Source organism: Rhizobium sp. LjRoot98, from assembly GCF_964252935.1.
In the GTDB taxonomy this organism is placed as follows: Bacteria; Pseudomonadota; Alphaproteobacteria; order Rhizobiales; family Rhizobiaceae; genus Pararhizobium.
Map to the genome: position 1 here is coordinate 343,363 of NZ_CAXUPW020000002.1, position 111,804 is coordinate 455,166.

Below are 111,804 nucleotides of genomic sequence, written 5' to 3' on the forward strand. Positions count from 1 at the left end.
TCGCCACCGGTTCTGGCCGTCGCCGAGCATGTGCGCACCGCGTTCGTCGGATTGCAATAAACGATAGGCAAGGGCGGTGCCTATGCGCCGTCCTTCTTCAGCCAGCGCTGAACGCGGATTTCATCTTCATCCATCCATCGTGTCAACGTTTCGCTGCGGCTTGCGCGCATTTTTGCAAGTTCCGCCAGCGAGCCATTCTCAAAATCTTCGAAAACTTTCGGATGGATATAGGACGAGCGGCAGACCGCGCGGGTGTTGACGAGCCGGGTCGCGACCGTATCCACCACGTCATTGATCTGGCGCTTGATTTGCCTCTGGCTCGGGCCTGGTTCGATCATTGAGAGAGCAGTCGCTGCCATACGGGTAGCACCCCAGGTGCGGAATTGCCGTGAAGAAAAGTCGGCGCCGGAGGCGTCGCGGATATAGGCATTGACGTCCTGTGAGCGGATCGCATGCCGTTCGCCATCCTCATCAAGATACTGAAACAATTGCTGACCGGGCAGTTCCTGCAACATGCGGATCGATTTTGTGATGCGGCGATCGTTGTGGCTGAGCCGCCATTCCTTGCCGGATTTACCCTTGAAGTTGAAGTGGACGCTGGCCCCTTCAATCTTCACATGGCGATTGCGCAGCGTCGTCAGGCCATAGGAGCCGTTCTCCTCGGCATAGGTGGCATTGCCGACGCGGATATAGAGATTGTCGAGCAGCCAGACGATTGTCGCCAGCGCCTTGTCCATGCCCGGCTTGCGCAGACGTAGATCGTTATCGACCTTCTCGCGTATCTTTGGTAGCCGCGCGGCAAAATCCGGCAATTGGGCGAACTTGGTCTTGCCGCGTTCGGCCGACCATTCCGGATGATAGCGATATTGTTTTCGCCCGCGCGCATCCCGCCCGGTCGCCTGCAGATGCGAATGCGGATCGGTCGAGATCAGCACATCGGTATAGGCGGGCGGAATGGCAAGTGCTGCGATCCGATCCAGTTCACTCCGGTCGTCGATCCGCCTGCCGTGGGAATCATAATAGCGAAAGGCGCGTTTGCCCGGCTTGCGGGTAATGCCGCCATCCAGATTGGACAGGTAGACGAGCTCCGGCGGCATTGCCGCCTCCGCGTCATCGTTTTTTCGGGTGCGAGATTGTGTCTGATCCACAGTGACGCAAAAACGCCACCGTGGTCATTTGGTTCCAGCGGCGGTGAGCAGATTCGGGGTGGCTATTCGCGGCTGCGGCGCCTGCGCCGGCCGCCGCCATCTGCGCCATCGTCGGTCAGCACTTTCCGCTCGGGCAGTTTTACCACCGCCGAGAGTTTCGGGAAGGTGTCGACCTTGTTGGGAAGCGCCATCGCATAGACGAAGTGCTCCTGAAACTTTGATTCAAGTGCCGTCTCTATCTTCTCGATTTTGCTGATGGTTTTCTCAATTTCGCGACGGTGGTCGCGGTTGAGCAGCGCCATCAGCGCGCCGGTCCCGGCAGCGTTGCCTACGGCCTTGACCTCGGAGAGATCACAGTCAGGAATGAGGCCGAGAACCATGGCGTATTTCGGATCGATGAAGGAGCCGAACGCACCGGCAAAGCGGATCGTATCGACATGCTCGATCTCGAGCTTTTCCATCAGAAGCTTGATGCCGGCATAAAGGGCCGCCTTGGCAAGCTGGATGGCACGCACGTCATTTTGGGTTACCGTGATGCGCTGGTCGCCATCATGCAGCAGATACGAGAAGGTGCGGCCGTTCTGCAGGATGCGCGGGCTCTTTGCCGCCATGCCACCATCGACGACGCCGTCTTCGGAAATGATGCCGCTGAGATACATCTCCGCCACTACCTCGATGATTGCCGAGCCGCAAATGCCGGTGACGCCGACAGCAGTAGCCGCCTCCGCAAAGCCCTCTTCATCCGACCATTTATCAACGCCGATGACGCGGAATTTCGGCTCCAGCGTTTCCGGATCGATCCGCACCCGCTCGATGGCGCCGGGAGCGGCGCGTTGGCCTGAGGAAATTTCGGCACCTTCAAAGGCAGGGCCGGTCGGCGAGGAGGCGGCGACGACACGGTCCTTGTTGCCGAGCACGATTTCGGCGTTGGTGCCGACATCGACCAGAAGCATCATGCGGTCCTGACGGTAGGGGCCTTCCGCCAGTGTTGCGCCGGCAGCGTCGGCGCCGACATGGCCAGCGATACACGGCAGCATGTAGACACGGGCGCCACGGTTGACGTCAATGTCGATGTCATGCGCCCAGTATTGCAGCGCGCCGGAGACTGCCAGGGCGAATGGCGCCTGGCCCAGTTCGGTCGGGTCTATGCCAAGGAACAGGTGGTGCATGATCGGATTGGCGACAAAGACCATGTCGAGAATGTCGTGGCGATCAACCTCTCCCTCGGCACACACTTTGCCGATCAGGACATTGATGGCTTCGCGAACAGCCTTGGTCATGGCTTCCCGGCCGTCCGGGTTCATCATCACATAGGAGACGCGGCTCATCAGGTCTTCGCCAAAGCGGATCTGCGGGTTGGATGTGCCGGAAGAGGCGACGATGCGTCCAGACAGCAGTGAAACCAGATGCATGGCAATGGTTGTCGAGCCGATGTCGCAGGCGACACCATAAGCTTCGTTCTTGAGGCCCGGCCACAATCCGACGATGAACGGGCGGGAACTGTCCATGTCGCGGTGGATGGCGGCGGTGACACCCCAGTTGCCCTTGCGCAGGATGCCCTGGATTTGCGGGATCAGATGCGGCGCGATCAAAAGATCCTTCCAGCCCCAGTCCTTTTCCAGCATCACCTTCAGCCGGTCGAGGTCGCCGAGCGGCTTGTGCATGTCGGGCTCGTCGACCTCGACATAGCAGAGCTGGACAGCGGCATTGCGCTCGATCACGCGGTCGGTCGCGGCCTTGCGCACCACCTGCGCGTTGATGACGGTATCTTGCGGCACATCGACGACGAGGTCGCCGAGGATTTGCGACGAGCAGGACAGGCGGCGCCCCTCAGGCAGGCCGCGAATACTCTCGTAGCGCTCTTCCTTCGGTCCCTTGACCGAGATGTGGTCGAGCGAGGAGATGATCTTGTGCTTGGCAAAATTGCCTTCCTGCACCGAGACCTGACAGCGGCCGCAGGTTGCCCGGCCGCCGCAGACGCTCTCCACGTAGACACCGAGCGAGCGGGCCGCATCCAGTACCGGCGTGCCGACGGGGAAACGGCCACGCTTGCCGGATGGCATGAAGAGGACGAGGGGATCACTTTTGTTTTCCTGGGCGGACACGGTCAGTTTATTCCTATGCAGTTTGGGCTTTTCGCTTCGGCCTATTCATTGAGCCGCCGCGCATTGGCGCGGACACGGCTGCCATATGGTTTCAGTGCTGCGACTGCAACACGGTCGGAAGCGCCGGCAAGGCCAGCGCAGGTTCCGGTCGCGAGTGCAGCTGCAGCAATCATGCCTTCCTTCACCATCGCGACGTTGACGGCCACGATGCTTTCGGTGGCGGCCGAGAGTTTTTCCGTGATCATCCGGCTGACTTCCGCCGCGCCGCTGGGGGATCCGCTCGAGAGGGCAAAGTCCTGCAGGCGCGAGGATATGACCATCGGAGCCTGGAACCAGAGGCTGGCGAACTCGTCGAGCAGATCGGCACTGAAAAACATCACGTCTCTTTTCTGGCGGTTATTCCGCCTTTGCTTCGGCCGGTTCTTCTGTCCGGGGGCCAGCGCGTCCAGCACGGCCACCGCGGCGGCCACTGGAGGCGCCTGGAGCTGCTGCGGCGGGGGCCGCATGGCCGCCTGCCGGATTGTGATCGCGATAGGTCATGATCCAGGAGCCGCAATTCTGATCGGTCCCGTTCAAGACGTTTGCCGCGCGAACCGCTTCCATTTCCTGCGGACGGCAGGGGTTCATGATCGCCGACGTCATGCCCGCACCGATAACCATGGGGATGAAGCCGGCATTGATGCCGTGGCGATGCGGCAGGCCGAACGAGATGTTCGACAGACCGCAGGTGGTGTTGACTTTCAATTCGTTGCGCAGACGGTGAAGGAGTGCGAAGACCTGACGGCCCGCGTCGCCGAGAGCGCCAATCGGCATGACCAGCGGATCGACCACGATGTCGTGCGGCTTGATACCATAATCCATGGCGCGTTCGACAATTTTCTTCGCAACTGCGAAACGAACGTCCGGGTCCATCGAAATCCCGGTCTCGTCGTTGGAAATGGCGACGACCGGAACGTCATACTTCTTGCAGAGCGGCAGGATCGCCTCGAGTTTCTCTTCCTCGCCGGTCACGGAGTTTACCAGCGGCCGGCCTTTGGCAACCTTCAATGCGGCTTCAATGGCTGCCGAGACCGAGCTGTCGATCGACAGCGGCACATCGACAAGGCCCTGGACGATTTCGAGCGTCTGGACGAGCAGGGCCGGCTCGGTTTCGTTCGGATTGACCGAGGTAACGCCGGCATTGACGTCGAGCATCGTGGCGCCTGCAGCCACCTGTTCCAGCGCGTCCTTTATCACGGTTTCGAAATTGCCGACAACCATCTCGGCGGCAAGCTTCTTGCGGCCGGTCGGATTGATGCGTTCACCGATGACACAGAAGGGCTGGTCGAAGCCGATGATGATTTCGCGGGTGGCGGAAGCAACGATGGTGCGGGTCATGTCTGATCCTTAAGGTCGGTGAGCGCTATCTGATCGGCGCCGGGATGTTTGTCAAAGGCATGGCCTGCCGGCCGGGCCACAATTGTCTGGTGTTCAATGCTGGCGGTGCGCTGCGACGTCGGCCATTTCCTGCTGATTTTCCTGCTTGCCGTCACGGATCGCATCAAGCCGTTCGGCAACGCGGCTGTCACCGGGATTGGCTTCGCGTGTCCACGGTGTGCGGCCCTTGAGGACGCCGGATTCGTGGACGATCTCGGCGACATATTCTTCCTGCCGATAGGCCATGACGTGAACGCCCGACACGCCCTTGATCTCTTTCACCTCGTTGATGATGTCGATGCAGAGCTGCTTGCCTTCCTTCTTCTGGTCCTGCGCGCCTTCCAGCCGCTTGATGATCGCATCAGGGATATGAATGCCCGGCACGTTGTTGCGGATCCAGTTGGCTGTTTTGGCCGAGGCGAGCGGTCCGACGCCGACGAGAATGAAGCATTTTTCGTCAAACCCGAGATCGCGGACCTTGCTCATGTAGTCGCGGAACATCGGCACGTCGAAACAGTACTGGCTCTGGACGAACTGAGCGCCGGCCTCAATCTTCTTGCCAAGCCGGTAAGGGCGGAAATCATAGGGCGGCGCGAACGGGTTGATTGCCGCGCCGAGGAAAACTTGCGGCGGCGTCGTCAGCTTGCGGCCGGAGAGGAATTTCGAATTGTCGCGCATGACGCGCACCGTTTCCAGCAGCGACATGCAGTCGAGGTCGAACACCGGCTTGGCGCCGGGTTGGTCGCCCGCCTGAACGCCGTCGCCGGTCAGGCACATGATGTTGGCAACGCCCATGGCGGCGGCACCAAGCACGTCGCCCTGAATGGCGATACGGTTCTTGTCGCGGCAGGCGATCTGCATGATCGGCGCGTAGCCCATGCGGGTCAGAAGCGCGCAGATGCCGACCGACGACATATGGCAATTGGCGCCGGACGCATCGACGGCGTTGATGCCATCGACCCAGCCTTCGAAGATCGCGGCGCGTTCGTAGACATCTTCCGGATTGGCGCTGTCGGGTGGGTTAAGTTCGGCGGTAACGGCAAATTCGCCGCGGCGCAGCACCCGTTCCAGGCGACCACGTGAGGAATGACCGGGCACGGGATCGAGCGGAAGGTGGCGGCCGAGCGGGTTTTCGTCGAAATGGGCCATGCTCAGGCGTCCTTTGCGGCGGCAGCGGCTTCGCGAGCTTCGGCGGCCTGCGCGGTGACGCGCAGCCAGGACGAGGTTTCGCGCAGGGATTGGTTGACGGGTTTCTGCACGTTCAGGATCGCATCGCCCTTCACCATGTTGCGGGAGCCTTCCCAGGCCTTGACCCAGACGCAAGGCATATCCGGCTCCACTTCACAATTGCCATTGGCGCGAACGCCGCCGCAAGGGCCGTTGCGCAGCTGCTTGGGGCAGTTCATCGGGCAGGACATGCCGGTCGATGACAGAGCGCACTGGCCGCACATGCGACAGTCAAACAGGAGACCCTTGACGTTGCGTTCGATGAACGTGATCGGTGCTTCGACGCGGCTATAACCGATTGCCTTCCACAACGGGTGAAGCAGCAGGAAGACGTCGGCGAACCGGTGGTAGAACCATTCGAAGAACCGCGAATGGCGAACGGCCCACAGGCGGATCGTGTAACTGCGGCGCGAACGGCGATTGGGCGAAACGCCTGACGGTGTATAGGCGCCGGTGGCGGCCTTCTTGGCTGGAGCGGCATTGCCGGGTTTTGCATCAGCCATTGTCTTTGCCGCCGGATTTGACGAGGGCGACCAGCCGCTCCTTGTCATAGGCTGCTTCCAGTTCGGCCGCTGCCTTGTCGGCCTCAAGTTCGAGATCGTCGGAGACCGGAACCGGATCGGCCTTGCGCCATTCCGCCAGATAGTCGCCGCTGTCGGCTGCACCGGTGCGCATGGCGCACATGTCTATCGCTTCGGTAAAGCGCAGGGTTAATTCCCGCTTGGCGGACTTGCGTCCCTGCTTGATGATGACCTGCGCTGGAATATCGCGCCAGTAAACGATAATGCGATCTGCCATATGCCCGAATTCTCCTCTTGCCTGACAATGCGCATCTTGTCTCGCCATGGCTCACCTTGGCACGACGCGCGTCATGCTCAAAAGCGACTTGCCCTCAATGTTGACGATATAACTACCAGATGCCGCGCGTCACGCCATTCCAGAGCCATGTCCAGATCGGCGGATGATACCATTGGCGCGAATTGCCATGTGTTGGCAGGGGCTCGAGATTGCCAGATAACGCATCTTCGACGGCGCGAATGGCAATGCCGGTGGACGCTGCGGTCTGCAGCAGCGGATAGGTGTGCATCGTGTCGTTTTTCGACGGTGTCATGCGCGATTGATATAGAACATCGCCGGTATCGACGCCTGCATCGACCAGATGCACGGTTGCACCGAAATTCGCCTCGTCGTTCTCCACACGCGCCCAGTATCCGCCCATCAGGCCGCGATATTGCGGGGTGATGCCGGCATGGAAATTGATGACCGGGCAGGGCATGGCTGCAAGCGTCGATGCGGACAGCATGCGGCAGCTGACGAGGAATACGACGGCCGGGTGCAGGGCGTTGATCTGTTCGATTGCCTTTGGTGTGTTGATGGAAGCAACGGCAATCACCGGGATGGCCCGTTTTTCGCGATCATCGGCCTCGTACTGTTGTAAAATTTCCGCCGTACGTTTTTCAGTAAAACGCTTGCCGAACTTCGAAGCCACCATCGTGGCAAACTGACCGGCTGCTGTGATCAGACCCAGCTTGCGGATGCGGCGTTTGAGAAAGAGTTTTTTCGATTCGGGCTGTTCCAGCAGAACCGTGACGTTGCCAAAGCGGCTCTCAAGCGCATTGATCAGGATCTGCGGATTGCGTCCGCCAGCAGTGACGATAACGATATGTTGGTTGGCTGCGGAGGACATGCCGGCGATCACTATCCGTCTCAGATGATGAAGGTCAGGATGGCACCGGCAGCAAGGATGACGCTGGCGGCGACGGCAAGGGAGACGATGCCGATCAGGGCGCCTGCGACAAGACCAAGGCCATCGCGCTCGGTATGGGCAAAGCCGATGACGGCAAGCGCGAAGGCTGGTAGCCAGTTGCCGAAGGGAATGGGCAGGAAGATCACCACCGCGAGAATGAGCGCCAAAAGGCCGATCAGCCGTTCGGCAAACCGGCTGCCGAGAAACCAGCCGCGTGGCTTGATTAGGGTCTCGGCGCGCTGCAGCCAGGGCGAGATGCGGTTGACGAAGACGAAGAAGGTGGCGTTGTCGAAGGCATAATCACCCATGCGCTTGGGGAGCCAGATGCGCGGGCCGCGTGAGGCAAACATCTGCCAGGCGATGAAGACCAGCGGCAGACCGAGAATAAAGGTGGCGCCCGGTGGCAGAGGAATGAGGTTGGGAAGGGCAAAGACGACGAGGAAAGCGCCGAAGGAGCGGTCTTCCATGGCACCGGCAAGCTCGCGCAGGGTGATTTTCGAACCGGCGTTGAGCGAAAGATTGCGCAGCAGTTGAGAAAGTTGCTGCGGGTGGTGGCTGTGGGCCGCCGTCCTTGCCGATAGGTTCGTTGCGAAAATGTCCGTCATCCCCGTCACCTTATTATTGTGTTTGTAGGGGGAGTTTGGCGGGCGGTCGTTACGATGCACTTAAATCAAATGCGGCGTTTCATGCAAAATTGAGCGCAAGGCTAACAGATGGTTGCTGGCGGTCAGGCCTGCAGAAGTGCCGGGGTGAGGTCGCCATAACCGGTGAAGCGGTATTCATAGGCCAGTCCCAGCGTCTCGGCGGCCTTGCGGGCCTTTTCCTGCAGTTTTTCGTCTTCGACCTGCGAGAGATAGACGAGTTTCTTGTAGTGGCCGAAATACATGTCGCGCAGTTCCGGATGGCGGTCGAGGCCGAGTGGCTCGATGACGAAGGCGTCGAACTGGCGAGCAAGGAAATCGGTCAGAAAAAAAGACGTGAAATCGTCGTCCCAACCAGCCTCGAAAGCCGCATTGCCGGCAAAGAAGGAAAAACAGTGCGGTCCCGCGATACGCTCGACCTGTTCTTCCTCGCAGAGCTTGTCGAGTAGACCGCCGGTGCCGCAATCGGCATAGGCGACGAAGATGCGACCAAAACCTTCGGCGCGGGCCTTGTCGATAGCGATCTTGATGCCGGGCGTGATCTTGTCCGGGGTGTTGTGCCAGATGGCGGGAAGGCAGGTGAGGTCGATATGTTGGAGCTTATTTGCCTCGCAGACAGCAAGGATTTCGCGGGCGATAGCACCGCAACCAATGACGTGAACTTTTTCCGATTTCGCGCGTTCCATAGCCGAAGATCTTTCTTCCACGTCAATTGAACCTGTCACCCAGCATAAGGAACCCGCGTCATGACAGCAAAGACAATCGCCACCATCGGTCTAGTCCTCTTTTCCATCACGACGCTGGCGTCGTGCGGCAACACCATCCGTGGCATGGGCCGGGATACCGCCAACGCGGTTGATGCGACCCAGGACGCTGGCCGTAGCGTAGAACGTGCTGCCAAATAAGGCTGGTTCCTAAAATAGGAAAACCGGCCGCGCTTTTCATGAGGTCGGCCGGTTTTGCATGGTCAAATCGGTGTTGATCAGGCGCCGGACAGCTGGTTGTGCTTGCGCTTCATGAAGTCCTTTGCGGTTTCGACCGCTACAGCGGCATCACGGCAATAGGCATCTGCACCGACAGCCTTGCCGAATTCCTCGTTGAGCGGTGCACCGCCGACGAGGACGACATAGTCGTCGCGCATGCCCTTTTCCTTCATCGTATCGATCACGACCTTCATGTAGGGCATCGTCGTGGTCAAAAGCGCCGACATGCCGAGAATATCCGGCTTTTCGCGCTCGATGGCGTCAAGATAGTTTTCGACCGGATTGTTTATGCCAAGGTCGACGACGTCGAAGCCCGCACCTTCCATCATCATGCCGACGAGGTTCTTGCCGATGTCGTGGATATCGCCCTTGACGGTGCCGATGACGACCTTGCCCTGCTTCGGTGCGCCGGTGGCGGCGAGCAGCGGGCGAAGGATGGCCATGCCGGCCTTCATCGCATTGGCGGACAACAATACTTCCGGCACGAACAGGATGCCGTCGCGGAAGTCGACGCCGACGATGCGCATGCCTTCGACCAGCGCTTGGGTGAGAACGTCATAGGGAGCCCAGCCGCGCTTCAGGAGGATGTTGGTTCCATCCTCGATCTCTTCCTTCATCCCGTCGTAGAGATCGTCATGCATCTGCTGCACGAGTTCGTCGTCGGAGAGATCCTCGAGAATGATTTCGTCGTCTGCCATGATGGTTTTCCTCGGTTCCTGGCGCTGTCAGGCTCAAACCTCCCCGACGCAGGCACTATACTTAGCTTTGTTGGTTCCAAAAGCTCTTTTCGAAAGCGACGTCGCGTACGATGAAAAACGACGGCAGCGCGATCGTTGACAGGCCATAACGGGCCGGGCTTAACAAAAACAGTGCATTGGCTGCTGTGATCGCCGGAAAATATGGTAACCGCAGTTCCGGCAGGCTAGGTGCCATGCCGAAATCCGGCGGTGTCCCTGGACCAGTCGTCGCGATCGTGTTCGAGTTGCGCCATGCGTTGGCGCATTGAGAACCGTTCGGATGCTGGGGCTTGGTAGCATAGGCTCGACAAGTGCGCAGACGAGGCGCGGGAGAGGATAAAGACATGGTAGATGTAACCGAGCAAACCGAAGAAACCGGCGGACGCCGCTCGCGCGGTGAGGGCCGGGGTGCTGCAGCCCGCCGTGCGTCGCGCACGGGCGGTGGTGCGCCGCCACCGCTTCCTTACATCACCCGAAAGATTCGCGAATACGAGGTGCTCGATGAGGAAGGCCTGGCACTGATCGAGGCCAATGCCGACCTGATCCTCGAAGAAATCGGTATCGAGTTCCGCGACGACGAAGAAGCGCTGGCACTTTGGAAGCAAGCTGGCGCCGAGGTGCGCGGCCAGCGGGTGCATTTCCCCAAAGGACTGTGCCGTCAGTTGCTGAAAACCGCACCGTCCAATTTCACCTGGCATGCACGCAATCCTGAGCGCAACGTTCACATCGGCGGCAAGGCGACTGTGTTTGCGCCGGTTTACGGACCTCCCTTCGTGCGCGATCTCGACGGCCAGCGCCGCTATGCGACGATTGAGGATTTCCATAATTTCGTGAAGCTAGCCTACATGGCGCCGTCGATGCACTCCTCGGGTGGGACCGTCTGTGAACCGGTCGATATCCCGGTCAACAAGCGCCATCTCGACATGGTCTACAGCCATATCAAATATTCCGACAAGCCGTTCATGGGATCGGTGACCGCGCCGGAACGGGCCGAAGACACGATCGCCATGGCGAAGCTGGTGTTCGGTGACGATTTCGTCGAAAACAACTGCGTGACGCTGAATCTCATCAATGCCAACTCGCCCATGGTGTTCGACGAGACCATGGTCGGTGCATTGAAGGTCTATGCACGACACAACCAGGCCTGTGTCATCTCGCCGTTCATTCTTTCCGGAGCGATGAGCCCGGTGACGGTGGCGGGAACTTTGACACAGATTCTCGCCGAAGTGCTGGCCGGTGCCGCATTCACCCAGCTGATCCGGCCGGGCGCACCAGTGCTGTTCGGCACGTTCGCGGCCTCGATCTCGATGCAATCAGGGGCGCCGACCTTCGGCACGCCGGAGCCGTCGCTGGTGTCCTATGGTGCTGCACAGCTTGCGCGCCGTCTCGGCCTGCCGTTCCGCACAGGCGGATCGCTCTGTGGATCGAAGGTTCCCGATGCCCAGGCAGCTCACGAATCGGCCAACACGCTGAACATGACGCTGCTTGCCGGCACCAACTTCGTGCTCCATGCCGCGGGCTGGCTCGAAGGTGGTCTCGTGTCGTCCTACGAAAAGTTCATGATCGACCAGGACCAGCTCGGCATGATGCAGAAAATGGCCGAGGGTGTGGATCTTTCGGAAAACGCGCAGGCGCTCGATGCTATCCGCGAAGTCGGTCCGGGCAGCCACTACCTCGGTTGCGCCCATACCCAGGCCAATTTCCAGACGGCGTTCTACCGCTCGGCGCTGGCTGACAACAACTCGTTCGAACAATGGGAAATCGAGGGCGAAAAGCGTGTCGAGCAGCGTGCTAATGCGCTCGCCCGCAGCTGGCTGGAACATTACGAACGGCCGCCGCTTGATGCCGCGATTGACGCGGCGCTTCTCGACTTCATCGCCAAGAAGAAGGATTCGATGCCTGACGCCTTCACTTGAAGAGAGCCCGAACAAGCCAGGGAGAGAGGCGGAGCGGCGCAAGTAGCAGACTTCATCCAGAATGAGGTCTGGCGCCCACATTACGACAGGCAGGGGCCGAAACCGAAATGACCGGTCCCGTGACATCAAGCGATGTTTTGAGTGAACTCCGTGCAGCGCTTGCGCCGCACGGAGTTTTTTTACGCGGTGTCGTCAACTTTGCCGACGGCGAAACGGTGCCCGTCTTGAAGGACGGGAATGCGGCCGGCAGCGTGGTTTTACTGGGAAATGCCGGCGGATCGATCTGGCCTGCGTTTGAGCACTGGCGTAATTCCTCGCCCGATCGCGGCGGCAAAAACCCGCTCGATGCATGGTCGAAAGCTGTGATCGAGCCGGTGGCCGACGCTTTTGGCGCAACCGCCTATTTCCCCTCGGATGCGCCTTGGCAGCCGTTCCAGCAATGGGCGATGCGGGCGGAAGGCTTGAAATCGTCACCACTCGGCATCCTCATTCATCCACGATACGGACTTTGGCACGGATATCGCGGAGCACTTGCCTTTGCGCAGGCTCTGCCGCCAACCGCGAGCCCCATTTATCCGCATCCTTGCGATCATTGTCCCGATCGGCCCTGTCTCTCCAGCTGTCCGGCACACGCTGTCTTGCCATCGGGGTTTCAGCTGGGGCCGTGCCGGGCGCATCTGGAAACAAGAGCGGGGCAGGCTGGCTGCATGATGGCAGGATGTTTTGCCCGCAATGTCTGTCCAGTCGGTGCTGCCTATCGTTATCCGGCGAAACAGCTGCATTTTCATATGGCTGCCCTCAGTTTATAAAATTCCGGCCTCTATTTTGCTGTTCTCGGACGACAGCGTCGGGCGCGTGTGAAATGAGGTGGGTATGTTTCGTTCCTTGAGTATCGGGTTGGTCATGACCGCATCCATTCTGTCCGCTGGCGAGGAGGAGGCCGCCTGCCGTATGGTGACGCACTTGACGCAAAGTTATGCTGTTTGCAGCTTCGACCCCACCGCCAGTGACATCGGAATCTTTCACCGCGGCCGCGATGGCCAGCCCTATGGCGGCTTTGCGCCTCTTATGCACGATCTGCGGCAGGAGGGTGAATATCTCGAATTCGCCATGAATGGCGGCATGTACGAGCGCGACCTGACATCCGTTGGCCTGCTGGTGACCGACGGTGTCGAGCGCAAGGCAATCGACCAGGGCTATAGCTGGGGTAATTTCTACCTGAAGCCCAATGGGGTTTTCTTCCTTCAGGGTGGCCGGGCAGGTGTCCTGGAAACCGAAGCCTATGTCGATGCGGCGGTCAAGCCGGATTTCGCCACGCAATCCGGGCCGATGCTGGTGATCGACGGGCAGTTGCATCCGGCCTTCCTGCCGAAAAGCGATAGCCTGCAGATTCGCAACGGTGTTGGCGTCGATCAGAAGGGCATGGCTATCTTCGCGATCTCGCTGGAGCCTGTACGTTTCCATGATTTCGCGACCCTGTTTCGCGATCAACTCGGTTGCGCCAACGCGCTGTTTCTGGATGGTTCGATCTCCAGCCTGTTTGCTCCCTCTCTCCAGCGTTACGACAATACCCATCCGATGGGGCCGATCATCGCCGTGACCCGGAAAATCCCGGGATCGTGAAAATATTTTGGTCCGCACCCAAGGATCGGCCAGGACAGAACGTCTCAGTATCAGTTGCAACAAATCCGGGCGGGTGATTTGGACGAGGATCTTATCGAGCGGGCGCAGAAGGGCGATCGGAATGCCTTCGGCTTGCTGGTGGAACGGCACTATGATTTCGTCCATGCGGTTGCCTGGCGCTGGTCCGGCAATGTGGGCGATGCCGAGGATATTGCCCAGACGGTATGCCTGAAGCTGGCGCAGGCGATCCGGGCTTTTCGGGGAGCCAGCCGTTTCCGTACCTGGCTCTATACACTGACCTTGAATGCTGCACGCGACCATCAACGAAGCCAGTTACGCGAAAGGCGCAATGCCGCGAATTTCCTGGCAGACCCGACAAGTGCTGCGGCAAACGATAATCACGACCAGACCGAAGCACTCTGGGAAGCCGTGCGGCAGCTGCCGGATAAACAGGGTGATGCCGTTCTGCTCGTTTATGGCGAGGGCCTGTCCCACGCCGCCGCCGCTGACGTCATGGGCTGCTCGGAGGTAACGATATCGTGGCATGTGCATGAAGCCCGCAAACGGTTGAAAATCCTGCTCGGCAGGGAGACGATGTGATGAACGACGATCTGAAAAATCTCGGCCAGATGACCCCGCCATCGCCTTCACCGGCTGCGCGCGCCCGTGCACTGTCTCTGGCAATGCAGGCGTTCGACGAAAGCGAAAATAATTCGAAAGCCCCCCAAGGAACTACCGATGCCCGGCGTCAAAGCTCCATATTCAACAGGCTATGGAGCCCCATCATGAACAGGAAATTTCTCGCAGGTTCGGCGCTCGCCACGCTCCTGGTGGTGCCCGCTGCCGCTTTTCTCACGCTGGAATTGACGCGGGGCGGTTTGCCGGCAAGTCCGGATGGCCAACAGGTCGAGGTGGCGACTGGTGTCGCATCAAAGGATGCAGAAGCCAAAAAGGCGACGCCGTCAAAACCCAAGAACGATTCGGCTGCAGAGATGCCCGTGGATAGCCTGACGCAGCGGCCTGACGTTGTTACCGGCCAGGCCATTAACGGGGTGACCGCGGAACCGGCGGCACGCGCAACAGCTGATGACGAGGCGGCGGCCTATGCGACACCTCGGCCGGTGGATCAGAAATCGGTGAGTGCCGCCTCGAACCTTGAGCGGCGGACACAGTTTGCAGCCCCATCGCTGACGGTTGCCAACGAATCGATGGCTGCCGGCTCCATGGCGGAGATCATGCCATCCCCCATGACTGCGCCGACGGACACTCTTTCACAACCAGAAGAAAACCGCGACCGTTTCACCGCGGCTGACACCAATCCGGTCAAATCAACGGCCACGGACCCGGTCTCCACTTTCTCGGCGGATGTCGACACGGCGTCCTATTCCTTCGTGCGCAAGTCGCTGATGGCTGGACAGATGCCGGACCGAGACAGTGTGCGCGTCGAGGAGATGATCAATTATTTCCCCTATGACTGGCCAGGTCCGGATAGCAAGGACGCGCCGTTCAAGGCAACGGTCACCGTGCTGCCAACGCCGTGGAATGCCAATACGCGACTGATGCATGTGGGCATCAAGGGCTATGATATTGCGCCGGACGTTGCACCGCGCGCCAATCTGGTTTTCCTGATCGACGTCTCCGGTTCAATGGACGAGCCGGACAAGCTGCCGCTTTTAAAAACCGCATTCCGTCTTCTGGTCGAGAAATTGAAGCCCGACGATACCGTCTCGATCGTCACCTATGCCGGCAATGCCGGTACGGTGCTGGAGCCGACGGCCATCAAGGACAAGGCAAAAATCCTGTCGGCGATCGATACCTTGCAGCCGGGTGGCTCCACGGCGGGTGCGCAAGGGCTGGAGGCGGCTTATGACCTGGCGGAGCGGGCCTTCGTCAAAGGCGGCGTCAACCGGATCATGCTGGCGACGGATGGCGATTTCAATGTCGGGCCATCCAGTGACGAGGAGTTGAAAAAGACGATTGAAGCCAAGCGCAAGAGTGGGATCTTCTTGTCGGTGCTAGGATTTGGCCGCGGCAACTACAATGATGCGCTGATGCAGACACTGGCGCAGAATGGCAACGGCACGGCCGCCTATATCGATACGCTGGCCGAAGCACAGAAATCGCTGGTCGAGGAGGCCGGATCGTCGCTCTTCCCGATTGCCAAGGACGTGAAGTTTCAGGTGGAGTTCAATCCGCAGCAAATCGCCGAATACCGCCTGATCGGCTATGAGACCCGTGCGTTGAAGCGTGAGGATTTCAACAATGACAAGGTCGATGCCGGCGATATCGGTTCCGGCCACCGCGTCACGGCGATCTATGAGATCACTCCCAGGGGAAGCTCGGCAGTTCTCAACGATGACCTCCGCTATGGTTCAAGCCCCAAGGTAGAGGCTGCTGCCAAGCCGTCAGACGAGCTGGCCTTCCTGAAAATCCGCTACAAGCAGCCGGATAGCGACACGAGCAAGCTCATCACGACGCCGGTGACCGAGGGCAATGCGGTGGCGGCGCTCGATCAGGCGGGGCAGGACGTCCGCTTCTCCGTCGCGGTCGCGGCGTTTGGTCAGAAACTGCGGGGAACCGATGCCGTGTCCACCTACAAATACGGATCGATCCTCGACCTGGCATCGGCTGCCAAGGGTGAGGATGCCTACGGCTACCGGGCGGAGTTCCTCAATCTGGTCCGGCTCGCCAGAAGTCTTGGCGGAGAATAGCGCTCGCGAACACCGGAAAGAGCGCCTTCCAGCTAACCGGAGGGCGTTCGCCGGTGAGCCAAGTCGATACACGGCGTATCACTGCAAATTCAGGCTTTTGGATAAGCCTTTTCCAGCCCACCTGAACGGACAAGCCCGATGCGGAACGCCTGATAGGCGGCGTGCTGGCTGGATTTGGCCGCTTCCATCAGACGGATCTGTAGCCGGGCAGGGGCGCTTGAGCCCAGCCATTCGCCAAGCTTTTCGAGTTTGAGGGAATTCAACAGTTTTGCTGCGGACGCAAGGTCGAGCTGGCGGTACAGGCCTTCAATCAGATTTTCATCCTGCGTAGCATTTTCCATCAGCAGCAACAGATAGGCTTTCTCGCCTTCGCCGAGGGTCGCCAGCTTTTCGGCAACGGAATCACGGGCGGGAAACGGGGCGGGTGTACCGTTCATCTCTAGGCTTTCTTCAATTCACAACGGGTCAATCTGGAAAATGATTACCGGCCGAGGCTGGGGCAAAACTGGATTCAGCCGCAAGGTTGGCACAGTCTTGCTGATGCTAATGGAGAATATTCGAATGTGATGGCGGACTGATATTGCCGAATAGGCGTTCGAGTGTTTTTGGAGTGGAGATACCGATGGCCCAGCTTTCGATCTGCATGCCGAGCAACCGGCCGTGGGCAACCTCGCGCAGCGCGATCGAGAGTGCGCTCGCCTATGCTGAGAAAACCGGCGCGCTGCTGATTGTGTCCGACAATTCCCGAGACCCGGAAAAACGCGCGTTTCTTCAAAACCGTTCGCCCAATCTGCTTTACCATTATTCGTCAAGCGAGGATGCGTCAGGTAACGGTCTGGAAGCCCTGTCTTTGGCTGATACGCCGTTCGTGATGCCGATGGGCGACGATGATCACATCCAATTCAGCGCCGATGAAACACCGGTCGATCTTTCATTGCTGCCGGATGATGTTGTCGGCGTCCGGCCGCAAACGCAGATCTGGACGGCAGAGAACGGGGTTTGCCAGACGGAGTGCTATACGGTCGACGCCGCGTCACCAGCGGAACGGTTGCACGAATTCACCCGCAAGGTAATGGGCAATAACAGCATTTATTACAGCATATACCGGACCGGTGCTTTCGTGCCGTTGCTGCGGCTTTTCACGCAGGCACATCCAACCAATGGCGGCTATTGTGACTGGAGCCTGACGTTTGCATTGATCACTGCCGGCAGAGTGGTTCATGATCCATCTCTGATCTACCGGTACGACCTCGGCATATGGGCGACGGAGAACGGGATTGCTGAGGCCACCAGCAATCTTTACGTCAAGGCTGGGCTTCCGGCGGATAGTGAAAAATATGCCGCCCTTTTGCGATTTCTAGACGTGCATGTTTTCGCGATTCGTCCCTCGCTGCGGCTGGCTCCGGCGGAACGTGACGAGGTGCTCCTGATGAACGGCCGTCTTGCCTTGGCGGCATTTCTGCAGAGCGTCCGGACCAATGGCGCAGATTATGACGAGGTGGTGGTCTATCTCGCGGAGCTGATCGAACAGGAGCGGAACATCGAATCGATTTTCCATCTCGCGCTTTTGATGGCCGATTGTATCAAGCCCGGTTTGAAGGATGGCTACATCCGCTTCTTCAAGGCCGCGGCCGCGGCCTGAAAGGTACGCGCCTGAAAAAATCAGGTTGAAACACGAAGGGCCTGAAAATCAGCTGATTTTTCAGGCCCTTCGTGTTGATGACGATGTTCTTCTCAGCCGCGGCGGCGGCCGCGCTCGCGGGCGGGTGCGGATGGACCTTCATTGGCTGTTTTGTTGCGCATCGGGCCGATGCGCTCGACGATGGCTTCGACGGTCGGCCGATCCCCCGGTATATAGGTGTCAAGCGCGACGCGCATGGCTGCCAGATGTTCGCAGGACGTCCCACAGCAGCCGCCGATGATCTTGGCGCCGGCATCGCGGGCAAGGCGGGCATAATCGGCCATCAGCGGTGGTGTGCCGGAATAATAGATTTCCGAACCACGGAATTCCGGAATGCCGCAATTGCCCTTGATGATGATGCTTGCCTCTGGATTGGCGTCCGTCATGTCGAGCAGCGAGGAGAGGATGTCGGAAGCGCCGACGCCGCAATTGGCGCCGGTTGCGACCGGACCACCGCCGATATCCTGGGCAACGGCGAACATGTCCTTCGGGTGCAGACCCATCATCGTCTTGCCGGCCGTGTCGAACGATCCTGTGTAGACGTAGGGAAGCCCGACCTTGACGGCGGCTTCGGCTGCTGCCCTGATTTCATCAGGAGCCGACATTGTCTCGATCCAGGCAACTTCCGCACCACCAGCCTTCAAGCCTTCGATCTGTTCGACGAATGCCTCGACAGCATCTTCGTAGCTCATGGCGCCAAGCGGGATCAGCAGTTCGCCGGTCGGGCCGACGGAGCCGGCGGTGATCACCTTGCGCGGTGCCTTGTCGGCAACGGCACGGGCGATCTCGGCGGCGCGCTTGTTGAGATCGTGAACGCGATCCTGCGCCTGATGCAGTTTCAGGCGATGGCGCGTGCCGCCGAACGAATTGGTCAAAATGATATCGGCGCCGGCATCGACGAAATCCTGATGCAGCTTGGTAATGTTCTCGGGCTTGGATTCGTTCCAGAGTTCCGGTGCTTCGCCCGCTTCCAGTCCCATCGCAAACAACGAGGTGCCTGTCGCACCATCGGCGAGGAGCACGCCCTTTTCGGCGAGCAGGTCGGAAAGCGGATTGGCGTGCACGGTCATGGGGGATCCTGATCTCATCGGGTTTTGCAACCATATAAAGATATCCTTATATGATTGCAAGAGTGTCGCCGTACGATGATCTCAGTCGGCATTGTGCCGCAGGTTGCAGCGTGCTGCCATGTTCAGCCCGAAAACGGCGAGGGCAAGGAGCATCCACATAGGATCGGCGCGGTTGAGGATGAAGGATTCAAGCATGCCGTTGTAGGTCATGAAGATGACGACCATCACGCAGAATTCCGAGAAATTGCGGCTACCTCTGCGGCGGGCGGCGCGGAGGTAGTCGACGAGCGGTTTTACGAAGAGAAGCAGGATCATCACAGCGCCGCCCGGAATGCCGAACGTCAGCAACGCGTCGAGATAGGCGTTGTGGGCCGATACGATGCCACGCACGTCCCAGTCCGCTTCGAAATTGGCCTCCATGCCCCGAATGACCGGCGATTGCCAGAAGCTGGCATAGCCATGGCCAAACCAGGGATGTGCGGCGATGCTCTCGGATGCAAACTGCCAGATCGCATCGCGGCCCGTGAATGTCGGATCGTTCAGCACGGCTGCGGTCATCGCAAGAAAGCCGGGGGAGTAGATTGTCCCGACGGTTAGGCAGGTGACAAGCACTGCGAGACACAGGTGTGAGATGACGATTGCGGCTGGGCTGCGGATGGCGCTGCCGCACAGCACGATACCGATCGCCAATGGCAGGAAGCCGATCGTTGTCTTCGAGCCGGTATGAAGAACGAAGATGACGGCCAGCAGTGTGATGGCCCATCCGCGCAGGCGCGCGCCTGACCGGATGCAGTAGATACCGAACATTGCGAGCACCGAAAAAACCGGGGCCGATACGTTCTTGTGCGAGAGATGGCCGCGCCAGTAGCCGGCGTGCCATGACTCCAACGCGGACGCCTGATGGATCGCTCTTTCGGGCAAGAGCACGAGCGCTGCGTAGTTGATGATGAGCAGCAGCAGCACCGCATTCGCGCAAGCCTCGACAAAGTCTTTCTCGCTGCGCGGTAGGACCAGCACGCCGGCGACCATGAGCATGGCGACGAGGCTGAGGGTGACGCCGCGTGCCGAAGCATTCGGGTCGTAGGACTGCATGCACGAGAAATAGGCGATGGCAAAAACGATCAGCCAACTTGGTGAGATCAGTTGCAGCAGTGTTCGGGGGGGAACGGAGCCCAGCATGAAAAAGACGAACAGCCCGCCCAATCCGAGATAGCCGATCTGGTTGACGACATTGGCCGTGCCCCCACCATCGGCCTCGGAAACAACATCTCCCATGAAGGGATTAAGGGTCAAGATCATGATGAACAGGCCGAAACCCGCAAGAAAGGTCGTTACGACCCGCATTACCACGGCGGCCCCTTCGGGCACCTCTCGCGGTATGGCTATTCTGGCGTCTGCGTTGCGCAAGGCGTAGTGTCCGTGACGGTAAAGATTGCCGTGACCGTCGCCACCCGTCCATTCCCGGAGTGGCCAGCGTCCAGCCACATAACATCAGCCTGTAAACGGGTTTGGCGGCTTGACCGCACAGTGCATTCACATGGTTAAATCGGCGTAAAGATACTTTCGCCGGCAGGTTCATCCTGACGTTGGTGCAGGTATCGCCTGTCAAATTTATTTACCTATCTGGCGGATTTCTGGCGCCGCCGTAGTCCGGTTAACGCAAAATTTCGGGGCGTCGTAGGACGCTTTCTCCATCATTGATGCGCGTTGTGCGTGCATGTTGTACGTAGTGGGTGGAGCCAGCAGGGTCATGATCAGTATCAAAATCCGCAATGAACCTGCGTCCGCAGCAAGCGGCGGTGCAGGCCCGTCTAGAGTTCGGTTTGCTGTTCTTGATTCCTGGCGAGGTATCTGCGCGCTGCTGGTCGCGATGATGCATTTTCCTGCGTCCGGACCACTGTCGGAAAGCCTTATTGTTCGCAATGCCTATCTGTTTGTGGATTACTTTTTCGTGCTGTCCGGCTTCGTCATCGCGCACCGCTATCGTTCCAGTCTTTCCACCCGCGCCGCCTATCTCCGGTTTGCAATCGTGCGGTTTGGCCGCGTGTACCCGCTGCATCTGGCTGTGCTTGCGATTTTCGTCATATTCGAATTGCTGAGGCTGACGGTGCCGGCGTTGCGGGGAGACGGTGCGGCGCCTTTCTCCGACGGCAACAGTCTCAGCGAACTGATCAACAGCCTCCTGCTTCTCAACGGGATCGGAATGGACGTGCGCCTGACCTGGAATAGTCCCAGCTGGAGCATTTCGGCCGAGGTCTGGACCTATCTCCTGTTTGGTCTTGCTGTCCTGTCGTTCGGCCGCCGCCACTGGATTGTCTTCATTCCGGTGATCATCGCCGGGATGGCGGCCATCTATGCCTGGTCACCGAACCATATGGACACGACATGGCATCTCGGCTTTGTCCGCTGCCTCTACGGTTTTTCACTGGGCGCACTGCTCTATCATGTCTTCGGGCCGGTGCTGGTCGCCCGCCATCTGGGTGCGGCCACGCCGCACGTCACATCATTTATTGCAACATGCGTCGAACTTCTGGCGCTGGGCGCCATTCTCGGGTTTGTCGCTCTGGCCGGCAAGGGGCCGGTGAACATTCTGGCGCCCTGGGTATTCGCGCTTGCCATCTGCGTGTTCAGTTATGAGGGCGGTGCGCTCAGCCGCATTCTCAACCGGCCAGTTTTCCTGTGGCTGGGCACGTTTTCCTACGGGATCTACATGGTCCACATTTTCGTTCAGGCCCGCATGATTAATGCCGGCAGCGTCCTCGAGAAAATAACGGGACAGTCATTCGTCGGCGCATTTTCGATCGGGCGGGAAGAATTCTTCGGGTTCGGTATTCGGGGAGCCGCTTTCGGCACGGTCATGACGCTGGCGATGGTCATTCTCGTCGTCGTCACTGCGCTTGTCGCACATTTCGCCATCGAGAAGCCGGGTATTCGTCTGTCGAAAGCGCTGGCGGACAGGATGGGTGGAGCACCGCGCCAGAAAGGGACGGGACAGGCCGGATTGTCCGCCCTGTCCTCCTGATAAGAGTTTTCTTCAAGCTGCTTGCAGCTGATGGCCGATTGGCGTCACCATTGCGGAAATGATCGTGCCAAGATCCAGCGAGCCGACCGGCTTGCCATTGGTATCGACGACATGTGCAACATTCAGGTTGGCGAGGGTCATCATCCGCGCGGCACTTTCGAGCACGGTTCCGATCGCGATGGGCATCCCTTCGGCATTGCCCGAGAGCGGTTTCATGATCGTTTCGACATTGATGACGCGGCCTCGGTTCACTTCCTTGACGAAGGCGGTGATATATTCATCGGCCGGCTTCAGGACGATCTCCTGGCCGGTGCCTTGCTGGATCACCTTGCCGTCGCGCAGGATGGCGATCTTGTCACCCAGCCGAAGGGCTTCGTCGAGATCGTGGGTGATGAACACCACGGTCTTTTTCAGCTCCTTCTGGAGGTCGAGCAGAACAGTCTGCATGTCGACACGGATCAGCGGATCGAGCGCAGAATAGGCTTCGTCCATCAACAGGATGTCGGCGTCGTTCGTCAGCGCCCGGGCAAGACCGACACGCTGCTGCATGCCGCCCGAGAGTTGGTTGGGATAGTGGTTCTCGAAGCCCTTGAGGCCAACGCGCTCGATCCAGCCCTGCGCCCGCTTGCGGCTCTCCGCATCCGGAACTCCCTGGATTTCCAGGCCATAGATTGTGTTCTCGATGATCGTGCGATGCGGTAGCAGCGCGAATTTCTGAAACACCATCGCAGTCTTATGGCGGCGGAATTCGCGAAGGTCGTTTTCATTCATCTTGCAGACGTCGACGCCATCATAGAGCACTTCACCCGCCGTTGGATCGATCAGGCGATTGATGTGGCGGATAAGGGTCGATTTTCCTGAACCTGACAAGCCCATGACAACCATGATGCCGCCGGCGGGCATGGAGATGTTGATGTTCTGCAAGCCCAACACATGGCCATGTTTTTCATTCAGTTCGGTCTTGCCTAGTCCGGCCTTGACCTGGTCGATGAATTCGCGGCCGCGGGGTCCGAAGATCTTGTAGAGGTTCTTCACCTCGATCGCGTGACTAGCCATGGATGACCTCCGAGTGCTTTTGCAGCCGCTTGCCGTAGGCTTGGCTGGTACGATCAAAAATGATGGCGATCGCAACGAGGGCGAAGCCATTGAAGAAACCGACGGTGAAGAACTGGTTGTTGATCGCCTGCAGCACGTTGCGGCCAAGACCGCCGACGCCGACCATCGAGGCAACCACGACCATCGCGAGGGACATCATGATTGTCTGGTTGATACCAGCCATGATGGTTGGAAGCGCTAGCGGCATCTGCACGTTTTTCAGCCGTTGCCACGGCGAAGAACCAAATGCATCAGCTGCTTCCAGCACTTCCTTGTCGACCAGGCGGATGCCAAGGTTGGTGAGGCGGATCATCGGTGGCACGGCATAGATGACGACAGCGATCAACCCGGGAACCTTGCCGATACCGAAGATCATGACGACTGGGATCAGATAGACGAAGCTCGGCATCGTCTGCATGACGTCGAGGATCGGATTGATGATCGACTGGGCGCGCTCGGAGCGAGCCATCAGGATGCCGATCGGGATGCCGACGATGATGGCGATGAACGTACAGACCGTAACCATGGCCAGCGTCACCATCGTGTCGTTCCACAGACCGACAAGGCCGATCAGCAGCATGGAGACGATGGTGCCAATAGTGATCCTGATATCGCGGCTACCATAATAGACAATCGCGACCATGACGGCCAAAATAACGATCCAGGGTGAGCTGACGAACAATTTTTCGAGGTAGTTCAAAAACCATTGAAGCGGCTGGACGAGCGCATCGATGACATTGACATATTCGCGGACGAGGGCCTTGAAGCCGTCATCGACGCTTTTTCGAGCCATTCGGATTGTCGTATCATTGATCGCCGGAAATTTACAAAGCAGATCTGGCAAGTAACTGCATATTGCCATGTCGTTCCCCTTTTTGCCGGAAGTTTTATAGTGCCGGCTGCGTCGACGATGCCTGTTTGAGGCCGCGCGCAGACTTGGGTGGTTTCTTTCCGAACCCCGGCATATCGAGAATGTGACAGCTTTTCGCCCCTGGCGACTATACCGTTTGCGACGATTTTCGTTTTCACATCCGTATCTGATGGAAATACCGGCGGCATTTCATGTCGCCGGTATCGGGATTTGCTGTTTGCCGCGGCGATTTGGCGTGCCGGGTTGGTAGCCGAAAGCCGACAGCGAAATCTGCTCCGCTGCCGCAGGGCAAGCCGTTAGAGGGCTGCCTTAACCTTTTCGGCGACGTCCGGAGCGACCCACTTGGTCCACATGTCCGGATAGGTTTCCAGGAAGTGCTTGGCAGCATCTTCGTTGGTACCCTGGTTATCGGTCATCCAGGCGAGAACCTGGTTGACAGTGCCGTTATCCCATTTGCGGGTCTTGACGTAGTCCATGGCGACGCCAGCCTTTTCGGAAAACGCCTTGGTGACGACGGTGTAGACGTCTGAGGTCGGATAGGAGTTGACCTTCGGATCCGGGCAATCCGGAACCGCTGTGCAGGCGTCCCAGTCAGCCTTGTTGTGCTCGACGCCGAAGCTCAGCCGCGTCATTTGATACTTGCCGAGAATGGCTGTCGGAGCCCAATAATAGCCGAGCCAGCCCGACTTCTTTTCAAAGGCGTTGGAGATCGACCCATCGAGACCCGCTGCCGACCCGGTATCAACCAACTCGAAACCCAGCTTCTCGGCGCCCAGTGCCTTGTAGAGATTGGCCGTCGAAACCTGGCAATTCCAGCCTGACGGGCAGTTGATGACGGCAGCCTTTGAGGGGTCTTCCGGTGCAGGGAAGAGTTCCGGATGCTTCAGCGCGTCCTGAACTGTCTTGATATCCGGGTGCGCGTCAGCGAGGAATTTCGGAATCCACCAGCCTTCGACGCCGCCTTCGCTCAAGAGCGGCGCTGCCTCGATCAAGCGGCCTTCCTTGATGGCGGCATCCAGCGGCGTGCGCACGGCATTGACCCACAATTCCGGCGCCATGTCCGGCTGCGCCTTCTCATTCATGGAGGTGAAGGTCGGCATGGTGTCACCGGTAACGAGCGTTACCGTGCAGCCATAGCCGTTTTCGAGAATGTATTTGTCGACCCAAGCAGCGACACCGGCCGACGCCCAGTTCATTTCGGCAATGCTGACTTCGCCGCATTCTGCGGCTTGAGCGGAACCGGCCAGTGCATAAATGCCGGTAGCGATGATGGTGGAAGCGAGGAGCTTCTTCATGTTTAAGACCTCCCAGTCTTATATGCAGCCAAAATCTTGGGGCCCATCGGGATACTGCATCTCCCGGAAACCCGATCGTTCAGGTTGAAGCAGTCCGGGGGGCTCTTGTGGCAAGGCCGATCTTTCATCCCCGCTGCGACGGTGCTGGAGTTTTTTTGTCTGGCCGCGGAACTCTGTCGCCAGCCATCTCTCTTTTTACCGTTAAGGGCAGCGTAAGTATTCCACAGGAGAAATCAACCTCCGGAATCGTTTTAGGCCATGCGGACGGCATTTGCGGGGTGCCGGAAGGCGCGCGCAAGCTGTTGAATTTTAATGAGCCGGGCAAGATTTTTGTGCAAATGCGCCGCTCTTGAGCGCAAAATTAGCACCGCTTCACACAAGAGTTGCGGAGCGTGTTTTATCCCAGACAAATTGTGTCCCGTATGCGCCTTCACATCGATTTTCATGTGTCGTGAAAAAAAGTGAAAAAAAAGACGGAATTCACCTTTGATTAAGCTCCTGCTAACCATCCGGTAACACTGTCAGGCTAATTGTTTTCCTGCGGCAGGGATACTTGGCCGCCCGGCTGGATTAGGTTTTGCGTCCCGGCCGGAGCGATCTCCGGGTGTATGCCGGAGTGGCCATGTGTAGCTTTGGCAGACCGCACGGTTCCGGAAGGAGCGGGTGCGGTTTTCGCATTTCCGGCGCCTTTCTCGATTGGTTGGCATAAAAAAACCGCGCCGTCCGAAGACAGGCGCGGTTCGAATTGTCAGTCTGGGAGGAGAGTGTGTGTCAGCCGACGCTGCGGGTCCGGATGAAACCGAGCGGGCCGAAGGGGGCGGACATGACCGTGTTGCGGACGCGCGACTGGCTGTCGGGTACCTTCGAATTCCAGGCGATCTGAACGAAATTGGGCTTGCTGAAGATGAACAACATCGGGGTGTGACCTTGGGTGTGGAGCGCCTTTCGCTCCGTGCTTTGATAGTGCTGATATAGTCCTGTTGGGGCGGAATACAACGAGTATTTTCGCCACGATATGTCGCTTTTTGGATGGTTTGCCATGCGTGTCATACAAGCCTTGCGGCAGCCTGAAATATCGCGTGAAAAACGGGTGCGAAAGACGGCAAAAATGCGGCGGAATATGGCTTTTATTGCGGTTGGGGCAATGCTAGAGGATGGGCCATGACAAAGACGATCATGCTCCAGGGAACCGGCTCCGATGTCGGAAAAACGGTACTCGTGGCGGGGCTCTGCCGCATCGCAGCCAATCGCGGCCTGAAAGTCGCTCCGTTCAAGCCGCAGAACATGTCGAACAATGCAGCTGTATCCGACGATGGTGGTGAGATCGGCCGCGCACAATGGCTGCAATCGATGGCGGCGCGCATCCCGTCGTCGGTGCATATGAACCCGGTTCTGCTCAAACCTCAGTCGGAGACCGGTAGCCAGATCATCGTTCAGGGCAGGGTGGCCGGGCAGGCGAGAGGACGCGATTACCAAGCCTTGAAGCCGAAGCTGATGGGCGCCGTCATGGAAAGCTTCGAGGCGGTGCGGTCAGGCACCGATCTGGTGGTGGTCGAAGGGGCGGGATCGCCGGCCGAAATCAACCTGCGTTCCGGCGATATCGCTAATATGGGATTTGCCACCCGCGCCAATGTGCCGGTCGTGCTGGTTGGCGATATTGATCGCGGCGGCGTCATTGCTTCGCTGGTCGGCACGCACACTATTCTGTCTGGCGAAGACCGTGCCATGATCTGCGGCTATATTATCAACAAGTTCCGGGGTGACGTGTCGCTGTTTGACGATGGCATTGCGGCGGTCAACGGTTTTACCGGCTGGCCGTGCTTCGGCGTCGTGCCGTGGCTGAAGAGTGCCGCCCGCCTGCCGGCGGAAGATTCCGTCGTTCTCGAAAAGCTGGCACGTGGAACGGGCAGGGCGTTGAAGGTTGCCGTGCCGGTTCTGTCACGCATCGCCAATTTCGACGATCTCGATCCTCTGGCTGCCGAACCAGAGGTCGATCTGGTCTTTGTGCGGCCCGGTGAGCGCATTCCTGCCGATGCCGGTCTTGTCGTCATACCCGGATCGAAGGCAACAATTGCCGATCTTGCGGATTTTCGGGCTCAAGGCTGGGACCGCGATTTGCAGGCGCATGTGCGGCGTAGTGGCCGTGTCATCGGCATTTGCGGTGGATACCAGATGCTGGGAGACCGGGTCACCGATCCGCATGGTATCGAAGGCAATGTCGGCGAAATCCCAGGGCTTGGCCTTCTGGCAGTCGAAACGGAGATGGCGCCGGAAAAGACGGTGCGCAACAGCAGGGCCCGCTCGGCGATCTACGATGTTGCGCTGGAAGGTTATGAAATCCACCTCGGTCGCACCACCGGCTCCGATTGTAACCGCCCGGCCGTGATTATCGATGGCCGCCCGGATGGCGCGGTCTCGGCAGATGGCATGGTCAGCGGAACTTATCTGCATGGGCTGTTTGCCAGCGACGCTTATCGCGCGGCGCTGCTTAAAAGCTTCGGTATCGAGGGGGGCGGCGAAAACTATCGGCTTTCAGTTGACCGTGCGCTCGACGACGTCGCGGCCGAACTGGAGGCGGTGCTGGATCCGCGCTGGCTGGATGGATTGATGCCGTCCTGACAGGCACGCCTTGCCTCAAATCTCTCCCGATGCCTCGCGCCGCCTGCGGTCCAGCTCTTCGCTGTAGCGGCGCAACGTATGGCTTTCCGTCAAAAGGCCGACGACGCGCCGTTCGATGAGGTTGTTGACCACGGCCAGCGCATCGCTCTCCGTGGTGTCGAACAGGGAGGCCGCCTGCTTGGCATTCATGTTCGGCTGCAGGAAATCGTTGGGAAGTCGGACAAAGCCCGAAAGCCCCTGCTTTTCCTCGCTGGCCTCGATGGGGCTGGCATAGACTTCGGGAACCTGGATGATGCCGGCATATTTCGCGCCATCGACGACGACGACGCGTTGTGTTGATCCGAGCGGAAAATCGCGGCGAAAATCCTCCAGCGTTGCGTGGGCGTCGATGGTGCGGACATCGGTACGCATCAGGCGGCCGACCGTCAGGTTACGGATCCAGCCGACATCATGGGCGCTCCGGATGCTTTCGCCGCGCAGATGAAAACGCCAAGTGGCGAACGAGTAGCCGAAGGTGGTTCTGACCACGAGCGATGAGGTGATCACGGCTGCGAGGACCAGAACGGTGATCGGAAAATCACCGGTGATTTCCAGCGCCAGGAAGGTCATGGTCAATGGCCCGCCGATGACGGCGACCGCCAGCGCGCTCATGCCGACAACGGCATAGATGACCGGTGTCAACGTTGCATGGGCAAAGATGTAGGGCGCAGAAAAGGCAAACAGCTTGCCGAGCAGCGCACCCATAAACAGCGAGGCAAAGAACAGGCCGCCACGAAATCCTGAACCGATCGAGACGGCCGAGGCGAGCGATTTCAGGAGGAACAGACCGATCAACATCGGGATCGCCGGCGAACTGGCGAGATTGAGGTGCAAGGCGCCGTGACCGGCCGAAAGAACCTGCGGTGAGACCAGCGCCAGAAGGCCAACGACGACACCACCAAGCGCAGGCCGCATCGGCGCAGGGATCGAACTGCGGCGGGCAAGACCCTCGACCAGCGAGACACCCTTCATCAACAGGATGCCCATGCCGGCACAGAAGCAGCCGAGCAGCAATGCTGGCAGATAGTCGGCCGGAACGACCGCGCCGAACTGCCCGACATCGATGGTGAAATCACCGGCATAGAGCCATCGGGCGACGAGATTGGCGATCAATGCGGATACGACGACCGGCGTCAGCGACACGATCGTATAGGTGCCGATGATCAGCTCGAACGCATAGAAGGCGCCAGTCAAGGGTGCGTTGAACGCGGCGGCGATGGCTCCGGCGGCGCCACAGCCGACCAGCGTGCGCAGATCCGAGCGGCGAAGCTGCAGCGAAACGCCGAGCTTGGAGGCGATGCCGGACGCAAGCTGGGTGTACCCGGCCTCAAGCCCGACAGAGGCGCCAAAGCCGTTGGAGATCAGGTTCTGGACCGCGACGATGATGCTGTCGGTCAAGGACAGCCGGCCGCCATGCAGGGCGTTGGCCTCGATCGGGTCGACCATTGGCTTTTTACGCCACGACGCCAGAAGAAGCATCACAAGGCCAAGAATGATCCCGCCGACGACCGGCGCGATCAACACCGAGATTTCGCCCCGCAGATCGCTCGCGCTCAACCTTTGTTCGTCGGCAATCCCGAAAATCAGGCTGTGCAGGCGGCTGGATATGATGCTCATCGCGGTCACGGCGAGACCTGACGTGATGCCGACGATCATGCCCGCGACGACCAGGCCGAGTTCACTGCGCCGCGCAAAGGCCCGCATGCGTCCACGGTCAAACAGCAGCGAGAGATAGCCGAGGCGGCGCAGGTCGAATTTGGGTATCATCTTCAGCTTCATTGCCAGGCCATCCAGTCTCCGCGCCGTCCTAGAAGGCATGGCATTGGAGATCAAGTGAAGTCTTGATCACATCACGCTAAACCGAGGTGGCGGAGATAGTGTCGCAATTGACTTGATCCAGGTGAGCGCCTAATCATCAGTCATTGGATGGTTCCCGATATGCTTGTGCATGCCGGGAGTAAATGGGAATGCGACGGGCCGGACCCAAGCCGGGCGTCCTTATCGCAGCCGACCCCGCGACTGTAGAACGGTCAGGGTTCACCATTCGGGAAAGCCGGTGCTTCCGGACTGTCCGCATTCGCGGCAGCGGCACGCATCGGCCCAACCGGAAAAGCCACTGGAGTGGCATTACGATCAGCCGGGGCCGGACGCCTCTATTGTCTACGAATCGTCCACCTCTTCGTGATGCCTGCCGATTGCGGTCAAGCAATCTGGCGCAAACCTCCGGGAAGGCGAGGTGGGCCCGTTCGTCCCTTTGGGGACGTGGCGCCGTGAGCCAGGAGACCTGCCATCCTCAAGAGCCCCATCTTAGCGAGGGGCTCGCACGATCCAGGGAGAGATACTCCCGATGCCAGCACGGAGGTTGTCATGGCTTTATCATCCCGTTCCCCGAACGGCCCGTTTTGCATTGCCGCGCTTTTTCGCTTGCGTGGTCCATTGGTCTGCCTACTTCCCGGCGCGCGCTGAGGCCAGGACCATTCCATGACATCGAAACAATCAGGCAGCACGCTGGTTCTCGGCGGCGCTCGTTCCGGCAAATCCACTTTCGCTGAAAAACTTGTGACGGCGTCGGGTCTCAATATGCATTACGTCGCGACAGGAAGAGCCTGGGACGGCGAGATGCAGGCAAGGATTGCCGAGCATCGCGATCGCCGCGGGCCGGACTGGCAAACCCATGAAGAGCCGCTTGAGCTTGCTGCCTGTCTGAAGGCGATCGATGCGCCGGATCGCATCATTCTGATTGATTGCCTGACGCTCTGGGTCACCAATCTGATGATGGAGCACCGGGATATCGCGGCGGAATTTGAACGGCTTGCGGCTTATGTGCCGCAGGCCAAGGCCCGGCTGGTTTTCGTGTCCAACGAGGTCGGGCTTGGCATCGTGCCGGAGAACCGAATGGCGCGCGATTTTCGCGACCATGCCGGCCGGCTGCACCAGATCATTGCGGAGATATCCGCTGACGTCTATTTTATCGCGGCTGGATTGCCGCTGAAAATGAAGGGTTGATCCATGACCAATGAAAAAGCCGCCCACGGCAAGATTCCTGCCACCGTCATCACCGGCTTCCTCGGCGCCGGCAAGACGACGATGATCCGCAACATCCTGCAGAATGCGGAAGGACGCCGCATCGCGCTGATCATCAACGAGTTCGGCGATCTCGGCGTCGATGGCGAGGTGCTGAAGGGCTGCGGCGCCGAAGCCTGCAGCGAGGACGATATCATCGAGCTGACCAACGGCTGCATCTGCTGCACCGTCGCCGATGATTTCATCCCGACGATGACCAAGCTGCTTGAGCGTGAAAATCGCCCGGACCATATCGTCATCGAGACGTCCGGCCTGGCGCTGCCGCAGCCGCTGATCGCCGCTTTCAACTGGCCGGATATCCGCAGCGAAGTCACGGTCGACGGTGTCGTTACCGTGGTGGACAGCGCTGCCGTTGCCGCCGGGCGTTTTGCCGACGACCACGACAAGGTCGATGCGCTGCGCGTCAACGACGACAATCTCGATCATGAAAGCCCGATCGAAGAACTGTTCGAAGATCAGCTGACCGCGGCCGACCTGATCATTCTCAACAAAACCGACCTGCTCGATTCGACCGGCCTTGCCTTTGTCCGCAACGAAGTTTCATCGCGCACCAGCCGCAAGCCTGCGATGATCGAGGCAAAGAACGGCGAGGTTTCGGCCGCTGTCCTGCTCGGCCTCGGTGTCGGCACCGAAAACGACCTCGCCAACCGCAAGTCCCATCATGAGATGGAACACGAGGCCGGCGAAGAGCATGATCACGACGAATTCGACAGTTTTGTCGTCGAACTTGGTTCGATCACCGATCCGGCCGTATTCATCGAAAAACTCAAGCCCATCATTGCCGAGCACGACGTACTGCGTCTGAAAGGCTTTGCCGATATCCCCGGCAAACCGATGCGCCTGCTGATCCAGGGCGTCGGCGCCCGTATCGATCAGTATTTCGACCGCCCGTGGGCAGCCGGCGAAGTGCGCCGCACCCGCCTGGTCGTCATCGGTCTGCATGATATGAATGAAGCGGCCGTGCGGGCTGCGATCACAGCGGCGGTTTGATAATGGTGAGCGCGGCGTACCCCCCTCTGTCCTGCCGGACATCTCCCCCACAAGGGGGGAGATCAACAGTGGCTGCCTCGCGCTCAAACCTCTTGGTGCAAGCGTTTCGGCGCCGCTCGGCCCCGATCTCCCCCCTTGTGGGGGAGATGTCACGCAGTGACAGAGGGGGGTATTGCGGCCCTCGGGGAATACCATGCATCTCCTCCTAGCCCAGAAGGGCACGATCACCGACGGCGAGGAAGCGATCGATCTTGGCCAGTCGCCGGCCGATATCCTGTTCCTTTCGGCTGCCGATACCGAGCTTTCCTCGATTGCCGGTGCGCATCGCACACGTGGGGCAAAGGCGAGCCTCAGGGTCGCGAGCCTCCTGACGCTCAAGCACCCGATGTCGGTCGATACCTATGTCGAACGCACTGCGCGCCATGCCAAGCTGATCATCGTTCGCCCGCTCGGCGGCGCCAGCTATTTCCACTATGTGCTGGAGGCGCTGCATGCGGCGGCTGTTACTCATAAATTCCAGATTGCCGTACTGCCCGGCGATGACAAGCCTGACCCGGGGTTGGAGCCTTTTTCGACCATTTCCGCCGAAGACCGCAACCGGATGTGGGCCTATTTCACCGAGGGTGGTGCCGGCAACATGGTCCGGCTGCTTGGCTATGCCGAGGCGTTGATCGGCGGCTTGGAAAAGCCGGAACCCGCCGCTCCGCTGATGAAGGCGGGGATCTGGTGGCCGGGGCAGGGGGTGATCGGGGTTGAGGCTTGGAAAGCGGCGGCCGGGTTTGTCCCGGATATCGCTTCTCAATCGCCAGCCGGCTCCACCGTCGCTCTATGCTTTTACCGCGCACTGGTTCAAAGCGGCGAGACCAAACCCGTCGAGGCCCTGATCACGGCGCTTTGCGCCAAAGGCATGACCGTTTTGCCGGTGTTCGTATCCAGTCTCAAGGATGCGGTGTCGATCGGCACCTTGCAGGCGATCTTTGGCGAGGTGCCGCCGGCGGTGGTGATGAATGCCACTGGTTTTGCTGTTTCCGCGCCCGGCGCTGACCGCAAGCCGACCGTGCTGGAGTTTTCCGATGCACCGGTTCTCCAGGTGATCTTTTCCGGGTCCTCCCGTTCTGCCTGGGAGGCCTCGCCACAGGGTCTGATGGCACGGGACTTGGCGATGAACGTGGCGTTGCCCGAAGTGGACGGCCGTATTCTGTCGCGGGCCGTCTCCTTCAAGGCTGCGGCGGTTTACGACACGGATGTCGAGGCCAACATTGTCGGGCACGAGCCTCTGGCAGACCGCGTCGCCTTTGCCGCCAAACTTGCGGCGAATTGGGCGAGATTGCGCCGCGCCGCGCCGTCTGAGCGCCGCGTGGCGATCATCATGGCGAACTATCCCAACAGGGATGGGCGGCTTGGCAACGGCGTTGGTCTCGATACGCCGGCTGGCACGATCGAAGTCATGAAGGCGATGGCTGCTGCCGGTTACGCCATCGATTCGGTTCCCGCCGATGGCGACGCCTTGATCCGGTATCTGATGGACGGGCCAACCAATTCGGCGCGGGTCGATTGCGAAATCCGCGAAACGCTTTCCTTGAGTCAATACAACGCCTTCTTCGCGTCTCTTCCCATCCAGATTCAAAGCGAGGTTGCTAAGCGATGGGGAAGTCCGCAGGATGATCCTTTCTTCCGGGATGGCCAATTTGCGTTGCCGCTGACGCGTTTTGGGCAAACGCTGGTCGGTATCCAGCCGGCCCGCGGCTACAATATCGATCTGAAGGAAACCTATCATTCGCCGGACCTCGTGCCGCCGCATGGATATCTGGCTTTCTACGCGTATCTCCGCCGCGAATACGGTGCTCATGCCATCGTCCATATGGGGAAGCATGGCAATCTTGAATGGCTGCCGGGCAAATCGCTGGCGCTGTCGGAAAGCTGCTATCCGGAAGCGGTGTTCGGCCCTATGCCGCATCTCTATCCCTTCATCGTCAACGATCCGGGCGAGGGCACGCAGGCCAAGCGCCGCACCAGCGCCGTCATCATCGATCACCTGACGCCACCGCTGACGCGGGCCGAATCCTATGGCCCGCTGAAAGATCTCGAAGCGTTGGTCGACGAATATTATGATGCGGCTGGCGGAGACCCGCGGCGTCTGCGGTTGCTCAGCAAGCAAATCCTTGAGCTTGTCCGCGATATCGGCCTCGACCAGGATGCCGGCATTGCTCGTACAGACGGTGAGGACAAGGCGCTCGAAAAGCTCGACGCCTACCTCTGCGACCTCAAGGAGCTGCAAATCCGCGACGGGCTGCATGTTTTTGGCGTGGCGCCGGAAGGGCGGCTGCTGACGGATCTGACGGTTGCTTTGGCCCGTGTTCCGCGCGGGTTGGGCGAGGGCGGTGACCAGAGTCTGCAGCGGGCGATTGCGGCGGATGCTTTTGGAAGAAACCCCTCCCCAACCCCTCCCCACAAGGGGGAGGGACTTAACCCGGCGCTCGGTTTCGGATCCCATAGACCCAGTGTTCTGGACACCGCTGCTGCTTCGTCTACAAAGGTTGGAGATAGGCAGGCGGACGTGCCGCAGATCAGTCCCTCCCCCCTGTGGGGAGAGGTTGGGGAAGGGATCTTTTCTTTCGACCCGCTCGATTGCGTCCTTTCCGATCCGTGGGGAGGCTCGAAACCGGCGATCCTCGCTGAAGTATCCGACGCCCCGTGGCGCACCGCTGGCGACACCGTCGAGCGTGTCGAGTTGCTGGCCGCCAAATTCGTCTCCGGCGAATTGGTTTGCCCTGACGACTGGAGCGCCACTCGTGCTGTCCTGGAGGAAATCGAAACCCGCCTCAAACCTTCGATTACCCAATCCGGCGCCGCCGAAATTGCTGCACTGATGACCGGCTTGGATGGCCGTTTCGTCGCGCCCGGTCCCTCCGGCGCGCCGACGCGCGGGCGTCCGGACGTGCTACCGACGGGGCGCAATTTCTATTCGGTCGACAGCCGCGCCGTACCGACGCCGGCGGCATTCGAGTTGGGCAAGAAATCGGCGGAACTGTTGATCCGCCGTTACCTGCAGGATCATGGCGACTGGCCGACATCGTTTGGCCTCACTGCCTGGGGCACTTCGAACATGCGCACCGGCGGCGACGATATTGCCCAGGCGATGGCGCTGATCGGCACCAAACCGGTCTGGGACATGGCGTCGCGCCGCGTCACCGGCTACGAGATCGTGCCGCAGGCGATGCTCCGCCGTCCGCGTGTCGATGTCACCTTGCGGATTTCCGGCTTTTTCCGTGATGCCTTTCCAGAGCAGATCGCGCTGTTCGATACGGCGATCCGCGCCGTCGGTGCGCTCGAGGAGGACGATGCCGACAACATGATTGCCGCTCGCATGCGGGCGGAAACCAAACGGCTGGAAGCTGCCGGTGTCTCCGCGAAGGATGCGTCACGGCGTGCCTCTTACCGGGTCTTCGGCGCGAAGCCTGGCGCTTATGGTGCCGGATTGCAGGCGCTGATGGACGAGGGCGGCTGGAATAACCGCGCCGATCTCGCCGACGCCTATCTCACCTGGGGAAGCTATGCCTATGGCGCCGGGGAAGACGGCAAGGCCGAGCGCGGGCTCCTGGAAGCGCGGCTGAAGACCGTCGAGGCCGTCGTCCAGAACCAGGACAACCGCGAGCATGATCTGCTCGACAGTGACGATTATTACCAGTTCGAAGGCGGCATGAGCCTGGCTGTCGAGCAGATGGCCGGCACGCGCCCGACGATCTACCACAACGACCATTCGCGCCCGGAAAAGCCGGTGATCCGTTCACTGGAAGAAGAGATCGGCCGGGTGGTGCGCGGCCGCGTCGTCAATCCGAAATGGATCGATGGCGTCATGCGCCACGGCTACAAGGGCGCCTTCGAAATCGCCGCGACGGTCGATTACATGTTTGCCTTTGCCGCAACGACAGGCGCTGTCCGCAGCCATCATTTCGAGGCCGTCTACCAGGCCTATGTGATGGACGAGCGCGTCCGCCAGTTCATGGAGGACAAGAACCCGGATGCGTTGCGCGAAATGACCGACAAGCTGATGGAGGCGATCGATCGCGGCCTCTGGTCGCCCCGTTCGAACTCCGCCCGGTTCGAACTGCAAGGCCTTTCGGCGGCGGCGGAATAACGGCGTTTCACCAATGAAAGAACGAATGAATTCGGAGAGGACAGACCATGAGTGAAGACGACGTACAGACAACGGAGACAGGCCCCGTCCAAGACGAGGCACGCCATGCGATGAAGATGGCGAAAAAGAAGACGGCGCGCGAAAAGATCATGGCGACGAAGACGGACCAGAAGGGCTTGATCATTGTCAATACCGGCAAGGGCAAGGGCAAGTCGACGGCCGGTTTCGGGATGATCTTCCGCCATATCGCCCATGGCATGCCGTCAGCGGTCGTGCAGTTCATCAAGGGTGCCTGGGAAACCGGCGAGCGTGACCTCATCGAAAAACATTTTGGCGATGTCTGCCAGTTCTATACGCTCGGTGAAGGCTTTACCTGGGAAACGCAGGACCGTTCGCGCGATATCGCCATGGCCGAAAAGGCGTGGGAAAAGGCCAAGGAACTGATCCGCGACGAGCGTAATTCCATGGTTCTGCTCGACGAGATCAACATCGCGCTGCGCTATGATTATATCGATGTCGCCGAAGTTGTGCGATTCCTGAAGGAAGAAAAGCCGCACATGACCCACGTCGTCTTGACCGGCCGCAATGCCAAGGAAGAGCTGATCGAGGCTGCCGATCTCGTCACCGAAATGGAACTGATCAAGCATCCATTCCGTTCCGGTATCAAGGCGCAGGTCGGCGTCGAGTTCTAGGCGGCTCTACTCATGAGCGCTTACCAGCCAAGCCAGATCCGGACCGGATGGCCCGGATCGGCCAGAAGCTTGATCGCCAGCGCGATGCAAGTGATGACGAGAAGTGGCTTGATGATTCTGGCGCCGTTCTTCATGGCGAAGCGCGACCCGACCTGAGCGCCGGCAAACTGGCCGACCCCCATCAAAAGGCCGACCTTCCAGAGGATCACCCCGTATAGCCAGAAGACGATGAAAGCGCCGATGTTGGAGCCGAAGTTGAGGAACTTCGTATGCGCAGTCGCCTTCAAGACGCCGAATCCTGCAAGGGCAATGAAGGCGAGCATGAAAAAAGAACCCGTGCCCGGCCCGAAGACGCCGTCGTAAAAGCCGATTGCTGGAACCAGCGTCATCGAAAACAGGAAGGGTGTCATCCTCTGCGCCTTGTCGGCGTCGCCAAGGCTTGGCTTGACGGCGAAGTAAAGGGCGATTGCAACGAGCAGGAACGGCAGGACGGCCTTCAATACGTCGCCCGGCACCACGGTTGCAAGGATCGCTCCCACCGCTGCTCCGAGCGCAGACATCGCTGCCATCGGCATTTGTTCACGCAGATTGACATGGCCATGCCGGGCATAGGCGATGCTTGCCGAGCCGGAACCGAACAGCGACTGCAGTTTATTGGTCCCCAATGTTTCGAGCGGCGGAATGCCGGCAATCAGCATGGCGGGGATGGTGATCATGCCGCCGCCGCCGGCGATCGAATCGATAAACCCGGCGAGAAAGGCAGCGGCGAACAAAAAGACGAGGAGCTGGGGAACAAGATCGTGCACGGGAGACTCGTGAGAGATGGGCAATTCAGCCTTGTTTGTCAGAGGTTGCCCGGAAAAGCAAAGAATGCCTGACAGTTGCCTCCAACAAGCCGGAGCATTTCGAATCGTGACGCTCCCGGCTCTTCGAATGACGCAATCCGGTTTGACCGGGCAGGTGGGCTCCGGTAAACAGGAGGCACGTGCGACGGTGCCCATCACGGTGGGCTGAAAAAGCGTCCGGTGCGGCCGACCCAGTCAGGGGGCTTCATCCGGTGCTGTCCAGACCGCTTCGATAGCCTTTGGTTATCGAAGGCCCCGGCGCATCTTGATTGTGCGGCTCGGGAGGCCCGTCTTGTGATGCATCTGGATATCGGCGATCAGCCAGTTCATCGGCCACTCGTGCTTGGCCTTGGCTGCGAGCGTGGCACGCCATGCGACGAAGTGATCCGGCTTGCCGAGGAGGCTCTGGCGGTCGCCGGCATCGATCGGCATGAGCTTACCGGTATTGCCTCGCTGGATAGCCGTGTGGCGGAACCGGCGATGATTGCCGCCGCCCGGCATTTTTCCGTTCCCTTTGTTGTCTTCGATGCCGGAACGCTGGAGGCTCAGACCGCGCGGCTACAGAACCCGTCGGAGATCGTCTTTTCCCTAACGGGTTGTCACGGCGTTGCGGAGGCAGCCGCCCTTGCTGCGGCGGGCCCGTCCGGCGCGCTGATCGTCCCGAAGATCAAGTCGCCTCATGCAACAGCAGCAATTGCGCGTAGGGTATTTTCTGAATCAGATCAGGATGTTGCTGCCGGATGCCGGCAAAGTGATTCCATATCTTCACCTGCCGGTTCACTGCGCCTCATGTCTGCGGCATCAGGAGTGGCGCCATGACCAATCCATTGTTTTCCGGTCTGCCCGAACTTGCGCCGGGCTCGGTCTGGCTGGTCGGCGCGGGTCCCGGTGATCCCGGTCTCTTGACGCTGCATGCTGCCAATGCGCTGCGTCAGGCCGATGTCATCGTCCATGATGCGCTTGTCAATGCTGATTGCCTGAGCCTGGCAAAGTCGGGCGCCGTTCTCGAATTTGCCGGAAAGCGCGGTGGCAAGCCATCGCCGAAGCAGCGCGATATTTCGCTGCGGCTGGTCGAGTTGGCTCGGCAGGGCAAGCGCGTGCTGCGGCTGAAGGGCGGCGATCCCTTCGTCTTCGGGCGTGGCGGCGAGGAGGCGCTGACGCTGGTCGAACACGGCATTCCATTCCGTATCGTGCCGGGCATTACCGCCGGTATCGGCGGGCTCGCCTATGCCGGTATCCCGGTGACGCATCGCGAGGTCAATCACGCCGTGACATTCCTCACGGGCCATGATTCCTCCGGGCTCGTTCCTGACCGCATCCACTGGGAAGGGATCGCCAAAGGTTCTCCTGTGATCGTCATGTATATGGCGATGAAGCATATCGGCCAGATCGCCGCCAATCTGATGTCTGCCGGGCGTTCGCCGGACGAGCCAGTCGCTTTTGTTTGCAACGCCGCTACACCCGAGCAAACGGTGCTGGAAACGACGCTGGCGCGCGCCGAGGCCGATATGATCGCGTCCGGACTGGAGCCGCCCGCCATCGTCGTCATCGGCGAAGTGGTGCGCCTGCGTGCGTCGCTCGACTGGCTGGGCGCATTGGGCGGCCGGGTTCTGACATCCGATCCGCTGTCGAGCCGGGCTTTCAAGGACCCGGCATGAGCGGTCTGCTGATTGCGGCGCCATCGTCCGGCTCCGGTAAGACGACGGTGACGCTCGGACTGATGCGGGCATTGCGCGATCGCGGTATCGCCGTGGCTCCCGGCAAGGCCGGGCCGGATTACATTGATCCGGCCTTCCATGCGGCCGCAAGCGGCAGAGCCTGCTTCAATTACGATCCTTGGGCCATGCGTCCGGATCTGTTGCGTGCCAATGCTGCCATGCAGGCTGCTGATGGCGATGTGTTGATTGTCGAGGCCATGATGGGGCTGTTCGATGGGGCGGTCGACGGGACTGGTTCGCCCGCCGATCTGGCGTCGCTGCTTGGTCTTCCGGTTGTTCTGGTGGTCGATTGCGCCCGCATGTCGCAGTCGGTGGCTGCTCTCGTGCGCGGCTATGCGTCCCATCGCGACGATGTCCATGTGGCCGGGGTCATCCTCAACAAGGTTGGCAGCGACCGTCATGAAATGATGCTGCGCAATGCGGTGGATACCATCGGCATGCCGGTTCTTGGCGTTTTGCGGCAGGATAATGCTCTGAAGCTGCCAGAACGTCATCTCGGTCTCGTACAAGCCGGGGAGCATGGTGGACTGGATGTATTCATCGACCATGCCGCAATGCAGATCGAAAAGGGCTGTGATCTGGATGCGATCCTGTCACTGACCAGGTCAGAATCTCCGCGACAGAGGGCTGCGCAAGTTTCACCGCTGAAACCGCTCGGCCGGAAAATCGCCATCGCCCGCGATATTGCCTTTGCATTCTCTTACGAACATCTCCTGTCCGGCTGGCAGCGTGCCGGTGCCAAGCTGACATTCTTCTCGCCGCTCGCCAACGAGGTGCCTGCAGATGATGCCGATGCCGTTTATCTGCCGGGCGGCTATCCCGAGCTTCATGCCGGGGTATTGTCCGATGCAGGGCAGTTCAAATCGGGCATGACAGCGGCCCGGGATCGAGGCGCCCGGATTTTCGGCGAATGCGGCGGCTACATGATGCTGGGTGAGGGGCTTGTCGCTGCCGATGGCAAGCGCTACGAAATGCTCGGTTTTCTACCGCTCGAAACCAGCTTTGCCGAACGCAAGCGGCATCTGGGTTACCGGCGGATCACTCCGCTCGATGCCAGTTTTTTCGATGGTCCACTGATGGCGCATGAATTTCACTATGCCACGATCCTGTCGGAGGGCGCTGCCGACCGGCTGTTCGATACGGCTGACGCCGCCGGGGAGCCGCTTGGACCCGCCGGACTGCGGCGAGGGCAGGTTGCGGGCTCCTTCATGCATCTCATCGACATGGCCTGCTCTGCATGACCGCGCCGATCGTGCATGGCGGCGGTATTACCGAGGCGGCGGCGTCGTTTGGTGGCAACCCGCAGGACTGGCTGGACCTGTCGACCGGCATCAATCCCAATCCTGTGATGCTGCCCGACATCCCGATCCATGCCTGGCACAGGCTGCCGGACCGTCATCTGGTGGACCGCGCGCGCAATGCGGCTGCCCGCTATTATCGTAGCAGCGATATCCTGCCGCTTCCTGTTCCCGGCACACAATCGGTTATTCAGCTGCTGCCGCGCCTTGTTGCGCCGGGCAGGCGCATCGCCATTTTCGGACCGACCTATGGCGAATATGCGCGTGCTTTCGTCAGTGCCGGTTTTGCGGTCGATGAAATCTCGACGCCCGCTCAGGTGACGCCGGATCATGGGCTGGTGGTGCTGGTCAATCCCAACAACCCGACCGGACGCGCTGTCCTGCCTGCTGATATCGCAGGCATGGCACAGCAGATGAAAGCTTATGGCGGGTTGCTGCTTGTCGATGAGGCTTTTGGCGATACCGAACCGCATCTGAGCGTCGCCGCGCAGGCCGCAAGTAACGATAATCTCATTGTCTTCCGCTCCTTCGGCAAATTCTTCGGCTTGGCAGGGCTGCGGCTTGGTTTCGTCATTGCGGCGGAACCGATTCTGTCGGCATTTCAGGAATGGCTTGGCCCTTGGGCCGTATCAGGACCGGCACTGGTGGTGGCGGCAGACCTGATGGATGGCGACACACAGCCGGTTCGATCGCAGATTTCGGCGCGCAAGCAGGGCCTCGATTCTGTCTTGCGGCAAGCCGGGCTGACGATCATCGGCGGCACGCCGCTTTTCACCCTGGTGGAGCACCAACGCGCGCCGGAACTGCATGAACATCTCTGCCAGGGGCGGGTTCTGACGCGAAAATTCGGCTATGCGCCATCGTGGCTCAGGATTGGACTTGCACCGGATGCGGCAGGCGATACACGTTTGGCGGATGCCTTGAGCAGTGTGCACCTCGCCTGAACGGACTTTTCGATGTCGACCGGAATTCTGCTTGCCCTGATCGCCGCTCTTCTGCTTGACCGGGTCGTTGGCGACCCTGATTGGCTCTGGCGCCGTCTTCCGCACCCTGTCGTTCTATTTGGCGCAATGATCGGCTGGTGCGACCGGACCTTCAACCGCAAGCGCCTAGGCGAGGAGGCTCTGCGGATCAGCGGTGTTCTGGTCATTGCCGTGTTGTTGCTGTGGAGCCTTTTTTGCGGCTGGCTGCTGCACAAGCTGTTCATGCAGATCGGGATTTTCGGCTGGTTGCTCGAAATAATCGTTGTCGCGGTGTTCTTGGCGCAAAAAAGTCTCGCCGACCACGTGTCGCGGGTGGCCACGGGTCTTCGCACCGGTGGGCTGGAGGGTGGCCGCAAAGCGGTGTCGATGATCGTCGGGCGTGATCCCGAGACACTTAACGAACCGGCCGTATGCCGCGCCGCCATCGAAAGTCTGGCGGAGAATTTTTCCGACGGCGTTGTTGCCCCGGCCTTCTGGTATGCACTGCTCGGCCTGCCCGGCTTGCTGGCCTACAAGATGCTCAACACCGCCGATTCCATGATCGGTCACAAGAGCCCGAAATATCTGCATTTCGGCTGGGCTTCGGCGCGTTTCGACGATCTCGCCAACATCCCGGCAGCGCGGTTGTCGATCCTGCTGATCGCGGCTGGCGCAGTCTTGGCCAAGGGACGGCGCGCCGCCCGCAATGCCATCGGCATTGCACTGCGTGACCACGGACTGCATCGTTCGCCCAACTCCGGCTGGCCGGAAGCCGCGATGGCGGGGGCACTCGATGTGCAGCTGGCAGGCCCGAGGATCTATGCTGGTACGCTGGTCAATGAGCCGATGATCAACGGAGCCGGCCGGGCGGTTGCAACGGTAGCCGATGTCGAGACCGGCGTTTCCATATTCTACGGTGCCTGCGCGTCACTTGCAGTTTTGGCGGTGATTGCAGCCCTGGTCGGCAGTATAGTCTAAGCGCGTTACTCGGATTCAAAAAACCATCCGCCCTCGTTAACGCCGAATTTTCCAATTGTCTTAAACGTCTATCATTGCAAAGGCTGTAAAGTTTGTCTCGTGTTGGGACGCCAGTAAAAATTCGTATTACGGAGAGGATTTTTCATGCGTAAATTCTTCGTCGCCTCTTTGGCACTCTTATTGATGCAGTTTCATTCGCCGTCTGCCTTCGCTGCCAATCTTGTTGCAAGGATCAGCCTTTCTTCTCAAACCATGACTGTCTCGCAGAATGGTTTCGTACGGTATCGCTGGAAGGTTTCTACCGCGCGCAAAGGCTATGTGACGCCGCAGGGCAGCTGGAGCGCCAAATGGCTTTCGAGAGATCATCGCTCGCGCAAATATGACAATGCGCCGATGCCTTATGCGGTGTTTTTCAACGGTGGCTATGCGGTGCACGCGACCTTTGACGTGAAGCGCCTCGGCCGTCCGGCTTCGCATGGCTGTATCCGCCTGCATCCGGAAAATGCCGCCGAGTTCTTCGCGCTGGCTAGCGAGTATGGCTTGAAGAATACCAAGATCGTCGTTACCCGCTGACCGGCAAAGGCCGTCGTTCCGGGACTGGCAGGGATGCCAGCCCCAGAGCTGTTTTCAGCCTCAATTCAGGTCGATAACGATCTTGCCGAAGGCGCCGCGGTCAAGGTGGTCGAGGGCAAGGTGCAAGTCTTCCAGCGGATAGCGGGCATCGATGACCGGCTTGATCCCGGTCTGATCGATGGCGCGGGCGAAATCTTCAAGAGACCGCCGGTGGCCGACGCTGATCCCTTGGATGATGGGCGATTTCAGCAGCAGTGGCCCTGCCGGTCCGGCAACGTCGAAACCCTCGAAAACGCCGATGACCGAAATTCTCCCATGCACGGCAACGGCACGGATCGATTGCCCGAGGTTGGGGCCGCCAGCGATTTCCAGAATATGGTGGGCGCCTTCATCGCCGGTGAGCCTGTAGACGGCCTCAACCCAGTCCTCCTTGCTGCTGTTGACGCCATGATCAGCACCGAGCGCTTTTGCCCGCTCAAGTTTTTCGTCGCTACGCGAGGTGATGATGACATTGGCGCCATGTGCTTTGGCAATCTGAACCCCGAACAGGGCGACGCCGCCCGTACCCTGGACAAGCACGGTCGATCCGGCCCTGAGCTTGCCGAGTTCGGCCAATGCGAACCAGGCGGTCAACCCGGCAACCGGCAGGGTACTTGCCTCTGCATCGTCAAGACTGTGCGGCGACGCGGCAAACCAGTCATCCGGAAACACCACATAATCGGCCAGCACGCCCTGATAGGCGCCACCCAGCGTCTTATAGGCCGGCACGCGGGCATTGCCGTTATCCCCGGCGTCGATCCAGTCCGGCTTGAAGGTAGACATCACCCGGTCGCCGGGCTTGAAGCGCGTGACACCCGATCCGACCGCATCGACAACGCCTGCCATGTCGGAGGCAGGCACGAATGGCGTCGGAAGGGTTAGCCCCATGCCTGTTTCGATTACCAGCTTGTCGCGATAATTGAGTGACGCCGCTGAAACCTTGACGCGGATTTCGCCGGGTTCCGGCTCGGGGACTGCCACCGTCTCAAATTTCAGATTGTCGCGGCCGATTGCCTGCATCGACCAGCGCCTCATCGTTGCCGTCATGTTTCGTCTCCTGCTTTCTTGGTTGGTTCAAGCGATGAGATGACGCTAGCATTGCGTTTCGTTCTCCAGTGGCGATATGATTTCCACGTATTGGTTCCTTGAGGGCTACAAAAGATATGAGTGATCGTTTGACTGGCGTTTCCGTCTTCGTCGAGGCGGTGGAGGCGGCGAGTTTTTCCGCCGCCGCCCAGAGGCTCAACCTGTCGCGCTCAGCGGTCGGCAAGACGATTGCCCGGCTGGAAGAGCGGCTCGGCGCCCGGCTGTTCCATCGCACCACGCGCAGCCAGACGGTAACGGAGGATGGCCAGGCGTTTTACGAACGCTGCCTGCGGGCGCTCGAGGAGTTGCGGGAAGGCGAGGCCATGCTCGAATCAGGACGCAAGGAAGTGGCGGGACGATTGCGGGTTTCCATGCCCGTGCTGTTCGGCCGCCGCTGCGTTGCGCCCATCCTGCTGAAACTTGCCAGCGAGCATCCGAAGCTGGAGCTCGATCTGAATTTCACTGATAGCCGGGTCGATATCCTGGAAGACGGATTTGATCTTGCCATCCGCAACGGTCCGCTCGGCGAATGGCCGGGGCTGATGGCGCGGCGGCTGGCGTACCAGCGTATGACCGTCTGCGCCTCGCCGGATTATCTGCGTATCCACGGCGCGCCAGGAACCCGGGAGGAGTTGCGGGATCACCATGCGATCCTCTATGCCCGCTCCGGCTACATCCGCTCCTGGCTCTTTCCGGTCGACGGCGGCCCGGACGCTGAAGTCCTGCCGCCTTCGCGCATGCGTTTCGATGATTTGGAGATGATTGCCGATGCCGGGGTTTCCGGGCTCGGGCTCGTCTGGCTGCCCTGCTGGCTCGTTCAGGACAGGCTCCGCGACGGCAGTCTTGTCCGGCTTTTTGCCAATGAGCGCCGCCTGTCATTCGATTGCCATGCGGTCTGGCCGCAGACCCCGCATCTGCCGTTGCGCGTCAGGCTGGCGATCGATGCTTTGGCTGCTGATCTCCCGGCTGCAACGGGCCTTTGAGGCCGGTATTGCGGGCTTGGCTTGATGTTTGGGCAACACCGCCGCCATAAATGCAACTCTTGCGCCCAAGGCCATTGGCTTTTCAGCCGTATTTACCTATAGGTTCGCCAAAACATGTATTCTAAAGAGGTATGCGCGTGACAGCTACATTCGACAAGGTTGCCGACATCATTGCGGAAACGAGCGAAATCGACCGGGAGACGATTACGCCGGAAAGCCACACCATTGACGATCTCGGCATTGACAGCCTGGACTTCCTCGACATCGTCTTTGCGATCGACAAGGAATTCGGCATCAAGATCCCGCTTGAGCAGTGGACGCAGGAAGTCAACGAAGGCAAGGTTTCGACGGAAGAATATTTCGTCCTGAAGAACCTCTGCGCCAAGATCGACGAACTGAAGGCCGCCAAGGGCTGATGACGATATCGCGCGTTTGACACGCGCGAACACGTGCATGAGTGATAGCAATGCCGCCTGTCGCGTGGACCGCGCTTGACAGGCGGCATTTGCGTTTTTACTTGACGGTCGCATGATCGCGATACCGGACCTGTTCGGGCGGGGTCATGCGGATTTGAAATCCGGAGTGTTCGGGCGCTGTTTCCCAAAGCGCCGTGCTCTGGGCCAAGCTGGATTTGCTCCTGATGCTCCTTGAATATTTTCAGATGATCGATCGGGTCGAGACGGTTGATCTTAACGCCAAGACGCTGACGGCGCGTTCTGTGGTTCCGGCAAAGAGCCCTGTTTTCGAGGGTCATTTTCCGGGTTACCCGCTGGTCCCCGGTGTTCTTTTGATCGAGACGATGGCGCAGGCCTGCGGTTTTCTGGTGCTCGCCGCCACGGATTTCGCCGCCATGCCGTTCCTGATGTCGGTCGATAGCGCCAAGATGCGCACCTTTGTCGAGCCGGAAGCCGTACTCGATATCGAAGCCTTCCTCGAACATGACGGGTCCGGCTTTGCCGTCGTGAAGGCAAAAATCACCTCGCAGGGCAAGAAGGTCTGCGATGCACAGCTGAAACTGCGGACCATGCCGTTCGATCAGGTGCCGCTCGGCCCGATCGTCAAGAAGCGTGCCGAAGAGGTGGGCTTGATGGCTGCAATAGCGGCTTCAGCCGCGACGGGGGAATGACGATGAGCAAATCCGCCAATGATGTTGTGATCACCGGTGTCGGCATCGTCACCAGCCAGGGTGTGGGCACTGAAGTGCATACCGCGCTTCTGACTGCTGCGGAAACTCCGGCCGTCCGTGTCGAGACGGAACGCTTCGCGCCGTATCCGGTGCATCCGCTTCCGGAAATCGACTGGTCTCAGCAGATTTCCAAGCGTGGCGACCAGCGGCAGATGGAAAACTGGCAGCGCCTTGGCGTCTTCAGTGCCGGTCTGGCGCTGGACGATGCCGGTTTCAAGGATGACCTGGACGCTTGCGGCAGCATGGACATGATCGTGGCAGCCGGGGGCGGGGAGCGCGACATCAATGTCGATTCGCTGATCGTCGATGAGGCCCTGAAGCGCAATGACCGCGAACAGTTGCTCAACGAGAAGCTGACGACGGAACTGCGCCCGACACTGTTTTTGGCCCAGCTTTCCAATCTGATGGCCGGCAACATCTCCATCGTCCATAAGGTCACGGGCTCTTCGCGCACCTTTATGGGTGAAGAGGGTGCTGGCATTTCGGCGATCGAAACCGCCTTTGCCCGCATCAAGGCCGGACAGTCGACCCATACACTGGTCGGCGGCGCGTTCTCGGCCGAACGGCTCGACATGATCCTGTTGATCGAAGCGATCCAGGGCCATGCGCTCGGCGGTTATCAGCCGATCTGGTCGCGCAAGCCGGAAAACGGCGGCGGCATGATCACCGGTTCGGTCGGTGCGTTCCTGATGCTCGAATCCCGCGAACATGCTGAGGCACGCGGCGCCCGCATCTATGCAACGATCGATTCTGTCGGTGGAGATCGTGGTAGCCGCGACGGGGATCGCCTCGAGCAGCGCCTGCAATATTTGATGGCTCCCTCTGCAGACGCCGATCCGTCGCGCACCGTGGTCTTTTCCGGCACGACCGGTTTTCCGGATCTTGCCGCGCGTGAGAAGGCGTTTCTCGATGCGCAGTTCCCCAAGGCTGCCGTGCGTGCCTATGGCGGGCTTGTCGGTCATGCGCTGGAATCACAGTTTCCGCTCGGCCTGGCTTTCGCGGCTCTCTCGCTTGGAGCTGGCGCCAAGGTGCCGCCATTCGCCCCGGATGGTGAAGCCCTTATGGAAAAGCCAGCAACGACGGCCATCGTCACGACGATCGGCCATGCGCGCGGCGAAGGTATCGCCGTGCTTTCGGCAGAAGAATAAGGAGCGGCAGATATGACCAGCGCTTACAAGGATCATCTCGGCCGCCCGCTGATCGCCGTTACCGGCATGGGGGTCATCACCTCGCTTGGCCAGGGCGTCGAGGACAACTGGAAGGCGCTGACCTCAGGCGTTTCCGGTATTCACAAGATTACCCGGTTCCCGACCGAGGGGCTCTCGACCAGAATCAGCGGAACCGTCGATTTTATTGATTTGCCTGCGGAAAACGCCGTCGAGCGGTCCTATGCCTTTGCCCGCGAAACGACAGCGGAAGCTTTGGCTCAGGCCGGTATTTCCAGCGATTTCAATGGGCCGCTGTTCCTGGCTGCGCCGCCCATCGAGCCGGAATGGAGCGCCCGCTTCGAACTGGCCGACCGTTCGCGGCCGTCGCAGAAGCCGGGCGATGCCTATGATCGCTTCCTTGCCGCCATGCGTGACCGCGCGGATCCGGTGTTTCACGAGGCGGCATTGTTCGGCGCCATTTCCGAGCGCCTGTCCGATCGTTTCGGAACACGCGGACTGCCGGTAACGTTGTCGACCGCCTGCGCATCGGGTGCAACAGCCATCCAGCTTGGAGTTGAGGCGATCCGCCAGGGCCGCACCGACCGGGCCTTGACCGTCGCTACCGATGGTTCCGTCAGCGCCGAGGCGCTGATCCGCTTTGCGCTTCTGTCGGCTCTTTCGACCCAGAACGACCCGCCGGAACGGGCCTCGAAACCCTTCTCCAAGGATCGTGACGGTTTCGTCATTGCCGAGGGTGCGGCAACGCTGGTGCTGGAATCGCTGGAAGCAGCAGTCGCGCGCGGCGCAAAAATCTACGGCATCCTGAAGGGCTGTGGCGAAAAGGCCGACTCGTTCCACCGCACACGGTCTTCGCCGGATGGCGGCCCCGCAATTGCGACGATCCGCGCAGCGCTTGCCGATGCGGGCCTCAACGAGGGCGACATCGGCTATATCAACGCCCATGGCACATCGACGCCTGAAAACGACAAGATGGAGTATGGCGCGATGCTGTCGGTGTTCGGCGAAGCACTGCCGTCCATTCCGGTGTCGTCGAACAAGTCGATGATCGGCCACACCTTGACCGCCGCAGGCGCTGTCGAGGCCGTGTTCTCGCTGCAGACGATCCTCACCGGCACGGTTCCACCGACGATCAACCATCAGAACCCCGATCCGTCGATCATTCTCGATGTCGTACCGAACGTGAAGCGGGATGCGCAGGTTAGTGCTGTCCTGTCGAACTCCTTCGGCTTCGGCGGCCAGAACGCCAGCCTTGTCATGGCTGCTGAACCGGCCTAATCGGACATCATGTTTTTTCGAGGCTAGGATGCCTCGGGCTCAAGGACTTATATCATGCGCGCTTTGCAACTGGTCGACGACCGCAAGCTGGAAATCACCGATCTTCCCGAACCGGAAGCCCCGGGTCCGGGCGAGGTCACGCTCCGCGTCAAAGCCGTTGCGCTCAACCATATCGACGTCTGGGGCTGGCGCGGCATGGCTTTTGCCAAGCGCAAGATGCCGCTGGTGATCGGCGCTGAAGCGTCCGGCGTGGTCGATCAGATCGGCCCGGGCGTGTCGAACGTCCTGCCGGGACAGCTCGTTTCGATCTACGGCGCGCGCACCTGTGGCCTCTGCCGTCCGTGCCGCGAAGGCCGCGACAATCTCTGCGAACATGTCGGCGGCGTCCATGGTTTCCATCTCGATGGCTTTGCCCAGGAAAAGGTCAACCTGCCAGCGCGCCTGCTCGTTCCGGCCCCTCCGGGCGTCGATGCGGTGGCTGCGGCAGTCGCGCCGGTGACCTTCGGCACCGTCGAGCACATGCTGTTCGACAATGCCAAGCTTGAGCCGGGCGAAACGATCCTCATTCACGCCGGCGGTTCCGGCATCGGCTCGGCAGCCATCCAGCTGGCCAAAAAGATCGGCTGCACCGTCATCACCACGGTGGGCTCAGACGACAAGATCGAGAAGGCCAAGGCGCTCGGCGCCGATCACGTCATCAATTATCGTAAGGACCGTTTCGAGGGTGTGACCCGCAAGCTGACCAAGAAGAAGGGCGTCGATGTCGTCTTTGAACATGTCGGCAAGGACACGTGGGCTGCGTCGATGTTCGTCCTGAAGCGGGGCGGCCGTCTTGTCACCTGCGGTTCGACCTCCGGGGTTTCCACCGAAATGAACCTGATGATGCTTTTCCAGCAGCAGTTGAAGCTGCTCGGCTCCTTCGGCTGCCGCATGGAGAACATGGCCGACGCCATGCAGAAGATGGCGCGCGGGCTCGTTCACCCCGTCATCGACACCGAGGTCGGTTTTACCGAGATCGACAAGGCGCTCGAGCGCATGGAAACACGTCAGGTCTTCGGTAAAATCATCCTGCGGATGGACTGAACACCGTGCGCATGCTGATCACACGACTGGTTCTTGCCGCGCAGCGTTTTCGCCAGTGGTCGATCGCCCAGTTCGTCTTTCTGTTGCTGGGAACGCTCAAGCTGTTTCCGGCCAGAGGGGCCATCGAGTTCTCTGCCCGCTTCACAAGCTGGCTTGGGCCGAAACTGAAGCATCGTCACAAACTGACGATGACCAATCTTCGCAATGCTTTTCCTGAGAAGAGCGAGGCGGAGATCGAGGCTATTGCACTGGAGAGCTGGGGCAGTATTGGCCGGCTTGCCGCAGAATATGTATTTTTGGACGAGCTTTTCGATTTCGATCCGGCAAACCCGAAGCCTGGCCGTATTGAAGTGTCCGGTATCCCGCTGTTCCTGGAACTGCGCGACAACCCGCGCCCGTTCATCGTCTTTACCGCCCATACCGGTAATTTCGAGCTTTTGCCGGTGGCAAGTGCTGCCTTCGGGCTGGATGTCACTGTGCTGTTCCGGCCGCCGAACAATCCTTATGTTGCCGACAAGGTCTTCGATTTCCGCAAGCAGCGCATGGGCAATCTGGTTCCCTCGCATGCCGGATCTTCCTTCACGCTGGCACGCAAGCTTGAGGCGGGCGGCGCTGTCGGTGTTCTGGTTGATCAGAAGTTCCGCAAGGGGCTGATGACAAAATTCTTCGGCCGTGATGTGCGCACCAATCCGCTGCTGGCCAAGCTGGTGCGGCAGTTTAATTGCGAGGTCTATCCGGCCCGCTCCATCCGGTTGCCTGATGGACGTTTCCGCCTTGAGCTGGAGCCGGCGATTGAAATCCCGCGCAAGCCGGACGGCGGTGTCGATGTCAATGCGACAGCACAGTTGCTGAACGACAAGGTCGAGAGCTGGGTGCGCGAGTATCCCGGGCAGTGGCTCTGGTACCATGATCGCTGGCACATCAAGAAACATTTGAAAGACTGAGTATGTAGCGTCGCTTTCCGCTATGTAGAGCTGGCGGTCGGCGCAACTTCGTGACAAGTACATACGAACAGTTGAGTCTCTGTCTGTTGTCGGCGCATGCAGATTGCATCGTGTGATCAGTAATGGCTTGCAAGTACCGCCGGTGTCGGGAGAAGCCGCTGCGCGGCCCAGTGCGTTTTATATCGGTTGCCTAAAATAAGTTCACCGGAAACGTTTCAGGTGATTTTTCAGGTGTTGAACACCATCATTTTGGGTGTAAACTTCAGGTATTACTATAGGACGATTGCAAGCGCTTCGGGTTTGTAAAATAGCGCCTTCAATCGATTTATTTTTTGATTGCGTTCAATTTTCCTGAGCTTTTCACGCTTAAACGGAAAATTGAGTGGGGAGTGGGGTGGAAATTGAAGGCACTGATCGAGCTCTTCTGGTTCAAATATTCTCAGCTGCAATATGCGGTGAAATCCGGTGATGATCTGCTGATCAGCATTCTTGATCGCGAGATCGAGCCGGTTCTTACCACAATTTACGAGGAGAAGGCCGAGACCGTCGCTGATGCGCGCCTGCAGTTCCAGTTCGTCCTTGATCTCCTGCGCAAGGAAGCCGACGATGTGTCCAGCGTGCTGCGCCAACGCGATGTCCTGCAGACGCTGGCCGACCGTTATTTTTCCGCTGGCGGCAGCGAAGCCGCTGAAAAGCCGTGGATGTCACCACCTCCGACGGCTGCAGCCCTCAAGGGCCGGGCAGACGAAGGGTTTCTCAATGAAGCGATCCTCGACTGTTTGCCGGACCGTGTCGCGGTGATCACGCCGGATTACCGCTATCTCTATACCAACCCCGTCAATGCGGCCCGGCTGGAAGAACGGCCGATGGACCTCGTCGGCCGCCATATCGTCGAGTTCGTCGGCATCCAGCGCTTCGAGCAGCGGGTGAAGCCCAATCTCGACAAGTGTTTTTCCGGTGAGCTGGTCGATTACACCTTCGCGAAGGATGTCGGGAACCGCACCGTCGTGGTGCGCTGCCGGATGACGCCCTGCATGTCGGGCACGGGCAAGGTCATCGGTGCCATTCTGGTGCTGCAGGAAATCGCCGACCGCCGCCGTTCGATCGCGGCCTGATGGCGAAAGGCGAGGGTGGTTGCCCTCGCTCACCGGTCTTTCACTGTTACTTGTCCGACCAGACAGCCAGTTCGTAACCGTCCGGATCCTGGAAATGGAAGCGTCTTCCGCCCGGGAAGGAAAATGTCTCGACGACGATGCGAGCGCCTTGTGCTTCGAGCCTGGTCTGGGTTTCGGCGAGATCATCGGCATAGAGAATGATCAATGGGCCGCCGGGCTTTGGTGTTCCCGTGGTCAGGCCGCCGGTCAGCCGCCCATCGGTGAATTCGCAATATTGCGGGCCGTAGTCCGTAAATGACCAGCCGAATGCTGCGCCATAAAATGCCTTCGAGCGTGCAATATCCCTCACCGCGAACTCGATATTATCGATCTGGCGGTCGGTTCCCTTCTGTCCCATGTTGGTCATTCCTTATGTTTCCAGCTGTGCTTTCAATGCGTTGAGGTCCTTTTTAACCCAATCGGCATCGCCGTCGAATTGTTCCTTGCTCATGCCGGGCTGCCTGAGCAGCGTGAACAAGACTTCCGCGCCGCTGCCGTTCGGCACGACACGCAGAGCATTATGGACCTGGATGCCCGTTTCCAGCGTGACGAGGTGGTCGAGCACGCCGAGATCGTTGCGGGGTGTGAAGCGGACGCGGGCATTGCCGAGCGCGCCGCTTGCCACCCACTCGTCGCCGTCCGGCTCCAGCCCGGCGGCAAGACCGGATGCCCATGATGGCATGTTTTCCGGGTTGGCCGCGTAGGCATAGACGTCGCGCCAATTCCTCTCGATACTGATATGAATGATTTTCGCTTCCATCACGGCCACACCACCTTCTCCTTTTTTGCCGCTTGCGACCATGCGATGGCCGAACGCGAAAAGATTGAACAAAACGGACAATCACGCCACAAGCTGCTGCCGGATTTCGGCAGGGGGCAGACCGGCCAGTGCCTGCACCTCGCGGCACATATGTGCCTGATCCGCGTAGCCTGCCTCAAGTGCCAGGATGGACATTGGCTGCCATTGGTTTGCTTTCAAAAGCGAAAGAAACCGTTGGAAACGCAGAATCCGGCCGAGTGTCTTGGGCCCGTAGCCGAAATGATCGAGGCAGCGTCGCCGCAACGTCCGTTCGCCATAGCCAAGCGCCCGCGCGAGAGCTTCGACCGTCTGCGGGCGTTCTCTGCCCTTGCGTGAAAGATATTCGAAGGCGTGGAGCGTATCGTCTGAAGGTGTTGTGACCTGAGCGGCTCGCTGCGTGAGGAAATCTTGCAACAATGCCAACCCCTCCACGGTGGACCCCGTTTCCGACAGGCGTTCATGAAGCTCCCGGCCATCGGCTCCCCACAGATCTGAAAGCGCTACCGTTTCGCCGGTGATTTCGGCGATCGACAGGTTTAGCCATCTGGCGGCGGCACCCGGCTGAAAGCGAAAGCCAACAACGGTTTCGCCCGCTTGTAGCGGCGGGAAGGCTGCGGTTCTGTCTGGACCGGCGACGAAAAGCCCGCGGCTGGACCAGAGAATATCGCTGCACCCATCCGGCACGACCACGACGACATTGTCGAAATCGGCGGGCAGGTGATGGAGCCACGTGCACCGGAAATGCGACGCGAGTGCCGCCGGCGGCGCCTGTTCGCTGTAGCGCCCCACAGACGCGGCGATGGCCATGTTTTCTTGTCCGATCCTCACGCATGTCCTCCCTGGCCGGCCCGGCAAAGGTGATTTCCCGATGCGACCTGTCAGCACGGCAAACCTACTCCAGTGCAGCGGAAAAGTATCACTTTTGACAACAATCACTTGTCGTTAATCGATTTGAATGCCAAAACTCCCTCAGCATCCGCAGGGCGTATTCAGGCCTCCATGGCCGAAAAAAATCTCCCTGCAAGTTCAATCTGGTGAAGCCGTGTGCAAGCCCCGCCGGGCTTTGGCACCTTCACTGTCCAACGGAGGCACATACGTGGCACAGGCAGAAATCGGCCTTATCGGTCTTGGTGTTATGGGATCGAATCTGGCGCTCAACATTGCCGAAAAGGGCAACAAGATCGCAGTCTTCAACCGCACGGTCGAGGCAACGCGGAAATTCTATGCCGAAGCGGGCAGCCTGCAAAGCCAGATCGTACCGTGCGAGACCATCGAGGAGTTCGTTGCTGCCATCCGCCCGCCGCGGCCGATCATCATCATGATCAAGGCCGGCGAACCGGTCGATCAGCAGATGGAATTGCTCAAGCCCTATCTTGAGAAGAACGACATCATGATCGATGCCGGCAACGCCAATTTCCGCGACACGATGCGCCGCTTCGACAATCTCAAGGACAGCGGCCTGACCTTCATCGGCATGGGCGTTTCCGGCGGCGAAGAGGGCGCGCGTCATGGCCCGTCCATCATGGTCGGCGGCAAGGAAGACTCCTGGAAGCGTGTCGAGAAGGTGCTGACCTCGATCGCTGCAAAATACAACAACGATCCGTGCGTCGCCTGGCTCGGCGAAAATGGTGCAGGTCATTTCGTCAAGACCATCCATAACGGCATCGAATATGCCGACATGCAGATGATCGCCGAAATCTATGGCATCCTGCGCGACGGGCTGAAGATGAGTGCCACCGAGATCGGGGAAGTCTTTGGCGAATGGAACAAGGGCCGCCTCAATTCCTACCTGATCGAGATCACCGAGACGGTTCTGAAGGCCGCTGACCCGATCACCGGCAAGCCGATCGTCGATCTCATCCTCGACAAGGCCGGCCAGAAGGGCACCGGCAAGTGGTCGGTGATCGAGGCGCAGAACATGGGCATTCCGGCGACAGCTATTGAAGCTGCTGTTGCGGCCCGCAGTATCTCGTCAGTCAAGGGCGAGCGCGAAGCGGCAGAAAAGGTGCTTGGTCTGCCGAATGTCGGCGAATTCAAGGTTGCCGACAAGGCTGCCTTCCTCAAGGATCTCGAAAGCGCGCTTCTGGCTGCCAAGATCGGCGCTTATGCGCAAGGGTTCGCGGTCATGGCGGAAGCCTCGCGCGAGTTCAACTGGAACCTGCCGATGCCAACGATCGCCAAAATCTGGCGCGCAGGCTGCATCATCCGCTCGGTCTTCCTCGACGAGATCACCACGGCCTTCACCAAGGATCCGACGGTTGCCAATCTGATCGTTACGCCGGCTTTCTCCGCGATGGTCAAGGAAACCGACGGCGCGCTTCGCCGTGTCGTGTCTGCAGCGGTTCTCGGCGGTCTGCCGGTTCCAGCCCTTGCTTCGGCGCTCGGCTATTTCGACAGCTACCGCCGCGGCCGCGGTACGGCCAATGTCATCCAGGCGCAGCGCGACTTCTTCGGCGCACACGGTTTCGACCGCATCGATGGTGCCGATTCCCATCACGGTCCATGGGGCAGCGGCCTCAACGCCTGATGATCCGTCGATCGGAGAGATAAAACTGGAACGGCCGCTGTTGATCAGCGGCCGTTCTGCTTTCTGGGTCGTGTCTTGAGATCGCTCAGTTCTGCAGGACGGGGAAACTCAGCGTCTGCAATTCGGCCGAGGGCTGGCCTTCGATACGGGCGATCACCGCTTTTGCCAGTTCGCGTCCGGCAAGCCTGAAATCTTCCCTGAGTGTGATGACCTCCGGCCTTAGCCATTGCAGGAAGTCGTTCGATTGCTTTGAGACCATGTCGACGTCCCGAGCGAGCTTCAGTCCTGCCGCTTCGATCCCGGCGACCAGTGCCACGGCACCGCCGCCGCTACCGGAGATCACGCCGTCGGGCGCACCGGGCGCACGCATAACTGCTTCGCAGGCGGCGCGGATGTCCGCCAGGCTGTTATCCAGGTCGACCGTGTTGAACGGAACAGATGTCGCGCCGAAATCCCGAAGGCCGCGCTCGAAGCCGGTGCGCATGTGCATATGGTAGGTCAGCGATGGCGGCGGGTGTAGCAGCATGACCCGCCGCCTGCCGCGCTCGACCAGCATGCGCACGGCATCGTAGGCGAAGCGCTCGTTGTCGAAGTCATGGAAGGGATGGACGTGGCCCATTTCCGTGCGGCCATGCGTGCCAAAGGGAAAGTTGCGCTCCATCATCAACGCGACACGTGGATCTTTTGGTTCCGTCCGCGAAATGATCACGCCGTCTGCCGCTCCGGTATCCAGTACATAGCGCACAGGATCGAGCGGATCGCTCCGTGCGCTGTAGGGCGTGATCACGAGGTGATATTGGGTGGCGGCGAGGATTTCAGAAATACCGACAACCATCGGGCTCGTCAGACCGATGAATTCCTCTTCCAGGCTGAGGATCAGGCTGATGACATTGGTTTTTCCCGTCCGCAGACGCACACCGGCCCGGTTGGGATGATATCCGACCTGGGCCGCGACCAGCCGGACGCGCTCCTTGGTCTCGGCGCCAATATCAGGCGCGTCCTTCAGCGCCCGGGATACCGTCGTGATGCCAAGTCCGGTCATGAAGGCAATCGTCTTCAAGGTCGGGCGTTCATTCGGCGAAGGCGGCACCGAGGCCGGTCGGCTCTTATGTTTTTCGTCCATTCCCCGCCCATCGCTTTCCAAAGTCAGGCAGTTATGCCGCAAGGGGCAGAGTCTGCCTGCTGTCGCCCCCACAGGCTCGCCAGCCTTATATACGATTCATGACACAGGGGCACCCAGGCGTCGGTTCTCCCCTCTGTTCAAAATCTGTAACGATACAGTTGTCTTGTCGAGCGATTTTTTAGTTTTTATATGTGAGCTCACCGAAAGGTTGAATCCTGCGCCGCGGCATATTTCCCGTGCGTTTGCGAGACATGTTTCCCCGCGGGTTCGGAAAGAAAACCCGGATAATGGATCATATATCTCTATTTATTGCCGATTTTGTTCAAAAATGCACCGCAGAAAAGCGAGGGATGCAGGTCTTTCTTGTATGAGGAGATGCAATCAAGGATTGTTTTTGGTTTTTTACCTTGAATTATGCGTTGTGGTGGTTGCGTCTGCTAATCGATTGAACTAAGTTTTTACGGTAACGTTACAGTGAGGGAGGAAAACTCATGAAATTGCGTTTGTTGGCTGCTGCATTGGCGGCAACAGTCGTGCTTCCACTGGGCATCGCTAACGCGGCCGATCTGGAAGTGACACATTGGTGGACGTCCGGAGGTGAAGCTGCGGCCGTTGCGGAACTGGCTAAGGCATTCGATGCCACCGGCAATCATTGGGTCGACGGTGCGATCGCCGGTTCTGGCGGTACAGCGCGGCCGATCATGGTCAGCCGCATCACCGGCGGCGATCCGATGGGCGCCACCCAGTTCAACCACGGCCGTCAGGCCGAAGAGCTGGTTCAGGCTGGTCTGATGCGCGACCTGACGGATGTCGCGACCAAGGAAAACTGGAAGGGCATCATCAAGCCGGCGAGCTTGCTCGACAGCTGCACGATCGACGGCAAAATCTATTGCGCGCCGGTGAACATTCATTCCTGGCAGTGGTTGTGGCTTTCCAATGCCGCGTTCAAGACGGCTGGCGTCGACGTGCCGAAGAACTGGGATGAATTTGTTGCCGCCGCTCCGGCGCTTGAAAAGGCTGGTATCGTTCCGCTCGCGGTTGGCGGTCAGCCCTGGCAGGCCAACGGTGCGTTCGGGGTGCTGATGATCGCTATCGGCGGCAAGGATGTCTACCAGAAAGTCTTCTCCGACAAGGATGCCGAAGCAGCCGCTGGTCCGGAAATGGTCAAGGTGTTCAAGGCCGCCGACGACGCCCGCCGCCTGTCCAAGGGCACCAACGTCCAGGATTGGAATCAGGCGACCAATCTGGTCATCACCGGCAAGGCCGGCGGACAGATCATGGGCGACTGGGCGCAGGGCGAATTCCAGCTCGCCGGCCAGAAGGCCGGTACCGATTACACCTGCCTGCCGGGCCTCGGCGTCAACGAAATCATCTCGACCGGCGGCGATGCCTTCTATTTCCCGCTCCTGAAGGATGAAGAAAAGTCCAAGGCCCAGGAAGTGCTGGCATCGACGCTTCTCAACCCGGCAACGCAGGTTGCTTTCAACTTGAAAAAGGGCTCCCTGCCGGTCCGTGGCGACGTTGATCTCGCCGCCGCAAACGACTGCATGAAGAAGGGCCTTGATATTCTTGCCAAGGGCAATGTCATCGTCAGCACCGATCAGCTGCTTTCGGCTGACAGCCAGAAGCAGATGGAAGATCTCTTCTCCGAGTTCTTCGCGACGCCGACCATGACGCCGGAAGATGCACAGAAGCGCTTCGTCGATATCATCGCCGCAGCCGACTAACGGGACCAGTCTCTGTGGAAGGCCGGCTCCTAGTATGGGCCGGCCTGAAGCCCGGCCGATTTTGTTCCGGGTTTCGTCACGTCCTCAAAAATACGCGATCCAGGGGAGGGTTGACCTATGACGGGCCAAGCGAACGCCGGCCGGCCAAACCAGTTGCTGCGCAATCTGCATGCAAAGATTGCCTCAATTCCGATGATACTCACCGCCGTCGTCATCTTTCTCGGCGGCACGCTCTGGACGGTGTTTTACTCTTTCACCAATTCCAAGCTCCTGCCGCGGCTTTCCTTCGTCGGGCTTGATCAGTACGAGCGCCTGTGGGCGGCTCCCCGCTGGCTCGTTTCTATCCAGAATCTGGCCATTTATGGTGTGTTTTCGCTGATTTTCAGTCTTGTCATCGGTTTTCTGCTGGCAGCGCTGATGGATCAGAAGATCCGCTTTGAAAACACTTTTCGCACGATCTTTCTCTATCCTTTCGCCTTGTCCTTCATCGTCACCGGCCTTGTCTGGCAGTGGATTCTCAATCCAGAATTCGGGATTCAGTCCGTTGTCCGTTCGCTCGGCTGGAGCACTTTCACTTTCGATCCGCTCTATAATCCCAACATCGTCATTTACGGCATCCTGATCGCCGCGCTCTGGCAGGGCACGGGCCTTGTCATGTGCCTGATGCTCGCTGGCTTGCGCGGCATCGATGAAGACATCTGGAAGGCCGCACGTGTCGACGGCATCCCGATGTGGAAGACCTATCTCTTCATCATCATTCCTATGATGCGCGCCGTGTTCATTACCACGCTCGTCATCATCGCCAGCGGTATCGTGCGCGTCTACGATCTTGTCGTGGCGCAGACCAGCGGCGGTCCGGGCATCTCGTCGGAAGTTCCGGCAAAATATGTCTACGACTACATGTTCCAGGCGCAAAACCTCGGCCAGGGCTTTGCCGCCTCGACCATGATGCTGATCACCGTCGCCATCATCATCGTCCCCTGGGCCTATCTCGAATTCGGAGGACGCAAGCGTGGCTGAGGTCGTAACTCTCAACAATCCGTCCGCGAAGGTAAGCAGCGCGACCAAACCGGTTGCAGGGCCTCGGGGCAAGAAACCCCGCCCGCTGCTGTCGCCGCGCAACATCATGATCTATGGCGCGCTGCTGTTTGCCGCGGCCTACTACCTGCTGCCGCTCTATGTGATGGTCGTCACCTCACTGAAAGGCATGCCGGAAATCCGGCTGGGCAATATCTTTTCGCCGCCGCTGGAAATCACCTTCGAGCCCTGGGTCAAGGCATGGGCAACCGCCTGCACCGGGCTCAATTGCGACGGTCTTTCGCGTGGCTTCTGGAACTCGGTACGCATCACTATTCCCTCGACCGTCATCTCGATCGCAATCGCCTCGATCAATGGATATGCGCTGGCCAATTGGCGCTTCAAGGGAGCGGACCTGTTCTTCACGATCCTGATCGTTGGTGCGTTCATCCCTTATCAGGTGATGATCTATCCGATCGTCATCGTTCTGCGCGAAATGGGCCTCTACGGGTCGCTGACCGGCCTGATCATCGTTCATACGATCTTTGGCATGCCGATCTTGACGCTGCTGTTCCGCAACTACTTCACGGCGCTGCCGGAGGAACTGTTCAAGGCGGCGCGTGTCGATGGGGCAGGCTTCTGGACGATCTATTTCAAGATCATGCTGCCCATGTCGCTGCCGATCTTCGTGGTGGCGATGATCCTGCAGGTGACCGGCATCTGGAACGACTTTCTGTTCGGCGTCGTGTTCACCCGGCCGGAATATTATCCGATGACCGTCCAGCTCAACAATATCGTCAATTCCGTCCAAGGCGTGAAGGAATACAACGTCAACATGGCGGCAACCATCCTGACCGGTGCCGTGCCGTTGATCGTCTATTTCGTCTCCGGACGGCTTTTCGTCCGTGGCATCGCCGCCGGCGCAGTGAAAGGGTAATTGCATGACCATCAACAGCGTATCGGTCAGGGATCTGTCTTTGAGCTTCGGTGCTGTCACCGTGCTTGAAACTCTCAATCTCGACGTCAAGGACGGCGAATTCCTGGTTCTTCTGGGATCTTCCGGCTGCGGAAAATCGACCCTTCTCAACTGCATTGCCGGCCTTCTCGATGTTTCCGACGGCCAGATCTTCATCAAGGACAAGAACGTCACCTGGGAAGAACCGAAGGACCGCGGCATCGGCATGGTGTTCCAGTCCTATGCGCTCTATCCGCAGATGACGGTGGAGGGCAATCTCTCCTTCGGCCTGAAGGTTGCCAAGCTCTCTCAGGCAGAGATCGACAAGCGCGTGGCGCGGGCCGCAGAAATCCTCCAGATTCAGCCGTTGTTGAAGCGCAAGCCCTCCGAACTTTCGGGCGGCCAGCGGCAGCGCGTGGCGATTGGCCGGGCACTGGTGCGCGACGTCGATGTCTTCCTGTTTGACGAGCCCTTGTCCAATCTCGATGCCAAACTGCGCTCCGAACTGCGCGTCGAAATCAAGCGGCTGCATCAGTCGCTGAAGAATACGATGATCTACGTCACCCACGACCAGATCGAGGCCCTGACGCTGGCCGACCGGATCGCCGTCATGAAAAGTGGTGTCATCCAGCAGCTTGCCGATCCAATGACGATCTACAATTTCCCGGAAAACCTGTTCGTGGCGGGTTTCATCGGTTCGCCGTCGATGAATTTCTTCCGCGGCGAAATCAAGGACAGGGGTGGCCGTAAGGTCGTCGAGATCAACGGTGTCGATTTCTCGATGGACGCCTATCCGACCCGTGGCCCGCTGGAGGCCGGACGCAAGGTGGTGCTCGGTGTTCGTCCGGAACATGTCAGGGTCGATGAGCCCGGCGAAGAAATCCATGCCGCCGTCGTTGATATCGAAGAGCCGATGGGAGCCGACAATCTCCTGTGGCTGAAGCTTGCCGGCCAGACAATATCGGTGCGCATTGCCGGTGCACGCCGCTATGCACCGGGCAAGGCGGTCAAACTCAGCTTCGATATGTCGATGGCATCTGTCTTCGATGCGGCGACGGAAAACAGAATTTGATCACTGAATCATCGGGATGGCCGCAAGGATGGGTGGCCGTCACGTCCGAATGAATGATGCCGGTACCTGCGGGGCTGGCGGCGAATGGATTTCCACAATGTCTGCTCTTGCCTTTTCCGCTCCTGTCACGATCGATCTCTCCGGTGACTGGCGGCTTGCTTCGTCCGACAACAGCCACGCGCTGACCATCGCCATTCCCGGCGATGTTCATAGCGCCTTGCAGGCGGCTGGCGTGATCGCCGATCCCTATGCGGGCCGCAATGAGGACGATGTGCAATGGGTGGCCCACAAGGATTGGGTGCTGGAAAGGCAGTTTCATATTGATGAGGCCGAATTGCCGGGCAACTGGTATCTCGACATCGAAAGCCTCGATACCATCGCCGACGTCTATATCAACGACCAACTGGTGCTGAAGGCTGACAACTGCTTCCGGCGCTACCGCCCAGATGCGGGTCCGGCCCTGAAGGCGGGCGAAAACACGTTGCGCGTTGTCCTCTACTCCTCGATTGCCGCAGGTGCTGAGCGGCAGGCTGCCCAGCCATTCTACATTCCCTATTCGACCGGCAATTCGCCGATTGCCAATGGCAACATGCTGCGCAAGCCGCAATGCCATTTCGGCTGGGACTGGAACATCGCCATCGCACCGCTCGGCATCTACGGTACGATTGCGCTCAGGAAGCTCGATACGGCCCGTATCGAGCACGTGACGACGCGGCAGGTTCCGCAAGTCGGCGGGGCGATCGATCTTCATGTCACAGTAACTGTGTTTGCCAAGGAGCCCGGTGTCGCCGGTCTCGATTTCGCACTGGATGAACAGCGCGAGCATCTGGATTGCGCCGTCAATGCCGGTGAAACCCGGATCACCCAGGTCTTTACCGTCGAGAATCCGAAACTCTGGTGGCCTGCCGGCAGTGGTGAACAGGCGTTGTCACAGTTGACGGTCGCACTGCAGGGCGAGACCGTTACCCGCCAGATCGGCTTTCGCACTGTCGAATTGCTGACCGACAAGGATGCGGCCGGCAGCCGGTTTGCCTTCCGTGTCAACGGTCGGGAAATCTTCTGCCGGGGTGCCAACTGGATCCCGGCTGATGCGCTGGTTTCCCGCGTCACCCGGGAGGGTGTCGAGGACCTGCTGCAGTCAGCCTTCGATGCCAACATGAACATGATCCGCATCTGGGGCGGCGGCTTTTACGAACCGGACTGGTTCTACGATCTGTGCGACCGGCTCGGCATTATGGTCTGGCAGGATTTCATGTTCGCCTGCAACCTCTATCCATCGACGCCGGATTTCCTCGATAATGTCGCCGCCGAGGTCGATTATCAGGTCAAGCGCCTGTCCTCGCATCCCTCGATCGTGCTGTGGTGCGGCGATAACGAACTGGTCGGCGCGCTGACCTGGTTCGAGGAAAGCCGCAGGGATCGGGACCGTTACCTGGTCTCCTATGACCGGCTGAACCGCGTCATCGAGACCGGCATCAAGACGGCGGCACCCGAGGCGATCTGGTGGCCGTCGAGCCCGTCGGTCGGGCCGCTGAATTTCGGCGATGCCTGGCATGCCGATGGTTCCGGCGACATGCATTATTGGTCGGTCTGGCACGAAAACAAGTCGTTTGACAATTACCGCACCGTGCGGCCGCGCTTTTGCTCGGAGTTCGGCTTCCAGTCCTACACCTCGATGCCGGTCGTGCGGCAATTCGCTGAGCAGAAAGACCTGAACGTCGCGTCTCCGGTGATGGAGGCGCATCAGAAGAATGCCGGTGGCAACGAGCGTATCGCCGCCACCATGTTCCGCTATTTCCGCTTCCCGAAGGATTTTTCCAACTTCGTTTATCTGAGCCAGATCCAGCAGGGTTTGGCGATCCGAACGGCGGTCGATTTCTGGCGGTCGCTGAAGCCACATTGCATGGGCACGCTCTACTGGCAGCTCAACGATACCTGGCCGGTCGCCTCCTGGGCCAGCTTGGACTACGGCGGCAACTGGAAGGCCATGCACTACATGACCCGCCGGTTCTTTCAACCTGTGGCCGTCGCTGCCATCCCGTCCGATGACGGCAAGAGCATCCGCTTTTCGATGGTCAACGACACAGCAGCGCCGGTTACCGTCGAGCTTCAAACCTTCGTCGTCTCGCTCTCGGGCGAAAAGCATCCGCTGATGGCGGCGGCCGGGACCTGCAGTCCCGATCGCGCCGATACGCTGATGACGATAGCGGCATCGGATATTCCAAAGAACTCTTTGCTGTTCTGGTCCTTCGAGGCCTCGAACGGCATGCGCGGCGAGGGGCATCATGTGCAGAGCACTTACAAGGTGCTCGATCTTGAACCCTCCGGTCTCTCCATCTCGGCAATACCGGCTGGCGACGGTTCCTACGGTGTGACCGTCTCGGCCACCGGTCTTGCTTTGCATGTGATGATCGAGGCCGATGTCGAAGGCCGCTATTCCGACAACGCCTTCGACCTGACGGCGGGTGAGAGCCGTATCATCCGCTTTACCCCAAGGGAGCCGTTGACCTCTGCACCGGTCTTTACCGGCTACGATCTGCAATCCTGCCAGGGCAATGGATAGGAGGCCTCTATGCTACGAAGCGAAGTCAATGCCATTATCCAACGAAGCGATGTTTTCATGCGCCAGCACGGTTTCGTCCTGCCGCCTTTCGCCTATTGGTCGCCGGAGGAGCTGAAGACCCGGGTCGGATCGGACACCCCGTCGATCCGCGATACGCGGCTTGGCTGGGATATCACCGACTACGGCAAGGGCCGGTTCAGCGAGTTCGGCCTTGTGCTGTTCACCCTGCGCAACGGTTCGGCTGCAGCGCTCGCCCATGGCCGCGGCATGCTTTATGCCGAAAAGCTGATGATTACTGCAAAAGATCAGGTCAATCCGCTGCATCGGCATGCGGTCAAGACCGAGGACATCATCAATCGCGGTGGCGGCACGCTGGTGCTGCAGATGTACAATTCGCTGCCGGATGGCAATGTCGATGAAACCAGCGACGTCGTGGTTGCCACCGACGCCCGCCTGCGCACGCTGAAGGCAGGCGCTCTCTTGAAACTGTCGCCCGGCGAAAGCGTCACGCTTTTGCCCGGCAATTGGCACGCCTTCTGGGCGGAGGACGCAGACGTATTGATGGGGGAGGTTTCCACCGTCAACGACGATCTGACTGACAATTATTTCCGCGAGCCCGTCGGCCGCTTTTCCGCCATCCAGGAAGATACCAAACCGAGCCATCTCTTGGTGTCTGACTATGACACCTGGCTCTCATAATCGATCCCAAGGAGGAATTTCCATGCAGACCGTCAGCTTCCAGCTTTACAGCGCCCGCAATTTCCCGCCGCTTGCCGATGTCCTGAAAACAGTCGGCGCTGCCGGCTATAAGCAGGTCGAAGGATATGGCGCGCTCTACGCCGCACTCGACGATGCGGCCCTTGCCGCGCTGAAAGCCGACATGGACAAAAGTGGCGTAACGATGCCGTCCGCGCATTTCAGCCTTGATCTGCTCGAGACCGATCCGGCGCGCGCGCTGCACATCGCCAAGACGCTCGGCATCAAGTCGATCTATTGCCCGCATATCACCGTCGAACAGCGTCCAACCGACGCGAACGGCTGGAAAGCTTTTGGCGCACGCCTGGAAAAAGCCGGCAAGCCGTTCCGTGATGCCGGTCTCGATTTCGGCTGGCACAACCATGATTTTGAGTTCGTGGCGCTGCCGGACGGATCGATCCCGCAGGACCATATCTTTGCCGGTGGACCGAACCTCTCTTGGGAAGCGGACATTGCCTGGGTCATCCGTGGCGGTGCCGATCCCTTTGCCTGGATCGAGAAATACGGCAAGCGCATCACGGCCGTGCACGTCAAGGATATCGCCAAGGCTGGCGAAAATGCCGATCAGGATGGCTGGGCCGATGTCGGCCACGGCACCGTTGAATGGGCAAGATTGTTCAAGGCGCTGTCTGCGACGCCTGCCAAATACTACATCGTCGAGCACGACAATCCCAAGGACTACAAGGCGACGGCCGAGCGTTCGATCGCGTCGATCAAGACCTACTGAAAGAAAGACAGCACCATGACACGAGAACTTGGCGTCGGCATCATCGGATGCGGCAACATCTCCACCACCTATTTTAAGCTTTCTCCGCTCTTCAAGGGCATCAAGGTCATCGCCTGTGCCGATATCAACCCGGCCGCCGCAGAAACACGCGCGTCAGAATATGACGTCAAGGCGCAGACCATCGAGGAGCTGCTGGCCAATCCGGAGATCGACATCGTCGTCAACCTGACGATCCCGGACGCGCATTTCCCGGTTTCCAAGATGATCCTCGAAGCTGGAAAACACGTCTATTCGGAAAAGCCGCTCGTCCTTTCGCTGGAGCAGGGCGAGCAGCTGCGCGGTATTGCCACCGCCAACAACCTCAAGGTCGGCTGCGCCCCGGATACGTTCCTCGGTGGTGCCCATCAGCTGGCGCGTGACTATATCGACCAGGGCAAAATCGGCCGCGTTACATCCGGCACTTGCCATGTGCTCAGCCCCGGAATGGAGATGTGGCATCCCAACCCGGATTTCTTCTTCCTTCCCGGCGGCGGCCCGATCCTCGATCTTGGCCCCTATTACATCGCCAACCTCATCAACCTCATAGGTCCGGTCAAACGCGTGGCGGCCCTGACCTCGATGGCCAATCCGACACGCACGATCACCAGCGAGCCGCGCAAGGGCGAGGTCATTCCGGTCAAGACCCCGACCAATATTCACGCGCTGCTCGAGTTCCAGAACGGCGCCACGATTACCTTGTCGGCAAGCTGGGATGTCTGGTCGCACAACCATGCCAATATGGAGCTTTACGGCACCGAAGGCTCACTGTTCGTCCCGGACCCGAATTTCTTCGGTGGCACGGTCTCGGCCAGCGGCCGCGACAAGGATATCCAGCCGCTGGAAACTTGGGACCATCCCTTCGGTGTGCCCAATCAGGAGCACAAGCAGGGCATGATGGCCAACTACCGGACCGCCGGTCTCGCCGACATGGCGAATGCCATTCTTGAAGGCCGCGACGCGCGCTGCTCGCTGGAGAGGGCTTTGCACGGCGTCGATGTTATGGTCTCGATCCTGAAATCGGGCGAAGAGAGCCGGTTTGTCGAGCTGACAACGACCTGCACCCAGCCGAAGGCGCTCGGGATCGAGGAGGCGAAGGCGCTGCTTCGGGATGCCGGGTAGATACGAGACTGATCAGAGTGTTGGCAGCGAGATGCGCTGCCAACACCGCGCTCTAATGTTGCGCAAGTCCCTGTACGGGGCTGTTTGCGTCCAATCCGGTCACAGACGGTTCTTTTTGCAAGGGCGGGTTAAGTTCGTCGTAAGACCATGCACGTATAAACCAGAAGTGCAATCTGGGATGTATGTATGCGTATCGAGACACTGTTTTGGGGTGCCGTTGTCGTCGCTAGTTGTGCTGTCCTCATCCACCGCTATATCGGCAGGCGGACACATAACCAATTCCTGCTGAAGGCACCTGATGCCTACGAGGTCATCCGGACAAAATTCGTCTCCGGTGCCCGTGCGGCTTCACATGGCGACGATGTCGAGCTTGGCATGTTGACCGCCATTGAAACCTTCACTGAAACGAGGAGGGGAAACGCACCTCCGGTCTTTGCCGATCTCTCCAAGCGCGAGAAGCGGTTTGTCGAACTTGTTCATCTCACGGCAGCGCTGCCTGACCCGGAGTTTAAGCGCATGCTCCGGCGCCTTACAAAAGCGGAACAGCAAACGTTTGGGCCGCTACGCGGCCTTTCGCATTCAGCACAACCTCTTCAGTCCCGTATTCAGAGTATGCGAGAGCGGCTTGAGATGCCCAGGAATCCGCAGACCGGGCAAAAACCTGTCGCTGAAGCGAACCACGGCACGGATCAACTTTCCCCGCGATTTGATTCCATGCCGATCTCCAGCGTTGTCGAATGGCTGAAGATGGAAGCCCCGCGCGATCCGGACATGTGGCACCTGCTAACGAACCTGAACTGGGACTATGAAGAGATTTTTGACATTCTCGCGTGGGTCGTCAGTCAGCCGGAATGCGATGCGTCCACGGCGATTGTCATTCTCCACCTCATGAATGCTGATGTCACGATGGAACAGGCTTCCGGAGGGAAACGATGGAGCACATCCTCCGATTTTGATCCATCAACAAGTGCGCAGGTGAAGCTTCTCGCCATGATCGGTAGACGATCGGAAGACGATAGCTTTGTGCGTCACGAGTTGGCGCCAGACCCGCTCAGCAGCGGTGAGAACAATAGCGCGCTTCTTGCGATGATGATGGACGAAAAACAGAGGATAGAGGCGGAGGACCGAAATGTGCCTTTTCCGCTGCCGGTCAAACTGTTGTCGAAGCCGGTCCTCACAACCGGCCGCCTGCCGCGCACGGACTTTCAAGTCAACGACGATCGGCTTTACTGGCCAGAGGCTATGAAGACGGCCGGTTAATCACCGATCGAACGTGCGTCTTGAAACTGTGCGCAACGGCCTGATTACCGATTTCGATTCTCCTGCTTATGCGCTAGAGCTTAACTCTATCAGGTTTCCGTGGTGCGCTCCGGAAACCTTTCTGTTTATGGGGTGGCGGAACCCTTCCGTCACTGAGACCCGATCGCGGAGGTACAACAATGAGCTGGCAACCGGCGGATAATCGCTACGAGACGATGAAATACAACCGCTGCGGCAAGACGGGGCTAAAACTGCCGGCGATTTCGCTCGGCCTGTGGCACAATTTCGGCCATGACACGCCGCACGAGCGCAAGCTCGACATGTGCCGCACGGCGTTCGACCTCGGCATCACCCATTTCGACCTCGCCAACAATTACGGCCCGCCTCCGGGCTCGGCTGAAACCGCATTCGGCGAAATTCTGCGCACCGATTTTGCCGGTCTGCGCGACGAGCTGATCATTTCCTCCAAGGCCGGCTACGACATGTGGCCGGGTCCGTATGGCGAATGGGGCAGCCGCAAGTATCTGATCGCCTCCTGCGATCAAAGCCTTGCCCGTATGGGCCTCGACTATGTCGACATCTTCTATTCGCACCGATTCGATCCCGACACGCCCCTGGAGGAAACCTGCGGCGCGCTCGATCATATCGTCCGCTCGGGTAGGGCGCTCTATGTCGGCATTTCCTCCTACAATTCGCAGCGCACCCGGGAAGCCACCGCGATCCTCAAGGATCTCGGCACGCCGCTGATCATCCACCAGCCAAGCTATTCGATGCTCAACCGTTGGATCGAGGATGATGGCCTGGTCGATACGTTGGAAGACCTCGGCATCGGCTCGATCGTGTTTTCGCCTTTGGCGCAGGGCATGCTGACGACCAAATATCTCGGCGGTATCCCAACCGACAGCCGGGCGGCACAGAACCACTTTCTCAAGAAGGATTTCATCCGTCCGTCGATCATCGACAATATCCGCAAGCTCAACGAGATCGCCGAGAAGCGCGGCCAGACGCTGGCGCAGATGGCGATCGCATGGGTCTTGCGCGGCGGCCGTATCACGTCGGCGCTGATCGGTGCCAGCCGGTCTTCGCAGATTGTCGATTGTGTTGCAGCCCTGAAGAACGACACGTTTACGGCGGAAGAACTGGCGGCGATCGACGTTTATGCCAAGGAAGCCGACATCAACCTGTGGGCTTCGTCGGCGGAGCGCGATTAAGCGTCCGATCTCTACATTATCAAACAAAAGGCACCGGATTGGAAGATCCGGTGCCTTTTGCATTCAGGGCCTGAGTCTAAGCCGGATAGACCCGCGGACGGCGAATCTCGACAAAACCATGTGCATCAGCCCGGAACGGAAATTCCGGAGCTGCGTCGAACTCGATGGGCTGACCATCGACCGTCAGCGCCAGAACGCGCCTGGAATCAGGCCGGTCGATGACGCGGGCGATGGTGGCCTGGATACCGTGGCCATCTTCGCGCCAAGTGACGTCGGCGGGCCTGAAGAACAGTTCTGCCGGACCATCGGCGATATCGGGTGCATCGAAGGTGACATTCTGGATCTGGGCCTTTTCACCCGACACCGTAACCTTCAGGCGATTGGCATCGCCGAGAAAATTCATGACGAAAGCACTGGCGGGGGCGCGGCAGACCTCTTCCGGTGTCCCGGTCTGAACGATCTTGCCTTTGTCGAGAATGACGACGCGGTCGGCGAGGTCGAGGGCCTCGGCCTGGTCATGGGTGACGAACAGCGTGGTGATGCCGAGTTCGTCGTGGATCTTGCGCAGCCAGCGGCGCAGGTCACGCCGCACATTGGCATCGAGCGCGCCAAACGGTTCGTCGAGCAAAAGCACCTTCGGATCGACGGCGAGTGCGCGGGCCAGCGCGACGCGCTGCCGCTGACCGCCGGAAATCTGGGCGGGAAACCGGTCCTGCAGGCCTTCCAATTGGACAAGGCGGAGCAGGTGTTCGACCCGGCTGGAAATTTCGGCGGCCGAGCGCCTGGTCTTCGAGACCTTCATGCCGAACGCGATGTTCTCGCCGACCGTCATATGCGGGAAAAGCGCATAGTGCTGGAAAACGAAGCCGACGCCGCGGTGGCGTACCTCGATATCGGTGGCATTCTCGTCACCAAAATAGATGGCGCCGCCATCGGGAAACTCCAGGCCCGCAACCATGCGCAGGATTGTTGTCTTGCCGGAACCGGAGGGGCCGAGCAGGGCGACCAGTTCACCGCTTTCGATATCCAGTGAGACGCCGTGCACGGCGCGGAACGTGTCGAATGTCTTGACGACGGTGTCGAGGCGGATTTTCACGGTGTGGTCTCCGAAATATCAGGTGCTGTGCCGGCAAGCGACGGGCGGCGCACGCGGCCAGCGCCCCGGCGCTCAAGCGCCACCTTGGCAATCAGGGTAACGACGGCGAGCGCCGCAAGAATCGAGGCGGCGGCAAAGGCGCCAACGGCGTTATAGTCGTGATAGAGCAGTTCGATATGCAGCGGCAGCGTATTGGTCTGGCCGCGAATATTGCCCGAAACCACAGAAACGGCGCCGAACTCGCCCATGACCCGCGAATTGCAGAGAATGACGCCGTAGAGCAGTGCCCATTTGATGTTCGGCAACGTCACGAAGAAGAAGGTCCGCCAGCCGCTGGCGCCGAGCGAGGTTGCAGCTTCTTCCAGGTCACGGCCCTGTGCCTGCATCAGCGGAATGAGTTCGCGGGCGACGAAGGGCGCGGTGACAAACATGCTGGCAAGCACGATGCCGGGTAGGGCGAAGAGTATTTTGACATCGGCCGATTGTAGCGCCTCGCCAAACAGGCCCTGTAGCCCGTAGACGAAGAGATAGGCGACACCGGCAACGATCGGCGAAACCGAGAACGGGATCTCGATGACGATCAGCAGCAGGCGGCGTCCGGGAAAATCGAACTTGGTGATCGCCCAGGCGGCGGCCACACCGAAGGCGGTGTTGATGGGCACAGCGATCAGTGCCGTCATCGCCGTCATCAAAATCGCATGACGGGTGTCGGAATTGGCGATGGTCTTGCCGAAATAGGCGATGCCCTTGGAAAAGGCCTCGTAACCGATGACGGCCAGCGGTGCGATAATGATCAGCGCCACTAGCGCCAGCACAACGGCGATCATCGTGTTGCGGAAGACCGGTGCATCGCCGATCCGCGGGGGACGTCTGGTTTTGGCCATGATCAACCCTTCACCGTGTAGCGCAGGGCACGCGCCTGCAGGAGGTTGGTAACGGCAAGCATCGTGAAGGCGGCGATGAGCATCACCGAGGCGATCGCGGCGGAGGCCGGATAGTCGTATTCTTCCAGCCGGATGAAGGCGAGAAGTGCGGTGATTTCCGTCTCAAACGGCTGGTTGCCGGCAATGAAGATGATCGCCCCGAACTCGCCGAGGCTACGGGCAAACGACAGTGACAGTCCGGCGAGCAGCGCTGGCGCCAGTTGCGGCAGGATCACCCGCAGGAAAATCTCCATGTCGCTGGCGCCCAGCGTCTGACCGGCTTCCTCGAGCGCCGGATCAAGCTCCTCCAAAACCGGCTGAACCGTGCGGACGATGAAGGGCAGACTGGTGAAGGCCATGGCGATGATGATGCCGAGCGGCGTATAGGCCACCTTGATGCCGATTGCGGCAAGCGGCGCCCCGAACCAACCGTTCGAGGCAAACAGCGTCGTCAGCGCGATACCGGCAACGGCGGTCGGCAATGCGAAGGGCAGGTCGACCAGGGCATCGACGAAGCGGCGGCCGGGGAAGCGGTAGCGGACGATGACCCAGGCGAGCGCCAGGCCGAACACCAGGTTGAACAGCGTCGCAGCCAGCGCGCAGAGAATGGTGATCCGGTAGCTGGCAACCGCCCGCTCTGACGAGACGATCCGCCAATAGTCTTCCGGTCCAAGGCTTGCCGCCTTGAAGATCAGTGCGCCGAGCGGCAGCACCACGATGATTGCGACATAGACGAGGGTAATGCCGAGCGTCAGGGGCAAGCCTGGAAGAATGCGCCGTGCCAAAAACGTGCCCCTTGAGAATTGGGTTGAAATGAAAAATCGAATTTGAAAACAACGGGGAGGCCGCGCTGGACGTTCGTCCGGCGCGGCCTGCGTTTTTCACACAATCGGATTGGGATCAACGATTTCCGTAGATTTTATCCAGTGCAGCGCCTTCGGCAAACTGCTCTTCCTTGATCTTGCCCCAGCCGCCAAAAACGTCTTCCACCTTTAGCAGGCGAATTTCGGGGAACTGATCCTTGAACTCGGCAGCGACCGCGGCGTCGTTAACGCGGTTGCCGTTCTCGGCCAGAATCTTCTGGCCTTCCGGCGTGTAGAGGAAATCGAGATAGGACTTTGCCAGATCGCGGGTGCCGTTCTTGTCAACGACCTTGTCGACGATGGCGACCGGGAATTCCGCGAGCAGGCTGACCGACGGCGTGACGATGTCGAACTTGTCTTCGCCGAATTCCTTGGCAATGCCCTTGGTTTCGGCTTCGAAGGTGATCAGCACGTCACCGGTTTCGCGTTCGACGAATGTCGTCGTCGCGGCGCGTCCACCAGTGTCGAATACCGGAACATTGTCAAAGATCTTCTTGACGAATTCCTCGACCTTGGCCGGGTCGTTGGCGAATTTTTCCTTCGCGTAGGCTGTGGCTGCCAGATAGGTGTAGCGGGCGTTGCCGGATGTCTTCGGGTTCGGGAAGATCACCTTGACGTCGTCGCGCACCAGATCGTCCCAATCCTTGACGCCCTTCGGATTGCCTTCTCGCACCAAGAAGGACGGGAAGGAATAGAACGGCGACGCATTGTTGGCGAAATCGCTCTTCCAGTCGTCCGAAACGAAGCCGCCCTTCACCAAGGCATCGACATCCGTCACCTGGTTGAAGGTAACGACATCGGCTTCCAACCCTTCGAGGATGGCGCGGGCCTGCTTGGAGGAGCCACCATGCGACTGGTCGACGGTGGCGCCAGGATGGGCTGCGACGAAAGCTTCGTTGACCTGTTCGAACAGTTCGCGGGAAATATCGTACGACGCATTGAGCAGCTTGTCGGCGGCAGCAGCCGGAAGGGTCAAGGCGGCGAGCGCGGCACCGATGAGCAAAAGACGTTTCATGAAAGACTCCCCGAGATATGATTTCGGCCGGAGCATAGGGCTGCCACAACGGCATGCCGAGGAACCCTTCTGTGAATGTTTCCATGCTATTGAAAAAATATTGCGGCAAAATCCACAACGACGAAACGCCCGCCCGCCGGCATGAAGAAATCATTCTATCCTGGTTTCTTTATATTAGATGATTTCAATGGATTGACGAGCTATCTTCATGTCCGCCTGGCGGTGATGGATGAGGCGGGACGAACGTTGCGTAAGTCTCTGCAAACATTGATCGTTGGCATTAGACAAAAGTCGAAGGTTGCCTCTTTCCCGCATGGCTGGACATGAGGGGGTGAGCGTGTAAGCTGCCAGCGGAGGCATAGGATTTCGTACGAAATCCTATGCCTGTTTTAAGTGGATTCCAGATTGCGCATGTCCGTTTGAACCGGCCGATATCAGCCGGTGCGGTTTGCGCCCGCGGGGAGGAGCAGCACCGGCAAAGCCGGGCTGTCCGCGACAACAGAGGAGAGAACATGGATCGCCGTCTATTCATCAAGCGTGCGGCTCTCGGTGGCGTTGGTGCCGCCGCTGCCACGTCGCTTGCAGCGCCCGCCATTGCCCAGAGCAACCCGAAGATCAACTGGCGCCTGGCGTCATCGTTTCCGAAATCGCTCGACACGATTTATGGTGGCGCTGAAGTGCTGTCGAAATATCTGTCTGAAGCAACGGATGGCAATTTCAAGATTCAGGTCTTTGCCGCTGGCGAAATCGTACCGGGCCTGCAGGCGGCAGACGCCGCCGCTGCCGGTACCGTCGAAGCCTGCCACACGGTTTCCTACTATTACTGGGGCAAGGACCCGGTCTGGGCTCTGGGTGCTGCGGTTCCGTTCGCACTCAACGCGCGCGGCATGAACGCCTGGCACTATCATGGCGGCGGCATCGACATGTTCAACGAGTTCCTGGCGACCCAGGGTCTGGTTGGGTATCCCAGTGGCAATACCGGCGTCCAGATGGGCGGATGGTTCCGTAAGGAAATCAAGACCGTTGCCGACATGCAAGGCCTGAAGATGCGCATCGGCGGGTTCGCCGGCAAGGTCGTCGAGAAGCTCGGCGTCGTGCCGCAGCAGATCGCCGGCGGCGACATCTATCCATCGCTCGAAAAGGGCACGATCGATGCCGCCGAATGGGTCGGTCCATACGACGACGAAAAGCTCGGCTTCTACAAGGTGGCGCCGTACTACTACTATCCCGGCTGGTGGGAAGGTGGCCCGACGGTTCACGCCATGTTCAACAAGGCAGCCTTCGAAGGCCTGCCGAAGAACTATCAGTCTCTGCTGCGCACGGCCTGCCAGGCGACGGATGCTAACATGCTCCAGAAGTACGACTACCTGAACCCGGCTGCAATCAAGCGTCTGGTGGCCGCGGGCGCCAAGCTCAGCCCGTTCAGCCCGGAAATCCTGTCGGCCTGCTTCGACAAGGCAAATGAAGTCTACGCCGAAATGGAAGCGACGAACCCGACCTTCAAGAAGATTTGGGACTCGATCAAGGCCTTCCGCGGCGAGTACTATCTCAATGCGCAGATCGCCGAATACAACTACGATACGTTCATGATGATCCAGCAGCGCGGCGGCAAGCTCTAAGCCCTGCTCGGATAGCATTGCAAAAACGAAAAACCCCGGAGCCAATGGCTCCGGGGTTTTTCGTTTCTCGTCTTGTAAGAGGAAATGGGCCGGTTCGAGACCGGCCCATTCGGTTGTCAGTTGAACGACGGCGGCGCGCTGAGGTCGTTGGCTGGCTTCTGTTCCGCCGGTTTCTGGCTGCCGTCGAGTGGATTGCCACCCGGCAACTGCAGGCCGCCGGGTAAGCCGAGACCGCCGCCATTGTCGGGCAGCGTCAGTCCGCCGCCGCCGGTGCCAAATCCGGGAACCTCGATCTTGATCGTGTTCGGATCGACCACGGCGGCATCGCCCTTGTAATGCATGACCATCTGCGGGAACGCGATAGTGAGAGCCACCATGATGATCTGGATGCCGACGAAGGGCACCGCACCCCAGTAGATCTGTCCCGTTGTCACCGGCTGCGTGATCTTGCCGGTCACCCTGTCGAGATAGGGGACCTTGGCTGCCACTGATCTCAGGTAGAACAGCGCAAAACCGAAGGGCGGATGCATGAAGCTGGTCTGCATGTTGATGCCGAGCAGGACGCCGAACCAGATGAGGTCGATGCCCAGTTTGTCGGCCGCCGGTGCGAGCAGCGGGACGATGATGAAGGCAAGCTCGAAGAAGTCGAGGAAGAATGCCAGGAAGAAGACCAGCAGGTTGACGGCGATCAGGAAGCCGGTCTCGCCGCCTGGCATGGCAACCAGCAGATGCTCGACCCAGATATGACCGTTGACCCCATAAAAGGTCAGCGAGAACACGCGGGCGCCGATAAGGATGAACAGCACGAAGGCCGAGAGGCGCGTTGTGGCCGTCAGCGCCGAACGCACGACGTCCATGCTGAGCCTGCCCTTGGCGGCGGCCATCACCAGTGCACCAACCGCGCCCATGGCTCCGCCTTCGGTCGGCGTGGCAATGCCGAGGAAGATCGTACCGAGCACGAGGAAGATCAGCGCCAGCGGCGGGATCAGCACGATGATGACCTGCTGGGCAAGCCGGGACATCGCGTTGACCTTCAAGGTCCTGTCGAGAAGCGCAACAACATAGATGAAAGCGACGCCCACCGTTGCGCCGAGAATATCGGCATTTTCACCATGGGTTGGATAGAGATAGATATGGGCGGCATAGGCAAAGCCCGCCGCGACGACCAGCGCGATGAATAGCGAGGTTACGCCTGAGCCCAGCGTGCGGGCTTCGAGCGGCAGCGCCGGCATGGAATCGCGCCTGACGAACGTCATGATCAGGATGTAGAGCATGTACAGTCCGGTCAGAACCAGGCCTGGGATCAAGGCGCCGGCATACATGTCGCCGACGGAGCGGCCGAGTTGGTCGGCAAGAACGATCAGAACGAGCGATGGCGGGATGATCTGTGCGAGCGTGCCGGACGCTGCGATAACGCCGGAGGCGACGCGCCGGTCGTAACCATAGCGCAGCATGATCGGCAGCGAGATCAGGCCCATGGCGATGACGGAAGCGGCAACCACGCCGGTGGTCGCCGCCAGCAATGCGCCAACGAAGATGACGGCATAGGCAAGGCCGCCACGGACCGGGCCGAACAGCTGGCCGATCGTGTCGAGCAGGTCTTCGGCCATGCCGGAGCGTTCGAGCACGATCCCCATAAAGGTAAAGAAGGGAATGGCGAGCAAAGTGTCGTTCGACATCACCCCCCAGAAACGATCCGGCAGCGCATTGAGCAGCGGCCAGGAGAGGTTGATCGAACCGCCGGACAAGGGGGCGAGTTCAACGCCGATGATGAAGAACAGCAGGCCGTTGGCGGCGAGCGAAAAGGCAACAGGGTAGCCGAGCAGAAGGAAGACGATCAAGGATACGAACATGATCGGCGCGAGATTGACGGCGATGAATTCCATCATGGGCGTGCCTCCGGAGCGGCAATGTCGTCAAGCGGCGCGTGGGTCGGCACGTATGGTGTCGGATCCTCCATGTTGCCGGTCATGATGGCGATCTTCTTGATGATTTCGGAGACACCCTGCAGCACAAGCAGCACGAAGCCGAACAGCAAAATGGCCTTGGCCGGCCAGACGATCAGGCCGCCGGCACTGGAAGAGCCTTCCTGCGAGCGAACCGACATCAGCACATAGGGGACGAGGTAATAGGTCATCAGCAGGACGAACGGCATCAGGAAGAAGACGTGACCAAACAGGTCGATCCAGTGCTGCGTCCGGCGCGAAAACTTGCCGTAGACCACGTCGATGCGGATATGTTCGTTCTGGCTGAGCGTGTAGGCCGCCGCCAGCATAAAGGCGGCGCCAAACAGGTACCATTGCGCCTCAAGCCAGGCGTTCGACGACATGTTGAAGATTTTTCGGATAATGGCATTGCCGGCGCTGACCAGTACGGCCACCAGGATCAGCCATGAGACTGATTTGCCGATGATTTCCGTGACACGATCAATGAGCCTGCTGATACCGAGCAGTGCGGTCATGTATATTCCTCCCCGCCAAGCTGATTTTCGATCTTTTTTTGCCAAGCATAGCCACAGTGCCGATTTCAAGTGCCGTTTCAAGTCTGCGTCCGGATTTTCCGGCATAGTCCGGCAACGTCATACCAAAGTCGCATATGGACTTTCCGTCTTTGCCTAAAGCTTAGGCAGGAACTGTGGGAAACCTGCGTGCAAACGGCGGTAGCTCTGCTGCAGGATGTTGCCACGCATAGGGAAAAGCGTGAGTCGGTGGCGACGCGGGGAATGTCGCTTCCAACATCAAACAAGGACTTGCAAGTGCGCCCGGTTTCAGGCCGTATGGCATTTCGAGAATCCATGAGGTACGTTCGTCATGACCGCGATGATCCGCAATCCGATCCTTCCAGGCTTCAATCCGGACCCATCCATCTGCCGGGTCGGCGAGGACTATTATATCGCCACCTCCACCTTCGAATGGTATCCGGGCGTACAGATCCATCATTCGCGCGATCTGGTAAACTGGACCTTGGTGCGACGGCCGCTGGAGCGGGCAAGCCAGCTCGATATGCGCGGTAATCCCGACAGTTGCGGCGTCTGGGCGCCGTGCCTGTCGCATGCGGATGGTCTGTTCTATCTGGTCTATACCGACGTCAAACGCTTCGATGGAAACTTCAAGGATGCTCACAACTACATCGTCACTTCGCCAACGATCGAAGGCGAATGGTCGGATCCGGTCTATGTCAATTCGTCCGGCTTCGATCCATCGCTGTTTCACGATGACGATGGCCGCAAATGGTTTCTCAACATGCAGTGGAACCATCGCACCGAGAGCTTTGGCGGCGCTCCGAAATCGCCGGCCTTTGATGGTATCCTGCTGCAGGAATGGGATCCGGTGGCGAAAAAATTGACCGGCGCGATCCGCAATATCTTTGCAGGGAGTGCGCAAGGCCTGGTGGAAGGGCCGCATCTCTTCAAGCGGAGTGGCTGGTACTATCTGACGACCGCGGAAGGTGGCACTGGCTACGATCATGTGGTGACCATGGCGCGTTCCCGGACGATCGAGGGGCCGTATGAAATGCATCCGCAGACACATCTGATCACCTCCAAGGATCATCCTGACGCTGCGCTGCAAAGGGCAGGGCATGGGCAGTATGTCGAGACCCCGGACGGGCAAGCCTATCATACCCACCTGACCGGCCGTCCTCTGGCACCGTTACGCCGCTGCACGCTCGGCCGCGAGACGGCGTTGCAGAAATGCGTCTGGGGCGAGGACGACTGGTTGTATCTTGCGCAGGGCGGGGTCGTGCCGGATGTCGATGTGCCGGCACCGGGCGAGGCGGTTGTCATCGACAAACCAGCCCGTGTTGAAACCGAATTCGACAGTCCGCAATTGCCCAGGGATTTCCAGTGGCTGCGGACACCGGTGCCAGAGCGGATTTTCTCGCTGTCGGAAAGGCCGGGCCATCTGCGGTTATTCGGCCGCGAAAGCATCGGCAGCTGGTTCGAGCAGGCTCTGGTGGCAAGACGTCAGGAACATCACTCTTTTCGAGCGGAAACCGTCGTCGAATTTGAGCCCGACACTTATCAACAGGCTGCGGGGCTCACGCATTATTACAATCGCCACAAGTTTCACGCGGCCGCCGTCACGCTGCACGAACAACTCGGCCGGGTGGTGACAATCTTTTCCTGCAATGGTGATTTCCCGCATAGCCGCATGACATTCCCGGTCGAAAGCGGCGTCTCCGTGCCGTTCGGCCGGGTGCATCTGGCCATGGAAATCCGTGACAACGATCTGCAGTTCTTCTGGCATGCGGATGGGTATCGCACATGGCGCAAACTCGGGCCTTTGCTCGATGCCGGCGTGGTTTCGGATGAAGGCGGACGCGGCGAGCATGGGTCCTTTACCGGGGCATTCGCCGGCGTCTTTGCCTTTGACACATCGGGCCGGGCGCAGGAGGCGGATTTTGACCGATTTATCTATGAGGCGCTGTAATCGTCGGTTGCAAGTTTGTTCGTTGTATCAGTTAATTCTTATAATTAACTGATATCATTACAATTTTGTAATTTGCTGTTTCAGTTTCCGTTCATCTTTGCGGCCGTAGTTTCGGGATGTCAAAAACGAAAGGACACCCCGATGAAACGTTTGCTGATTGCGCTGGTCGCAAGCTCCTTCCTGACGGCGCCCCTGACGGCGCAGACGGCTTTTGCCCAGCCGGCCCGGCCGTTCGAAGTTGCTCAGGTGAAGGAGCGTCATGTCGAGAAACGCGTTTACCGGCATGGCAATACCAGGATCGTCGAAAAGAATGTAGTCGTTAAGAAGCGCTGGGCACGCGGCCACCGCCTGTCGCCCTCCGAGCGCCGCCGCATCGCCGCTGTCAATGACTATCGCCGCTATAAGCTGCGCGCGCCGCCACGCGGCCAACAATGGGTTCGCGTCGATAACGACTTCCTGCTGATCAGCGTCGCCACCGGCGTCATCGTCAACATGGCGACGCGTTGAGACCGGAACAAGTGGGTGGGCGGCCTCCTGTGCCGCCTTACCGGAAGGGCGATGTGCGCGCGGGTTGCGCGGGCACATCGAAATGCTCAGGTGCAAGCTTCTGTCTGGCTCGGTCGGCCATCATTCCATAGGCCGTTTCCAGATGGCGGCAGAAACGTTCCGCGTCAAACAGCGGCGCCGTATAGCGGTTGGCTTCGATCGTCTGCTTCAGATGCGCAACCCGCGCTGGATCGTTCGATAGAGCAATGGCTTGGCCAACGAACGTGTCGAAATCCGGGGCTGCAAGCTCACCAAGGCCGATCGCCGTCAGCAGGCTTTCCGATACGCGCGATGCAAAATTGCTTCCCTTGACCGTCAACACCGGCAAGCCTGCCCAGAGTTGGTCGGATGTTGTCGTGTGGCCATTGTAGGGAAACGTGTCGAGACCAAGGTCGGCGGCCTGCAGGCGGGCGATATGCGCCTCGTAGTTTGTCTTGGGTGCAAAGATGATGCGATCCGCTTCCACGCCGCGGCTTTTAATGGCGGACAGGAAGTTACCGCGGGCGACGTCTCCGTCGATCATCACCCAGAGAACCGTATTGCCGGTGCCGCGCAGGATCTCTGCCCAGCAATCGAGCGTCGGTAGCGAGACCTTGCGGGCGGCATTGAACGCCGCCAGGACGAAGCGATCGTCAGGCAACCCCAGATCTGCGCGGCTGCGCGCTGGTGGGCGGGCGCGGTAAACCGGGTCGTTCGGCTGGTAGGTTTCGGGCAGCCGGCAGAATTTCTCGTGATAATGCGGCTTCGAACTGTTCGGCAGAACGATGGCGTCGCCGATCACATAATCGCATTCGATGTTGACTGTACTTCCGGGGAAACCGAGCCAAGCCACCTGGACCGGCGCGACCATATGGTTCAGGATCTTCGAGCGCGATCCTGCCGTATGGCCCTTGAGATCGACCAGGATGTCCGTCTGCCGGGCCTTTATCGCGTCGGCGGCCTCAGCGTCGGAAAGCGCCTGAATTTGGACGATCTTCCCCCATTTTTCGCGGTTTCCACCGTCGAAGCCGATAAATCTCTCCGGCGTGTAACAGTAGAGTGTTACGTCGAACCGGTCTCTGTCATGTGCCTCCAACACGCTTTGGAACAACCGCATGGTGGCGTGGTCGTCCCACAGATCGCTGGAAAGGTAACCGATCCGGAGCCTGTCGCCCCACACATGCGGGCGCGACTTCCTTTGCCGGCTTGCCGTGGGTGAGGGGAGTTGCGAAACGCCTGGATTGTTCGTCGCCAGCCGGTTCAGCCGTTCGACGCCGCAGTGCAACAGATTCGAATAGCCGGTTTCGCCGGCGAGAGTTTCCATTCTACCGGCAGCGATCTCGGCGGCAAGCCAGCGCTCGATCTGCTCGATCGCTGCGTAATCGCAAAAATCCCGTGCCACGGACAAATATTTGAGCTGCGCATAAGGGTCGTCCGGATGGAGCGCTGCGATCTTGCGGAACAGCGTCAAGCTGACCGGATTGCGATCGTCGGACGCGAAAATGTCGCCGGCGAGATTGAGGTGATCCGGGTCATCGCTTTCCACCAGTGTATTTTTGACGAGGTCGACGAGAGCGTTATCGCCGGTGCGCAGCAGCGAACGGGCGAGGATATAGGCAAGCTCGGGATCGTTGGGCAGCGATTTGAGAAGTTTTATGCCGATGAGCTGGGTACGGTCATCGTCGCCGGTCGCGAAATAAAGTCCGCAGGCGCGCCGCAGAAGAATGGGTGCGTCAGAGCCGGCATGCTGCGCCGCCTGTTCAAACGCTTCCGCTGCCTCAGCGGTGAAACCGAGTTTTTCCAGCACTTTCGCGAGTAGCAGCGTTACCTCAGCCGCTTCTTCGCTCTCGCCAAGCATCCCGTTGAGGATTGTCAGTGCTTCGATATATTGGTTCTGTTCGAATGCCGCTGCCGCCGCGGCAATTCCTTGTCCACTCATACTGATGCCTGCTCCGGGCTGTGCCATTTAGAGATTCCAGCGGGAATGTGCCCTGCTTTGCTTGCGCGAGGCAGGGCGTCACGCCGGCTTGCCGCGGCGGGATCATCAGGCACTCCGCTGGCTCCACTCCGTAAACGGGTCCGGCAAGGCCCGCCAGCGGTCCGGGGTAAATGCCTTGGCATCGACCAGACACTCGTCGAGTTCCGCTTCCAACGTTGCCTGATCCATTGGATCGGCACCGATAAAAACGATCTCCTGGCGGCGGTCGCCCCAGACAGGATCGAGATAGGGTTTCATCATCGCCAGGAAACCCGGATCATCCGGCCATTGGGTTTTCGGAACCGCCGACCACCACAGTCCCATTTTCGCGGTGCGCACCATCGGTCCGGCCTGGCTGAGTTCGCCTGCGTGATGCGGGCGTGTTGCCAGCCAGAAGAAACCCTTCGCCCGTACAACGCCCGGCCATGGCCGGTGGACGAAATCGTGAAACCGCGCTGGATCGAACGGCCTCTTCGCCCGGTAGACGAAGGAGCGGATGCCATATTCCTCGGTTTCCGGAATGTGGTCCTTGAAGCCGTGCAGTTCCTTGTACCAGAGCGGATGCTGTTCAGCTTTCAGCATATCGAACAGGCCGGTGCCGAGAACGTCGCGCAGCGCCACCTTGCCGAAATCGGTCTCGATCAGCCGCGCGTCGGCATTCAGCCCGGCAATGATTTTTCGTGCGGCATCGCGCTGCTCGGGTGTTGCGCTGCCCGTCTTGTTGAGAATGACGACATCGGCAAATTCGATCTGCTCGACCAGCAGATCAACAAGCGTGCGGTTATCATTGTCTCCGGCCGTATCGCCGCGATCGGCCAGAAAGTCGGCGGAGGAATAATCCCCGAGCAAGCTCACGGCATCGACCACCGTTACCATCGTATCGAGCCGTGCAACGTCCGCGAGGCTGTTGCCGTCTTCGTTGCGGAATTCAAACGTGGTGGCGACGGGCAGGGGTTCGGCAATGCCTGTCGATTCGATCAGCAGATAGTCGAACCTGTCCTGTTCCGCGAGCTTGCGGACTTCGTTGAGCAGATCGTCGCGTAGGGTGCAGCAGATGCAGCCGTTGGTCATCTCGACCAGCTGCTCCTCCGTACGCGAAAGATTGGCGCCGCCGTCGCGCACCAGCGCCGCGTCGATATTGACCTCGCTCATGTCGTTGACGATGACCGCGACCCGCAGCCCGTCTCGATTGTTGAGGATGTGGTTGAGCACCGTGGTCTTTCCGGCGCCAAGGAATCCGGAGAGGACGGTGACCGGTAGCTTGTCGGGCATGTTTTTATCCTTAATGTTATATTATTACATTTGATGATCTAAAAAAGCGGACCATTGGCCCGCTTTTTCAAAGTCTTGGGAGGACGTCCTAGCTGCCGTTGGAAAGGCATGTCTTCAGCGATACGCCAATACCCTCCATCAGCTGGAAATAGAGGTCGGGTCCTGCTTCAAGTGTCGCCGCCTCCGGGTCCAGCGTGCCGGATTTGGCCGATGTGCCTTCGAGCACGACATTGACCAGCTTGGGCTCGAACTGCGGTTCGGCAAAAACGCAGGTGGCGCCGAGTTCGACGATCTTTTCATGGATCTGCTTCAGCCGCGCGGCGCCGGGCAGGGTTTCTGGGCTGACCGTGATCGATCCGGCCACTTTCACCTGATAGCGATGCTCGAAATACTGGTAGGCGTCATGGAAAACGATGAAGGGCTTGTCCTTGATTGGTGCGACGGTCTCGGCAAGCGTTTTGTCCAGTGCGGCGAGGCGGGTGTTCAGCGCATCGAGATTGGTCTTGTAGGCGGCGGCATTGTCCGGGTCTGCCGCAGCCAGCGTCTTTTCGATTTCGACGGCCATCGCCGTGGCATTGGCCGGGTCGAGCCAGAGATGCAGGTCGAACTCACCCTCGTCGTGATGATGGCCGGCTTCACCATGGGCATGCCCCTCGGCACCTTCTTCGTGCTCGTCGCCGTGGTCATGGGCTTCAAAGGCGCCGCCTTCGCGGAATTTCAGTTTTTCAAGGCCGGGTGCATCGTCGAGCTCAACGAGCTTGGCCTTGCTGCCGAGCGATTCCAGTGGCTTTTCGAGAAAGGCTTCCAGCCCATGACCGACCCAGAAGACAACATTGGCCTTCTCCAGCGCCGAAGCGTTGGAGGGCTTCATGCTGTAGGTGTGTGGGGAAGCTGCTCCTTCAACGATCAACGCCGGTTCGCCAACGCCCTGCATGATCGAGGCGACCAGGGAGTGGATCGGCTTGATCGAGACGACGACATTGGGAACCTCGGCATGGGCGGCTCCGGCTGCCAGGAGTATCGTGGGGGCGAAAACGAGGGAGGATGTCAAAAGGAGGGAATTTTTCAGGCTCATGCGGGAACTCCTGTCTTGTAAATCAATGTAATGTTATTACATCAATTGCGTTATGCTATAACGTGTGGCATAGCGGCTGGCAACACCCCATCCGGATTTTTTTGATGCTGAATTTTCACAAGTCCGATCAGGCACCACTCGTCTCGCTCAACAATACCGGCATCCGCCGTAACGGCCGCTGGCTGGTGCGTGGGGTCGAATTTTCGATCCGCCGTGGTGAGATTGTCACGCTGATTGGCCCCAACGGTTCCGGCAAATCGACGACGGCGAAAGCTGCGATCGGCGTCTTGAAGCCGGATGAAGGCTGGGTCGAAAAAATGCCGGGTCTGAAGGTCGGTTATGTGCCGCAGAAGCTGGCGATCGACTGGACGCTGCCTTTGACCGTCGAGCGGCTGATGACGTTGACCGGACCGCTGAAGGGACGCGAAATCGAGGAGGCGCTGCAGTCGACCGGTATCGCCCATCTCGCCCGCGCCGAGGTGCAGCACCTGTCCGGCGGCGAATTCCAGCGTGCCTTGCTGGCCCGCGCCATCGCCCGCAAGCCGGATCTTCTGGTGCTGGACGAACCGGTGCAGGGCGTCGATTTTTCGGGCGAGATCGCGCTTTACGACCTGATCAAGTCTATTCGCAACAGGACGGGCTGCGGTATCCTGCTGATCTCCCACGATCTGCATGTGGTGATGGCCGAGACCGATACGGTAATCTGCCTCAATGGCCATGTCTGCTGCCGCGGTACGCCGCAAGTGGTCAGTCAGAGCCCGGAATACCTGAAGCTGTTCGGCAGCCGCGCCGCAAAGTCGCTCGCCGTTTATAGCCACGATCACGATCATACTCATCTTCCGGACGGCCGCGTGCTGCATACCGATGGCAGCATCACCGAACATTGCCATCCCGATGACGGTCACCATCATGGCGATCATGCGCATGGCGATGCTCATGAGCACGTGCATGGCCCAGACTGCGGCTGTGGCTATAAGAGCCGCCTGCAGGGATACGATACCAAGGAGAACGGCCGTGTTTGATGATTTCTTCACCCGCGCGCTCATTGCCGGTATAGGACTTGCAATCACCGTCGGCCCGCTCGGCTGCTTCGTCATCTGGCGGCGCATGGCCTATTTCGGCGATACGATGGCCCATTCGGCGCTGCTCGGCGTGGCGCTATCGCTGCTGCTTGATCTCAATTTGATGCTCAGCGTCTTCATCGTTGCCGCCGCCGTGTCGCTGCTCCTCCTGCTGCTTCAGAAGCGTGGCGCGCTGTCGACCGATGCGCTGCTCGGCATTCTCTCGCATTCGGCGCTGTCGATTGGCCTCGTCATGGTCGCTTTCATGACCTGGGTGCGGATCGATCTGGTTGGCTTCCTGTTTGGCGATATTCTTGCGGTGTCGGAGGCCGATATCGATCTGGTCTGGGGTGGTGGCATTCTCGTTCTGGCCGCCATCGTCTATCTCTGGCGGCCGCTGCTTGCCTCCACCGTCAATCCGGAACTGGCCGAGGCAGAAGGTTTGCAGCCGGAGCGGGCGCGGCTCTATTTCATGCTTTTGATGGCGCTTGTCATCGCGATCGCCATGAAGATCGTCGGCATCCTCCTGATCACGTCGTTGCTGATCATTCCGGCAGCCACCGCCCGGCGGTTTGCGACGTCACCCGAAATCATGGCGGTGCTCGCCTCGGTCATCGGCGCGCTTGCGGTTACCGGTGGGCTGTTCGGCTCGCTGCATTTCGATACACCGTCCGGCCCATCAATCGTGGTTGCGGCGATGGGGCTTTTCGTGCTCAGTCTGCTGCCGTTCGGCCGCAACAAAAACGCTGAGACGGCGATACATTCGACGCATGGAGGACATCACTGATGGCGGCACAACAGCTTACAAAGAACCAGTCGCTGGTCCTCGACGCACTCCATCATGCCGATGGCCCGCTCAGCGCCTACACGATCCTCGATAAGCTGCGTGATCACGGGTTTCGTGCGCCGCTGCAGGTCTACCGGGCGCTCGACAAGCTGTTGGAATTCGGCCTGATCCACCGGCTCGAAAGCATGAATTCCTTCGTCGCCTGCGCCCATCCGGATCATCAACATCACCATGATCATGGGGTCACTGCCTTTGCCATCTGCGAGGATTGCGGGCAGGTGACCGAGATGCACGACGAAGCCATGGAAGAGCGGCTGACGGTTCTGGCTGGAAAGCAGCATTTCAAGACCGAGAAGACCACGATCGAAATCCGCGGTCACTGCCAGAACTGCACCGCTGAATAAGAGCACGATTGTTTGAACCGGGTTCCGCACAGAACCCGGTTCAAACACAGCGCAATTCCGGCGCCACCTATTCGATGACGGAAAGGCTGGTTGCAAACAACTGCCATTTTTTGACGTAGCCATCAGCCGATTTCCGCAGTCCGGCGACAGCGGCATCGTCCATCAGCCGGATGGCTTTCGCCGGCGCCCCGACGATCAGCGAATTGTCCGGAAAGACCTTGCCTTCCGTCACCAGTGCGTTGGCGCCGACCAGGCAGTTGTTCCCGATGACGACGCCGTTCAGCACCGTTGCTCCCATGCCAATGAGCGAGTTGTCGCCGATGGTGCAGCCATGCACGATGGCGCGGTGGCCGATTGTGCAGCCTTCGCCGATAGTCACGGGCAGTCCCGGATCGACGTGAATGACCACGCCCTCCTGGATATTGGTGCGGGCGCCGATGCGGATCGGTTCGTTGTCACCGCGCAGCACCGCGCCGAACCAGACGCCGACATCGTCGCCCAGTTCGACTTGACCGATGACGTGCGCATCAGGCGCAACCCAATAGCGATCTTCCGGCGGCACAGCGGGCCGGGTGGCCCCAAGAGCATAAAGCGGCATGGTTCCCCCTTAAACGACCGCAACGGTCAGCGTCGCGACGCCATCGATGCCGCACGATACTGTGTCGCCTCGCGATACGGGACCGACGCCCGACGGGGTGCCCGTCATGATGATGTCGCCGGCGGCGAGCGTAAACAGTTTTGACAGTTCGGCGATGATCTCCGGTATTTTCCAGATCATCTGATTGAGATCGCCCTGTTGCTTGGTCTCGCCGTTGATTTTCAGCCAGATATTGCCATCGACGGGATGCCCGATCGCTTGCGCCGGCACAATCTGCGATACCGGCGCCGAATGTTCGAAGGCCTTTGCCGCAGCCCAGGGTTTGCCGGCCGCCTTTGCCTGCGCCTGCAGGTCGCGCCGGGTGAAATCGATGCCGACAGCGTAGCCGTAGACGCAGTCAAGCGCGTCTGCAGCCTCAATGGCATCACCACCATGCTTCAGTGCGATCACCAGCTCGACTTCGTGATGCACGTCGGATGTAAGAGGCGGGTAGGGGAACGCATTGCCATGGACAAGGTTGTCCGGATTCTTCTGGAAAAAGAAGGGTGGTTCCCGGTCCGGATCATGCCCCATCTCGATGGCATGGGCGGCATAATTGCGCCCGACGCAATAGACGCGGCGGACCGGAAAGGTTTGCTCGGAATTCACCACCGGCAAAAGCACCGGCGCGGGAAGGGGGATTACAGTTGTCATCGATATCCAGACATCCAAATTGCGAATGCTGGACGATAGCACCCCATAACCGGGTGGGGAAAGCGGCCTCAGCTGCAGACGTAAGCCTGAAGCTGGTCGCGTGTCAGAAACTGGCTGTCTGCCCGCGAATTGAATTCGGGGTGCGTGTATTCGAGGCTGGGGACGTCCGGAAGTTCGAGTGCTTGACGTACGGTCATGATGCCAACGTCGCGACGGTCGCTGCCACGCTTCAGACTGACTTCAACGATGCGGTATAGATTTTCCTCTACCATGTGTTCTCTCCCGTCTCTTTATTTTTTTGATTCTGGGCTGCAGTAGCTACTCCGAAATTGGTTTTTATGAGGCACCTCAGCTATTAGCATGCCACACATGAAGAAATCGCAACAGTGATTTTTTAGCAGTTGCTTTAATTTGTGCCGGAATGGAGCACCCTTCTTTTTTGACCTTTTGAACGCGTATTCGCATCTGGTTGTTTCAAGCATTTCCGAATTGGAACAATCGCTCTGCCTAGGTGTTGTGTTCGCGACAGCAAAAGGAGCCTGAGATGGCGAACATCAAGAACTTGCGGACCGGTTTTACCGGCGAACTCAAAGAGACTGGCGGCGTAACCGCCAAGGCGAAACAGGCGGCGGCTTATGTCCGCGATGAGGCCTCGGCCGTGGCGCAGAGCGCTCAGGAGCATCCGTCCGCGACCAGCGCGGCCTTTCTTGTTTTCGGAGCGGCCGCTTTCGTTGCAGGCTATCTGATCGGCACCGCCTCCAGCGCCGAGTCTACACGAAGACGTTACTGGTAACGGTTGCATTGCGTCAGATTTTAATTGATTTTTGTGCATCGCAGCATTATTGTTCCATCCATCGCAGCGATTCACCTCCTCCCGAAGAGCTGCGATCGATCAGCGGCCACCTCCTCCCGGCCGTGGGTCATTTTCAGAAGCCTGCCGCACCTCCTCCCGCGGCAGGCTTTTTTCGTTTGGCACTCTGCCCAACGGGAACCAAATGGGTTATCTTGCCGTTATGGTCTGGCAAGACATTCGGAGGAGACGCTCATGCCAAATGCCAAATGGTCCAATCCCGTGGAAGTCGGGTTCGAGCATAAAGGTTCGAAGATCGTTTTCGGACCGTTCGATGCCCTCATCTGCCTGATGGACACCTGGCCCGATCTTCGTGGTCCGCGCTACGTTGCTGCGAGAAGCTTCTGCCGTGCCGCCATCGACGGCCGCAAGTCGCCGGAAGAGGCGCGAGAGGTTTTCATCGCCGCCGCGCAAGAGGCCAAGTTGCAGGCGCATTGATCCATCTCAAATAGGGTCTCGTCAGGCCTTAACTGCGCAGTTGGCGCAGAGCTTGGTGCTGGTGCCTGCCGATATGGTGCCCTGCCTGCTGTTGCTGAACATCAGGTTTCCAGTGTGCATTTCTTCTTTCGGCGCCCGCCTTATTGTCTGCGGCGCAGCTTCATTCTTTCTTTTAGAAACAGTCCAGCAGCCTTCCAAAAGTTCCATCTCGCTTTCAAAACCTTGCCGCTGTATAAGGCCGCAATTGGTTAGGCCGTTTGAGCCGTGAGAGCTTCTCCGCTTGCGCCTGTTTCTCCACCACAATGTACCACCGCCGGGACGTGCGGGGATGAAAGTATTTTTGATGGACAATGTAGCGATCCCGGCATTGACGAACGCCGCTGCGGGTTACTTCGGAGCGCCCGTGTTCGCTGTCGCCCCGATGATCGATTGGACGGATAAGCATTACAGGTTTCTGGCCCGGCAGCTTTCCAGGCATGCGTTGCTCTACACCGAGATGATCGTCTCCGAGGCGATCCTGCGCGGTGACCGGGAGAGGTTGCTGGGGTTTGATGCAGTCGAGCATCCGGTTGCCCTGCAGTTGGGCGGTAACGATCCCGTCAAGATGGCCGAGGCTGCGCGGATTGGCGAACAGTTCGGTTATGCCGAGATCAATATCAATGTCGGCTGCCCTTCGGATCGTGTCCAGTCTGGCACATTCGGCGCCTGCCTGATGCGTGAGCCCTCCGTGGTGGCTGACTGCGTGGCGAAGATGAAGGCGGCGGTGTCCATTCCTGTGACGGTGAAATGCCGGATCGGTGTCGATGACCAGGATCCGGAGATTGCCTTGCGCGATTTGGTCTCGCGGGTCGTGCAGGCCGGAACAGACGCCGTCTGGGTTCATGCGCGAAAAGCGTGGCTGCAGGGGCTGTCGCCGAAGGAGAACCGCGATATTCCGCCGCTGGATTATCCGCTGGTTCATCGGCTCAAGGCGGAGAATCCCAATCTTTTCATCGGGATCAACGGCGGTCTTGGCAATCTGAATCAGGCAGTTGACGAGCTGAATCAAGGCGCTGTTCTGGATGGGGTCATGCTCGGGCGGGCTGCCTATCACGATAGCGCCATGCTGACGGCCGTGGATGGGTATTTTCCGCATCCGTTGACCGGCGCTGGCCCAGCCGGTTCCGGCGGCGAGGTGTTTACGGCCAATGGCCACCGGCAGTCGCTGGAGTTCTGGGCCGGGGTGCGCGAGGCGATGATGGGCTATGCGGCCGGGCATATCGCGTCCGGCGGGCGGCTGATCCATGTCACCCGCCATATGGTCGGGCTTTTCCAGGGCTGGCCGGGCGCCCGGCGATTCCGCCAGATCCTGTCGGCCGATGCGACGCGGGCAGGGGCCGGACCGGAGGTCATCGCGGCGGCCTTCGATGCGATCTTTGCTGCAGCCGAGGCAAAGCAGGCGGCTGAGTAAAAAGGTCCCGCGTAAACCTCGGGCATCACAAACGGCGGCCATCACGCGGGCGTAAAGCCTTACCGACGACGCGGGGACGGCCCGCTTTCTCGCTTCCTGCCGCCATGATCATCATGGCACGGATTTTGGCGGCGGGGACGATCGTTCAGCAAAAAAAACGGCGCCCCGAGGGACGCCGTTCAATTCAGTCATCGCAAGCGGTCAGATCGAGGCTTAGTCAGCCTGGATGTTGACAGCCTTCGGGCCCTTGCCCATGCGATCCGGCTCGGTGTCGAAGGTGACCTGCTGGCCGTCCTTCAGGGTCTGGAGACCAGCGGCCTGCAGCGCGGAGATGTGTACGAACACGTCCTTTGCGCCGCCTTCCGGCGTGATGAAACCAAAACCCTTGTCCTGGTTGAAGAATTTTACGGTGCCCTTGGTGGCCATGGGAGAAGTCCTTTTTCCCTTAATGATGTGTCCTCACCCCTGCCAGGGTGGAGACGTTTTTCTTTCCGGTTTTGTCTTTATTCCGGAAAGCCAGTCGGAGAAGTCGATAACGGGGAAAGAACGTCTACAGTGCCTTTCGGCACGCCCGGATTTCTCCGGGACCATACAGCCAGTCCAGTCTCCGGGATGCAAACGCCCGAACGCGGAAAATATTTGCAGCAAAAAAAGAAAATAGCAAGCGTTTAATCCTTTGCACTCAACCGCCTGTCGGTACTGGCGGCGCGGTGCACCAGGGCGGCACATCCGCCGGGTTTTGCGCGCCGCCACGGTCCCGGCCGGGGAAAACCGCGCACCGTCGCGATCCTGCCCCAATTTGGTCCCGGCAATGTCCGATTAAGGGGCGCCCACGCCGCATCCGCTTTTGGGTTGATGCGGGATGGGCGAACGGTTAGGTCAGGGATGAAGTGACGAATGCTGGACTGCGAGGTGTTGCCGTGATCGACCCCTATGAAACGCTTGGAATTGCCCGCGATGCCGACGAGCAGGCGATCAAGGTGGCCTATCGCAAGGTGGTGAAGGCCGCTCATCCCGACAGTGGCGGCGATACCGAAGCGTTTGGGCGGCTGCAGGCCTGCTACGACCTGTTGAAGGATCCGGTGCGCCGCAAGGTCTATGACAATACCGGCTATGACCCGCAGCTGGCCGATCCACGCGACCTGCAGGGCATCTTGAAGCTGGAAACGCTGGTCAGCGACTTCATCCTCGACGAGCGCGAGCCCGGCAGTTTCGATCCCGTCGCCGCCATGCGCCGCAGACTCTCCGACGATATCGTCAAGAGCCGCTTTCACATTCTCGAGCTGGAGCGCCACCGCGCCCGCGTGCGCCAGCATCTCGACCGTCTCGGCCGCCGCCCGGCCGCCGACATTCTCGGCTCGATGCTGCGCACCCGCTCGCAATCGATCGCCGAGGCGATCCGCAGCGCCGAATCGCAGATCGAGGCGACCGAGCAGGCCTATACGCTGCTCGAAGGCTATTCCTACGAGCTGGAATTTCTGGAAGAGGTGAAGGCGGCGGAATAGGGCGCCGTTTTCTCCTCCCCCTGCCGAATTCAGAGAATGAACATGTCCTTCGACAGCGATAGTGCGTCGTCGAGATGCAGGACGAAATCGGCCTTCCTGTCGCCGTTGATATCGGCATAGACATACGTGTCTGACGCGTTTTTTTCGTAGCGCAGTTCGCCAGCCCGGCCCGAGAAGGCCTTGGTGGCGATGAAGGCGAAGGACTGGTCACCAATCGCTTTCGTGCTGGCGTCAATGGCCGACAGATCGATCTTGTCGCCGCGGGTGAAGTCGAAGATCGTATCGGTTGCAGCCTTCGAAAGGCCGAGGTCCTTTACCGATTTGAAGACGAAGACGTCCTTTCCGGCGCCGCCATAGAGATCGTCGAAACCGGCGCCGCCATTGAGGCTGTCATCGCCTGCGCCGCCCTTGAGAATATCGTTTCCCTTGCCGCCTTCGAAGATGTCGTTTCCGGCGCCACCGAACAGTTTGTCGGCTGCGGCCTGGCCGCGGATGAAGACGGCGTCGTTTTTCGCCTGGTAGGTGATCGCGCCGCTGGAGGAGGTCCGGAAGATCACGTTGAGAATGAGGGAGGAATCGTCGAAGGTCGACATGCCTTGAAAGTCGATGGCGATCCTGTTCTCGCTGAAGGTGATGTCGTTGGCTTTCAGAGCGATGATATTGGTCTTGAGGGTGACGCCGATGATCGGCGCGATCGCGTTGTTCAGGTCCTCGAAGACGGCGCCGTTGAACTGCGCGGAGATGTTCTTCTTGCCGACGGTGTAACCGGTTTTCCAGAGAACCGTCTTGTCGAAATCGAAGCCGATCGCGGTGTTGGTCACGGTCATCTTGAAGAGCTCGGCGCTGCCTGATGTCAGTCCTTTGATTGTCGTCAGCCCGTTGATCAAGGTATCGGAGCCCCATTCGGGGCGCGTTTTCTGTTCTTCGATGGTGCGGTCGGGACCATAGAAATAATATTGATAATGCAATGTCTTGCCGTCGAAACCCACGTGCCTGCTCCAAGTTTGAATAGCAACCATAGGGGGTGACGGTAAACGTTTCGCTAACCATAAAACGGTCTCGCTGGTCTCTGCGCGCACGACGTCTTGTGTGTGGGATTGAATGCGCCCTTTCACGACGCGCCGGCGGGGCGCAGGACACCTTGGGCGCGCGCAAGGGGTTTCTCACGGCGCAGACGCGCCGTGGCTGGATTCCCGCCACATGGGCGAGAATGACGGAGAGTGAGGCTCTGTGACATGCGGCAAGTGTCCGCGGTGGCTCCCGTCCTTGTTCATTTCGCTGCTGGCTCCGTGCGTGCGACGCTTGTTTCGCGGTCTCGGCGGAAGGCGTCGAAGCGGCGTTTGTCGTGGGGCGGGACGGCGGTGCGGGCGAGTTCGACGCAGACGTCCAGAAAAGCCCGCTTCCCGGGATTGCCCCAGGTGTATGTCAGGCCCTGATGGCCGCCATATTCGAGGATGATCAGGGCCTCGCGGTAAAATTCATCGAAAACCTCGCGCTGTGCTGCGGTCAGATTGTGCAGGCAGCAGGGTTCGCCGCTGTTTTTGAAATGCCAGAAGCAGGTGTTCTTGCGGCGGCAGTCGCGGCGGCGGCAGGCCAGATGCGGCATGGCCAGCATCTCGGCGGTGCGGGCCATCAGCCGTGTGTGGACGGGAAGGGGCATGTCTCTTCTCCTTTGACTGTGTTGCCGGCCACGCGCTCGCATTCACGCGCGAAAAAAATGCCGCCGTGGTTTGAAGGCAGGACGGGGCGCTGAAAGCTGCCGCGTTTGATGGTAAAAAGTGACACCTCTCAGCGCCCCGTTCGGCGGTTTTTGCCCGCGACTTGGGTCTCTCTGCGGTGGTGAGACAGACGGTGTTCGTCTGACCCGATGGACCCCGGCTGAACCAATTTATCAGCAACGCTCCACCCGGCCGCCGCCGGGTTGTTACACCCGGCGAAACCACCCGCTCACCCACCCTGTGTGCCGCACAGGCACGCCCGGCGCGCTCTTTCGGGCTTCAAGAGACAAGGAAAAACCCTTGCCTCTCCCCGTGTCGCCGGAGGGAGAGCATTTTCCGCGAACCCCGGATAGGAGGATGTCCGTCCTTTCCTCAAACCCGGCGCCGGCCCCGCCTCGCTGCCACGGCTGGCAGTGTATCCACGGCGGAACGGGAGAAGTATGGCACGGGTTTTGGGGGCGGGGATTTTGTGGGTGTGGTGGGGAGCGGGATTGCGCAGGTGGCATTTGGGTAAGGGGTTGATTTTGCGCGCTCTCTCACCGAGGGGAGGTGGTGATGCCGCGTCTTTCGAGCAGAAATTTATCCCCGTTGCCGGTCGGGAAATTGGGGCGCTGTCCTCGCCTCCGTCATTCCTGTGCCTGTCACAGGAATCCAGCCACGGCGCGTCTGCGCCGTGAAGGCGCTCTTTTGTTTCGCGTATTAGAAAGGGTCTTGCGCGCTGTGGACACGGCGCACTGAATTCCTGTGACAGGCACAGGAATGACGGAGGGAGGGTCGATTCCGCGTTGCAAACAACAGGGTTCCCGAGGCGAAACGTTATGATCTCACGCGTCTTTGTCTCCGAATGTTTAACTGTAAACTAACTTGCCTTTTCGAAGGTCGCTATCTCCTTCTCTTTCCCAAAATTTTATCATTTCAAAATTTCTTCTTTTTCTTTCCCCAGAATACTGGCTGATATCAAGCATATAAGCATCATATATCTTTCCCTTCCGATCTCGTACGGTAACTCTGGAGCTTATGTGATGTAAAAATTTTAGATCAACAAGTTCCTTTATTGGAAAGACAAACTTCTCCGAGGATTCTTTGTCTACCAAAAGGCAGTTTGTATTTGTTTTCTCTAGGCAAAAATTCCGAATTTTCTCAAACTCTGCCCTCAAACCTCTCGACTCGTCAGGTGATGTATCAAACTGAAAATCTTCCTGTTTAAATGAATCAAGTTCACCGGCGGCCTTGTTTACATCCTCTGCAGAAATCCGCTCGCCTCGAAATCTATCATTACCTGCCAACCGCTGTCTCGCCACATCGATTGAGCGTCGAGTTAAACTTAGAAAATCTCTTGCAACGCCCCCACTAGCCAAAACTAATCGATCTCTAGCGCCATCTGAAAGTATGTCGCTGACCTTGGAATCATACTGCACGCAAAATTGCTCTAGTATCCTAATTAAGAACTTTTTGGTAAGATCATACCTCTCAAGTGTGACGTCTAGGTCAATTTCGTCTGCATCATCACCAAGTTTTACACCTATTGCTTGTGTTCCGGTTGTGTACCATTTGGTTCTGTGCTTGATAGTCCCGATTTTTAGCCATGTATCTGTTCCTTTGGTTATTCTATGAAATTAATCAATAACCATTGCTTGATCAGATTTTCTTATGTGATAAAGATCATCAAGGAGAATATATGATGATCCATCTGCACATGCAGATATTTTCTCAAATAAATCTTTGAATTCCAAAATTCTTCTGTGAAGAATCTCTATCTTCTTGTTTTCATAAGTATCCACTATTTCCTTTTCTGTCTCTTTGGAAATTGTGGCTTTTGCAGATAGGTTACTTGAGGGGCCATCAAGCGAAGCGGTTCCTTCGCCTCCCTTTGCTAGGGATTGGCGCGCTGTTCTGGTGCGATCAATTGTTTCTGCCTCAGACAAGAGATGCTCTAACTCAACTTTGATTTTGTTTATAGAATTAGAAACTTTTGCTACCTCACCCTTGTCCAATGCCTTTCTTGTTGGTTTTTTACCAAATAGTTTTTCCCAGAAAGATTGTTTTGAACCAGGTAATATAGCCGCCGTTTCCATCCATTTTTCATATGATGAGAGAGTTTTTATTAGAATGCTCACCAAAACATCAGGATAGCTGTGTCCTTTAAAGGTTTCCAAATCGATATAGGCGACGGGAGTTCTCGATAAATTGAACTCACTTACAAGTTTATTTAAGAGACTCGATTTTCCTGAGCCCCTGCGACCAAATATCAGATGGTGCCGTTTACTTTTCGCGCGTGATAGAGTGCCCTGAGCTGGCTCAATAAAATATTTTACACCTTCGCGTGTTGATCTAGTGGCTTCTTCTAACGTTGCTGCAAAGTCATCAATTTTATTTGTTTCAAGCATATTAACGAATCTTTCCGCATTTCTATTCGATTAAGATAATAGCGTTTTGGTTGTGGGCAACTATTTTTTTTCAACTAATTTTGGAATTCGTTGGTGGGATAGCTAATATGGCTCTGGCGATAATTGGATTCGAAAAGGCCAGCCGGTTGGGATTTTTACTCTACCGCGCACCATCAAACAACGCGCTCAGGCTCCACGGATATTCCCCCTGCTGGTCGGCGATGTCGTCGACTTTCCAGCCGCCGTGTTCCTTGACCAGCGTGTAGAACAGCGTCACCGGTCCGGAATTCCGGAACGTCACTTCGACTTCGGCGGTATCGTCGATGACGGCCGGCTGGCCGATTTCGACATCGGTGGCCTGGCCGTCATTGCCTGAGATCACCGGGTCGAAATCGATGGTGCCGGCATCGCCGGCCGCTGTGCCGTCGGCATCTTCCTGGAAGCGGGCGTTCAACTGGTCGGAGAAGAACGGCGCGTAGGGCGAGGGGGCGTTTTCGGCGGTTCTGGCGGTGTCGTAGCTGTAGAGCGCCTCAAGCAGGGCCTCCGGGGTCTTGTAGGGTGCGGCCATGGCGGGAAGCGTTGACAGGGCGAGTACGGCGGAGAGGAGGAGGGCGGGCAGGCGCATGGCAGGTCCTTTGGCGGCTGTGGTGTGTTTGAGCAGTAGCCGATGGGCGGTGGTCTGGCCATGGGGCATTTTTGGGGGGATGGCTGGTGCGCGGCAGGCGGCGGTTTCCTTCTTCTCCCCAGCGGGGAGAAGTGCCGAGCGACGGCGAGGCGATGAGGGGGCGGTGCGGCACATTCTGAGCGCTTGGCCCCTTCATCCGGCCCTGCGGGCCACCTTCTCCCCGGCGGGGAGAAGAGGGAGCGGGCGGGATCTTGCGGGTGTCTCGGGGTGGGCGCGCGCTTTGCGGCGTTGAGGCGCACTATGAGGGGCGGCACGGCAGAAAGGGTGCGTGCGGCCCCCTCATCCGGCCCGTTGGGCCACCTTCTCCCCGGTGGGGAGAAGAGGGAACGGGCGGAAACTTCTTCGGCTTTCCCATCCCCCTGCGGGGGATCACGGTTTGTTGTGGTCTGGCCATGCGGCATTGTTGGAGATGTGGCTGGCGTGTCCCACTTCTCCCCAGCGGGGAGACGTGCCGGGCGGAGGCGAGGCGATGAGGGGGCGGTGCGGCAGAATAGGTGCCTGTGGGGCCCTCATCCGGCCCTGCGGGCCACCTTCTCCCCGCTGGGGAGAAGAGGGAGCGGGCGGGGCCTTGCGGGCGTCTCGGCGTGGGTCCGGAATATGCGGGGCGGCACCCCCCTCTGTCGGCTTTGCCGACATCTCCCCCACAAGGGGGGAGATTACCCCGTATGTTTGGTGGTCACCCCACCCCGGCGCGGAGCGCCGACCCTCCCCCTCGAGGGGAGGGTATTACTGGCCGGGGCGGCCGGTCTTGCCTTTGGTTTTCTTCTGGCGCTTGAGGTCGCCGGCATCCTCGTAGGAACCGGCGCCGGATTTGGCGCGGATGAAGGGTTTTGGGTCGTCGGCCCCCCTCACCAAGTTCGCCGAACCAATCGGCTTTGCCTCTTGGGGCGAACTATCCTCTCCCCGTTGGGGCGAGGAGGAAGGATCACGCTTTTCCGGCTGGCCTTCCAGCAGCGGCGAGAAGCGTTTTCCAGATTCCGTCACCGGCTTTTCCGGTAGGGTGCCGCGGGTGTTGAGCGGCTTTTCGGTGCGGCCGACGGTCATTTCGTCGAGGCTGTTCTTGCGGAACAGCCCGGTCTCCTTGCGGTCGGGTGTGGCGATGTCGCGACCCATCTCGTCAAGGTCGGGCTTGCGGAAACCGGATTGCCCCTCCGCCGGTTTGCGGGCCGGGCGGGTCATGTCGGTGCCCGGACCCATGTCGTCGAGCGAGGGTTTGGCGAAGAGGCTCTTTTCCTCCCCCTTGTGGGGAGTTTGGCCCGCAGGGCCGGGAGGGGTGTTTGCGGCGGTTTCCGTGGGTGGGGCTTGCCCCTCCCCAACCCTCCCCACAAGGGGGAGGGAGGCGAGCGAGTTTGCCTTGCCCTTCTTGCCCGATCCCTCCATCGCCCGCGCCTCTTGGCGTGCCATCGGGTCGTCCATGACGGCGAGTTCGGCGGCTTTGAGGCGCTTGATTTCGTCGCGCAGGCGGGCGGCGGTTTCGAAGTCGAGGTCGGCGGCGGCGTTGCGCATCTGCTTTTCGAGCGCTTCGAGATGGGCGGCGAGGTTGTTGCCGACCAGGTCGGTGACGCCGCCCTTGACGCCCTTGATGCCGATATCGGCGCGGACATGATCCTTCTCGTAGACCGAATCGAGGATGTCGGAAATGCGGGCTTTCACCGATTCCGGCGTGATGCCATTGGCCTCATTGTAGGCCACCTGCTTTTCGCGGCGGCGGGAGGTTTCCTCCATGGCGCGCTTCATCGATCCGGTGATCTGATCGGCATAGAGGATGACCTTGCCGTCGACGTTTCGCGCCGCGCGGCCGATGGTCTGGACGAGCGAGGTTTCCGAGCGCAGAAAACCTTCCTTGTCGGCATCGAGGATGGCGACGAAGCCGCATTCGGGAATGTCGAGGCCTTCGCGCAGCAGGTTGATGCCGACCAGCACGTCGAAAGCGCCGAGGCGCAGGTCGCGGATGATCTCGATGCGCTCCAGCGTGTCGATATCACTGTGCATGTAGCGGACGCGAATGCCCTGCTCGTGCAGATATTCGGTCAGGTCCTCGGCCATGCGCTTGGTCAGCACGGTGACCAGCGTGCGGTAACCGGCCTGGGCGGTCTCGCGGATTTCGCCCAAGACGTCGTCGACCTGGGTCTTGGCCGAGCGGACCTCGACCGGCGGATCGATCAGGCCTGTGGGGCGGATGACCTGTTCGGCAAAGACGCCGCCGGACTGTTCCAGCTCCCAGGCCGCCGGCGTCGCCGAGACCGCGATGGTGTCCGGGCGCATGGCGTCCCATTCCTCGAAGCGCAAGGGACGGTTGTCCATGCAGGATGGCAGGCGGAAACCGTATTCGGCCAGCGTCGCCTTGCGGCGGAAGTCTCCCCGGTACATGCCGCCGATCTGGCTGACGGAGACGTGGCTCTCGTCGATGAACAGCAGCGCGTTGTCGGGGATATATTCGAACAAAGTCGGCGGCGGCTCGCCGGGCTGGCGGCCGGTGAGGTAGCGCGAATAGTTTTCGATGCCGGCGCAGGAACCGGTGGCTTCCAGCATCTCGATGTCGTAGCGGGTGCGCTGTTCCAGCCGCTGGGCTTCGAGCAGGCGGCCGCCCTTTTCCAACTCGGCCAGGCGCAGTTTCAGCTCTTCCTTGATCGACTTGATCGCCTGGTTGAGCGTCGGGCGCGGCGTCACATAGTGGGAATTGGCGTAAATCTTGACGCTCTTCAGGTCGTCGGTCTTCTGGCCGGTCAGCGGATCGAATTCGGTGATGCTGTCGATCTCGTCGCCGAACATGCTGATACGCCACGCGGCATCCTCAAGGTGGGCGGGGAAGATCTCGATCGTGTCGCCGCGCACGCGAAAACTGCCGCGTTGAAAATCCATGTCGCGGCGCTTGTATTGCTGGGCGACGAGATCGGCGAGCAGCTGCCGCTGGTCGAGCGTGTCGCCGACCGTCATCTGGAAGGTCATGGCGGTATAGGTCTCGACCGAGCCGATACCGTAGATGCACGAGACCGAGGCGACGATGATCACGTCGTCGCGCTCGATCAGCGAGCGGGTTGCCGAGTGGCGCATGCGGTCGATCTGTTCGTTGATCGAACTCTCCTTCTCGATGAAGGTATCGGAGCGCGGCACATAGGCTTCCGGCTGGTAATAATCGTAGTAGGAGACGAAATATTCGACCGCATTGTCGGGGAAGAAGTTCTTGAACTCGGAATAGAGCTGGGCCGCCAGCGTCTTGTTCGGCGCCAGGATGACGGCGGGGCGCTGGGTGGCCTCGATTACCTTGGCCATGGTGAACGTCTTGCCGGAGCCGGTGACACCGAGCAGGACCTGGGAGCGGTCGCCGTTGGACAGGCCCTCGACGAGGTCCTTGATGGCGGTCGGCTGGTCGCCGGCGGGCTCGAAATCGGCCTTCATGACGATCTCGATGCCGCCCTCGGATTTTTCCGGGCGGGCGGGGCGGTGCGGCGTCCACAGTTTGCCGTCCTTGAACAGCGGGTTGCCGCTCTCGATCAGCGCCGACAGTGCCTCGACGGTGGCGGTGACGCCGCTGCCGGACATGAATTTTTCGGCATCCTCAAGCGCGACATCGAGGCCGGAGACGGGATTAAGACCGGCGGCGGCACGGGTCTTCGGGTCCGACGTGCCACCCATCGAGGTGCCGCGGGCGGAGCGGCTGGCGCTCACCCCGTCCTTGCTGGTCTTTTCCTGCTTTGCCTTCTGGGCGGCGATCTCCACCTTCTTGCGGTGTTTGCCGGCCTTGGAAGCGACGTCGTGGCGGGTCTCGATCGTCTCGGCCTCGGCCATGCGCTGCAGCTCTTCGGCCCAGTCGGCGACATTGGACGACAGGGAACCGGCAGGAGCGCCTTCGAATGAGGCCTGGGGAGCTTCTTCGAAGCCTGTGGTTTTTTTCGGTGCTTTCGACATGCGGGGAATATGGAGAGAGTCCGGCGGAAAGTGAAGGGGAGAGGAGTACAAAAAGGCAACGGGGAGGTGGCTACTGCCAGTTTCTGACAGGATTGTTCGCGAGATCCGGTCCGGCCGGTTTTCTGTGTGGCGGCGGGCGGTCCCGGCTTGAATGGTGGCGGATTGGCGGTACATGCTGCGCATCTCGCCAACCCATCTTTCCAGGGATTCGAAATGCCTTTTTCGCTGAATACGGCCGCCGTGCTGCCGATCGTGCTGCTCATCCTGTCGAATGTCTTCATGACCTTCGCCTGGTACGGCCATCTGAAATATACGTCGTCGCCGCTCTACATGGCCGTGATCGCCAGCTGGGGCATCGCCTTTTTCGAATATTGCCTGGCGGTTCCGGCCAACCGGATTGGCCACGAGGTCTATTCGGCGGCGCAGCTGAAGACCATGCAGGAGGTCATCACGCTGGTGGTGTTTGCTGGTTTCTCGGTGTTTTGGCTGAAGGAATCGCTGACCTGGAACCATGCCATCGGTTTCTGCATGATCGCCGGCGGCGCGGCCTTCGTGTTCAAAGGCTGACAGCCTCAACCGCCGCCGAACCATCATCCGAGCGGATGACGAAGCAACCGACGATGCGGTCGTAGAGGGTCTGGCCGCGCCAGAGGATGAACGGGCCGAACCACCAGAGTGCGCCGAGCAGCCACGCGATCAGGCCAACGGTCAGCAAGGCGCTGAAATCCGGCAGCTGCATGTCGCGGGCGGCACGGACGACATCGGCGAACTCACCGGAGGCCAGCGTCGACACGCCGGGCAGGTTGCGCGCGGCGTGAACGGTGACGGCGATGCCGAGAAGGCATGACGGCAGGAACTTCCAGACCTCCCTCGTCAGGCATTGCCTGAAGGAGGGGATTGCTTGCCTGGCAGCGACGATGCGAAGGAACAGAATGGCTTTTCCAGGCGTCCTGCGGCCCGCCGCCGTCATTCTGGCGGTTGCCAGAACGAACAGCGCCAGGAACAACAGCTGGAGCAGGATGTTCGATGCGGTGCTCGCTCCGGAAATATCCAGCGGGATGGCCTTGCCAGTCTCATCGATCTCTATCGATACGAAGCGGCTGGAACCTGTTGCGTCTGCGGATCTCGTCACCGTCGATATGAAGAAGCGCTGCTGCATGCCGATGCTGGAATTGATACAGATCTGGTTTGTTCGGGTTTCGCCATCCGCCAGTGGCCATCCTGCTTCGACCTCTCCGATCAACGGACTGTCGGTGGTGACCTCGCATGTCGTCGATTGTCCGATGTAGAAACCGAGATTCCAGCCCGTGACGGCCTGCAGCGGCAGCGCCAGCATCATCAGGATGCTGTAGAAAACCGCCAGATCGACAACAAACGCGACGGCGCGGCGCCAGAAAAGGCGCGGTGGCCGTGTTGTGGTGCCAGGCGTAACAGCGGTCATCGGTTCCCTTTCAGCAATCCCGTGTGACCGGGTTCATAGGGCGTCTTGCCGGTGGCGGGCAATGGGCACCATGGGCTTTTCGGAGGCAGTTTTCGCGGATTGACATTTTGGGGCCGCGACCGCATTGCGCGTGTCTGGTTTTGGCGCCGTCCTTCGATGACGCGGCTGAAGGCTGTGATGCGCCGGGCGCCGAGCCATCGGACATGCAGACGGGAATGAACGGGACTGACATGTTGCTCTTGAAACTGACCTTGGTACCCTTCTTTTTGCTTGCCGTTTCGATGGCGGCCGTGCGCTGGGGGCCGGCAGTGGCGGGCTGGCTTGCCGGTCTGCCGATCGTGGCAGGGCCTATCCTCTATCTGCTGGTGCTGGAGCAAGGGCCGATTTTCGGGGTGGGCGCTGCCGCGGCTGCCCTGTCGGCGATCTTCGCGTCTGAGGCCTTCAACCTCGCCTACGCCTGGACCTGCCGCTGGTATCATTATTGCATTGCCGCCGTGATGGGGCTTGCCGCGTGGTTCATCGCCGCCCTCGGCCTGACGAGCTTGCCCGGAACGCCGGCCGTTGCACTCGGTATGGCGCTGCTCGGCGTCATCTGCGCGCAAACATTTCTGCCGCGCACGAACGCCACCGCCAAGGTGATAACGATCACCCGGCTTGATCTGATCATGCGCATGGTTGCCGGTGCTGTTCTGACGCTGGCGGTGACGGTCCTGTCGGCTTCGCTGGGCGCGCAATGGAGCGGCGTTCTGACGGTTTTTCCGCTGCTGGGGCTGATCCTGTCGGTGTCATCGCAGCGGGCCTATGGTCCCGATTTCGTTGTCCGGCTGCTGCGCGGCATGGTGCTGGGACGCTTTTCGTTCGCGGCCTTTTGCCTTTGCCTCGTCTGGCTACTGCCCAGGCAGAATGCCGAGATCGCATTTCTTGTCTCGTCCGCCGTATCCGTCTGTGCTCAATGGGCCAGCAGGCAGGTCGCCGCCGCTCTGCGCCAAGCCCGAGCCTAGCGATTAATCGCTGCCGCCGAACAGCGTATCGAGGATCTTTCCTTCCAGCCGCGCCAGTTCCGGCGAACCGTGGCGGCGGGGGCGCTCAAGCGGGATATCGAAATCAAGCGCGATCCGGCCGTGGTCGATGACGATGACCCGGTCGGCCAGCGCCACGGCTTCGGCGACATCATGGGTGACCAGAACCGCTGTGAAGGTCTGTTGCTGCCAGATGCTTTCGAGCAGATGCTGCATCTCGACGCGGGTTAGCGCGTCGAGCGCGCCGAGCGGCTCGTCGAGTGCCAGAATATAGGGGTGCGCTACAAGCGCACGGGCAAGGGCCACACGCTGGCGCTGGCCGCCGGACAGGACAGACGGCCATTCTTCGGCCCGGTCGGCAAGGCCAACCTCGCTCAGAATGGCGAGCGATTTTTCGCGGGCCTCCGCGCCCTTGGCGATACCGGTCAGGCCGACCTCAACATTCCTGGCGATCTTGGCCCAGGGCAGAAGACGAGGTTCCTGGAACATGATGCGGGTGCGGTTTTCACCTTCCGCGCCCTTGTTGAGCGTCAGTGTGCCGGAGGTCGGTTTGTCGAGACCGGTCAGCAGCCGCAGCAGCGTGCTCTTGCCACAGCCACTTTTTCCGATGACGGCGATGAACTGGCCGGCGGGGACATCGAGATCGATGTTGTCGAGAACGGTCTTGTCGCCGAACTTGCGGCTGACGCCACGAAAGGAAAAGGCGACGTCGCGGTTGTCTTGGTCGCGCGGTTTTGGTGCGGCATAGGGAAACCACTGGCCGGGCGGCGTTTCACGCAGCGCGCGTGCCTCTGCCGTTTCCTTGACCGGACGGGCCGGTTTGGTCTGTTGATCGAGGGTGATGACGGACATTTCCGGTACTCCGTGTTTCGTTTCGCGAAAAATCAGGCAGTCTGGAAGACGGGATGCCACTGCAATGTCAGCCGCTCGAGCAGCCGGGCAAAACTATCGGCGAGCTTGCCGAGCAGGGCGTAGATCAGGATTGACAGCACGACGACATCGATCAAAAGAAACTCGCGGGCCTGCATGGCCATGTAGCCAAGGCCGGAGGAGGCGGCGATGGTTTCGGCGACGATCAGCGTCAGCCACATGATCCCCAACGCATACCGCAGGCCGACGAAGATGGCGGGCAGGGCGCCGGGCAGGATGACGCGGAAGAACAGCGTGGTGCGCGACATGCCGTAGACGCGGCCCATCTCGACCAGTTGCGGATCAACGCTCTGGATGCCGAGCAGCGTGTTAACATAGATCGGGAAGAACACGCCGAGTGCCACGAGGAAGAGCTTTGCTTCCTCATCAATGCCGAACCAGAGGATGACCAGCGGGATCAATGCCAGATGCGGAATGTTGCGAACCATCTGTAGCGTCGTGTCGGTCAGGTTGCGTGACAGGCCGGAAAGACCATTGGCAAGGCCGAAGATCAGGCCGATCGAGCCGCCGATAGCAAAGCCGGAGAGGGCGCGGGCGGTGCTGACGCCAATATTGCGGACGAGTTCGCCCGACAGAAGCAAGCGCCAGAAGGCCTCGGCAACGGCGGAGGGGGCCGCCATGACATTTGGCGAGATCAGCCCGGTGCGGGCGGCAATTTCCCAAACAAGAACGATGAGGGCGGGCAGAAGCCAGCCTGTGCCATTGCGCAGGATCGATTGACCGGTGGATTTCATCCTCTGCCCTTTCTGTTTCGTCGCTAGCCATTTTCGCGTGCCGGTCCGGATTGACGACCGGCACGCTTGCGGTTTCCCTGGGAGGAACTCAGTTTGTCGGCGCGGTCCAGACCGCATCGGCGATGGTGATCTGCTTGGGAATCAGGCCGAGCTTGAAGAACCGATTGGCGGTCTGCTGCTGGCTGGCGACGATCTCCGGCGTAATCGGTTCGACGCCGAAGACGGTGCGGTTGGCAGCGATTGTCTGGGCTTCCAGCGGCACACCCGTCACCTCATGCAGCGCTTCCGCCACCTTGCCGCGATTTGCATCGGCCCAGGCTGCAGCATCCTTCAGGGCGGCGATCGTGGTGGTGACCGTTTCCGGATGGTCCTTGGCGAAATCGCGATTGGCGAGGAAATAGGTCTTGACGTTGAGGGTCTCGGCCGAGGTTGTCAAAATGCGTGGCTTGTAGCGGGTTTCGGCGATGGCGAAGAAGGGATCCCAGACGGCCCAGGCGTCGATCTTGTCGCTGGCAAAGGCAGCGGCCGCATCGGCGGGGCTCAGATAGACCGGGGTGATGTCCTTGAAATCGATGCCGGCTTTTTCGAGTGCCGCGACGACAAGATTGTGGGCGGACGTGCCCTTGCCGACGCCGACTTTCTTGCCCTTGAGATCGGCCAGCGACTGGATGGATGAATCCGGCTTGACGAAGATGGCTTCGCCGGCGCCGTTGGAGGGGAGGGCCGCGACATAGGTGATGGCGGAGCCTGCGGCCTGGCCGAAAATGGGCGGCGCATCGCCGGTCCAGCCGACATTGATCGAGCCGACATTCAGCGCTTCGACCAGCGGCGGGCCTGCGGTGAATTCGACCCAGGAGACGGTGACGCCTTTGGGCGCCAGCGCCTTTTCGATGATCTGCTGCTGGCGGGCGATGACCGGCAGGCCGGTCTTCTGATAACCGATCTTGAATTCGGTCAGTTCGGCGGCGGCCACGCCGGCGGCGGAGAGCCCGGAGGCCGCAAACAGGCTGGTGGCGATGAGGCCAGCGCCGAACAGGCGTCGTGTCAGGTTGAGCATCGGATCCCTCTTATGGCTGGCGGAAGCGTTTTCCGCGTGATGTGGGATCATGCTAGATAAATCTATTATGATTATAGAGTTTATTTATTTTGTAGATTGAGTGCGCGGGGAAATGCTTTTTCGTGGGGGGAGTGCAACCGGCCGGATTTTTCCGTTGCCGGTTATCACCGGCGCAGGCGGCCGGCGCGCCGCCGCTACGCCAGGCAATGACGGGAAACGTCGAATCCACTGCTGGACCTCGCAATGGCGGGGCTTCTCCCCTGGCTGAATCTGCCCTATCAACGGCCGGATTGATCAATCCTATCCGGGAGTTTTTTCGCACGTGATTGATGAAAACTTCTTCTACCCCCGCAAACCTGTCGCGATCGTTGCCCTTGGCGATTCGGCGGAGGCGCTGCTGTTGCGCGCCATTTTGGAAAGTCTTGGGGCGGCCGTGTCTTTGCATCTGCCCGGAACGCCCGGCGATGCTCTCAAGTGCCTGCAGCGGGAGGAGAAGGATGCCGAATACGTCATCCTTTCCGGACATGGTGACGAGAATGGCTTCGTGCTCGGCGAATTTGTCGACGACATAGACGCCGGGATGCTCATTGACGGTAGCCTGCCTGCCGATGCCCTGGCGGGCGCAATCCGGTTGCCGGCAAAGACAGTGATCAGTACCGCCTGCGCGACTGGAACGGATGCTTTCGGGCAGGCCTTTATCGCAGCCGGTGCGCGCGCCTATGCCGCGCCTTCAGACTTTCCGGATGGATCGGCTGTTCCCCTGTTCCTGCACGGCCTGTTCTACGAACTGTTGCACGGCGGGAAGACATTGGAAGAGGCAATTGCGAAAGCGCAAGCCTTTGACACGGGCAATGAGTTGTCTTTCGTGCTCTTCAAGGCACAAGCGGGCTAAGCGCCGGGTTCGCTTGCGCCGCCGGGCCTCGCCGGTCAATCCAAAAGATCGAACGCGCGAAAAATCCAGACGACCTGGTAGGTGAGGCCGGCGATCAGGAAGGTTGCGTGGAAACGCCGGTTGGGCGTGATGGCGGCGACGAGGCACAGCGCGATGTAGACAGTGTTTCGCAACGGATATTCCAGCCCGTAGGACAGGAAATAGGCCTTTCCCTTGACGGCGGTGTCGACCAGATCGAGGGCGTAGGCGAGCGCCAGGAAGCCGAAGAACCAGGCGCGGCGTGACATGAAATAATGTTCGTAGCCGCTATAATCCTCCATCGAGGTGGGAAAGAGCAGCACGCAGAGAAAGAAGAAGATGCAGCAATAGGCGATGACGAAGAGATAGACGCTGAAATCGATCACAGGCACGGAATGCAGCCGGTATTCCCACCACCAGAAATAGATCAGGAACAGGAACATGAACAGCACCCAGCCGAGGTGCAGCCAGTAGATTTTTGTCTTGCCGGGATGCTGGACGAACAGCGCCAGGCCCGTCAGCAGCCGGGCCATCGACAGGCTGATGACCATGCCCATGACGACGCGGATATGGGAGAAAATCTGCGGATCGACGGGCTGGTCCATGGCTCAGGCCTTTGTGAGGGCGGGGTCAGGCTTCCGGCGGGACAGGCTTCGGATGACCGTTCTCATCCAGAGCCACCATGACGAAAAGCGCATCGGTGACCTTATCCATCCGGTCGGAGAGATAGCGCTGCGCCCAGGCTTCGACCTTCAGCGTCATCGACGTGCGGCCAACCTTGACGACATCGGTATAGATGCAGAGCGTATCGCCGATCTTCACCGGCATTTCGAAGGCCATTTCCTTGACGGCGGCGGTTACGACGCGCCCGCGCGCCCGCTCGGCGGCACGGATACCGCAGGACAGGTCCATCTGCGCCATGACCCAGCCGCCGAAGATGTCGCCGGCGGCATTGGCGTCGCCTGGCATGGCCAGGGTGCGCAGGGTGAGGTCGCCGTTGGGTTTGGCCATTGTGTCGCTCTCCGTTTGTCCTGATGTAACCCGATGCGGATGGATCGGAAAAGACCCCGGCGGGAAATAACCTTGAAGGCTGCGCTGCTCATCCATGATGGTAAACAAACGGTAAGGTCCGTCCTGTCAATTTTAGTGGTCTCTTGTTAGGAAGTTCGAAAATTCCGGCCGGTATCGTGCCTCGATAATATGAGGGGGACTGGGCTCAATGAAACATTTTCGAATTTCGGTGCGTCTTTATGCACTGGTGGGGTTGGCACTTCTGACCATGGCGGCCGTCATGACGCTTGGGCTGTTCCAGGAGCAGGACAAGCTGGTGGCGCAGCGCAAGGCCATGCTCGAAGCGATGAACGAAAATGCGGTCTCCGTGTTCGATACCTACTACAAGCAGGAACAGGCGGGAACGCTGTCGAAGGCCGATGCGCAAGCGCGGGCGATCGAGGCGATCCAGGCTATGCGCTATCAGGGCAATGGCTATTTCTTCATCACCGACATGAAGAGCATGATGATCATGCATCCGATCAAGCCGGCGCTGAATGGTACCGACCAGACGGATAACAAGGACCCGACGGGCAAACACATTTTCGTAGAGTTTGCCAAGAAGGTTGCGGCAGAAGGCAAGGGGTTTGTCGATTATTACTGGCCGAAGCCCGGTGCCGACGAGCCGGTGCTGAAATATTCGCACGTGGCCGGATTTGCGCCCTGGGGCTGGATTGTCGGTACCGGCGTCTACGCCGATGACCTTGCCGCGATGTTCAAGGACGGCCTGATCCGCGTGGCGATGATTTGCGGTTTTGCTGCTCTGGTCATTCTGCTCGCCGCCTTCTCCATCGTCCGCAGCGTTGTCGGCCCGATCGAGCGGCTGAAAACCTCCATGCGGGCGATTGCCGACGAGGATGTCTCGTCTGCCATTCCGGAAAACGACCGCAAGGACGAGATCGGCCAGATGGCCGCTGTGCTGGTGGAACTGCGGGATTCGGTGAAGGAGCGCATCGGGCTTCGTGTCCGCGAGGCCGAGCAGCAGACCCGGCTGGACGAAGAGCGTCTGAGCAACGAGCATCGCTCACTGTCGAACGCACAGGCACAGGCCGACGCGATGACGACGGTCGGCAGTGCGCTTGAAAAGCTGGCAAGTGGCGATCTGACGGCGGAAATCGGCCGGATCGCCCCGGAATATTCCAAGCTGCGCGAGGATTTCAACACGGCTGTGACCGCGCTGCGTGGTGTCATCCAGTCGATCGCGCAGTCGACCGAAGTGGTTTACGGCAGTGCCGGCGACATTTCCGAAGCCGCCAACAACCTGTCGCGCCGCACCGAGCAGCAGGCGGCCGCCCTTGAAGAGACGGCGGCTGCCCTGGATGAGATCACCTCGACGGTGAAAAGCGCATCCGACCGGGCCGCTGAAGCCCGCGAAATGGTCAACGAGACCAAGGGCAGCGCGGCGAAATCCGGCGATATCGTCCGCAACGCGATTGCCGCGATGACGCGCATCGAAGGCTCGTCCTCCAAGATCAGCCAGATCATCGGTGTTATCGATGAGATCGCCTTCCAGACCAACCTCCTGGCGCTGAATGCCGGTGTCGAGGCGGCACGGGCAGGCGAGGCTGGCCGCGGGTTTGCGGTCGTCGCGCAGGAAGTGCGGGAGCTGGCGCAGCGTTCGGCCGGTGCCGCCAAGGAGATCAAGGAACTGATCCGCAATTCCGCCACCGAGGTCGAGACCGGCGTGACGCTGGTGCGCTCGACCGGCGAGGCGCTGACGGAAATCGAAAGCCTGGTCAACCGGGTGAACGAACATGTCGCCTCGATCGCCACCGCCGCCCGCGAACAGGCGACCGGTCTTGCTGAGGTCAATACGGCCGTCAACAGCATGGACCAGATGACCCAGCAGAATGCCGCGATGGTCGAGGAGACGACGGCCGCCAGCCAGACTTTAGCGCAGGAGAGCCGCGAGCTGAAGAGCCTGCTGCAGACCTTCCGCCTTTCCACGGACAACAGGCAGACGGGCTACAGCCGCGCTGCCTGAACTTTCAAAAAGACGGAAATGCCGATTGCCCGCGTTCGAAAGGACGCGGGCTTTTTCTGTTTTGGGCGGTTGTGGTGATGCGTTGTTTCTATCTGGAGATTTGGGCGATTCCAGTCGTTGGTGTAACGATGCGCTTGACCCGGGGCTATTTCCCATCAGAATAATCCAGTGGTTCAATGTGTTACGGTGCCGGTTCGGTTCAGGAGCGGCATACTGGGTTCCAAAGGGGAGAGGACTGCCAATGACGGTTTTTCAACGTGTTGCAATCCGTTTTGCGGCATTCATGGCGCTGGGACTGCTGACGGCATGCACCGTCGCCGTCGATGAGCCCGGCGGGCGGCCCTATCCTCGCCCGGAACCATCGAGGCCGCAAATGTGTACGATGGAGTATAATCCGGTCTGCGGTGAGCGCGGCAACAATCGCCGGACGTTCGGAAATGCCTGCCAGGCGCGGGCGGAAGGTTTCCGGATTACCGGGCGAGGCGAATGCCGGCCTGAACGTCCTGATTTCGGCGGCGACAGGCCCCAGGTCTGCACCCGCGAATATGCGCCGGTCTGCGCCCGCCAGGGACGGCGCGAGCAGACATTTTCAAATAGCTGCATGGCCGAAGCCCAAGGGTTCCGTGTCATCGGCCGCGGCGAATGCTCGCGCGGCAGCGACCGGCCTGTCGATGATTCCGGCATGCGTCCGCCGCGCGATCCGGATCGCCGGCCTCAGGCCTGCACCCGCGAGTTTGCGCCGGTCTGCGCCCGGCAAGGACGGCGCGAACAGACATTCCCGAACGCCTGCACGGCGCAGGCGCAGGGGTTTCGCGTGATCGGCAACGGCGATTGCCGCTGATCTGAGCGTAACGCCAGGGATAACGGACTGCTCCGGCTGGGGCGGTTCGTTTTGTGTTGAAGACAGCTGGAGTGGACCGTGCTGCGGATTGTTTCCTTGAACGCCTGGGGTGGGCAGCTCCATGCGCCGTTGATGCGCTATCTCACCGAGGCCGATGCGGATGTGATCTGCCTGCAGGAGGTGGCACGCACGCCTGGGTCTCCATCCGGCTGGCTGGCCTATCGGGACCACGGGGTCGAACTGCAACAACGGGCCAATCTGTTCGATGAAATCCGTGCCGTGCTGCCAGGCCATGACGGCTTTTTCGCCCCAACCGCGCGGGGAGACCTGTTCGACGGGGACAGAGCCGTGCCTTCGGAATTTGGTCTCGCGACCTTCATACGCTCATCGCTGACGGTGATCGCCCAGGCGCAGGATTTTGTGCATGGGGCGTTTTCACCTCATGGTTGGGGGCCGCATCCGCGCGCCCGCAATGCTCATTGCCTTCGCCTTTTCAACCATGAAGACGGGTTTTCAATGACGATCGCGCAGATGCATGGTCTGCGCGATGTTGCGGGCAAGGGCGATACGCCGGCGCGTGACGGGCAGACCAAGGCACTGATCGAGCTGATCGGACGGGTCTGGAGGCGCGACGAGCGACTGATCGTGTGCGGTGATTTCAATGTCTTGCCGGACAGCCGGATGTTCGGCGCTTTGGGCCAGCTTGGCCTGACGGACCTGATCACATCGCGCGGACATCCCGACACACGCACCTCCTACTATGAAAAGCCGGGGCGTTTTGCCGACTACATGCTGGTGACACCGGATGTCGAGGTGATCCGCTTCGATGCCGTGGCCAGGCCGGAGGTTTCCGATCATCGCGCGTTGCTGCTGGAAATGCGGTAGGACGCGTCCTCTCGACAAGAGCTGTTTGGTTGCCGGATTGAAAAAATCTCCGGCCGGTTCAATTTTTTCGCGCCAGGTGTCGATTCCTGCCGGCACCGTTCGTCGTGGAGGTGTGGGCATGAGCCTGCGCAACGAATGAGCCTCGAGGAGAGCCGTAATGCCCAAGATGATTTTCGTTAATATGCCGGTTGCCGATCTGGCCAAGGCCACCCGCTTTTATCAGGCGATCGGATGCGAAAAGAACGAACAGTTCAGCGACCAGACGTCCGCCAGCATGGTCTGGTCGGAGACGATTACCTTCCAGCTGGCAACGCCGGCTTATCTCGCGACCTACACGCCAAAACCGCTGGCCGACGCGCATCAGACGACCGAGGTGCTCTTGGCCTTGTCGATCGACAGCCGCAAAGACGTCGACAGACTGGTCGAGGCGGGCGCAGCTGCCGGAGGCAAAGCCGATATTCGCGCGCCAGAGGACAGCGGTTTCATGTATAACCGTGCCGTCGAAGACCCTGATGGTCATATGTTCGAACTGGTGTGGATGGACATGAGCGCCGTCTGAGCCGGCAGGCAATCGGGTGAAGGAGCTGCGGCAGATGCATATCGATGTAACCACGATCGGGTTTACCCATAGCAC

109 protein-coding genes, 1 pseudogene and 1 riboswitch (2 of these 111 cut by a window edge) are annotated in these 111,804 nt (G+C 59.6%); of the genes and pseudogenes, 58 read left to right on the forward strand and 52 right to left on the reverse strand.

Translation table 11 applies throughout. The features are described 5' to 3' along the window. Positions 1-60, forward strand: partial view of a LysR substrate-binding domain-containing protein gene (locus ACSQ3J_RS10205; RefSeq protein ID WP_060506191.1) — the 3' portion only. The gene continues 825 nt to the left of window position 1, outside the view; only the last 60 of its 885 coding nucleotides appear in the window; its start codon lies beyond the left edge, outside the window; its stop codon occupies positions 58-60. Positions 61-80: 20 nt separating this feature from the next. Here ACSQ3J_RS10205 and ACSQ3J_RS10210 read toward each other — a convergent pair whose 3' ends face one another. From ACSQ3J_RS10210 to ACSQ3J_RS10255, 10 genes are all read right to left on the reverse strand, one after another. Continuing rightward, positions 81-1,097: a DNA topoisomerase IB gene (locus ACSQ3J_RS10210; RefSeq protein WP_060506192.1), complete on the reverse strand. Its 1,017-nt coding sequence runs from the start codon at positions 1,095-1,097 to the stop codon at positions 81-83. Positions 1,098-1,210: 113 nt separating this feature from the next. Further along, entirely contained in the window at positions 1,211-3,211 is a 2,001-nt protein-coding gene (locus ACSQ3J_RS10215) for an ASKHA domain-containing protein (RefSeq protein ID WP_060506193.1), read from the reverse strand. 83 nt (positions 3,212-3,294) lie between these two features. Then, positions 3,295-3,630, reverse strand: a complete 336-nt coding sequence (locus ACSQ3J_RS10220) for a hypothetical protein (protein WP_060506194.1) — start codon at positions 3,628-3,630, stop codon at positions 3,295-3,297. A gap of 19 nt (positions 3,631-3,649) precedes the next feature. After that, a complete protein-coding gene (locus tag ACSQ3J_RS10225; RefSeq protein ID WP_060506195.1) occupies positions 3,650-4,630 on the reverse strand; it encodes a methyltetrahydrofolate cobalamin methyltransferase in 981 nt (326 codons plus the stop codon). A gap of 93 nt (positions 4,631-4,723) precedes the next feature. Beyond that, positions 4,724-5,818 (reverse strand): methylenetetrahydrofolate reductase, encoded by a 1,095-nt coding sequence (locus tag ACSQ3J_RS10230; RefSeq protein ID WP_060506196.1) that lies wholly within the window; start codon positions 5,816-5,818, stop codon positions 4,724-4,726. Positions 5,819-5,820: 2 nt separating this feature from the next. Further along, entirely contained in the window at positions 5,821-6,399 is a 579-nt protein-coding gene (locus tag ACSQ3J_RS10235; RefSeq protein WP_060506197.1) for a methylenetetrahydrofolate reductase C-terminal domain-containing protein, read from the reverse strand. Beyond that, a complete protein-coding gene (locus tag ACSQ3J_RS10240; RefSeq protein ID WP_060506198.1) occupies positions 6,392-6,694 on the reverse strand; it encodes a virulence factor in 303 nt (100 codons plus the stop codon). Before ACSQ3J_RS10240 ends, ACSQ3J_RS10235 begins: the two co-directional genes overlap by 8 nt. Positions 6,695-6,806: 112 nt before the next feature. Continuing rightward, positions 6,807-7,583, reverse strand: a complete 777-nt coding sequence (locus tag ACSQ3J_RS10245) for a formyl transferase (RefSeq protein ID WP_060506317.1) — start codon at positions 7,581-7,583, stop codon at positions 6,807-6,809. A 20-nt stretch (positions 7,584-7,603) separates the two neighbouring features. Then, entirely contained in the window at positions 7,604-8,248 is a 645-nt protein-coding gene (locus ACSQ3J_RS10250; protein ID WP_060506199.1) for an exopolysaccharide biosynthesis protein, read from the reverse strand. 122 nt (positions 8,249-8,370) lie between these two features. Beyond that, entirely contained in the window at positions 8,371-8,991 is a 621-nt protein-coding gene (locus tag ACSQ3J_RS10255; protein ID WP_060511793.1) for a DUF1638 domain-containing protein, read from the reverse strand. Between the two features lie 39 nt (positions 8,992-9,030). Here ACSQ3J_RS10255 and ACSQ3J_RS10260 point away from each other — a divergent pair, with 39 nt between their 5' ends. Beyond that, positions 9,031-9,189 carry an entericidin A/B family lipoprotein gene (locus ACSQ3J_RS10260; protein ID WP_060506201.1) on the forward strand — a complete coding sequence of 53 codons (159 nt, stop codon included), beginning with the start codon at positions 9,031-9,033 and terminating at the stop codon, positions 9,187-9,189. Positions 9,190-9,266: 77 nt separating this feature from the next. Here the strand turns inward: ACSQ3J_RS10260 and ACSQ3J_RS10265 are convergent, their stop codons facing one another. Together ACSQ3J_RS10265 and ACSQ3J_RS10270 are read right to left on the reverse strand one after the other, a co-directional pair. Further along, positions 9,267-9,965 (reverse strand): corrinoid protein, encoded by a 699-nt coding sequence (locus ACSQ3J_RS10265; RefSeq protein WP_060506202.1) that lies wholly within the window; start codon positions 9,963-9,965, stop codon positions 9,267-9,269. Between the two features lie 61 nt (positions 9,966-10,026). Further along, a complete protein-coding gene (locus tag ACSQ3J_RS10270) occupies positions 10,027-10,200 on the reverse strand; it encodes a hypothetical protein (RefSeq protein WP_156393898.1) in 174 nt (57 codons plus the stop codon). A 148-nt stretch (positions 10,201-10,348) separates the two neighbouring features. On the opposite strand from ACSQ3J_RS10270, the gene ACSQ3J_RS10275 reads away from it, so the two are divergent. From ACSQ3J_RS10275 to ACSQ3J_RS10295, 5 genes are all read left to right on the forward strand, one after another. Beyond that, positions 10,349-11,920, forward strand: coding sequence for a trimethylamine methyltransferase family protein (locus tag ACSQ3J_RS10275; RefSeq protein WP_060506203.1), 1,572 nt, complete (start codon positions 10,349-10,351; stop codon positions 11,918-11,920). Between the two features lie 107 nt (positions 11,921-12,027). After that, complete coding sequence (locus tag ACSQ3J_RS10280) at positions 12,028-12,729, forward strand: hypothetical protein (protein WP_060506204.1); 702 nt, start codon at positions 12,028-12,030, stop codon at positions 12,727-12,729. 94 nt (positions 12,730-12,823) lie between these two features. Then, entirely contained in the window at positions 12,824-13,543 is a 720-nt protein-coding gene (locus ACSQ3J_RS10285; RefSeq protein WP_244482345.1) for a phosphodiester glycosidase family protein, read from the forward strand. Positions 13,544-13,621: 78 nt separating this feature from the next. Beyond that, positions 13,622-14,143 carry an RNA polymerase sigma factor gene (locus ACSQ3J_RS10290; protein WP_060506206.1) on the forward strand — a complete coding sequence of 174 codons (522 nt, stop codon included), beginning with the start codon at positions 13,622-13,624 and terminating at the stop codon, positions 14,141-14,143. Further along, on the forward strand, positions 14,143-16,254 hold the full coding sequence (locus ACSQ3J_RS10295; RefSeq protein WP_060506207.1) for a YfbK domain-containing protein: 2,112 nt from the start codon (positions 14,143-14,145) through the stop codon (positions 16,252-16,254). The genes ACSQ3J_RS10290 and ACSQ3J_RS10295 overlap by 1 nt, the downstream gene beginning before the upstream one ends. Positions 16,255-16,343: 89 nt before the next feature. Here the strand turns inward: ACSQ3J_RS10295 and ACSQ3J_RS10300 are convergent, their stop codons facing one another. Next, the gene (locus tag ACSQ3J_RS10300; protein ID WP_436039064.1) at positions 16,344-16,691 is read right to left on the reverse strand and encodes a hypothetical protein; all 348 of its coding nucleotides are present in this window, start codon (positions 16,689-16,691) and stop codon (positions 16,344-16,346) included. A 185-nt stretch (positions 16,692-16,876) separates the two neighbouring features. Here ACSQ3J_RS10300 and ACSQ3J_RS10305 point away from each other — a divergent pair, with 185 nt between their 5' ends. After that, positions 16,877-17,896, forward strand: coding sequence for a hypothetical protein (locus ACSQ3J_RS10305; RefSeq protein WP_060506209.1), 1,020 nt, complete (start codon positions 16,877-16,879; stop codon positions 17,894-17,896). A 92-nt stretch (positions 17,897-17,988) separates the two neighbouring features. Here the strand turns inward: ACSQ3J_RS10305 and bmt are convergent, their stop codons facing one another. Together bmt and ACSQ3J_RS10315 are read right to left on the reverse strand one after the other, a co-directional pair. After that, on the reverse strand, positions 17,989-19,005 hold the full coding sequence (gene bmt, locus ACSQ3J_RS10310; RefSeq protein WP_060506210.1) for a betaine--homocysteine S-methyltransferase: 1,017 nt from the start codon (positions 19,003-19,005) through the stop codon (positions 17,989-17,991). 81 nt (positions 19,006-19,086) lie between these two features. Next, on the reverse strand, positions 19,087-20,349 hold the full coding sequence (locus ACSQ3J_RS10315) for an O-antigen ligase family protein (protein WP_436039065.1): 1,263 nt from the start codon (positions 20,347-20,349) through the stop codon (positions 19,087-19,089). A gap of 406 nt (positions 20,350-20,755) precedes the next feature. Here ACSQ3J_RS10315 and ACSQ3J_RS10320 point away from each other — a divergent pair, with 406 nt between their 5' ends. Next, positions 20,756-22,027: an acyltransferase family protein gene (locus ACSQ3J_RS10320; protein WP_060506212.1), complete on the forward strand. Its 1,272-nt coding sequence runs from the start codon at positions 20,756-20,758 to the stop codon at positions 22,025-22,027. 12 nt (positions 22,028-22,039) lie between these two features. Here ACSQ3J_RS10320 and ACSQ3J_RS10325 read toward each other — a convergent pair whose 3' ends face one another. From ACSQ3J_RS10325 to ACSQ3J_RS10335, 3 genes are all read right to left on the reverse strand, one after another. After that, positions 22,040-23,083 carry a quaternary amine ABC transporter ATP-binding protein gene (locus tag ACSQ3J_RS10325; RefSeq protein WP_060506213.1) on the reverse strand — a complete coding sequence of 348 codons (1,044 nt, stop codon included), beginning with the start codon at positions 23,081-23,083 and terminating at the stop codon, positions 22,040-22,042. After that, positions 23,076-23,984, reverse strand: a complete 909-nt coding sequence (locus ACSQ3J_RS10330; protein WP_060506214.1) for an ABC transporter permease — start codon at positions 23,982-23,984, stop codon at positions 23,076-23,078. The genes ACSQ3J_RS10325 and ACSQ3J_RS10330 overlap by 8 nt, the downstream gene beginning before the upstream one ends. 305 nt (positions 23,985-24,289) lie before the next feature. Further along, positions 24,290-25,288, reverse strand: coding sequence for an ABC transporter substrate-binding protein (locus tag ACSQ3J_RS10335; protein ID WP_060506215.1), 999 nt, complete (start codon positions 25,286-25,288; stop codon positions 24,290-24,292). A 107-nt stretch (positions 25,289-25,395) separates the two neighbouring features. Here ACSQ3J_RS10335 and ACSQ3J_RS10340 point away from each other — a divergent pair, with 107 nt between their 5' ends. Next, entirely contained in the window at positions 25,396-25,641 is a 246-nt protein-coding gene (locus ACSQ3J_RS10340; RefSeq protein WP_156393900.1) for a hypothetical protein, read from the forward strand. A 418-nt stretch (positions 25,642-26,059) separates the two neighbouring features. Here the strand turns inward: ACSQ3J_RS10340 and ACSQ3J_RS10345 are convergent, their stop codons facing one another. Further along, positions 26,060-26,203, reverse strand: coding sequence for a hypothetical protein (locus ACSQ3J_RS10345; RefSeq protein ID WP_112834591.1), 144 nt, complete (start codon positions 26,201-26,203; stop codon positions 26,060-26,062). A 246-nt stretch (positions 26,204-26,449) separates the two neighbouring features. Between ACSQ3J_RS10345 and ACSQ3J_RS10350 the strand changes: the two genes are divergently transcribed. Next, positions 26,450-27,907, forward strand: a complete 1,458-nt coding sequence (locus ACSQ3J_RS10350) for a cobyric acid synthase (protein WP_060506217.1) — start codon at positions 26,450-26,452, stop codon at positions 27,905-27,907. Between the two features lie 15 nt (positions 27,908-27,922). On the opposite strand, the gene ACSQ3J_RS10355 is transcribed toward ACSQ3J_RS10350, so the two are convergent. After that, positions 27,923-29,713, reverse strand: coding sequence for a chloride channel protein (locus ACSQ3J_RS10355; protein ID WP_060506318.1), 1,791 nt, complete (start codon positions 29,711-29,713; stop codon positions 27,923-27,925). Positions 29,714-29,856: 143 nt separating this feature from the next. Beyond that, positions 29,857-30,252, forward strand: a riboswitch (cobalamin riboswitch). 175 nt (positions 30,253-30,427) lie between these two features. On the opposite strand from ACSQ3J_RS10355, the gene cobU reads away from it, so the two are divergent. From cobU to cobO, 4 genes are all read left to right on the forward strand, one after another. Next, positions 30,428-30,952: a bifunctional adenosylcobinamide kinase/adenosylcobinamide-phosphate guanylyltransferase gene (gene cobU, locus ACSQ3J_RS10360; protein ID WP_436039066.1), complete on the forward strand. Its 525-nt coding sequence runs from the start codon at positions 30,428-30,430 to the stop codon at positions 30,950-30,952. A gap of 3 nt (positions 30,953-30,955) precedes the next feature. Continuing rightward, a complete protein-coding gene (gene cobW, locus ACSQ3J_RS10365; protein WP_436039067.1) occupies positions 30,956-32,020 on the forward strand; it encodes a cobalamin biosynthesis protein CobW in 1,065 nt (354 codons plus the stop codon). 193 nt (positions 32,021-32,213) lie between these two features. Continuing rightward, positions 32,214-36,158 (forward strand): cobaltochelatase subunit CobN, encoded by a 3,945-nt coding sequence (cobN, locus tag ACSQ3J_RS10370; protein ID WP_436039068.1) that lies wholly within the window; start codon positions 32,214-32,216, stop codon positions 36,156-36,158. Between the two features lie 47 nt (positions 36,159-36,205). Next, on the forward strand, positions 36,206-36,850 hold the full coding sequence (gene cobO / locus ACSQ3J_RS10375) for a cob(I)yrinic acid a,c-diamide adenosyltransferase (RefSeq protein WP_436039069.1): 645 nt from the start codon (positions 36,206-36,208) through the stop codon (positions 36,848-36,850). 20 nt (positions 36,851-36,870) lie between these two features. Here cobO and ACSQ3J_RS10380 read toward each other — a convergent pair whose 3' ends face one another. Then, complete coding sequence (locus ACSQ3J_RS10380; RefSeq protein WP_060506222.1) at positions 36,871-37,656, reverse strand: TSUP family transporter; 786 nt, start codon at positions 37,654-37,656, stop codon at positions 36,871-36,873. A gap of 336 nt (positions 37,657-37,992) precedes the next feature. Here ACSQ3J_RS10380 and ACSQ3J_RS10385 point away from each other — a divergent pair. From ACSQ3J_RS10385 to ACSQ3J_RS10410, 6 genes and pseudogenes are all read left to right on the forward strand, one after another. Next, a pseudogene (locus ACSQ3J_RS10385) lies at positions 37,993-38,397 on the forward strand (cobalamin biosynthesis protein); the annotation flags it as partial. Positions 38,398-38,510: 113 nt separating this feature from the next. Beyond that, a complete protein-coding gene (gene cobA, locus ACSQ3J_RS10390; protein ID WP_060506224.1) occupies positions 38,511-39,353 on the forward strand; it encodes a uroporphyrinogen-III C-methyltransferase in 843 nt (280 codons plus the stop codon). After that, complete coding sequence (locus ACSQ3J_RS10395; RefSeq protein ID WP_060506225.1) at positions 39,350-40,654, forward strand: cobyrinate a,c-diamide synthase; 1,305 nt, start codon at positions 39,350-39,352, stop codon at positions 40,652-40,654. Before cobA ends, ACSQ3J_RS10395 begins: the two co-directional genes overlap by 4 nt. Then, positions 40,651-41,655 (forward strand): threonine-phosphate decarboxylase CobD, encoded by a 1,005-nt coding sequence (cobD, locus tag ACSQ3J_RS10400; protein ID WP_436039070.1) that lies wholly within the window; start codon positions 40,651-40,653, stop codon positions 41,653-41,655. The genes ACSQ3J_RS10395 and cobD overlap by 4 nt, the downstream gene beginning before the upstream one ends. A 12-nt stretch (positions 41,656-41,667) precedes the next feature. Beyond that, positions 41,668-42,651, forward strand: a complete 984-nt coding sequence (cbiB, locus tag ACSQ3J_RS10405; protein ID WP_060511795.1) for an adenosylcobinamide-phosphate synthase CbiB — start codon at positions 41,668-41,670, stop codon at positions 42,649-42,651. 144 nt (positions 42,652-42,795) lie between these two features. Further along, positions 42,796-43,224 (forward strand): L,D-transpeptidase, encoded by a 429-nt coding sequence (locus ACSQ3J_RS10410; RefSeq protein ID WP_060506228.1) that lies wholly within the window; start codon positions 42,796-42,798, stop codon positions 43,222-43,224. A gap of 60 nt (positions 43,225-43,284) precedes the next feature. Here ACSQ3J_RS10410 and ACSQ3J_RS10415 read toward each other — a convergent pair whose 3' ends face one another. Next, complete coding sequence (locus tag ACSQ3J_RS10415) at positions 43,285-44,310, reverse strand: zinc-dependent alcohol dehydrogenase family protein (RefSeq protein WP_060506229.1); 1,026 nt, start codon at positions 44,308-44,310, stop codon at positions 43,285-43,287. A gap of 116 nt (positions 44,311-44,426) precedes the next feature. Here ACSQ3J_RS10415 and ACSQ3J_RS10420 point away from each other — a divergent pair, with 116 nt between their 5' ends. The 8 genes from ACSQ3J_RS10420 (at position 44,427) to ACSQ3J_RS10455 (ending at position 52,104) form a co-directional block, all read left to right on the forward strand. After that, positions 44,427-45,332: a LysR family transcriptional regulator gene (locus tag ACSQ3J_RS10420; protein WP_060506230.1), complete on the forward strand. Its 906-nt coding sequence runs from the start codon at positions 44,427-44,429 to the stop codon at positions 45,330-45,332. Positions 45,333-45,463: 131 nt separating this feature from the next. Next, a complete protein-coding gene (locus tag ACSQ3J_RS10425; RefSeq protein WP_112834592.1) occupies positions 45,464-45,748 on the forward strand; it encodes an acyl carrier protein in 285 nt (94 codons plus the stop codon). 224 nt (positions 45,749-45,972) lie between these two features. Then, the gene (locus ACSQ3J_RS10430; RefSeq protein ID WP_060506319.1) at positions 45,973-46,458 is read left to right on the forward strand and encodes a 3-hydroxyacyl-ACP dehydratase FabZ family protein; all 486 of its coding nucleotides are present in this window, start codon (positions 45,973-45,975) and stop codon (positions 46,456-46,458) included. Between the two features lie 2 nt (positions 46,459-46,460). Further along, positions 46,461-47,666, forward strand: coding sequence for a beta-ketoacyl-ACP synthase (locus ACSQ3J_RS10435; RefSeq protein ID WP_060506231.1), 1,206 nt, complete (start codon positions 46,461-46,463; stop codon positions 47,664-47,666). 12 nt (positions 47,667-47,678) lie between these two features. Further along, on the forward strand, positions 47,679-48,962 hold the full coding sequence (locus ACSQ3J_RS10440) for a beta-ketoacyl-ACP synthase (protein ID WP_060506232.1): 1,284 nt from the start codon (positions 47,679-47,681) through the stop codon (positions 48,960-48,962). A gap of 54 nt (positions 48,963-49,016) precedes the next feature. After that, positions 49,017-50,045 carry a zinc-binding dehydrogenase gene (locus tag ACSQ3J_RS10445; protein ID WP_060506233.1) on the forward strand — a complete coding sequence of 343 codons (1,029 nt, stop codon included), beginning with the start codon at positions 49,017-49,019 and terminating at the stop codon, positions 50,043-50,045. Positions 50,046-50,056: 11 nt separating this feature from the next. Beyond that, positions 50,057-50,989, forward strand: coding sequence for a lipid A biosynthesis lauroyl acyltransferase (locus ACSQ3J_RS10450; protein WP_060506234.1), 933 nt, complete (start codon positions 50,057-50,059; stop codon positions 50,987-50,989). A 401-nt stretch (positions 50,990-51,390) separates the two neighbouring features. Next, positions 51,391-52,104 carry a PAS domain-containing protein gene (locus ACSQ3J_RS10455; RefSeq protein WP_060506235.1) on the forward strand — a complete coding sequence of 238 codons (714 nt, stop codon included), beginning with the start codon at positions 51,391-51,393 and terminating at the stop codon, positions 52,102-52,104. A gap of 46 nt (positions 52,105-52,150) precedes the next feature. Here ACSQ3J_RS10455 and ACSQ3J_RS10460 read toward each other — a convergent pair whose 3' ends face one another. From ACSQ3J_RS10460 to ACSQ3J_RS10470, 3 genes are all read right to left on the reverse strand, one after another. Continuing rightward, on the reverse strand, positions 52,151-52,501 hold the full coding sequence (locus tag ACSQ3J_RS10460) for a VOC family protein (protein WP_060506320.1): 351 nt from the start codon (positions 52,499-52,501) through the stop codon (positions 52,151-52,153). Between the two features lie 12 nt (positions 52,502-52,513). Then, the gene (locus ACSQ3J_RS10465) at positions 52,514-52,912 is read right to left on the reverse strand and encodes a polyketide cyclase (protein WP_060506321.1); all 399 of its coding nucleotides are present in this window, start codon (positions 52,910-52,912) and stop codon (positions 52,514-52,516) included. Positions 52,913-52,984: 72 nt separating this feature from the next. Continuing rightward, positions 52,985-53,770 carry a helix-turn-helix domain-containing protein gene (locus ACSQ3J_RS10470; RefSeq protein WP_156393901.1) on the reverse strand — a complete coding sequence of 262 codons (786 nt, stop codon included), beginning with the start codon at positions 53,768-53,770 and terminating at the stop codon, positions 52,985-52,987. 268 nt (positions 53,771-54,038) lie between these two features. Here ACSQ3J_RS10470 and gndA point away from each other — a divergent pair, with 268 nt between their 5' ends. Beyond that, complete coding sequence (gene gndA / locus ACSQ3J_RS10475) at positions 54,039-55,469, forward strand: NADP-dependent phosphogluconate dehydrogenase (protein WP_060506237.1); 1,431 nt, start codon at positions 54,039-54,041, stop codon at positions 55,467-55,469. A gap of 85 nt (positions 55,470-55,554) precedes the next feature. Here gndA and ACSQ3J_RS10480 read toward each other — a convergent pair whose 3' ends face one another. Further along, positions 55,555-56,592: a LacI family transcriptional regulator gene (locus tag ACSQ3J_RS10480; RefSeq protein ID WP_060511799.1), complete on the reverse strand. Its 1,038-nt coding sequence runs from the start codon at positions 56,590-56,592 to the stop codon at positions 55,555-55,557. A 491-nt stretch (positions 56,593-57,083) separates the two neighbouring features. Between ACSQ3J_RS10480 and ACSQ3J_RS10485 the strand changes: the two genes are divergently transcribed. The 10 genes from ACSQ3J_RS10485 (at position 57,084) to mgrA (ending at position 69,038) form a co-directional block, all read left to right on the forward strand. Continuing rightward, positions 57,084-58,319, forward strand: a complete 1,236-nt coding sequence (locus ACSQ3J_RS10485) for an ABC transporter substrate-binding protein (RefSeq protein ID WP_060506239.1) — start codon at positions 57,084-57,086, stop codon at positions 58,317-58,319. 117 nt (positions 58,320-58,436) lie between these two features. Next, entirely contained in the window at positions 58,437-59,339 is a 903-nt protein-coding gene (locus tag ACSQ3J_RS10490; protein WP_060506240.1) for a carbohydrate ABC transporter permease, read from the forward strand. Further along, complete coding sequence (locus ACSQ3J_RS10495) at positions 59,332-60,273, forward strand: carbohydrate ABC transporter permease (protein ID WP_060506241.1); 942 nt, start codon at positions 59,332-59,334, stop codon at positions 60,271-60,273. Before ACSQ3J_RS10490 ends, ACSQ3J_RS10495 begins: the two co-directional genes overlap by 8 nt. 10 nt (positions 60,274-60,283) lie before the next feature. Then, positions 60,284-61,363 carry an ABC transporter ATP-binding protein gene (locus ACSQ3J_RS10500; RefSeq protein ID WP_112834602.1) on the forward strand — a complete coding sequence of 360 codons (1,080 nt, stop codon included), beginning with the start codon at positions 60,284-60,286 and terminating at the stop codon, positions 61,361-61,363. A 97-nt stretch (positions 61,364-61,460) separates the two neighbouring features. Further along, positions 61,461-63,926, forward strand: coding sequence for a beta-mannosidase (locus ACSQ3J_RS10505; protein WP_060506322.1), 2,466 nt, complete (start codon positions 61,461-61,463; stop codon positions 63,924-63,926). Between the two features lie 9 nt (positions 63,927-63,935). Further along, complete coding sequence (locus ACSQ3J_RS10510; RefSeq protein ID WP_060506243.1) at positions 63,936-64,625, forward strand: D-lyxose/D-mannose family sugar isomerase; 690 nt, start codon at positions 63,936-63,938, stop codon at positions 64,623-64,625. A gap of 22 nt (positions 64,626-64,647) precedes the next feature. Further along, a complete protein-coding gene (locus tag ACSQ3J_RS10515; RefSeq protein ID WP_060506244.1) occupies positions 64,648-65,409 on the forward strand; it encodes a sugar phosphate isomerase/epimerase family protein in 762 nt (253 codons plus the stop codon). 15 nt (positions 65,410-65,424) lie between these two features. Beyond that, complete coding sequence (locus tag ACSQ3J_RS10520; protein WP_060506245.1) at positions 65,425-66,567, forward strand: Gfo/Idh/MocA family protein; 1,143 nt, start codon at positions 65,425-65,427, stop codon at positions 66,565-66,567. Positions 66,568-66,753: 186 nt separating this feature from the next. Next, on the forward strand, positions 66,754-67,827 hold the full coding sequence (locus tag ACSQ3J_RS10525) for a DUF4274 domain-containing protein (protein ID WP_060506246.1): 1,074 nt from the start codon (positions 66,754-66,756) through the stop codon (positions 67,825-67,827). A gap of 179 nt (positions 67,828-68,006) precedes the next feature. Next, positions 68,007-69,038 (forward strand): L-glyceraldehyde 3-phosphate reductase, encoded by a 1,032-nt coding sequence (gene mgrA, locus ACSQ3J_RS10530; protein WP_060506247.1) that lies wholly within the window; start codon positions 68,007-68,009, stop codon positions 69,036-69,038. 76 nt (positions 69,039-69,114) lie between these two features. Here the strand turns inward: mgrA and ACSQ3J_RS10535 are convergent, their stop codons facing one another. The 4 genes from ACSQ3J_RS10535 to ACSQ3J_RS10550 all read right to left on the reverse strand — a co-directional run bounded on the left by ACSQ3J_RS10535 (position 69,115) and on the right by ACSQ3J_RS10550 (position 72,935). Next, complete coding sequence (locus ACSQ3J_RS10535) at positions 69,115-70,134, reverse strand: sulfate/molybdate ABC transporter ATP-binding protein (RefSeq protein ID WP_060506248.1); 1,020 nt, start codon at positions 70,132-70,134, stop codon at positions 69,115-69,117. After that, positions 70,131-71,018: a sulfate ABC transporter permease subunit CysW gene (gene cysW / locus ACSQ3J_RS10540; RefSeq protein ID WP_060506249.1), complete on the reverse strand. Its 888-nt coding sequence runs from the start codon at positions 71,016-71,018 to the stop codon at positions 70,131-70,133. Before cysW ends, ACSQ3J_RS10535 begins: the two co-directional genes overlap by 4 nt. Positions 71,019-71,020: 2 nt before the next feature. Next, positions 71,021-71,842: a sulfate ABC transporter permease subunit CysT gene (cysT, locus tag ACSQ3J_RS10545; RefSeq protein ID WP_060506250.1), complete on the reverse strand. Its 822-nt coding sequence runs from the start codon at positions 71,840-71,842 to the stop codon at positions 71,021-71,023. A 115-nt stretch (positions 71,843-71,957) separates the two neighbouring features. Then, positions 71,958-72,935 (reverse strand): sulfate ABC transporter substrate-binding protein, encoded by a 978-nt coding sequence (locus tag ACSQ3J_RS10550; protein WP_060506251.1) that lies wholly within the window; start codon positions 72,933-72,935, stop codon positions 71,958-71,960. Between the two features lie 512 nt (positions 72,936-73,447). On the opposite strand from ACSQ3J_RS10550, the gene ACSQ3J_RS10555 reads away from it, so the two are divergent. Next, positions 73,448-74,554 (forward strand): TRAP transporter substrate-binding protein, encoded by a 1,107-nt coding sequence (locus ACSQ3J_RS10555; protein ID WP_060506252.1) that lies wholly within the window; start codon positions 73,448-73,450, stop codon positions 74,552-74,554. 116 nt (positions 74,555-74,670) lie between these two features. Here ACSQ3J_RS10555 and ACSQ3J_RS10560 read toward each other — a convergent pair whose 3' ends face one another. Both ACSQ3J_RS10560 and ACSQ3J_RS10565 read right to left on the reverse strand, forming a co-directional pair. Then, positions 74,671-76,443: a TRAP transporter large permease gene (locus tag ACSQ3J_RS10560; RefSeq protein ID WP_060506253.1), complete on the reverse strand. Its 1,773-nt coding sequence runs from the start codon at positions 76,441-76,443 to the stop codon at positions 74,671-74,673. Continuing rightward, positions 76,440-77,015 carry a TRAP transporter small permease subunit gene (locus ACSQ3J_RS10565; protein ID WP_060506254.1) on the reverse strand — a complete coding sequence of 192 codons (576 nt, stop codon included), beginning with the start codon at positions 77,013-77,015 and terminating at the stop codon, positions 76,440-76,442. Before ACSQ3J_RS10565 ends, ACSQ3J_RS10560 begins: the two co-directional genes overlap by 4 nt. A gap of 358 nt (positions 77,016-77,373) precedes the next feature. On the opposite strand from ACSQ3J_RS10565, the gene ACSQ3J_RS10570 reads away from it, so the two are divergent. Together ACSQ3J_RS10570 and ACSQ3J_RS10575 are read left to right on the forward strand one after the other, a co-directional pair. Further along, positions 77,374-78,984 carry a glycoside hydrolase family 43 protein gene (locus ACSQ3J_RS10570; protein WP_060506323.1) on the forward strand — a complete coding sequence of 537 codons (1,611 nt, stop codon included), beginning with the start codon at positions 77,374-77,376 and terminating at the stop codon, positions 78,982-78,984. Positions 78,985-79,125: 141 nt separating this feature from the next. Then, positions 79,126-79,491 carry an RcnB family protein gene (locus ACSQ3J_RS10575; RefSeq protein WP_060506255.1) on the forward strand — a complete coding sequence of 122 codons (366 nt, stop codon included), beginning with the start codon at positions 79,126-79,128 and terminating at the stop codon, positions 79,489-79,491. A gap of 37 nt (positions 79,492-79,528) precedes the next feature. On the opposite strand, the gene ACSQ3J_RS10580 is transcribed toward ACSQ3J_RS10575, so the two are convergent. From ACSQ3J_RS10580 to znuA, 3 genes are all read right to left on the reverse strand, one after another. Then, complete coding sequence (locus tag ACSQ3J_RS10580; RefSeq protein ID WP_082512284.1) at positions 79,529-81,475, reverse strand: O-linked N-acetylglucosamine transferase family protein; 1,947 nt, start codon at positions 81,473-81,475, stop codon at positions 79,529-79,531. Between the two features lie 78 nt (positions 81,476-81,553). Then, complete coding sequence (zigA, locus tag ACSQ3J_RS10585) at positions 81,554-82,759, reverse strand: zinc metallochaperone GTPase ZigA (protein WP_060506257.1); 1,206 nt, start codon at positions 82,757-82,759, stop codon at positions 81,554-81,556. Between the two features lie 88 nt (positions 82,760-82,847). Next, positions 82,848-83,834 carry a zinc ABC transporter substrate-binding protein ZnuA gene (gene znuA / locus ACSQ3J_RS10590; RefSeq protein ID WP_060506258.1) on the reverse strand — a complete coding sequence of 329 codons (987 nt, stop codon included), beginning with the start codon at positions 83,832-83,834 and terminating at the stop codon, positions 82,848-82,850. A 104-nt stretch (positions 83,835-83,938) separates the two neighbouring features. Here znuA and ACSQ3J_RS10595 point away from each other — a divergent pair, with 104 nt between their 5' ends. The 3 genes from ACSQ3J_RS10595 to ACSQ3J_RS10605 are packed head-to-tail and all read left to right on the forward strand — an operon-like array spanning position 83,939 to position 86,086. Further along, positions 83,939-84,856, forward strand: a complete 918-nt coding sequence (locus ACSQ3J_RS10595) for an ATP-binding cassette domain-containing protein (protein WP_060506259.1) — start codon at positions 83,939-83,941, stop codon at positions 84,854-84,856. Next, positions 84,849-85,682: a zinc ABC transporter permease subunit ZnuB gene (gene znuB, locus ACSQ3J_RS10600; RefSeq protein ID WP_060506260.1), complete on the forward strand. Its 834-nt coding sequence runs from the start codon at positions 84,849-84,851 to the stop codon at positions 85,680-85,682. The genes ACSQ3J_RS10595 and znuB overlap by 8 nt, the downstream gene beginning before the upstream one ends. Next, positions 85,682-86,086: a Fur family transcriptional regulator gene (locus ACSQ3J_RS10605; protein WP_060506261.1), complete on the forward strand. Its 405-nt coding sequence runs from the start codon at positions 85,682-85,684 to the stop codon at positions 86,084-86,086. Before znuB ends, ACSQ3J_RS10605 begins: the two co-directional genes overlap by 1 nt. 67 nt (positions 86,087-86,153) lie before the next feature. On the opposite strand, the gene ACSQ3J_RS10610 is transcribed toward ACSQ3J_RS10605, so the two are convergent. The 3 genes from ACSQ3J_RS10610 to ACSQ3J_RS10620 all read right to left on the reverse strand — a co-directional run bounded on the left by ACSQ3J_RS10610 (position 86,154) and on the right by ACSQ3J_RS10620 (position 87,649). Beyond that, positions 86,154-86,684: a gamma carbonic anhydrase family protein gene (locus tag ACSQ3J_RS10610; RefSeq protein WP_060506262.1), complete on the reverse strand. Its 531-nt coding sequence runs from the start codon at positions 86,682-86,684 to the stop codon at positions 86,154-86,156. A gap of 9 nt (positions 86,685-86,693) precedes the next feature. Continuing rightward, positions 86,694-87,377 carry a fumarylacetoacetate hydrolase family protein gene (locus ACSQ3J_RS10615; protein ID WP_060506263.1) on the reverse strand — a complete coding sequence of 228 codons (684 nt, stop codon included), beginning with the start codon at positions 87,375-87,377 and terminating at the stop codon, positions 86,694-86,696. Positions 87,378-87,445: 68 nt separating this feature from the next. Further along, positions 87,446-87,649: a hypothetical protein gene (locus ACSQ3J_RS10620; RefSeq protein ID WP_060506264.1), complete on the reverse strand. Its 204-nt coding sequence runs from the start codon at positions 87,647-87,649 to the stop codon at positions 87,446-87,448. Positions 87,650-87,921: 272 nt separating this feature from the next. Between ACSQ3J_RS10620 and ACSQ3J_RS10625 the strand changes: the two genes are divergently transcribed. Further along, positions 87,922-88,170 carry a hypothetical protein gene (locus ACSQ3J_RS10625; protein WP_060506265.1) on the forward strand — a complete coding sequence of 83 codons (249 nt, stop codon included), beginning with the start codon at positions 87,922-87,924 and terminating at the stop codon, positions 88,168-88,170. Positions 88,171-88,422: 252 nt separating this feature from the next. Beyond that, positions 88,423-88,665 carry a DUF982 domain-containing protein gene (locus tag ACSQ3J_RS10630; protein WP_037095905.1) on the forward strand — a complete coding sequence of 81 codons (243 nt, stop codon included), beginning with the start codon at positions 88,423-88,425 and terminating at the stop codon, positions 88,663-88,665. A gap of 21 nt (positions 88,666-88,686) precedes the next feature. Here the strand turns inward: ACSQ3J_RS10630 and ACSQ3J_RS10635 are convergent, their stop codons facing one another. Then, positions 88,687-88,872, reverse strand: a complete 186-nt coding sequence (locus tag ACSQ3J_RS10635) for a hypothetical protein (RefSeq protein WP_060506266.1) — start codon at positions 88,870-88,872, stop codon at positions 88,687-88,689. A gap of 136 nt (positions 88,873-89,008) precedes the next feature. Here ACSQ3J_RS10635 and dusA point away from each other — a divergent pair, with 136 nt between their 5' ends. Continuing rightward, a complete protein-coding gene (dusA, locus tag ACSQ3J_RS10640) occupies positions 89,009-90,115 on the forward strand; it encodes a tRNA dihydrouridine(20/20a) synthase DusA (RefSeq protein ID WP_112834595.1) in 1,107 nt (368 codons plus the stop codon). A 213-nt stretch (positions 90,116-90,328) separates the two neighbouring features. On the opposite strand, the gene ACSQ3J_RS10645 is transcribed toward dusA, so the two are convergent. Further along, positions 90,329-90,541 (reverse strand): cold-shock protein, encoded by a 213-nt coding sequence (locus ACSQ3J_RS10645; RefSeq protein WP_037095903.1) that lies wholly within the window; start codon positions 90,539-90,541, stop codon positions 90,329-90,331. Positions 90,542-91,035: 494 nt separating this feature from the next. Here ACSQ3J_RS10645 and ACSQ3J_RS10650 point away from each other — a divergent pair, with 494 nt between their 5' ends. Continuing rightward, on the forward strand, positions 91,036-91,620 hold the full coding sequence (locus ACSQ3J_RS10650; protein WP_060506324.1) for a J domain-containing protein: 585 nt from the start codon (positions 91,036-91,038) through the stop codon (positions 91,618-91,620). 29 nt (positions 91,621-91,649) lie between these two features. On the opposite strand, the gene ACSQ3J_RS10655 is transcribed toward ACSQ3J_RS10650, so the two are convergent. The 6 genes from ACSQ3J_RS10655 to uvrB form a co-directional block, all read right to left on the reverse strand. Then, positions 91,650-92,609, reverse strand: a complete 960-nt coding sequence (locus ACSQ3J_RS10655) for a calcium-binding protein (protein WP_060511801.1) — start codon at positions 92,607-92,609, stop codon at positions 91,650-91,652. 281 nt (positions 92,610-92,890) lie between these two features. Next, positions 92,891-93,280: a hypothetical protein gene (locus tag ACSQ3J_RS10660; RefSeq protein ID WP_060506270.1), complete on the reverse strand. Its 390-nt coding sequence runs from the start codon at positions 93,278-93,280 to the stop codon at positions 92,891-92,893. Between the two features lie 906 nt (positions 93,281-94,186). Next, positions 94,187-94,756, reverse strand: a complete 570-nt coding sequence (locus ACSQ3J_RS10665) for a hypothetical protein (protein ID WP_156397731.1) — start codon at positions 94,754-94,756, stop codon at positions 94,187-94,189. Positions 94,757-94,954: 198 nt separating this feature from the next. Further along, a complete protein-coding gene (locus ACSQ3J_RS10670) occupies positions 94,955-95,725 on the reverse strand; it encodes a P-loop NTPase fold protein (protein WP_436039073.1) in 771 nt (256 codons plus the stop codon). Positions 95,726-95,885: 160 nt separating this feature from the next. After that, positions 95,886-96,350, reverse strand: a complete 465-nt coding sequence (locus tag ACSQ3J_RS10675; RefSeq protein ID WP_060506326.1) for a DUF3828 domain-containing protein — start codon at positions 96,348-96,350, stop codon at positions 95,886-95,888. Between the two features lie 786 nt (positions 96,351-97,136). After that, on the reverse strand, positions 97,137-100,319 hold the full coding sequence (gene uvrB / locus ACSQ3J_RS10680) for an excinuclease ABC subunit UvrB (protein ID WP_436039074.1): 3,183 nt from the start codon (positions 100,317-100,319) through the stop codon (positions 97,137-97,139). A gap of 213 nt (positions 100,320-100,532) precedes the next feature. On the opposite strand from uvrB, the gene ACSQ3J_RS10685 reads away from it, so the two are divergent. Beyond that, a complete protein-coding gene (locus tag ACSQ3J_RS10685; protein ID WP_060506327.1) occupies positions 100,533-100,886 on the forward strand; it encodes a DMT family protein in 354 nt (117 codons plus the stop codon). On the opposite strand, the gene ACSQ3J_RS10690 is transcribed toward ACSQ3J_RS10685, so the two are convergent. After that, entirely contained in the window at positions 100,876-101,760 is an 885-nt protein-coding gene (locus ACSQ3J_RS10690; RefSeq protein ID WP_060506275.1) for an RDD family protein, read from the reverse strand. The two genes, ACSQ3J_RS10685 and ACSQ3J_RS10690, sit on opposite strands and share 11 nt — an antisense overlap. Positions 101,761-101,975: 215 nt before the next feature. On the opposite strand from ACSQ3J_RS10690, the gene ACSQ3J_RS10695 reads away from it, so the two are divergent. Continuing rightward, positions 101,976-102,761 (forward strand): hypothetical protein, encoded by a 786-nt coding sequence (locus tag ACSQ3J_RS10695; RefSeq protein WP_436039075.1) that lies wholly within the window; start codon positions 101,976-101,978, stop codon positions 102,759-102,761. A gap of 3 nt (positions 102,762-102,764) precedes the next feature. Here the strand turns inward: ACSQ3J_RS10695 and ACSQ3J_RS10700 are convergent, their stop codons facing one another. The 3 genes from ACSQ3J_RS10700 to ACSQ3J_RS10710 form a co-directional block, all read right to left on the reverse strand. After that, the gene (locus tag ACSQ3J_RS10700) at positions 102,765-103,631 is read right to left on the reverse strand and encodes an ATP-binding cassette domain-containing protein (RefSeq protein ID WP_436039076.1); all 867 of its coding nucleotides are present in this window, start codon (positions 103,629-103,631) and stop codon (positions 102,765-102,767) included. Positions 103,632-103,663: 32 nt separating this feature from the next. Then, positions 103,664-104,443: an ABC transporter permease subunit gene (locus ACSQ3J_RS10705; RefSeq protein ID WP_060506276.1), complete on the reverse strand. Its 780-nt coding sequence runs from the start codon at positions 104,441-104,443 to the stop codon at positions 103,664-103,666. A gap of 88 nt (positions 104,444-104,531) precedes the next feature. Continuing rightward, the gene (locus ACSQ3J_RS10710) at positions 104,532-105,500 is read right to left on the reverse strand and encodes an aliphatic sulfonate ABC transporter substrate-binding protein (protein WP_060510989.1); all 969 of its coding nucleotides are present in this window, start codon (positions 105,498-105,500) and stop codon (positions 104,532-104,534) included. 322 nt (positions 105,501-105,822) lie between these two features. Here ACSQ3J_RS10710 and ACSQ3J_RS10715 point away from each other — a divergent pair, with 322 nt between their 5' ends. Further along, positions 105,823-106,392, forward strand: a complete 570-nt coding sequence (locus ACSQ3J_RS10715) for a hypothetical protein (protein WP_060510991.1) — start codon at positions 105,823-105,825, stop codon at positions 106,390-106,392. Positions 106,393-106,427: 35 nt separating this feature from the next. Here the strand turns inward: ACSQ3J_RS10715 and ACSQ3J_RS10720 are convergent, their stop codons facing one another. Beyond that, positions 106,428-107,015: a hypothetical protein gene (locus ACSQ3J_RS10720; RefSeq protein ID WP_060510993.1), complete on the reverse strand. Its 588-nt coding sequence runs from the start codon at positions 107,013-107,015 to the stop codon at positions 106,428-106,430. Between the two features lie 25 nt (positions 107,016-107,040). Beyond that, entirely contained in the window at positions 107,041-107,421 is a 381-nt protein-coding gene (locus ACSQ3J_RS10725) for an acyl-CoA thioesterase (RefSeq protein WP_060506279.1), read from the reverse strand. A gap of 208 nt (positions 107,422-107,629) precedes the next feature. On the opposite strand from ACSQ3J_RS10725, the gene ACSQ3J_RS10730 reads away from it, so the two are divergent. From ACSQ3J_RS10730 to ACSQ3J_RS10750, 5 genes are all read left to right on the forward strand, one after another. After that, positions 107,630-109,444, forward strand: coding sequence for a methyl-accepting chemotaxis protein (locus tag ACSQ3J_RS10730; protein WP_060510995.1), 1,815 nt, complete (start codon positions 107,630-107,632; stop codon positions 109,442-109,444). A 241-nt stretch (positions 109,445-109,685) separates the two neighbouring features. Next, positions 109,686-110,285 (forward strand): Kazal-type serine protease inhibitor domain-containing protein, encoded by a 600-nt coding sequence (locus tag ACSQ3J_RS10735; RefSeq protein WP_060506281.1) that lies wholly within the window; start codon positions 109,686-109,688, stop codon positions 110,283-110,285. Between the two features lie 81 nt (positions 110,286-110,366). Then, the gene (locus ACSQ3J_RS10740; RefSeq protein WP_060506330.1) at positions 110,367-111,170 is read left to right on the forward strand and encodes an endonuclease/exonuclease/phosphatase family protein; all 804 of its coding nucleotides are present in this window, start codon (positions 110,367-110,369) and stop codon (positions 111,168-111,170) included. Between the two features lie 157 nt (positions 111,171-111,327). Next, complete coding sequence (locus ACSQ3J_RS10745) at positions 111,328-111,729, forward strand: VOC family protein (protein WP_060510997.1); 402 nt, start codon at positions 111,328-111,330, stop codon at positions 111,727-111,729. A gap of 34 nt (positions 111,730-111,763) precedes the next feature. Continuing rightward, a protein-coding gene (locus ACSQ3J_RS10750; RefSeq protein WP_060506331.1) for a DUF488 domain-containing protein crosses the window boundary here: on the forward strand, positions 111,764-111,804 show its start. It continues 406 nt past the right edge of the window; 41 of the gene's 447 nt are visible here — the first part of the coding sequence; it begins with the start codon at positions 111,764-111,766; its stop codon lies beyond the right edge, outside the window.

What these genes read in the sequence shown, in the direction of transcription:
- cobN (WP_436039068.1), top strand. Translation starts at nt 32,214, where the DNA reads ATGCATCTCCTCCTAGCCCAGAAGGGCACGATCACCGACGGCGAGGAA.
- ACSQ3J_RS10635 (WP_060506266.1), bottom strand. Translation starts at nt 88,872, where the DNA reads ATGGAACTTTTGGAAGGCTGCTGGACTGTTTCTAAAAGAAAGAATGAA.
- ACSQ3J_RS10325 (WP_060506213.1), bottom strand. Translation starts at nt 23,083, where the DNA reads ATGGCTAGTCACGCGATCGAGGTGAAGAACCTCTACAAGATCTTCGGA.
- ACSQ3J_RS10745 (WP_060510997.1), top strand. Translation starts at nt 111,328, where the DNA reads ATGCCCAAGATGATTTTCGTTAATATGCCGGTTGCCGATCTGGCCAAG.
- ACSQ3J_RS10625 (WP_060506265.1), top strand. Translation starts at nt 87,922, where the DNA reads ATGGCGAACATCAAGAACTTGCGGACCGGTTTTACCGGCGAACTCAAA.
- cobA (WP_060506224.1), top strand. Translation starts at nt 38,511, where the DNA reads ATGACCAATCCATTGTTTTCCGGTCTGCCCGAACTTGCGCCGGGCTCG.
- ACSQ3J_RS10315 (WP_436039065.1), bottom strand. Translation starts at nt 20,349, where the DNA reads ATGCGGGTCGTAACGACCTTTCTTGCGGGTTTCGGCCTGTTCATCATG.
- ACSQ3J_RS10730 (WP_060510995.1), top strand. Translation starts at nt 107,630, where the DNA reads ATGAAACATTTTCGAATTTCGGTGCGTCTTTATGCACTGGTGGGGTTG.
- ACSQ3J_RS10615 (WP_060506263.1), bottom strand. Translation starts at nt 87,377, where the DNA reads ATGACAACTGTAATCCCCCTTCCCGCGCCGGTGCTTTTGCCGGTGGTG.
- ACSQ3J_RS10700 (WP_436039076.1), bottom strand. Translation starts at nt 103,631, where the DNA reads ATGTCCGTCATCACCCTCGATCAACAGACCAAACCGGCCCGTCCGGTC.
- cobU (WP_436039066.1), top strand. Translation starts at nt 30,428, where the DNA reads ATGACATCGAAACAATCAGGCAGCACGCTGGTTCTCGGCGGCGCTCGT.
- ACSQ3J_RS10735 (WP_060506281.1), top strand. Translation starts at nt 109,686, where the DNA reads ATGACGGTTTTTCAACGTGTTGCAATCCGTTTTGCGGCATTCATGGCG.
- ACSQ3J_RS10580 (WP_082512284.1), bottom strand. Translation starts at nt 81,475, where the DNA reads ATGGCACAGCCCGGAGCAGGCATCAGTATGAGTGGACAAGGAATTGCC.
- ACSQ3J_RS10335 (WP_060506215.1), bottom strand. Translation starts at nt 25,288, where the DNA reads ATGAAGAAGCTCCTCGCTTCCACCATCATCGCTACCGGCATTTATGCA.
- ACSQ3J_RS10460 (WP_060506320.1), bottom strand. Translation starts at nt 52,501, where the DNA reads ATGGGACAGAAGGGAACCGACCGCCAGATCGATAATATCGAGTTCGCG.
- ACSQ3J_RS10420 (WP_060506230.1), top strand. Translation starts at nt 44,427, where the DNA reads ATGAGTGATCGTTTGACTGGCGTTTCCGTCTTCGTCGAGGCGGTGGAG.
- cobO (WP_436039069.1), top strand. Translation starts at nt 36,206, where the DNA reads ATGAGTGAAGACGACGTACAGACAACGGAGACAGGCCCCGTCCAAGAC.
- ACSQ3J_RS10275 (WP_060506203.1), top strand. Translation starts at nt 10,349, where the DNA reads ATGGTAGATGTAACCGAGCAAACCGAAGAAACCGGCGGACGCCGCTCG.
- ACSQ3J_RS10690 (WP_060506275.1), bottom strand. Translation starts at nt 101,760, where the DNA reads ATGACCGCTGTTACGCCTGGCACCACAACACGGCCACCGCGCCTTTTC.
- ACSQ3J_RS10345 (WP_112834591.1), bottom strand. Translation starts at nt 26,203, where the DNA reads ATGTTGTTCATCTTCAGCAAGCCCAATTTCGTTCAGATCGCCTGGAAT.
- cysW (WP_060506249.1), bottom strand. Translation starts at nt 71,018, where the DNA reads ATGGCCAAAACCAGACGTCCCCCGCGGATCGGCGATGCACCGGTCTTC.
- ACSQ3J_RS10305 (WP_060506209.1), top strand. Translation starts at nt 16,877, where the DNA reads ATGGCCCAGCTTTCGATCTGCATGCCGAGCAACCGGCCGTGGGCAACC.
- ACSQ3J_RS10440 (WP_060506232.1), top strand. Translation starts at nt 47,679, where the DNA reads ATGACCAGCGCTTACAAGGATCATCTCGGCCGCCCGCTGATCGCCGTT.
- ACSQ3J_RS10485 (WP_060506239.1), top strand. Translation starts at nt 57,084, where the DNA reads ATGAAATTGCGTTTGTTGGCTGCTGCATTGGCGGCAACAGTCGTGCTT.
- ACSQ3J_RS10645 (WP_037095903.1), bottom strand. Translation starts at nt 90,541, where the DNA reads ATGGCCACCAAGGGCACCGTAAAATTCTTCAACCAGGACAAGGGTTTT.
- ACSQ3J_RS10595 (WP_060506259.1), top strand. Translation starts at nt 83,939, where the DNA reads ATGCTGAATTTTCACAAGTCCGATCAGGCACCACTCGTCTCGCTCAAC.
- ACSQ3J_RS10210 (WP_060506192.1), bottom strand. Translation starts at nt 1,097, where the DNA reads ATGCCGCCGGAGCTCGTCTACCTGTCCAATCTGGATGGCGGCATTACC.
- ACSQ3J_RS10410 (WP_060506228.1), top strand. Translation starts at nt 42,796, where the DNA reads ATGCGTAAATTCTTCGTCGCCTCTTTGGCACTCTTATTGATGCAGTTT.
- ACSQ3J_RS10425 (WP_112834592.1), top strand. Translation starts at nt 45,464, where the DNA reads ATGCGCGTGACAGCTACATTCGACAAGGTTGCCGACATCATTGCGGAA.
- ACSQ3J_RS10710 (WP_060510989.1), bottom strand. Translation starts at nt 105,500, where the DNA reads ATGCTCAACCTGACACGACGCCTGTTCGGCGCTGGCCTCATCGCCACC.
- ACSQ3J_RS10215 (WP_060506193.1), bottom strand. Translation starts at nt 3,211, where the DNA reads ATGCCATCCGGCAAGCGTGGCCGTTTCCCCGTCGGCACGCCGGTACTG.
- ACSQ3J_RS10670 (WP_436039073.1), bottom strand. Translation starts at nt 95,725, where the DNA reads ATGCTTGAAACAAATAAAATTGATGACTTTGCAGCAACGTTAGAAGAA.
- cbiB (WP_060511795.1), top strand. Translation starts at nt 41,668, where the DNA reads ATGTCGACCGGAATTCTGCTTGCCCTGATCGCCGCTCTTCTGCTTGAC.
- ACSQ3J_RS10725 (WP_060506279.1), bottom strand. Translation starts at nt 107,421, where the DNA reads ATGGCCAAACCCAACGGCGACCTCACCCTGCGCACCCTGGCCATGCCA.
- ACSQ3J_RS10605 (WP_060506261.1), top strand. Translation starts at nt 85,682, where the DNA reads ATGGCGGCACAACAGCTTACAAAGAACCAGTCGCTGGTCCTCGACGCA.
- ACSQ3J_RS10550 (WP_060506251.1), bottom strand. Translation starts at nt 72,935, where the DNA reads ATGAAACGTCTTTTGCTCATCGGTGCCGCGCTCGCCGCCTTGACCCTT.
- ACSQ3J_RS10570 (WP_060506323.1), top strand. Translation starts at nt 77,374, where the DNA reads ATGATCCGCAATCCGATCCTTCCAGGCTTCAATCCGGACCCATCCATC.
- ACSQ3J_RS10515 (WP_060506244.1), top strand. Translation starts at nt 64,648, where the DNA reads ATGCAGACCGTCAGCTTCCAGCTTTACAGCGCCCGCAATTTCCCGCCG.
- ACSQ3J_RS10220 (WP_060506194.1), bottom strand. Translation starts at nt 3,630, where the DNA reads ATGTTTTTCAGTGCCGATCTGCTCGACGAGTTCGCCAGCCTCTGGTTC.
- ACSQ3J_RS10525 (WP_060506246.1), top strand. Translation starts at nt 66,754, where the DNA reads ATGCGTATCGAGACACTGTTTTGGGGTGCCGTTGTCGTCGCTAGTTGT.
- ACSQ3J_RS10490 (WP_060506240.1), top strand. Translation starts at nt 58,437, where the DNA reads ATGACGGGCCAAGCGAACGCCGGCCGGCCAAACCAGTTGCTGCGCAAT.
- ACSQ3J_RS10355 (WP_060506318.1), bottom strand. Translation starts at nt 29,713, where the DNA reads ATGATACCCAAATTCGACCTGCGCCGCCTCGGCTATCTCTCGCTGCTG.
- dusA (WP_112834595.1), top strand. Translation starts at nt 89,009, where the DNA reads ATGGACAATGTAGCGATCCCGGCATTGACGAACGCCGCTGCGGGTTAC.
- ACSQ3J_RS10230 (WP_060506196.1), bottom strand. Translation starts at nt 5,818, where the DNA reads ATGGCCCATTTCGACGAAAACCCGCTCGGCCGCCACCTTCCGCTCGAT.
- ACSQ3J_RS10265 (WP_060506202.1), bottom strand. Translation starts at nt 9,965, where the DNA reads ATGGCAGACGACGAAATCATTCTCGAGGATCTCTCCGACGACGAACTC.
- ACSQ3J_RS10395 (WP_060506225.1), top strand. Translation starts at nt 39,350, where the DNA reads ATGAGCGGTCTGCTGATTGCGGCGCCATCGTCCGGCTCCGGTAAGACG.
- ACSQ3J_RS10285 (WP_244482345.1), top strand. Translation starts at nt 12,824, where the DNA reads ATGACCGCATCCATTCTGTCCGCTGGCGAGGAGGAGGCCGCCTGCCGT.
- ACSQ3J_RS10575 (WP_060506255.1), top strand. Translation starts at nt 79,126, where the DNA reads ATGAAACGTTTGCTGATTGCGCTGGTCGCAAGCTCCTTCCTGACGGCG.
- ACSQ3J_RS10415 (WP_060506229.1), bottom strand. Translation starts at nt 44,310, where the DNA reads ATGACGGCAACGATGAGGCGCTGGTCGATGCAGGCAATCGGCCGCGAC.
- ACSQ3J_RS10300 (WP_436039064.1), bottom strand. Translation starts at nt 16,691, where the DNA reads ATGAACGGTACACCCGCCCCGTTTCCCGCCCGTGATTCCGTTGCCGAA.
- ACSQ3J_RS10685 (WP_060506327.1), top strand. Translation starts at nt 100,533, where the DNA reads ATGCCTTTTTCGCTGAATACGGCCGCCGTGCTGCCGATCGTGCTGCTC.
- ACSQ3J_RS10260 (WP_060506201.1), top strand. Translation starts at nt 9,031, where the DNA reads ATGACAGCAAAGACAATCGCCACCATCGGTCTAGTCCTCTTTTCCATC.
- ACSQ3J_RS10270 (WP_156393898.1), bottom strand. Translation starts at nt 10,200, where the DNA reads ATGGCACCTAGCCTGCCGGAACTGCGGTTACCATATTTTCCGGCGATC.
- ACSQ3J_RS10225 (WP_060506195.1), bottom strand. Translation starts at nt 4,630, where the DNA reads ATGACCCGCACCATCGTTGCTTCCGCCACCCGCGAAATCATCATCGGC.
- ACSQ3J_RS10320 (WP_060506212.1), top strand. Translation starts at nt 20,756, where the DNA reads ATGATCAGTATCAAAATCCGCAATGAACCTGCGTCCGCAGCAAGCGGC.
- cobD (WP_436039070.1), top strand. Translation starts at nt 40,651, where the DNA reads ATGACCGCGCCGATCGTGCATGGCGGCGGTATTACCGAGGCGGCGGCG.
- ACSQ3J_RS10505 (WP_060506322.1), top strand. Translation starts at nt 61,461, where the DNA reads ATGTCTGCTCTTGCCTTTTCCGCTCCTGTCACGATCGATCTCTCCGGT.
- ACSQ3J_RS10250 (WP_060506199.1), bottom strand. Translation starts at nt 8,248, where the DNA reads ATGACGGACATTTTCGCAACGAACCTATCGGCAAGGACGGCGGCCCAC.
- ACSQ3J_RS10565 (WP_060506254.1), bottom strand. Translation starts at nt 77,015, where the DNA reads ATGACCGCACTGCTCGGTATCAGCAGGCTCATTGATCGTGTCACGGAA.
- ACSQ3J_RS10520 (WP_060506245.1), top strand. Translation starts at nt 65,425, where the DNA reads ATGACACGAGAACTTGGCGTCGGCATCATCGGATGCGGCAACATCTCC.
- ACSQ3J_RS10695 (WP_436039075.1), top strand. Translation starts at nt 101,976, where the DNA reads ATGAACGGGACTGACATGTTGCTCTTGAAACTGACCTTGGTACCCTTC.
- ACSQ3J_RS10245 (WP_060506317.1), bottom strand. Translation starts at nt 7,583, where the DNA reads ATGTCCTCCGCAGCCAACCAACATATCGTTATCGTCACTGCTGGCGGA.
- ACSQ3J_RS10720 (WP_060510993.1), bottom strand. Translation starts at nt 107,015, where the DNA reads ATGGACCAGCCCGTCGATCCGCAGATTTTCTCCCATATCCGCGTCGTC.
- ACSQ3J_RS10280 (WP_060506204.1), top strand. Translation starts at nt 12,028, where the DNA reads ATGACCGGTCCCGTGACATCAAGCGATGTTTTGAGTGAACTCCGTGCA.
- ACSQ3J_RS10555 (WP_060506252.1), top strand. Translation starts at nt 73,448, where the DNA reads ATGGATCGCCGTCTATTCATCAAGCGTGCGGCTCTCGGTGGCGTTGGT.
- ACSQ3J_RS10560 (WP_060506253.1), bottom strand. Translation starts at nt 76,443, where the DNA reads ATGATGGAATTCATCGCCGTCAATCTCGCGCCGATCATGTTCGTATCC.
- znuA (WP_060506258.1), bottom strand. Translation starts at nt 83,834, where the DNA reads ATGAGCCTGAAAAATTCCCTCCTTTTGACATCCTCCCTCGTTTTCGCC.
- ACSQ3J_RS10620 (WP_060506264.1), bottom strand. Translation starts at nt 87,649, where the DNA reads ATGGTAGAGGAAAATCTATACCGCATCGTTGAAGTCAGTCTGAAGCGT.
- ACSQ3J_RS10610 (WP_060506262.1), bottom strand. Translation starts at nt 86,684, where the DNA reads ATGCCGCTTTATGCTCTTGGGGCCACCCGGCCCGCTGTGCCGCCGGAA.
- ACSQ3J_RS10445 (WP_060506233.1), top strand. Translation starts at nt 49,017, where the DNA reads ATGCGCGCTTTGCAACTGGTCGACGACCGCAAGCTGGAAATCACCGAT.
- ACSQ3J_RS10450 (WP_060506234.1), top strand. Translation starts at nt 50,057, where the DNA reads ATGCTGATCACACGACTGGTTCTTGCCGCGCAGCGTTTTCGCCAGTGG.
- ACSQ3J_RS10235 (WP_060506197.1), bottom strand. Translation starts at nt 6,399, where the DNA reads ATGGCTGATGCAAAACCCGGCAATGCCGCTCCAGCCAAGAAGGCCGCC.
- zigA (WP_060506257.1), bottom strand. Translation starts at nt 82,759, where the DNA reads ATGCCCGACAAGCTACCGGTCACCGTCCTCTCCGGATTCCTTGGCGCC.
- ACSQ3J_RS10430 (WP_060506319.1), top strand. Translation starts at nt 45,973, where the DNA reads ATGCTCCTTGAATATTTTCAGATGATCGATCGGGTCGAGACGGTTGAT.
- mgrA (WP_060506247.1), top strand. Translation starts at nt 68,007, where the DNA reads ATGAGCTGGCAACCGGCGGATAATCGCTACGAGACGATGAAATACAAC.
- ACSQ3J_RS10350 (WP_060506217.1), top strand. Translation starts at nt 26,450, where the DNA reads ATGACAAAGACGATCATGCTCCAGGGAACCGGCTCCGATGTCGGAAAA.
- ACSQ3J_RS10240 (WP_060506198.1), bottom strand. Translation starts at nt 6,694, where the DNA reads ATGGCAGATCGCATTATCGTTTACTGGCGCGATATTCCAGCGCAGGTC.
- ACSQ3J_RS10660 (WP_060506270.1), bottom strand. Translation starts at nt 93,280, where the DNA reads ATGCCCCTTCCCGTCCACACACGGCTGATGGCCCGCACCGCCGAGATG.
- ACSQ3J_RS10675 (WP_060506326.1), bottom strand. Translation starts at nt 96,350, where the DNA reads ATGCGCCTGCCCGCCCTCCTCCTCTCCGCCGTACTCGCCCTGTCAACG.
- uvrB (WP_436039074.1), bottom strand. Translation starts at nt 100,319, where the DNA reads ATGTCGAAAGCACCGAAAAAAACCACAGGCTTCGAAGAAGCTCCCCAG.
- ACSQ3J_RS10705 (WP_060506276.1), bottom strand. Translation starts at nt 104,443, where the DNA reads ATGAAATCCACCGGTCAATCGATCCTGCGCAATGGCACAGGCTGGCTT.
- ACSQ3J_RS10295 (WP_060506207.1), top strand. Translation starts at nt 14,143, where the DNA reads ATGAACGACGATCTGAAAAATCTCGGCCAGATGACCCCGCCATCGCCT.
- ACSQ3J_RS10630 (WP_037095905.1), top strand. Translation starts at nt 88,423, where the DNA reads ATGCCAAATGCCAAATGGTCCAATCCCGTGGAAGTCGGGTTCGAGCAT.
- ACSQ3J_RS10510 (WP_060506243.1), top strand. Translation starts at nt 63,936, where the DNA reads ATGCTACGAAGCGAAGTCAATGCCATTATCCAACGAAGCGATGTTTTC.
- ACSQ3J_RS10480 (WP_060511799.1), bottom strand. Translation starts at nt 56,592, where the DNA reads ATGGACGAAAAACATAAGAGCCGACCGGCCTCGGTGCCGCCTTCGCCG.
- cobW (WP_436039067.1), top strand. Translation starts at nt 30,956, where the DNA reads ATGACCAATGAAAAAGCCGCCCACGGCAAGATTCCTGCCACCGTCATC.
- ACSQ3J_RS10435 (WP_060506231.1), top strand. Translation starts at nt 46,461, where the DNA reads ATGAGCAAATCCGCCAATGATGTTGTGATCACCGGTGTCGGCATCGTC.
- ACSQ3J_RS10330 (WP_060506214.1), bottom strand. Translation starts at nt 23,984, where the DNA reads ATGGCAATATGCAGTTACTTGCCAGATCTGCTTTGTAAATTTCCGGCG.
- bmt (WP_060506210.1), bottom strand. Translation starts at nt 19,005, where the DNA reads ATGACCGTGCACGCCAATCCGCTTTCCGACCTGCTCGCCGAAAAGGGC.